This window comes from Mesorhizobium sp. 2RAF21, from assembly GCF_052115345.1.
GTDB lineage: Bacteria > Pseudomonadota > Alphaproteobacteria > Rhizobiales > Rhizobiaceae > Mesorhizobium > Mesorhizobium terrae.
In genome coordinates this window covers 1-112,932 of the sequence record NZ_JBFRGM010000007.1, presented here as the reverse complement: position 1 = coordinate 112,932, position 112,932 = coordinate 1, and the positions used below count along the sequence as shown (strand labels likewise).

Annotated in this window: 108 protein-coding genes, 1 tRNA gene, 1 pseudogene and 1 riboswitch (1 of these 111 only partly in view); of the genes and pseudogenes, 72 read left to right on the top strand and 38 right to left on the bottom strand. The window is 62.6% G+C overall.

What is annotated here, in order from left to right:
- Together ubiA and AB4136_RS13120 are read right to left on the bottom strand one after the other, a co-directional pair.
- Positions 1-563, bottom strand: partial view of a 4-hydroxybenzoate octaprenyltransferase gene (ubiA, locus tag AB4136_RS13125; RefSeq protein WP_024926662.1) — the 5' portion only. The gene continues 421 nt to the left of window position 1, outside the view; only the first 563 of its 984 coding nucleotides appear in the window; it begins with the start codon at positions 561-563; the stop codon falls past the left edge of the window.
- 103 nt (positions 564-666) lie between these two features.
- A complete protein-coding gene (locus AB4136_RS13120; RefSeq protein ID WP_024926663.1) occupies positions 667-1,206 on the bottom strand; it encodes a GNAT family N-acetyltransferase in 540 nt (179 codons plus the stop codon).
- A gap of 150 nt (positions 1,207-1,356) precedes the next feature.
- On the opposite strand from AB4136_RS13120, the gene purD reads away from it, so the two are divergent.
- Positions 1,357-2,634, top strand: coding sequence for a phosphoribosylamine--glycine ligase (gene purD, locus AB4136_RS13115; RefSeq protein WP_137901187.1), 1,278 nt, complete (start codon positions 1,357-1,359; stop codon positions 2,632-2,634).
- Positions 2,631-3,044: an arsenate reductase (glutaredoxin) gene (gene arsC / locus AB4136_RS13110; RefSeq protein WP_024926665.1), complete on the top strand. Its 414-nt coding sequence runs from the start codon at positions 2,631-2,633 to the stop codon at positions 3,042-3,044. Before purD ends, arsC begins: the two co-directional genes overlap by 4 nt.
- A 32-nt stretch (positions 3,045-3,076) precedes the next feature.
- Here arsC and AB4136_RS13105 read toward each other — a convergent pair whose 3' ends face one another.
- Positions 3,077-4,270: a glycoside hydrolase family 25 protein gene (locus tag AB4136_RS13105; RefSeq protein WP_036254933.1), complete on the bottom strand. Its 1,194-nt coding sequence runs from the start codon at positions 4,268-4,270 to the stop codon at positions 3,077-3,079.
- Positions 4,271-4,902: 632 nt separating this feature from the next.
- Entirely contained in the window at positions 4,903-5,121 is a 219-nt protein-coding gene (locus tag AB4136_RS13100) for a hypothetical protein (protein WP_137901188.1), read from the bottom strand.
- Positions 5,122-5,383: 262 nt separating this feature from the next.
- On the opposite strand from AB4136_RS13100, the gene AB4136_RS13095 reads away from it, so the two are divergent.
- Positions 5,384-5,662 carry a metal/formaldehyde-sensitive transcriptional repressor gene (locus tag AB4136_RS13095; protein WP_024926668.1) on the top strand — a complete coding sequence of 93 codons (279 nt, stop codon included), beginning with the start codon at positions 5,384-5,386 and terminating at the stop codon, positions 5,660-5,662.
- A 10-nt stretch (positions 5,663-5,672) separates the two neighbouring features.
- A complete protein-coding gene (gene dmeF, locus AB4136_RS13090; protein WP_024926669.1) occupies positions 5,673-6,896 on the top strand; it encodes a CDF family Co(II)/Ni(II) efflux transporter DmeF in 1,224 nt (407 codons plus the stop codon).
- 51 nt (positions 6,897-6,947) lie between these two features.
- Here dmeF and AB4136_RS13085 read toward each other — a convergent pair whose 3' ends face one another.
- Entirely contained in the window at positions 6,948-7,352 is a 405-nt protein-coding gene (locus AB4136_RS13085) for a GFA family protein (protein ID WP_081766976.1), read from the bottom strand.
- 425 nt (positions 7,353-7,777) lie between these two features.
- Between AB4136_RS13085 and AB4136_RS13080 the strand changes: the two genes are divergently transcribed.
- Entirely contained in the window at positions 7,778-9,550 is a 1,773-nt protein-coding gene (locus AB4136_RS13080; protein WP_024926671.1) for an acyl-CoA dehydrogenase, read from the top strand.
- A gap of 26 nt (positions 9,551-9,576) precedes the next feature.
- Positions 9,577-10,326, top strand: coding sequence for a crotonase/enoyl-CoA hydratase family protein (locus AB4136_RS13075; protein ID WP_024926672.1), 750 nt, complete (start codon positions 9,577-9,579; stop codon positions 10,324-10,326).
- Between the two features lie 74 nt (positions 10,327-10,400).
- Here the strand turns inward: AB4136_RS13075 and AB4136_RS13070 are convergent, their stop codons facing one another.
- The 3 genes from AB4136_RS13070 to pdxH all read right to left on the bottom strand — a co-directional run bounded on the left by AB4136_RS13070 (position 10,401) and on the right by pdxH (position 13,090).
- Positions 10,401-10,865, bottom strand: a complete 465-nt coding sequence (locus AB4136_RS13070; protein WP_373426395.1) for a BA14K family protein — start codon at positions 10,863-10,865, stop codon at positions 10,401-10,403.
- A gap of 151 nt (positions 10,866-11,016) precedes the next feature.
- Positions 11,017-12,402 (bottom strand): serine hydrolase, encoded by a 1,386-nt coding sequence (locus tag AB4136_RS13065; protein WP_024926673.1) that lies wholly within the window; start codon positions 12,400-12,402, stop codon positions 11,017-11,019.
- Between the two features lie 70 nt (positions 12,403-12,472).
- Entirely contained in the window at positions 12,473-13,090 is a 618-nt protein-coding gene (gene pdxH, locus AB4136_RS13060) for a pyridoxamine 5'-phosphate oxidase (RefSeq protein WP_024926674.1), read from the bottom strand.
- A 37-nt stretch (positions 13,091-13,127) separates the two neighbouring features.
- Here pdxH and AB4136_RS13055 point away from each other — a divergent pair, with 37 nt between their 5' ends.
- The 6 genes from AB4136_RS13055 (at position 13,128) to AB4136_RS13030 (ending at position 18,785) form a co-directional block, all read left to right on the top strand.
- Positions 13,128-13,598: an RT0821/Lpp0805 family surface protein gene (locus AB4136_RS13055; protein WP_024926675.1), complete on the top strand. Its 471-nt coding sequence runs from the start codon at positions 13,128-13,130 to the stop codon at positions 13,596-13,598.
- Between the two features lie 95 nt (positions 13,599-13,693).
- Positions 13,694-14,632, top strand: coding sequence for a DnaJ C-terminal domain-containing protein (locus AB4136_RS13050; protein ID WP_441931244.1), 939 nt, complete (start codon positions 13,694-13,696; stop codon positions 14,630-14,632).
- Positions 14,633-14,750: 118 nt separating this feature from the next.
- Positions 14,751-15,212: a GNAT family N-acetyltransferase gene (locus AB4136_RS13045; protein ID WP_137901189.1), complete on the top strand. Its 462-nt coding sequence runs from the start codon at positions 14,751-14,753 to the stop codon at positions 15,210-15,212.
- 176 nt (positions 15,213-15,388) lie between these two features.
- On the top strand, positions 15,389-16,207 hold the full coding sequence (fabI, locus tag AB4136_RS13040; protein WP_024926678.1) for an enoyl-ACP reductase FabI: 819 nt from the start codon (positions 15,389-15,391) through the stop codon (positions 16,205-16,207).
- A gap of 84 nt (positions 16,208-16,291) precedes the next feature.
- Complete coding sequence (locus tag AB4136_RS13035) at positions 16,292-16,882, top strand: histidine phosphatase family protein (protein ID WP_024926679.1); 591 nt, start codon at positions 16,292-16,294, stop codon at positions 16,880-16,882.
- Between the two features lie 109 nt (positions 16,883-16,991).
- Positions 16,992-18,785: a diguanylate cyclase gene (locus AB4136_RS13030; protein WP_024926680.1), complete on the top strand. Its 1,794-nt coding sequence runs from the start codon at positions 16,992-16,994 to the stop codon at positions 18,783-18,785.
- 86 nt (positions 18,786-18,871) lie between these two features.
- On the opposite strand, the gene AB4136_RS13025 is transcribed toward AB4136_RS13030, so the two are convergent.
- The 3 genes from AB4136_RS13025 to AB4136_RS13015 form a co-directional block, all read right to left on the bottom strand.
- Positions 18,872-19,120: a DUF1344 domain-containing protein gene (locus AB4136_RS13025; protein WP_024926681.1), complete on the bottom strand. Its 249-nt coding sequence runs from the start codon at positions 19,118-19,120 to the stop codon at positions 18,872-18,874.
- A 158-nt stretch (positions 19,121-19,278) separates the two neighbouring features.
- The gene (locus tag AB4136_RS13020; RefSeq protein WP_137901190.1) at positions 19,279-19,959 is read right to left on the bottom strand and encodes a GNAT family N-acetyltransferase; all 681 of its coding nucleotides are present in this window, start codon (positions 19,957-19,959) and stop codon (positions 19,279-19,281) included.
- On the bottom strand, positions 19,940-20,449 hold the full coding sequence (locus tag AB4136_RS13015; RefSeq protein ID WP_024926683.1) for a MarR family winged helix-turn-helix transcriptional regulator: 510 nt from the start codon (positions 20,447-20,449) through the stop codon (positions 19,940-19,942). The genes AB4136_RS13020 and AB4136_RS13015 overlap by 20 nt, the downstream gene beginning before the upstream one ends.
- Positions 20,450-20,630: 181 nt before the next feature.
- On the opposite strand from AB4136_RS13015, the gene aroC reads away from it, so the two are divergent.
- The gene (aroC, locus tag AB4136_RS13010) at positions 20,631-21,731 is read left to right on the top strand and encodes a chorismate synthase (RefSeq protein WP_024926684.1); all 1,101 of its coding nucleotides are present in this window, start codon (positions 20,631-20,633) and stop codon (positions 21,729-21,731) included.
- A 118-nt stretch (positions 21,732-21,849) separates the two neighbouring features.
- On the top strand, positions 21,850-22,953 hold the full coding sequence (gene ribB, locus AB4136_RS13005; protein ID WP_024926685.1) for a 3,4-dihydroxy-2-butanone-4-phosphate synthase: 1,104 nt from the start codon (positions 21,850-21,852) through the stop codon (positions 22,951-22,953).
- A 104-nt stretch (positions 22,954-23,057) separates the two neighbouring features.
- Here the strand turns inward: ribB and AB4136_RS13000 are convergent, their stop codons facing one another.
- Both AB4136_RS13000 and AB4136_RS12995 read right to left on the bottom strand, forming a co-directional pair.
- Complete coding sequence (locus AB4136_RS13000) at positions 23,058-24,266, bottom strand: MFS transporter (RefSeq protein ID WP_024926686.1); 1,209 nt, start codon at positions 24,264-24,266, stop codon at positions 23,058-23,060.
- Positions 24,267-24,409: 143 nt separating this feature from the next.
- Positions 24,410-25,630: an MFS transporter gene (locus tag AB4136_RS12995; protein ID WP_024926687.1), complete on the bottom strand. Its 1,221-nt coding sequence runs from the start codon at positions 25,628-25,630 to the stop codon at positions 24,410-24,412.
- Between the two features lie 144 nt (positions 25,631-25,774).
- Between AB4136_RS12995 and AB4136_RS12990 the strand changes: the two genes are divergently transcribed.
- The gene (locus tag AB4136_RS12990; RefSeq protein ID WP_024926688.1) at positions 25,775-26,386 is read left to right on the top strand and encodes a TetR/AcrR family transcriptional regulator; all 612 of its coding nucleotides are present in this window, start codon (positions 25,775-25,777) and stop codon (positions 26,384-26,386) included.
- A gap of 3 nt (positions 26,387-26,389) precedes the next feature.
- On the opposite strand, the gene bluB is transcribed toward AB4136_RS12990, so the two are convergent.
- Complete coding sequence (gene bluB, locus AB4136_RS12985) at positions 26,390-27,118, bottom strand: 5,6-dimethylbenzimidazole synthase (RefSeq protein ID WP_024926689.1); 729 nt, start codon at positions 27,116-27,118, stop codon at positions 26,390-26,392.
- Between the two features lie 46 nt (positions 27,119-27,164).
- Positions 27,165-27,347, bottom strand: a riboswitch (cobalamin riboswitch).
- A 120-nt stretch (positions 27,348-27,467) separates the two neighbouring features.
- On the opposite strand from bluB, the gene AB4136_RS12980 reads away from it, so the two are divergent.
- The 7 genes from AB4136_RS12980 (at position 27,468) to AB4136_RS12950 (ending at position 34,192) form a co-directional block, all read left to right on the top strand.
- Entirely contained in the window at positions 27,468-28,394 is a 927-nt protein-coding gene (locus AB4136_RS12980) for a histone deacetylase family protein (protein ID WP_024926690.1), read from the top strand.
- A gap of 3 nt (positions 28,395-28,397) precedes the next feature.
- Complete coding sequence (locus tag AB4136_RS12975) at positions 28,398-28,649, top strand: exodeoxyribonuclease VII small subunit (RefSeq protein WP_024926691.1); 252 nt, start codon at positions 28,398-28,400, stop codon at positions 28,647-28,649.
- Between the two features lie 102 nt (positions 28,650-28,751).
- On the top strand, positions 28,752-29,672 hold the full coding sequence (locus AB4136_RS12970) for a pirin family protein (RefSeq protein WP_137901191.1): 921 nt from the start codon (positions 28,752-28,754) through the stop codon (positions 29,670-29,672).
- 89 nt (positions 29,673-29,761) lie between these two features.
- Positions 29,762-31,675, top strand: a complete 1,914-nt coding sequence (dxs, locus tag AB4136_RS12965) for a 1-deoxy-D-xylulose-5-phosphate synthase (protein ID WP_024926693.1) — start codon at positions 29,762-29,764, stop codon at positions 31,673-31,675.
- Between the two features lie 188 nt (positions 31,676-31,863).
- Complete coding sequence (locus tag AB4136_RS12960) at positions 31,864-32,130, top strand: hypothetical protein (protein ID WP_024926694.1); 267 nt, start codon at positions 31,864-31,866, stop codon at positions 32,128-32,130.
- A gap of 59 nt (positions 32,131-32,189) precedes the next feature.
- Complete coding sequence (locus tag AB4136_RS12955; protein WP_024926695.1) at positions 32,190-32,954, top strand: TlyA family RNA methyltransferase; 765 nt, start codon at positions 32,190-32,192, stop codon at positions 32,952-32,954.
- Entirely contained in the window at positions 32,951-34,192 is a 1,242-nt protein-coding gene (locus AB4136_RS12950) for a class I SAM-dependent RNA methyltransferase (protein WP_024926696.1), read from the top strand. Before AB4136_RS12955 ends, AB4136_RS12950 begins: the two co-directional genes overlap by 4 nt.
- Before the next feature lie 10 nt (positions 34,193-34,202).
- On the opposite strand, the gene AB4136_RS12945 is transcribed toward AB4136_RS12950, so the two are convergent.
- Positions 34,203-34,910 carry an NAD-dependent deacylase gene (locus AB4136_RS12945; RefSeq protein WP_024926697.1) on the bottom strand — a complete coding sequence of 236 codons (708 nt, stop codon included), beginning with the start codon at positions 34,908-34,910 and terminating at the stop codon, positions 34,203-34,205.
- Positions 34,911-34,935: 25 nt separating this feature from the next.
- On the bottom strand, positions 34,936-36,348 hold the full coding sequence (gene tldD, locus AB4136_RS12940) for a metalloprotease TldD (RefSeq protein WP_024926698.1): 1,413 nt from the start codon (positions 36,346-36,348) through the stop codon (positions 34,936-34,938).
- 47 nt (positions 36,349-36,395) lie between these two features.
- Here tldD and AB4136_RS12935 point away from each other — a divergent pair, with 47 nt between their 5' ends.
- Together AB4136_RS12935 and AB4136_RS12930 are read left to right on the top strand one after the other, a co-directional pair.
- Entirely contained in the window at positions 36,396-36,611 is a 216-nt protein-coding gene (locus AB4136_RS12935) for a hypothetical protein (RefSeq protein ID WP_137901192.1), read from the top strand.
- 65 nt (positions 36,612-36,676) lie between these two features.
- Positions 36,677-38,707 (top strand): hypothetical protein, encoded by a 2,031-nt coding sequence (locus AB4136_RS12930; RefSeq protein ID WP_137901193.1) that lies wholly within the window; start codon positions 36,677-36,679, stop codon positions 38,705-38,707.
- Between the two features lie 46 nt (positions 38,708-38,753).
- On the opposite strand, the gene AB4136_RS12925 is transcribed toward AB4136_RS12930, so the two are convergent.
- Positions 38,754-39,275 (bottom strand): invasion associated locus B family protein, encoded by a 522-nt coding sequence (locus AB4136_RS12925; RefSeq protein ID WP_137901194.1) that lies wholly within the window; start codon positions 39,273-39,275, stop codon positions 38,754-38,756.
- 364 nt (positions 39,276-39,639) lie between these two features.
- Here AB4136_RS12925 and coxB point away from each other — a divergent pair, with 364 nt between their 5' ends.
- The 11 genes from coxB (at position 39,640) to rnhA (ending at position 48,762) form a co-directional block, all read left to right on the top strand.
- Positions 39,640-40,506: a cytochrome c oxidase subunit II gene (gene coxB, locus AB4136_RS12920; RefSeq protein WP_441931243.1), complete on the top strand. Its 867-nt coding sequence runs from the start codon at positions 39,640-39,642 to the stop codon at positions 40,504-40,506.
- A gap of 39 nt (positions 40,507-40,545) precedes the next feature.
- Positions 40,546-42,195: a cytochrome c oxidase subunit I gene (gene ctaD / locus AB4136_RS12915; protein ID WP_024926702.1), complete on the top strand. Its 1,650-nt coding sequence runs from the start codon at positions 40,546-40,548 to the stop codon at positions 42,193-42,195.
- Between the two features lie 80 nt (positions 42,196-42,275).
- Positions 42,276-43,220: a heme o synthase gene (locus AB4136_RS12910; RefSeq protein WP_024926703.1), complete on the top strand. Its 945-nt coding sequence runs from the start codon at positions 42,276-42,278 to the stop codon at positions 43,218-43,220.
- A gap of 5 nt (positions 43,221-43,225) precedes the next feature.
- Complete coding sequence (locus AB4136_RS12905; RefSeq protein ID WP_162531500.1) at positions 43,226-43,387, top strand: hypothetical protein; 162 nt, start codon at positions 43,226-43,228, stop codon at positions 43,385-43,387.
- Positions 43,388-43,394: 7 nt separating this feature from the next.
- The gene (locus tag AB4136_RS12900; protein ID WP_024926705.1) at positions 43,395-44,024 is read left to right on the top strand and encodes a cytochrome c oxidase assembly protein; all 630 of its coding nucleotides are present in this window, start codon (positions 43,395-43,397) and stop codon (positions 44,022-44,024) included.
- A 1-nt stretch (position 44,025) separates the two neighbouring features.
- Complete coding sequence (locus AB4136_RS12895) at positions 44,026-44,913, top strand: cytochrome c oxidase subunit 3 (RefSeq protein WP_441931242.1); 888 nt, start codon at positions 44,026-44,028, stop codon at positions 44,911-44,913.
- A 106-nt stretch (positions 44,914-45,019) separates the two neighbouring features.
- Positions 45,020-45,406, top strand: a complete 387-nt coding sequence (locus AB4136_RS12890) for a DUF983 domain-containing protein (protein ID WP_024926707.1) — start codon at positions 45,020-45,022, stop codon at positions 45,404-45,406.
- Complete coding sequence (locus tag AB4136_RS12885) at positions 45,403-46,158, top strand: SURF1 family protein (RefSeq protein ID WP_024926708.1); 756 nt, start codon at positions 45,403-45,405, stop codon at positions 46,156-46,158. Before AB4136_RS12890 ends, AB4136_RS12885 begins: the two co-directional genes overlap by 4 nt.
- A 95-nt stretch (positions 46,159-46,253) precedes the next feature.
- On the top strand, positions 46,254-47,261 hold the full coding sequence (gene ispH, locus AB4136_RS12880; RefSeq protein WP_024926709.1) for a 4-hydroxy-3-methylbut-2-enyl diphosphate reductase: 1,008 nt from the start codon (positions 46,254-46,256) through the stop codon (positions 47,259-47,261).
- A complete protein-coding gene (locus AB4136_RS12875) occupies positions 47,261-48,223 on the top strand; it encodes a homoserine kinase (protein ID WP_024926710.1) in 963 nt (320 codons plus the stop codon). The genes ispH and AB4136_RS12875 overlap by 1 nt, the downstream gene beginning before the upstream one ends.
- Entirely contained in the window at positions 48,220-48,762 is a 543-nt protein-coding gene (gene rnhA, locus AB4136_RS12870) for a ribonuclease HI (RefSeq protein ID WP_024926711.1), read from the top strand. The genes AB4136_RS12875 and rnhA overlap by 4 nt, the downstream gene beginning before the upstream one ends.
- A 50-nt stretch (positions 48,763-48,812) precedes the next feature.
- On the opposite strand, the gene AB4136_RS12865 is transcribed toward rnhA, so the two are convergent.
- Both AB4136_RS12865 and AB4136_RS12860 read right to left on the bottom strand, forming a co-directional pair.
- Positions 48,813-49,298, bottom strand: coding sequence for a peroxiredoxin (locus AB4136_RS12865; RefSeq protein ID WP_024926712.1), 486 nt, complete (start codon positions 49,296-49,298; stop codon positions 48,813-48,815).
- 90 nt (positions 49,299-49,388) lie between these two features.
- Positions 49,389-50,192, bottom strand: coding sequence for a protein-disulfide reductase DsbD domain-containing protein (locus AB4136_RS12860; protein ID WP_024926713.1), 804 nt, complete (start codon positions 50,190-50,192; stop codon positions 49,389-49,391).
- Between the two features lie 149 nt (positions 50,193-50,341).
- Between AB4136_RS12860 and AB4136_RS12855 the strand changes: the two genes are divergently transcribed.
- Positions 50,342-50,950 carry a YqgE/AlgH family protein gene (locus tag AB4136_RS12855; protein ID WP_024926714.1) on the top strand — a complete coding sequence of 203 codons (609 nt, stop codon included), beginning with the start codon at positions 50,342-50,344 and terminating at the stop codon, positions 50,948-50,950.
- 140 nt (positions 50,951-51,090) lie between these two features.
- Here the strand turns inward: AB4136_RS12855 and AB4136_RS12850 are convergent, their stop codons facing one another.
- Genes AB4136_RS12850 through thrC form a run of 4 tightly spaced genes read right to left on the bottom strand, consistent with a single transcriptional unit; the run spans position 51,091 to position 57,298 of the window.
- Complete coding sequence (locus AB4136_RS12850) at positions 51,091-53,979, bottom strand: EAL domain-containing protein (RefSeq protein ID WP_024926715.1); 2,889 nt, start codon at positions 53,977-53,979, stop codon at positions 51,091-51,093.
- A gap of 2 nt (positions 53,980-53,981) precedes the next feature.
- Positions 53,982-54,578: a GNAT family N-acetyltransferase gene (locus AB4136_RS12845; RefSeq protein ID WP_024926716.1), complete on the bottom strand. Its 597-nt coding sequence runs from the start codon at positions 54,576-54,578 to the stop codon at positions 53,982-53,984.
- A 15-nt stretch (positions 54,579-54,593) separates the two neighbouring features.
- On the bottom strand, positions 54,594-55,886 hold the full coding sequence (locus AB4136_RS12840) for a M16 family metallopeptidase (RefSeq protein ID WP_024926717.1): 1,293 nt from the start codon (positions 55,884-55,886) through the stop codon (positions 54,594-54,596).
- Positions 55,887-55,900: 14 nt separating this feature from the next.
- A complete protein-coding gene (thrC, locus tag AB4136_RS12835) occupies positions 55,901-57,298 on the bottom strand; it encodes a threonine synthase (protein WP_024926718.1) in 1,398 nt (465 codons plus the stop codon).
- 138 nt (positions 57,299-57,436) lie between these two features.
- Here thrC and AB4136_RS12830 point away from each other — a divergent pair, with 138 nt between their 5' ends.
- Positions 57,437-58,222, top strand: a complete 786-nt coding sequence (locus AB4136_RS12830) for a hypothetical protein (RefSeq protein WP_024926719.1) — start codon at positions 57,437-57,439, stop codon at positions 58,220-58,222.
- Positions 58,223-58,275: 53 nt separating this feature from the next.
- On the opposite strand, the gene AB4136_RS12825 is transcribed toward AB4136_RS12830, so the two are convergent.
- The gene (locus AB4136_RS12825) at positions 58,276-58,962 is read right to left on the bottom strand and encodes an HAD family hydrolase (RefSeq protein WP_024926720.1); all 687 of its coding nucleotides are present in this window, start codon (positions 58,960-58,962) and stop codon (positions 58,276-58,278) included.
- Positions 58,963-59,107: 145 nt separating this feature from the next.
- On the opposite strand from AB4136_RS12825, the gene AB4136_RS12820 reads away from it, so the two are divergent.
- The gene (locus tag AB4136_RS12820; protein WP_024926721.1) at positions 59,108-60,241 is read left to right on the top strand and encodes a site-specific DNA-methyltransferase; all 1,134 of its coding nucleotides are present in this window, start codon (positions 59,108-59,110) and stop codon (positions 60,239-60,241) included.
- A gap of 36 nt (positions 60,242-60,277) precedes the next feature.
- Here the strand turns inward: AB4136_RS12820 and AB4136_RS12815 are convergent, their stop codons facing one another.
- The 4 genes from AB4136_RS12815 to mutY all read right to left on the bottom strand — a co-directional run bounded on the left by AB4136_RS12815 (position 60,278) and on the right by mutY (position 62,844).
- Complete coding sequence (locus AB4136_RS12815) at positions 60,278-60,649, bottom strand: cupin domain-containing protein (protein ID WP_024926722.1); 372 nt, start codon at positions 60,647-60,649, stop codon at positions 60,278-60,280.
- Positions 60,650-60,752: 103 nt separating this feature from the next.
- Positions 60,753-61,115, bottom strand: a complete 363-nt coding sequence (locus tag AB4136_RS12810) for a nuclear transport factor 2 family protein (RefSeq protein ID WP_024926723.1) — start codon at positions 61,113-61,115, stop codon at positions 60,753-60,755.
- Entirely contained in the window at positions 61,112-61,723 is a 612-nt protein-coding gene (locus tag AB4136_RS12805) for an HAD family hydrolase (RefSeq protein WP_024926724.1), read from the bottom strand. The genes AB4136_RS12810 and AB4136_RS12805 overlap by 4 nt, the downstream gene beginning before the upstream one ends.
- Complete coding sequence (gene mutY, locus AB4136_RS12800; protein ID WP_024926725.1) at positions 61,720-62,844, bottom strand: A/G-specific adenine glycosylase; 1,125 nt, start codon at positions 62,842-62,844, stop codon at positions 61,720-61,722. The genes AB4136_RS12805 and mutY overlap by 4 nt, the downstream gene beginning before the upstream one ends.
- Before the next feature lie 56 nt (positions 62,845-62,900).
- Between mutY and AB4136_RS12795 the strand changes: the two genes are divergently transcribed.
- The 4 genes from AB4136_RS12795 (at position 62,901) to AB4136_RS12780 (ending at position 68,872) form a co-directional block, all read left to right on the top strand.
- Positions 62,901-63,398, top strand: a complete 498-nt coding sequence (locus AB4136_RS12795; protein WP_024926726.1) for a DUF721 domain-containing protein — start codon at positions 62,901-62,903, stop codon at positions 63,396-63,398.
- A 142-nt stretch (positions 63,399-63,540) separates the two neighbouring features.
- Positions 63,541-64,275, top strand: a complete 735-nt coding sequence (locus AB4136_RS12790; protein ID WP_024926727.1) for a DsbA family protein — start codon at positions 63,541-63,543, stop codon at positions 64,273-64,275.
- Positions 64,276-64,335: 60 nt separating this feature from the next.
- Complete coding sequence (gene smc / locus AB4136_RS12785) at positions 64,336-67,797, top strand: chromosome segregation protein SMC (RefSeq protein WP_024927277.1); 3,462 nt, start codon at positions 64,336-64,338, stop codon at positions 67,795-67,797.
- Between the two features lie 106 nt (positions 67,798-67,903).
- Positions 67,904-68,872, top strand: coding sequence for an NAD-dependent epimerase/dehydratase family protein (locus tag AB4136_RS12780; RefSeq protein WP_024925164.1), 969 nt, complete (start codon positions 67,904-67,906; stop codon positions 68,870-68,872).
- A gap of 63 nt (positions 68,873-68,935) precedes the next feature.
- On the opposite strand, the gene AB4136_RS12775 is transcribed toward AB4136_RS12780, so the two are convergent.
- Positions 68,936-69,637 (bottom strand): aspartate/glutamate racemase family protein, encoded by a 702-nt coding sequence (locus AB4136_RS12775; RefSeq protein WP_024925165.1) that lies wholly within the window; start codon positions 69,635-69,637, stop codon positions 68,936-68,938.
- Positions 69,638-69,803: 166 nt separating this feature from the next.
- Between AB4136_RS12775 and AB4136_RS12770 the strand changes: the two genes are divergently transcribed.
- The 13 genes from AB4136_RS12770 (at position 69,804) to AB4136_RS12710 (ending at position 85,211) form a co-directional block, all read left to right on the top strand.
- On the top strand, positions 69,804-70,517 hold the full coding sequence (locus AB4136_RS12770; protein ID WP_024925166.1) for a GntR family transcriptional regulator: 714 nt from the start codon (positions 69,804-69,806) through the stop codon (positions 70,515-70,517).
- 82 nt (positions 70,518-70,599) lie between these two features.
- Entirely contained in the window at positions 70,600-71,760 is a 1,161-nt protein-coding gene (locus AB4136_RS12765; RefSeq protein ID WP_024925167.1) for an MFS transporter, read from the top strand.
- Positions 71,761-71,967: 207 nt separating this feature from the next.
- Positions 71,968-73,542: an ABC transporter substrate-binding protein gene (locus AB4136_RS12760; RefSeq protein ID WP_036254895.1), complete on the top strand. Its 1,575-nt coding sequence runs from the start codon at positions 71,968-71,970 to the stop codon at positions 73,540-73,542.
- 77 nt (positions 73,543-73,619) lie between these two features.
- Positions 73,620-74,609, top strand: a complete 990-nt coding sequence (locus AB4136_RS12755; protein WP_024925169.1) for an ABC transporter permease — start codon at positions 73,620-73,622, stop codon at positions 74,607-74,609.
- The gene (locus AB4136_RS12750; RefSeq protein ID WP_024925170.1) at positions 74,602-75,543 is read left to right on the top strand and encodes an ABC transporter permease; all 942 of its coding nucleotides are present in this window, start codon (positions 74,602-74,604) and stop codon (positions 75,541-75,543) included. The genes AB4136_RS12755 and AB4136_RS12750 overlap by 8 nt, the downstream gene beginning before the upstream one ends.
- Positions 75,544-75,560: 17 nt before the next feature.
- Positions 75,561-76,757 carry an amidohydrolase family protein gene (locus AB4136_RS12745; RefSeq protein WP_024925171.1) on the top strand — a complete coding sequence of 399 codons (1,197 nt, stop codon included), beginning with the start codon at positions 75,561-75,563 and terminating at the stop codon, positions 76,755-76,757.
- Positions 76,758-76,777: 20 nt separating this feature from the next.
- Positions 76,778-78,295 carry an amidohydrolase family protein gene (locus tag AB4136_RS12740; protein WP_036254914.1) on the top strand — a complete coding sequence of 506 codons (1,518 nt, stop codon included), beginning with the start codon at positions 76,778-76,780 and terminating at the stop codon, positions 78,293-78,295.
- Entirely contained in the window at positions 78,292-79,302 is a 1,011-nt protein-coding gene (locus tag AB4136_RS12735) for an ABC transporter ATP-binding protein (RefSeq protein WP_024925173.1), read from the top strand. Before AB4136_RS12740 ends, AB4136_RS12735 begins: the two co-directional genes overlap by 4 nt.
- A complete protein-coding gene (locus AB4136_RS12730; protein ID WP_024925174.1) occupies positions 79,292-80,248 on the top strand; it encodes an ABC transporter ATP-binding protein in 957 nt (318 codons plus the stop codon). Before AB4136_RS12735 ends, AB4136_RS12730 begins: the two co-directional genes overlap by 11 nt.
- Positions 80,249-80,437: 189 nt before the next feature.
- Positions 80,438-81,469 carry an amino acid ABC transporter substrate-binding protein gene (locus AB4136_RS12725; protein ID WP_024925175.1) on the top strand — a complete coding sequence of 344 codons (1,032 nt, stop codon included), beginning with the start codon at positions 80,438-80,440 and terminating at the stop codon, positions 81,467-81,469.
- A gap of 55 nt (positions 81,470-81,524) precedes the next feature.
- Entirely contained in the window at positions 81,525-82,688 is a 1,164-nt protein-coding gene (locus tag AB4136_RS12720; protein ID WP_024925176.1) for an amino acid ABC transporter permease, read from the top strand.
- A gap of 2 nt (positions 82,689-82,690) precedes the next feature.
- Entirely contained in the window at positions 82,691-83,773 is a 1,083-nt protein-coding gene (locus AB4136_RS12715; protein WP_024925177.1) for an amino acid ABC transporter permease, read from the top strand.
- The gene (locus AB4136_RS12710; RefSeq protein ID WP_024925178.1) at positions 83,766-85,211 is read left to right on the top strand and encodes an amidohydrolase family protein; all 1,446 of its coding nucleotides are present in this window, start codon (positions 83,766-83,768) and stop codon (positions 85,209-85,211) included. Before AB4136_RS12715 ends, AB4136_RS12710 begins: the two co-directional genes overlap by 8 nt.
- A gap of 169 nt (positions 85,212-85,380) precedes the next feature.
- Here AB4136_RS12710 and AB4136_RS12705 read toward each other — a convergent pair.
- Positions 85,381-85,455 (bottom strand) — tRNA-Gln (locus tag AB4136_RS12705).
- 221 nt (positions 85,456-85,676) lie between these two features.
- Positions 85,677-86,021 (bottom strand): VOC family protein, encoded by a 345-nt coding sequence (locus AB4136_RS12700; RefSeq protein ID WP_024925179.1) that lies wholly within the window; start codon positions 86,019-86,021, stop codon positions 85,677-85,679.
- Between the two features lie 369 nt (positions 86,022-86,390).
- On the opposite strand from AB4136_RS12700, the gene ppdK reads away from it, so the two are divergent.
- Together ppdK and AB4136_RS12690 are read left to right on the top strand one after the other, a co-directional pair.
- A complete protein-coding gene (ppdK, locus tag AB4136_RS12695; protein WP_024925180.1) occupies positions 86,391-89,054 on the top strand; it encodes a pyruvate, phosphate dikinase in 2,664 nt (887 codons plus the stop codon).
- 93 nt (positions 89,055-89,147) lie between these two features.
- Positions 89,148-89,903, top strand: coding sequence for a polysaccharide deacetylase family protein (locus tag AB4136_RS12690; protein ID WP_024925181.1), 756 nt, complete (start codon positions 89,148-89,150; stop codon positions 89,901-89,903).
- A gap of 91 nt (positions 89,904-89,994) precedes the next feature.
- Here AB4136_RS12690 and AB4136_RS12685 read toward each other — a convergent pair whose 3' ends face one another.
- Positions 89,995-90,483 carry a RidA family protein gene (locus AB4136_RS12685; protein ID WP_024925182.1) on the bottom strand — a complete coding sequence of 163 codons (489 nt, stop codon included), beginning with the start codon at positions 90,481-90,483 and terminating at the stop codon, positions 89,995-89,997.
- Between the two features lie 196 nt (positions 90,484-90,679).
- On the opposite strand from AB4136_RS12685, the gene AB4136_RS12680 reads away from it, so the two are divergent.
- Positions 90,680-91,381: a TetR/AcrR family transcriptional regulator gene (locus AB4136_RS12680; protein WP_024925183.1), complete on the top strand. Its 702-nt coding sequence runs from the start codon at positions 90,680-90,682 to the stop codon at positions 91,379-91,381.
- Positions 91,382-91,445: 64 nt separating this feature from the next.
- Here the strand turns inward: AB4136_RS12680 and AB4136_RS12675 are convergent, their stop codons facing one another.
- The 3 genes from AB4136_RS12675 to AB4136_RS12665 all read right to left on the bottom strand — a co-directional run bounded on the left by AB4136_RS12675 (position 91,446) and on the right by AB4136_RS12665 (position 93,163).
- On the bottom strand, positions 91,446-91,991 hold the full coding sequence (locus AB4136_RS12675; protein WP_051504852.1) for a glutathione S-transferase family protein: 546 nt from the start codon (positions 91,989-91,991) through the stop codon (positions 91,446-91,448).
- A 340-nt stretch (positions 91,992-92,331) separates the two neighbouring features.
- Positions 92,332-92,715 carry a DUF427 domain-containing protein gene (locus AB4136_RS12670; RefSeq protein ID WP_024925184.1) on the bottom strand — a complete coding sequence of 128 codons (384 nt, stop codon included), beginning with the start codon at positions 92,713-92,715 and terminating at the stop codon, positions 92,332-92,334.
- A 91-nt stretch (positions 92,716-92,806) separates the two neighbouring features.
- Entirely contained in the window at positions 92,807-93,163 is a 357-nt protein-coding gene (locus AB4136_RS12665; RefSeq protein ID WP_024925185.1) for a hypothetical protein, read from the bottom strand.
- Positions 93,164-93,357: 194 nt separating this feature from the next.
- Between AB4136_RS12665 and AB4136_RS12660 the strand changes: the two genes are divergently transcribed.
- Both AB4136_RS12660 and AB4136_RS12655 read left to right on the top strand, forming a co-directional pair.
- The gene (locus AB4136_RS12660; RefSeq protein WP_024925186.1) at positions 93,358-94,986 is read left to right on the top strand and encodes a fatty-acid--CoA ligase; all 1,629 of its coding nucleotides are present in this window, start codon (positions 93,358-93,360) and stop codon (positions 94,984-94,986) included.
- Positions 94,987-95,103: 117 nt separating this feature from the next.
- Positions 95,104-95,892 carry a DUF1499 domain-containing protein gene (locus AB4136_RS12655; RefSeq protein WP_024925187.1) on the top strand — a complete coding sequence of 263 codons (789 nt, stop codon included), beginning with the start codon at positions 95,104-95,106 and terminating at the stop codon, positions 95,890-95,892.
- Between the two features lie 173 nt (positions 95,893-96,065).
- Here the strand turns inward: AB4136_RS12655 and AB4136_RS12650 are convergent, their stop codons facing one another.
- Together AB4136_RS12650 and AB4136_RS12645 are read right to left on the bottom strand one after the other, a co-directional pair.
- Positions 96,066-96,974 carry an MBL fold metallo-hydrolase gene (locus AB4136_RS12650; protein WP_024925188.1) on the bottom strand — a complete coding sequence of 303 codons (909 nt, stop codon included), beginning with the start codon at positions 96,972-96,974 and terminating at the stop codon, positions 96,066-96,068.
- 191 nt (positions 96,975-97,165) lie between these two features.
- Entirely contained in the window at positions 97,166-99,097 is a 1,932-nt protein-coding gene (locus tag AB4136_RS12645) for a polysaccharide biosynthesis protein (protein WP_244431222.1), read from the bottom strand.
- 307 nt (positions 99,098-99,404) lie between these two features.
- Between AB4136_RS12645 and AB4136_RS12640 the strand changes: the two genes are divergently transcribed.
- The 12 genes and pseudogenes from AB4136_RS12640 (at position 99,405) to AB4136_RS12585 (ending at position 112,704) form a co-directional block, all read left to right on the top strand.
- The gene (locus AB4136_RS12640) at positions 99,405-100,406 is read left to right on the top strand and encodes an MraY family glycosyltransferase (RefSeq protein ID WP_024925190.1); all 1,002 of its coding nucleotides are present in this window, start codon (positions 99,405-99,407) and stop codon (positions 100,404-100,406) included.
- Positions 100,407-100,537: 131 nt separating this feature from the next.
- Positions 100,538-101,878 (top strand): UDP-glucose dehydrogenase family protein, encoded by a 1,341-nt coding sequence (locus AB4136_RS12635; RefSeq protein WP_137901197.1) that lies wholly within the window; start codon positions 100,538-100,540, stop codon positions 101,876-101,878.
- A 66-nt stretch (positions 101,879-101,944) separates the two neighbouring features.
- Positions 101,945-103,015 (top strand): Gfo/Idh/MocA family protein, encoded by a 1,071-nt coding sequence (locus AB4136_RS12630; protein WP_024925192.1) that lies wholly within the window; start codon positions 101,945-101,947, stop codon positions 103,013-103,015.
- Positions 103,008-103,475 carry an acyltransferase gene (locus AB4136_RS12625; protein ID WP_024925193.1) on the top strand — a complete coding sequence of 156 codons (468 nt, stop codon included), beginning with the start codon at positions 103,008-103,010 and terminating at the stop codon, positions 103,473-103,475. Before AB4136_RS12630 ends, AB4136_RS12625 begins: the two co-directional genes overlap by 8 nt.
- Positions 103,472-104,572: a DegT/DnrJ/EryC1/StrS family aminotransferase gene (locus tag AB4136_RS12620; RefSeq protein ID WP_024925194.1), complete on the top strand. Its 1,101-nt coding sequence runs from the start codon at positions 103,472-103,474 to the stop codon at positions 104,570-104,572. The genes AB4136_RS12625 and AB4136_RS12620 overlap by 4 nt, the downstream gene beginning before the upstream one ends.
- Positions 104,573-105,406: 834 nt before the next feature.
- A complete protein-coding gene (locus tag AB4136_RS12615; protein ID WP_024925195.1) occupies positions 105,407-106,348 on the top strand; it encodes a Gfo/Idh/MocA family protein in 942 nt (313 codons plus the stop codon).
- A 35-nt stretch (positions 106,349-106,383) separates the two neighbouring features.
- Complete coding sequence (locus tag AB4136_RS12610) at positions 106,384-107,256, top strand: hypothetical protein (RefSeq protein ID WP_137901198.1); 873 nt, start codon at positions 106,384-106,386, stop codon at positions 107,254-107,256.
- Between the two features lie 27 nt (positions 107,257-107,283).
- The gene (gene hisH, locus AB4136_RS12605) at positions 107,284-107,901 is read left to right on the top strand and encodes an imidazole glycerol phosphate synthase subunit HisH (RefSeq protein WP_024925197.1); all 618 of its coding nucleotides are present in this window, start codon (positions 107,284-107,286) and stop codon (positions 107,899-107,901) included.
- A 56-nt stretch (positions 107,902-107,957) separates the two neighbouring features.
- Entirely contained in the window at positions 107,958-108,719 is a 762-nt protein-coding gene (locus AB4136_RS12600; protein ID WP_024925198.1) for an AglZ/HisF2 family acetamidino modification protein, read from the top strand.
- 290 nt (positions 108,720-109,009) lie between these two features.
- Positions 109,010-110,119, top strand: coding sequence for an N-acetyl sugar amidotransferase (locus AB4136_RS12595; RefSeq protein ID WP_081766930.1), 1,110 nt, complete (start codon positions 109,010-109,012; stop codon positions 110,117-110,119).
- Between the two features lie 12 nt (positions 110,120-110,131).
- The gene (locus tag AB4136_RS12590) at positions 110,132-111,334 is read left to right on the top strand and encodes a glycosyltransferase (RefSeq protein ID WP_024925200.1); all 1,203 of its coding nucleotides are present in this window, start codon (positions 110,132-110,134) and stop codon (positions 111,332-111,334) included.
- Positions 111,335-111,530: 196 nt separating this feature from the next.
- A pseudogene (locus tag AB4136_RS12585) lies at positions 111,531-112,704 on the top strand (IS3 family transposase).
- Positions 112,705-112,799: 95 nt separating this feature from the next.
- Here the strand turns inward: AB4136_RS12585 and AB4136_RS12580 are convergent.
- The coding region (locus AB4136_RS12580; RefSeq protein WP_441931251.1) for a transposase domain-containing protein at positions 112,800-112,932 on the bottom strand (133 nt) is incomplete at its 5' end.

Genomic DNA, 112,932 nt, shown 5'->3' with positions numbered 1-112,932 from the left:
CCCATCAGCGCGCCCCAGGAAAAGGCGAGACCAAGCACGAATTGCGGCCAGTTGGTGAAGCGCTTCATGAACGGGTAGACCGCGACGACGGCCAGCGAGCAGACCCCGAGCAGGATGGCGAAGCCGTTGAACTGCAGTAGCACCACCAGCCCGACCAGCGCCTGCAGCACCAGGAATATCCAGGCCTGCCGACGGCTGACCTTGCCCGACGGCAGCGGGCGCGAGCGGGTGCGCTCGACCTGGTTGTCGATGTCCTCGTCGACGATGTCGTTGTAGGTGCAGCCGGCACCGCGCATGGCGATGGCGCCGAGCAGGAACAGGATCAGCGTCGACGGCAGCGGCAGGAGCGACAGCAGCGTGTCGTCGACGCGCGCATAGGCGCTGGCGGCAAGTGCCGCCGACCACCAGCACGGCCACAAAAGCAGCTGCCAGCCGATCGGTCGGTCCCAGCGGGCGAGCTGGGCATAGGGCCACAGCCAGCGCGGCAGAACGCGGTAGACCCAGTGCCCGCTCGGCGCGTCGGCGACGCGGCCCTGAGCCGATTTCGACTGTATGGTTTCCATTGGCTTGGAGTGACAGGCTGCCGCGCGGGCGTCAAGCAGACACGATGTCTCGGCGGCCTGGCGCCACTCACATTAACCGTGCCCCGCCGGTCGGGCCCAAGCTTCACCGCCTGAAGGGCAGATACCAGAACAGCGCGATCTCGCGCGTGTCGGGACAGAGCCCCCGGTAGAAGAAGCGGTCGAACCCGCCGAGCTCGAAGCCCTGGCGTTCGTAGAAGCGGCAGGCGTTCAGGTTGTTGTTCTGCGTTTCAAGCGTCAGTCCGGGCAGGCCATCGGCCTCCGCCCAGGCCTTGGCCTGCTCGAACAGCCTGCCGCCGATGCCGCTGCCACGATGGGCGCTGTCGACGCCGAAGTCGTCGAGCAGGCCATAAGCGTTCCAGTTGCGTGTCACCGAAAGCCGCCCGATCGGCCGATTATCGAGCAGGGCGACGAACAGCGCGCTGTCTTCGTCCCATTCCTGCTCCTCGTCCTCCTCTTCCAGCTCGTCATAGGTTTTCACATAGGGCTCGACCGGAATGCGTTGCCATTCGGCCACCGGCCGGCCAAAGGCCGGTTCGTAATAGGCGTCGACCCTGAAGCTGAAATCGGCCTTGCCGGCCGCGGCGAAAAGCAGAGGATGGGCACGTTCGATGGTGATCGGCATGGCTTTCCCTTCTTGTCGTCGATCCCAGATAGGCCGGCGGTGGGCGCCCGACAATGCCGTTGCGGTTGAAAGGCGCCATCTTGCCTTGACCTGCCGCGCCATCGCCAATAGCCAGAGCCGGGCGATATGGGTGAGCGCGAGGTATTCGGCATGAAAGTTCTTCTCCTCGGTTCCGGCGGCCGCGAACATGCGCTGGCCTGGAAGCTCGCCGCCTCGCCACTCCTGACCAAGCTCTACGCAGCACCCGGCAATCCCGGCATCGCCCAACAGGCCGAACTGGTCGCGCTCGACATTTCCAACCATGTCGCCGTCGCCGGCTTCTGCCGCGACATGAAGATCGATCTCGTCGTCGTCGGCCCTGAAGCGCCGCTGGTGGCGGGCATCGCCGACGATTTGCGCGCTGCCGGCATCCGCATGTTCGGACCGTCCAAGGCGGCGGCCAGGCTGGAGGGCTCGAAAGGCTTCACCAAGGACCTGTGCGCCCGCTTTGATATTCCGACCGCCGCCTATGGCCGCTTCGACAATCTGGCGGCCGCGCGCGCCTATGTCGAAAAGGTCGGCGCGCCGATCGTCATCAAGGCCGACGGGCTGGCCGCCGGCAAGGGCGTGACCGTCGCCATGACGCTGGCCGAGGCGCTGGATGGGCTGAATGCCTGTTTCGACGGCTCCTTCGGCAGCGCTGGCGCCGAAGTCGTGGTCGAGGAATTCCTGACCGGCGAGGAGGCGAGCTTCTTCTGCCTGTGCGACGGCACCACGGCGCTGCCTTTTGGCACCGCGCAGGACCACAAGCGTGTCGGCGACGGCGATATTGGACCCAACACCGGCGGCATGGGCGCCTATTCGCCGGCGCCGGTGATGACGCCTGAAATAATCGAGCGCACCATGCGCGAGATCATCGAGCCGACCATGCGCGGTATGGCCGAACTCGGCTCGCCCTTCGCCGGCGTTTTGTTCGCCGGGCTGATGATCGACGAGAACGGTCCCAAACTGATCGAATACAATACTCGCTTCGGCGATCCGGAATGCCAGGTCTTGATGATGCGGCTGAAGGACGATCTGCTGGTCCTTCTCAATGCCGCGGCCGACGGCCAGCTTTCGCATATGTCGGTGCGCTGGCGGGACGAAGCGGCGCTCACCGTCGTCATGGCCGCCCAGGGTTATCCCGGCGCGCCGGAAAAGGGCTCGGTCATCCGCGGCATCGATGGCGAGCGGGGCGATGGTACCCAGATCTTCCACGCTGGCACCGCCATCAATGCCGGTGCGCTGGTCGCCAATGGCGGCCGCGTGCTCAATGTCACGGCCACCGGCGCGACGGTCGGCGAAGCGCAGCGTCAGGCCTATGCCGCCGTCGATCGCATCGACTGGCCGCAGGGCTTCTGCCGCCGCGACATCGGATGGCGGGCGGTCGAGCGAGAAGCGGGACGATGAGCATCATCATCTACCACAATCCCGACTGCGGCACCTCGCGCAACGCGCTGGCCATGATCCGCGCCTCCGGCGAGGAACCCGAGATCATCGAATATCTGAAGACGCCGCCCTCGCGCGGCAGGCTGGTCGAGCTGATCCGGCAGATGGGCATGACGCCCCGCCAGATGTTGCGCCAGAAAGACACGCCGTACACCGAGCTTCGCCTCTACGATCCAAGATGGAGCGACGAGGAGCTCCTCAATTTCATGATGGAGCACCCGATCCTCATCAACCGGCCGATCGTGGTGACGGAAAAGGGCGCGGTGCTGGCCAGGCCCTCGGAGCGGGTGCTGGAAGTGCTGGCCAATCCCGACATCGGCGACTTCATCAAGGAAGACGGCGAAGTGGTGCGCGCGCCGGTTCGGCGCTGAGCTTTCCGCCCGGACCTTCCGTGTCGCACAGGTCAGCGTCCGGCGAAGGGCAGGGCGGGTGCGGGTTTCGGGCCGATCGAACCGGTGGTGACGGGGTCTATGCCCACCGGCGGGGCAGCCTCGGAGACGAGGGCGGGATGGATGCGCTGGCGCATCTCCGCGACATAGCCAGCGATGCCGCGCAGCGGGTTGGACAGCCTGTTGGCCGCCACAAGCGGCGGCTTGCGGAAGCCGTCCCGGAAGGATGTCCAGCGCGCCTTCAGCACGGCGACCAGTTCATCCAGCGTCGGCGGGGCGGCAACGGCAGCATAGGTGAGCCTTTCGCCGCGCAGCCCAGCCTCGCGTGACAGCGGCACCGGCACGCTGGCCAGATAATCGGCCGGTACGTCGATCAGGCCGCCGAACGGCCATTGCCGGCGCAGTTCGCCGGCATCCATGGGCGCCACATTGACGTCGATGTCCATCGGCGTTCCCGCCGGTCGGTAGGGGCAGGCGACACGGCCGCAATTGGCCTGGGCGGCGAATTGCCAGAGCGCGTAGCCGTTCCAGTGGCCTTTCGGGAACGAGGCGCCGACTTCCGGCTTGTAGCGCGCGTACCAGAGCGGCAGGCGCGACAAGAGTCGGTAGCGGTAGCGGTTGGCGGCGATGTGGCTGGCCGTCACCTCATTGGTGTAGAGGATCGGGAAACGGCCGACGCGGCGGTGCACCTGCCGCACGAATTCCTCGGCGTCGTCCAGTGACATCCATTTCTGCGGGTCGTTGTCCTCGATGTCGATGGCCAGAAGATCGTCGGGGCTGGGATCGGCGAAATCGACGAAACTATCGGCCTGTTCGACCGGGTTGCCCGGCCGCGCCAGATGATAGGCGCCCCATTGCAGGCCGAGCGCCCGTGCCACCACCTTGCGCGTCTGGAACAGTTCGCGTGCCACCGCGTGGCGTTTCCACAACGCCTTGCACAGCCGCTGCTCGGTGTCGGTGCCGCCGCATGCATAAGGTGGCGGCAGCCCGTCGGAGGCCTTGTTGATGAAGCCGACAATGCGCTTGTCGGAGGCAAGCGCCGGCCAGTCGATGGGGTTGTATTCATAAGCGTCGATGACGAGTGCCCGGTCGTCCTTCTTCCATGGTTCGGAGAAGTCGGATGCCGCACCGGCACCAGTGCCCGCCACCAGGCCCGCTGCCAGCGTCAGGATGCGGTGGAACTGTCGCGTGCGGCCTTTCAAGAGCATATCCCGCTGACTGAGGGTTGATCCTGAACCGGCATGGTTAACGAAGGGTTTTTCGCCATGGCACGCGCGGAAACGTTCCCGCGCCATGGGCCGGGTTTTGAAGCGGGGCGCCGGCAAAGTGTGGATGGGAGGCCGGCGATTTTTCTCGGTCGTTTCGGCTAATGCCTTGATCGCGGTGGGGTGTTTTTCAAGCCAGGTGTGGAAGTGGGGCGGGGATGTTTACGTCGGGCGGGGGCGTCTGATCTCGGGATGGGGGCAACATCTTTTGCTCGTCATTCCCGACCTCGTGAGGGAGCGGAGCGACCGGAGAGTGTCGGGAATCCATGCCGTGACTAACGCGCCGCGAACACGTGCGAAACCGGGCGCGGGAACGTCGCGTTCCCCCATCCCCTGTTCTGAAAGGGTTCCATTACGGAAATGTTCCGGCATGGGTTCCCGACACTCTCCGCTCCCTGCGGTCGCTCACGAGGTCAGGAATGACGGAGCTTCACGGGGTGTGCCAAATACCTCGAAGGGTGCATGGCGGGATCGACCGGTGCTCGTGCCGTCTTTAGCGGCGCCGTATGCGGAAGACGAGTGGCGCGACCTATCCGTCCGTCATTCCCGACCGCGCGAGGGAGTGGAGCGACCGCCTAGAATTCAAACGGGTCGGGCGCCGGCTTGTCGCGCAGCGTTCCCTCGGCCTGGCGCCGCTTGTGATGGGCGAGCGAGCAGCGCGGCGAGCACAACACGCCGCGGTCTGACCAATAGGCCGCGCCATGCTCGATCCTGCCCCCGTGATAGTGAAACCCGTCGGCGCGGTAAGGCAGCCCGCATTCGATGCAGCGGAAGGTTTCAGGTCTGGCCAGCATTTTTTGAGGTGCTCCTTTGTTGTGTTCCTTACACCTGTTGGGACAAAAAGGTGAGCGTCAAAAAGCGCGACCCGCAGGGGTACTGCGCCTTGATCGCCTCAATATCTTGCCCGAGCCAGGCGGCTTATTCGTAAGGGCAAGCGCCTGTGCGGCTGCTGGCGCTCTTCAAAAACACAGCGACATCCCAAATGAATCCGGCTTTCCCACACTTCGCTCGACCGTATCTTGTATAGGATAACCCCCTATGCTATAGGATTGCCCTATGAGCCATACGACTCGAGAAAAGCAGCAGCTGTTGGCCCGCGTGCGCCGCATCCGCGGCCAGGTGGATGCGATCGAGCGGGCGCTGGACACCGAGGCCGGCTGCGAGAAGGTGATGCACCTTCTGGCAAGCACCCGTGCGGCGATGTCCGGGCTGATGTGCGAGGTGATCGAAGGCCATGTGCGCACGCATCTGGTCGACGAGGAGCGATATCCCGGCGCGCTCAACCATGACGGCGCCGAGGAACTCCTGGCGGTGGTGCGTACCTATTTGAAGTAGGGTTGTTCAAATGACCAATCTCGAAGTCTCTGCCGCCGGGCACAGCCACGTCTTCCTTGGCGAAGGCCATGAACATGCCGAACGCCGGACCTGGATCGTCATCTGGCTGTGCGCGGCGATGATGGCGCTGGAAATCGTCGGCGGCGTGCTGTTCGGCTCGATCGCCTTGGTTGCCGACGGCCTGCATATGAGCACCCATGCCGGCGCGCTGCTGCTGGCCGCTCTTGCCTACAGCTATGCCCGCCGGCATGCGCGCGATGCCCGCTTCACCTTCGGCACCGGCAAGCTCGGTGACCTCGCCGGTTTCACCAGCGCCGTCATCCTGGCGATGATTTCGATCCTGATCGCCTATGAGGCGGTCAGCCGCCTGGTCGCGCCCGTTCCCATCCATTTCGCCGAGGCCATTCCGATCGCCGTCCTCGGGCTGGCCGTGAACGTCGTTTCCGCCCTGGTGCTGGCGAGCGGCGGCCACCACCACCATGGCCACGGCCATCACCATGATGGGCATGGACACGACGAGGAGCACCGCATCGCGACACCGCATGGCATCGTGCTGCTCAGCGTGTTCGAGACGAACCATCCGCCAGTCTTCCGCGTCAAGGCGAATGGGGCTGACGCGTCGTCCATCACGGTCGAGACCGTGCGGCCGGACGGCGCGCGCCAGACCTTCCGCATGGAAGACCATGGCGATTATCTGCAAAGCGCCGAGGAGATTCCCGAACCGCACGCCTTCACCGCCCGCGTCACCATCGATGGTGCGGATTACCCGATCCTGTTCGAGGAGCACGAACACGGTCACGGCAGCACCGCGCATCGCGACAACAACATGCGCGCCGCCGTGGTGCACGTCATGGCCGATGCCGCCGTCTCGGTGCTGGTCATCGTCGGCCTTTTGCTGGCGCGTGCCTTCGGCTGGCTGTGGATGGATCCCGTGGCGGGCATTGTCGGCGCGCTTGTCATCGCCAGCTGGTCCTACGGCCTGATCCGGGACACGGGGTCGATCCTCTTGGACATGAACCCGGACAAGGATGTCACCGAAGGCGTGCGCAAGGCGGTGGAGCAGGATGGCGATCACCTGACCGACCTGCATGTCTGGCGTCTCGGCCCGGGGCATCTCGGCGCCATCGTCTCGGTGGAGACGAACAGCGAGCGCGGGGTCGATTTCTATCGCGACCGGCTTCGCCGCTTCGGTTCGCTCTCCCATGTCACCATCGAGGTGCAGCGGGCCGCCTGAGCGGCCCTCAAGCTCGTCTCGATCCGCTTTTGGCTGCGCGGTATCAAGTCTTCAGGCTGGGTCTTTCGTATAGTCAGGCCCAACACGTGTCGGCAGGCCGTCGCCGAGTTTCAGCCAAGGGAGCTTCTCCTCGAAAGCGACATGCAGCGTCGGCGCGAATTTTTCCGGCTCCTCCATCGCCGCCGCGAAAAAATGCATGACGTTGGACATCTTCCTTGAGCGGAAGGACAGCGGCGTGCCGCAGTGGTCGCAAAATGTTCTTTCCACGCCGGGAGAAGAGTTGAACACCTTTGGCAGCTTGCTCAGCCATCGCCATTGGCCGTCCAGGACGCCAATGTAGGCGGTCATCGGCGCAGAACATTGCCGTCGGCAACTTTCACAATGACAGACCACGCAGGCCTGGGCCGGACCATCGACTTCGAAAGCAATGGTGCCGCATAGGCAATGACCACGCATACGAATTCTCCTTCAGGCAACAGACGCAGCCTAGTGCCGGGGCGGATGGGCGTCGCCAGGAAATGCGCCGAACTGGCGCTCAATCCCGACATTCGGCGCCGGCGATTGTGAGCGCGTTTGCGGGGCGTTGGCTCCAAGCTGACCTCATCCGCGCCTTCTTGTCGAACATGGCCTCGGCGACCATCGGATCGTCGTTTCGCTTTTATGAGTCCTCAACCCGAAGGCTGCATCGCGATCCCAGCGGCTAAATCGACGTGACGATCGCCCAGCCATGAAACCTCTCCGGCCATCGTCAAAATCCGCGTGACAAAGTTTGACGTTTACGTAAAAGTAGTTCGAACGAGCGTGGCGTGGCGAGATGGCGGTTGCCATGCGGTGGCGCCTCGCGGCAGGATCGGCCCTGCATCGGAGGAGGAGTTCAAGGCATGTATCGGGCACCGGTCGCGGATATCGCCTTCACGCTGAAACATGTCGCCGGCCTGAGGCCCGCGCTCGAGGCGGGCGTCTTCGGCGATCTCGGCGAGGATCTGGTCGACGCGGTGCTGGAGGAGGCCGGCCGCTTCGCGACGGAGGAGGTGGCGCCGCTCTACCAGATCGGCGACGAGACCGGCGCGGTGTTGAAGGATGCCGCCGTCACCATGCCGCCCGGCTGGAAGGATCTTTACCGGCGCTGGATCGAAGGCGGCTGGAACGGCCTGTCCGGGCCCGAGGAATTCGGCGGCCAGGCGCTGCCCAACATGCTGGGCGTTGCAGCACTGGAAATGTGGAACTCCGCCGCCATGGCCTTCGGTCTCGGACCGACGCTGACCATGGGTGCGGTGGAGGCACTGCACAAGCATGCCTCCGACGACCTCAAGGCCAAATACCTAGCCAAGCTGGTATCAGGCGAATGGATGGGCACCATGAACCTGACCGAGCCGCAGGCCGGTTCAGACCTTGCCGCGCTGCGCAGCCGCGCCGAGCCCGCCGGCGACGGCACCTACCGCATCTTCGGCCAGAAGATCTTCATCACCTATGGCGAGCACGATTTCACCGACAACATCGTACATCTGGTGCTGGCGCGGCTGCCTGACGCACCGGCCGGCACGCGCGGTATCTCCCTGTTCCTGGTGCCAAAATTCCTGGTCGGCGACGATGGCGCGCTCGGCGCTCGCAACGACGTGTTCTGCTCCGGCATCGAGCACAAGCTCGGCATCCATGCCTCGCCCACCTGCACCATGATCTATGGCGACGGCTTCGGTGGCACCAAGCCCGGCGCCATCGGCTGGCTGGTCGGCCAGGAGAACAAGGGCCTGGCCTGCATGTTCACCATGATGAACAACGCTCGCCTCGCCGTCGGCATGCAGGGCGTGGCGGTGGCCGAGGCCGCTTATCAGAAGGCGCTGGCCTATGCCAATGAGCGCCGGCAGGGCAAGGCGGCCGATTATACCTGCGAGGGCATGGCGCCGATCGTCCACCATGCCGACGTGCAGCGCAATTTGCTGACCATGAAGGCGCTGACTGAGATCGCGCGCTCGATCAGCTATTGCTGCGCCCACGCGCTCGACATGGCGCATGCCGCCGAGGGCGATGCGGCTTGCCACTGGCAGGACCGCGCCAATCTCCTGACCCCGCTGGCCAAAGCCTTTTCCACCGATACCGGCGTCGATGTCGCCTCGATCGGCGTGCAGATCCATGGCGGCATGGGTTTCATCGAGGAGACGGGCGCGGCCGCCTATTATCGCGACGCCCGCATCGCGCCCATCTACGAGGGCACAAACGGCATCCAGGCGATCGACCTGGTGGCTCGCAAGCTGCCGCTCGGCGGCGGCGCCCACATCCACGGCTATATCGACGAGCTGAAGGCGGTGGCGGCCGAGATCCGCACCTCGAACCTTCCCGGTTTCGGCCGCAGCGCCGACCTGCTCGACCGCGCGCTGGCCGACGTCGTCGAGGCGACGCGCTTCCTGCAGGCGTGCACCGCCGATGGCGGCATGGAGACGGCGCTGGCGGGTGCCACGCCTTATCTGCGGCTGGTTTCACTCGCCGCCGGCGGCGCCTATCTGGCGCGCGGCGGGCTGGCCGGGGCCGAGCCGCGCATCGCGCTTTGTCGGTTCTTCGCTGAAAACCTGTTGGGCGAGACCGCAGCACTCAAGGACCGCGTCGTCGGCGGCGCCGACAGCCTGGCCGCCGCCGCCCGGGCGCTGGTCACGGCCTGAGCATTCTAGGAAAGAGGATTTCATTCGTGACCGACCAGATCATCGTCGAGCGCCGCGGCGCCGTTCAGATCATCCGCATGAACCGCCCCGACAAGAAAAACGCGCTAACCCGCGCCATGTACCTGGCGATGCTGGCGGCGCTGACCGAGGCGGATGCCGACCCGGCGATCCGCGTCAGCGTCTTCCTCGGCGTGCCCGGCGCCTTCTCGGCCGGCAACGACATGGCCGATTTCCTGGCCATGGCGACCGGTGGCGATGGTGGCCGCGACGTGTGGGATTTCCTGCATGTGCTGGCGAAATTCGGCAAGCCGCTGCTGTCGGGCGTCGATGGTATCGCGGTCGGCATCGGCACCACGCTCAATTTGCACTGCGACCTGACTTTCGCCACGCCGCGCACGGTCTTCCGCACGCCTTTCGTCGATCTCGGCCTGGTGCCGGAAGCGGCCTCCAGCCTGATCGTGCCGCGCATCGTCGGCCGCCAGGATGCCTTCGCGTTACTGGCGCTGGGCGAGGGGTTCTCCGCCGAGCGCGCCAAGGCGGCGGGGCTGATCTATGAGATCGTCGCGGAAGACGCGCTGGAGGCCACGGTGCTGGCCAAGGCCGAGGAGATCGCGGCCAAGCCGCCACAAGCCCTGCGGATCGCGCGCGATCTTCTCTTGGGCAGACGCGACGAGGTTGTCGCCCGCATAGACGAGGAGGGCCGGCATTTCGCCGAACGCCTGAAATCCGACGAGGCGCGCGCCGCCTTCGTCGCCTTCATGAACCGCAAGAAATAACCCCGCCGGAGCGGGGTCGTTCGCCTGGTCGGCTATCAGAACGGCGCGTCCATGGGGACGCGCCGTTTCGGCATTCAGCGCATGTAGGGCGAGATGCATTCGCGACGGATGTTGCCGGAGGCTAGGTAGCTATTGTCGGACGCGCGATAGGACCGGTAGCGGTCGTAGCACCAGCGGACATGCGCGTCGCTGAGCCGGTAGGCGCGGCGATAGACCGGTGGCGGGGGCGGCGGCGAAGCGAGCGCACCGCCGATGATGGCGCCGGCCATGAAGGCCGCCGGGGGGAACCACCAGCCGTTGTACTGGCGCCAGCCCGGCCGGCCGTAGCGATAGCCGCGATGGCCGTTAAAATAATAGAAGCCGCGGTCGTTGTAGAAACCGCGCCGGTACAGGACGGGCATGATTTCGGCCGTGCCGGTAGCAACGGCGGGCCTTGGCATCGGCGCCGCCACCCCGGGAGCGATGGAAGCGGCGACGGTCGTCAACAAGGTGGCGGCCGCGCAGCAGGCGGAAACGAACTTCTTCATAGGGTTCCTCATCTCGGTTGATACACCCCGGACGCGAGCGAGTATCCCGGCGGATCGGTGAACCGAAACTGAACGCCCCGATTAAATCTCTGTAACGTTAGAACATCCTGAAATGGCGGCGCGGCCCGGATACGAAGGTCGTGCCGCAAGGGTTCTCGACCGTCTAGTCGATCCTTTTCGCCGGACTGGAGGCGCCGTTCTGGTGCAGGACAAGACGCGTGGCCTTGCCGTCGCCATTGGCATCGAAACTGATCTGGGCGTTGAGGACCTTGAGGAAGAAATTGCGCTCGTTTTCCGGGAATATCTCGAAACGCTCCTGCCCGGTCGCCTGGACGTACAGTCTGTCATTGTCGCGGGTGACGGTGAGGATAAAATCCGGCGCCAGCTGGTAGCGCCCGATATAGCGGTCGTAGAGAGCGGGATCGACGGCGGCAGCCACCCGCACCTTTGGCGCCTCGGCAAGTTTCGATTTCGGGTTGAGCAGATGGCGACCGATGTCGTCGATGCCCAGTTCGGTCGACGTGTTGGACAAGACGACGACACCCACCTTGGCCTTGGCCAGGAAGCCGATGAACGACCGGTAGCCGCCGGTGCCACCATTGTGCCAGATCATCTCGTCTTGGCCGGCCTTGGCGATGAACCAGCCGAGGCCGGTGTCCTCGCCGCCGCCGATGGCCTGGCGCTCGCTCAAGGCAAGCCGGAAAGCCGGCGTCAAAGGCGAGCTTTGCCCGTCCATCGCCGCCTTGAGGACGGTCAGCATGTCGTTGGCGCTCGAATTGAGCGCGCCGAGGCCGGGCAACGTCGGCATGTGCCAGTTGGGCGCTTTGTCGAGCGCCTGGTCGTGACCGGGCGTCTGGCGCGCCTGCTGTACCGGCGAAAGCGAGACGACGGTGTTTTGCAGGCCGAGCGGCGTGGCGATGCGGTCGCGGATCAGGCTCGCATAATCGGCGCCGGTATGTTGTGCCAGCACATGGCCGAGCAGGCCGTAGCCGAGGTTGGAATATTCGAATTTGCTACCGATATCGCGCGTCAGCGTGTAGCCCGAGAGGAAGCCGTAGAGCTGGTCGACGGTGTAGTCCGCATAAGGATCGCCACCGTCCTTGGGCGCGAAATTATCCGGCAGGCGCGGCAGGCCGGACATGTGGGTGGCGAGATCGCGCAGGGTGATCTTGCGGCCCCCGCGCTCTGGCATGGTGACGCCAGCGGGCAGGTATTTGGCGACGGGATCGTCGAGCGACACTTCGCCCTGCGTCGCCATCTCTGCCAGCGCCAGCGCGGTGAAGACCTTGGTGACGGAACCGATCTCGAAGATGGTGTAGCCGTCGACCGCGCGCGCATCGTCGGCGCCAAAGCGGCCATGCGCGACGATGCGCCGGCCGTTGGCGTCGATAACGCCGACGACGATGCCGAGGCTCTGTTTTTCGATGTCGATGCGCTGTTGAAGGATACGGTGGATTTCAGGATCAGGCGGGATGGGGGAGGGTTCTTCGGCCTTGGCGCTGATTTGCGCGGCGATCGCGAGCAGGCCTCCGAGAAGCAGACGCAGCATTTTTTCTCCTGTCACCCCAGTCCGGGCGGATATGGTGACAGGCTGCTGCGTCCGCAATAGGCGCGGCGGGTTACGGATAGAGGCGCGTCTTGTCCCAGCCTCCTTCGGCGTTGCGGCTGAAGACCATGCGGTCATGCAAGCGGAACGGCCGGTCGTGCCAGAACTCGATGCTCTGCGGCACGATGCGGAAGCCGGACCAGTGCTTGGGTCGCGGAATGTCGCCGATGGCGTAGCGGGCAGTGTATTCGGCCACCGCTTTTTCCAACGCGAAACGGCTTTCCAAAGGCCGCGACTGCTTCGAGGCCCAGGCGCCGATGCGGCTGCCGCGCGGGCGCGTCGCGTAATAGGCGTCGGCCTCGGCGTCGGTGACGATCTCGACCGGGCCTCGTATGCGCACCTGGCGGCGCAGCGATTTCCAGTGGAAACACATCGCCGCCTTCATGCTGCCCAGAATCTCGCGGCCCTTGGCGCTTTCGAAATTGGTGTAGAAGACAAAGCCGTGTTCGTCGAAACCCTTGAGCAAAACCATGCGCACGTCGGGCATGCCGTCGGCATCGACGGTTGCCAGCGCCACGCCATTGGGGTCGTTGGGCTCGGATTTCGAGGCGTCTTCGAGCCAGGTGGCGAACAACCGGAAAGGCTCCGCGCTCTCCGTGAAGTCACCTGTTGTTAACACTGTCTCGTTCATAGTTTTTCCGATTTGAAGCTGGCCGAGGAATTGCCGATTGTCGCGCATCGCGCACCATTTTGACAGCCGGCCAGTGGGCACTTTCCTTTCGTCCTGTCTCAGGGCGGCGACGCCATGCGCGCTGCTTTTGCTCGCCGGTTGCGGCGCCGGCGGCTTCAGCCTGGAAAAGGCCGAGGTCGACCGCTCAATCGTGACCGGCTCGATCGCCAAGACCGCGACGCCCGATACAGCCGATGCCGGCATGGCCTCCGACCAGGAGACGATACGCAACGCCGCCTCTTCTGCAGACGTGCAAGGGCTGGCCGGCCAGGCAGTGCCTTGGGCGAATACCACCACCGGCTCGCGCGGCGCCATCACCCAGATGGCCGAAACAGGCGACGCCGTGAGCGGCCGCTGCCGCCGCTTCGACGTGTCGCGCGAAAGCTATGACGGGGTCGCCATGTACAAGGGCAGCGTCTGCATGACCGGCGCCGGCATCTGGCAGATGCAGGATTTCAAGGCGCTCTGATTTTCCGCTTTCCATGTCATGGCTACTGGAATTTCTTCCTATCAGGGCGCATATAGTGGGCAACTCTAAATTTACCTATTCCATGAGCAGGATTGATGCGCGACCCCTATGAGGTGCTGGGAGTTGCCAGGAACGCTTCGTCCAAGGACATCAAGTCGGCGTTTCGGAAACTCGCCAAGAAGCACCACCCGGACCAGAATCCCGACGATCCCAAGGCCAAGGATCGTTTCGCCGCGGCCAACCAGGCCTATGAGATTCTCGGCGACGAGAAGGCGCGCGCCGCTTTCGATCGCGGCGAGATCGACGCCGACGGCAAGCCGCGCTTCCAGGGTTTCGAGGGGGGCGCCGGCGGCGACCCGTTCGCCGGCTTCCGCCGCCAGCAGGGAGCGGGCGGTCCCCATTTCGAGTTCCGCTCGTCCGGCGGCACCCCGTTCGGCGAAGGCGCCGGCGACATTTTCAGCCAGATTTTCGGCGATGCCTTCAGCCAGCAGCGCCCCGGCGCCGCCGGCGGTGGTCAGGGCGGCGAGCGCCGTCGGCAGGCGCCGGCCGGCGCCGACATCAATGTGGTCCTCGACGTCACCATCGAGGAAGCCGCCACTGCGGAGAAGGTCACCGCCATGTTCCCCGGCGGCCGCAAGGTCGCGGTGAAGCTGCCCAGTTTCGTCGAGGACGGCCAGACCATCCGGCTGAAGGGGCAGGGCGAGCAGGGTTATGGCGAACCCGGCGACGCGCTGGTCAAGATCAGGTTCCGCCGTCATGCACGTTACCGCGTCGAGGGCCGCGACCTGCACGCCGATCTGCCGGTGGCGCTGCGCGACGCCGTGCTTGGCGCCAAGCTGGCGGTGGAGACACCGACCGGGCGCATCGCGCTCAACGTGCCGGCCTGGTCGAGTTCCGACAAGGTGCTGCGCATCAAGGGGCGCGGGCTGCCGGAAAAGGCCGGCGGCCATGGCGACCTCTATGCCCATGTCCGCATCATGCTGCCGGAGAGCGGCGATCCGGAACAGGAAGCGTTGGTCAAAAAGCAGAACTGAAGCGTCCTTGCCGTTTTGGCGAAATCTGGCCCAAGATATTGGATCAGTCGATCCATTGTCGTCATCGGCGCGGTGAAGCTAGGAATGCCGCAGTCCATCAAAACAGCGGCCTTCAAAAATGTCCTCTCAGATCATCGTCCGTCCCGTCGCCCGCCAGGATTTCGAGGGCTGGCTGCCGCTCTGGACCGGTTATAACGCTTTTTACGGACGGTCTGGACCGACGGCGCTGCCCGATGCGGTGACACAGACGACCTGGTCGCGTTTCTTCGATGCCTATGAGCCCGTGCACGCGCTGGTCGCCGAAAACGAAGGCCGTCTGGTCGGGCTGGTGCATTATATCTTCCATCGCTCGACCAATGCGATCGCGCCGAACTGCTATCTGCAGGATCTGTTCACCGCGCAGGATGTGCGCGGCAAGGGCGTCGGCAAGGCGCTGATCGAGGGCGTCTACGACCGCGCCCGCCAGGCCGAGTCGTTGCGTGTCTACTGGCATACGCACGAGACCAACCACACCGCGATGCGGCTCTACGATCAGGTCGCCGAGCGCTCCGGCTTCGTGGTTTACCACCGGCTTTTCTGATCCCGGCCTGTCCCCTGCACGCCGGCTAAACGGGCCTGCAGGCCTGCAGTCGGCTTGGTTCGCGCCGCGAGCGGCCGAAAACCAATGCCTTGGCCGCATGCCATCATCGCTTGAAGGTGCAAAGCGCCTGTGCGATAGGGCACATCAAAGCAGAACAGTATGCGGAGAGCGCTCATATGGTGGGTGGACAGGGCCTGATGGCCGGCAAGCGCGGCCTTATCCTCGGTGTGGCCAACAACCGTTCGATTGCCTATGGCATCGCCAAGGCCTGCGTCGACCACGGCGCCCAGGTGGCTTTGACGTATCAGGGTGAAGCCTTCAAGAAGCGCGTCGAGCCGCTGGCGGCGGAACTCGGCGCCCATGTCGTCGGCCATTGCGATGTCACCGATCCGGAGAGCCTGGACACGGTGTTCGACAATGTCTCCAAGCTGTGGGGCGGGCTCGACTTCCTGGTGCACGCCATCGCCTTCTCCGACAAGGAGGAGCTGACCGGCCGCTATGTCGAGACTTCGCGCGACAATTTCCTGCGCACCATGGACATTTCGGTGTTCTCCTTCACTACCATCGCCAAGCGCGCCGAGCCGCTGATGACCAATGGCGGCTCGCTGCTGACGCTGACCTATTACGGCGCCGAGAAGGTGATGCCGCATTACAACGTCATGGGCGTGGCCAAAGCGGCGCTGGAAGCCTCGGTGCGGTACCTGGCGGTCGACCTCGGCTCGAAGGGCATCCGCGTCAACGCCATTTCCGCCGGCCCGATCAAGACGCTTGCCGCTTCCGGCATCGGCGACTTCCGCTACATCCTCAAGTGGAACGAATACAATGCGCCGCTGAAGCGCACGGTATCGCCCGAGGAAGTCGGCGATTCGGGCCTGTATTTCCTGTCGGACCTTTCGCGTGGCGTTACCGGCGAGGTCCATCACGTCGATTCGGGCTATCATGTCGTCGGCATGAAGGCGGTCGACGCGCCCGATATTTCCGTTCTCAAGGACTGAGGCCGGCTACGGGGCGGCCGTCAACGGCCGCGCCCGGTCTTGTCGCCTCGGTTTTCCAACGCCCGTCCGGAGTTTTCGCGCACCATGCCTGCGCTTATCTATGTCGTGCGCCACGGCCAGACGGATTGGAATGCCGAGCAGCGTCTGCAGGGGCAGGCTGACACCGACTTGAACGCCACCGGGCGTCGGCAGGCGAGCGCGAACGGCGTCAAGCTTGCCGCATTGATCGGCGACGCCAAGGGCGCGTTCGACTATGTGTCGAGCCCGATGCGCCGCACCTGCGAGACGATGCAGCTGATGCGAGCCGCCATGGGGCTCGATCCCGCCGGCTATCGTACCGACCCGCGACTGGTCGAGCTCAATTTCGGCGACTGGCAGGGTTTTACCTATCCCGAGCTGGAACGGCGGTTCCCGGGTGCTAGCCAGGCGCGGGCGCTGGATAAATGGGACTTCACGCCGCCGGGCGCCGGCGCCGAGAGCTACCAGACGCTTCTGTCGAGAATCCAGCCGGCCTTCCAGGCCATGCAGCGCGACACGGTCTGCGTCACCCATGGCGGTGTCATACGTTGCCTGTTCCGGATGATCGCTGGCTGTTCGAAGGATGAGGCGGCTGCGCTCGAAATCCCGCAGGACCGTGTCCTGAAAATATCGGGCCGCCGCCTGGAGTGGCTCTAGGCCATAAAACGAGAGGGCTTCCGACGCCGCATGTAGTTCGATTGCATCGCGGTGGAGATGCCCGTTTCTCCTTAATCCTCCTTCAAACAGCGGCTGGCAGTATAAGAGGATGAGAATAACCTCCATCACCAACTGGGCCTACGGCATCACGGTCATCCTGACCGCGCTGTCCGGTGGCGCCTTCATGATGTCTTCGCGCAGCGCCCTCCAGGAACGCGCCGCGGTCGAGGAGCATCTGACGCTCGACACGCTGGCCGAGGAACTGGCGCTTGGAGCCGAGTTTGGAAGTGACGAGGCGCGGCTCTACGTGATGCGCGGCGATGAGCGCTACCTCAAGGAGTTTCAGGCGCAGGAGAACTCGGAGCGGAACGTCGAGGCCACAGCAACCAGGCTGGCCGGCAAGGGGCTGGCGCCGGGCGAGGCGGAAGCGCTGAAAGCGGTCGTCCGGGACGCGGATGCGCTGGACAAGATCGAACAGACCGCGGTCGAGGCCTTCCAGCGCGGAGACAAGATCGCCGCCCAGGAAGGCCTGTTTGGGGCCGAATACGAGCGGGTCCAGAAGGCGCTTCTCCAGACGGTCGCGCATTTTCGCGACCTGACGGGCGCGCGCACTGGAGCGCAGCTCGAAGCCGCGCGGGACCGCAGCAACTGGTGGAGCCTTGTCGCAAAGGTCATGCTGGCGGCTACCGGCGCGCTGTTTTTGGCCGTGCTTTATTTCGTTCTGAGGCGAAGGGTGGTGAAGCCGCTCATGCAGATGACCGGGATCGTCAGCCGGCTCGCCAAACAGGACTACACGGTCGAGATGCCGGTCGAGCGGCGCGCCGACGAGATCGGCGAGATGAACGATGCGATAGGGATATTCCGCACGAATCTCATCGAGCGGGAGCGGCTGGATGCCGAGCGTAGGGCCGACCAGCGCACCAAAGACATGATCCTGCAGATGATGCATCGGGTGCAGGCATGCCAGAACCAGGGAGAGCTTGCCGAGGTCGTGGTTCGTTTCATTCCCGAGATATTCCCCGACTTCGCCGGCGGCCTCTATATCCTCAACGATAGCAAGACGGCACTGATACGCGCCGGCGCATGGCTCGAACCGCAACGTTCGTTGGCGGCGTTTCCCGCCTCTGCCTGTTGGGGGCTTCGTCGTGGCCGTTCTCACGAAAGCGGGGCGAATGGCGCTGACGTTCCATGCCGACACCTCGATGCGTCGGGCGCGACCGCGCTCTGCATGCCGTTGACAGCCCAGGGAGACATGATCGGCCTTCTCTACCAGGAAGAGTGTGGAGAGAAAGCGCTCGGGTTCGCCGGTGCCAGGCTCTATCTCGAGCTGATCGCGGAAAATGTCGGCCTAGCGATCGCAAACCTGCAATTGCGGGAAAAACTGATCGAGCTGGCCGTGCGCGATCCTCTCACCGGCCTATTCAATCGTCGCTTCCTGGATGAAACCTTGCAGCTGCACCGGCAGGATCGCAGCGGCGAGCAGCTCGCTTGCCTGATGGTCGATATCGATCATTTCAAGCGCTTCAATGACGAGTTCGGCCACGACGCGGGAGATCTGGTCATGCAGTATGTCGGGCAGACATTGCGAGAGACGGTGGGTACAGCCGGCAGTGCCTACCGTTTCGGCGGTGAGGAATTCACCGTGCTCCTGCCCGGGCTTGACGAACAGGAAGCTTCGGAGCTCGCGGACGCGCTGCGGCAGAAAATCGGTGGCGCCACGCTCTCCCATTCCGGCCGGGTTCTGGGCGCGGTGTCAACGTCCATCGGCGTTGCAACAGCCCCGCTGAATGGCTCGATCGAAACGCTCGTTACACGTGCCGATGCAGCCTTGCTCCAGGCAAAGGCCGCGGGTCGCAACAGGACGGTGGTGGCAAGCCAGATCAAAAGCTCGGCGCTGCTGTGAAAACGGATACCGCACGACCAGCATCGCAACCGAGATCGTCACTCACAGCGTGCTAGCGCCCTGCAGCGAGCTGTCGCCGGCTTGCCCTACTGCGGGATTTCCATGTCGGTGATGACGTTCTCGCCATTGGCGACGTCAAAGGCGATGACGACGTCGACGCCGGGTTTCAGCGCCTCGAGGTCCATTTCGGAATTCAGCTTGTAGATCTTGCCGTCGTCCAGCGTCATGGTCAGCGCGTCCCTGTCGACCTTCTTGATTTTGCCTTCGGTCTGGCCGGCGAATGCCGCGGTCACGATGAGCAAGGTGGCGGCAACTGCGCCGAGCAGGGTACGCATTGTTTGTCCTCAATGTTTGTTGTTGTACGCCATTCCCAGCGGCGGCCGCGTGCGGCGACGGAGACAAGCAGAAACCAACCGAATGTGTCAAACCTAAGTCACCGCCGGTGGACAACTTTGCCCGGCTTGTTTTCAGGTGCGTTGAAAAAGGGCGCGTTTCAGCCGCGTTCGAGCACCGCGACATGCATGGCCGATCGCAGCCTGAAGCCGATCGTTTCATAGAGCCGGATCGCGGCCTGGTTGGTCGCATAGGCATGCAGGAACGGCACCTCGCTACGCTCCAGGATGCGGCCGGCCACATACATCGACAGAAGCCTGGCCAGGCCCTGGCCGCGCGCCTCGGGATGCGAGCAGACGCCGCTGATCTCGGTGAAACCGTCGGGTTTCAAGCGCTCACCCGCCATCGCGGCAAGCCGGCCGTCGATCTTGACGCCCCAGAAGGAGCCGAGGTCGAGCGCGCGCGGCGTGAACGGCCCGGGTTTAGTGAGGTCGGCCAGTGCCTGCATTGCAGGGATGTCGCTTGCGCCAAGCTGCTCGATGCGATCGTCATGCTCGATCGTCGCCGGCTGCTCGGCTATCATCTGGACGGCTTCCGCCGTTGAGACGGCTACAAGGCCGGACGCCACCACCACTGCGTCGGCCTGCAGCAGGAGCAGGCCGGAACCCGGTTTTGCCAGCGTCGCCAGCGCTAGCAGGGCGGGCGGGCTGTCGTCACGTGCCGCAGCGAAGGCGCTGACGGCGGGATCGTAGCGGCGCGCCAATGCGTCGCCGTCAGCGAGTGCCGCATGGCGGCCGGTCAGCGCGCTCCAGATGGGGCGGTCAAGCGGATGTCTGTTCATGGTCCTGTCCAAGACGGTTGGCGACGCGGCGGTGCAGAGGGATCGCCTCGAGGTCGCGTTCGATTGCGGCGAGTTGTTGAAGCAGGGGACCGGTCAGCGGCGCGCAGACCTCGGCGACGGCGCGTTCGATATGCGGCCACAGATCGCGCTTGGAGGTCTCGACGAGGTTTTGGCCGGCTTCCGACAGGCTGGCGATCTTGCGCCGCTGGTCATCCTTGCCTTGCCGGATGTCGATCAGGCCGGCCTCCGCGAGTTGGGTGGCGATGCGGGTGGCGCCGGGCTGGGTCATGCCGAGCGCTTCGGCCAGATCGCCGATTGTCAGTGGGCCGAGCCGGTCGATGGCCGCTAGCGCCGGGAACTGGCTGGACGGGATGGCGGCGCCCGCCCGGTCCAGAATCCGCTGCACCTCCGATTGCAACTGCTCGCCGATGCGCCTGAAGCGGCTGCCGAGGGTGAGATAGCCCAGGTCGCGAACGACATCCTCAACCATAGTCTATCTCCAAAGGCATTTACATAACAGATTATATAACATGTGATGTTTATCTGTCCAGCCCGCCGCCGACCTTCGTCCCGCTGCCGTTGCCGGCAGGGCTTGCTTCGTTTGACCGCCGCAAAAAACGCTAATAGAAGGCAGGCCATGCCGGGTGAGGCCCGCGCGAGGGCTGCTACCGATGTCGCACAACACCTTCGGCCATCTTTTCCGGGTGACCACCTGGGGCGAAAGCCACGGCGCCGCCCTTGGCTGCGTTGTCGACGGCTGTCCGCCCGGCATCCGCTTCACCCGCGACGACATCCAGGCCGAGCTCGATCGCCGCCGTCCGGGCCAGTCGCGTTTCGTCACCCAGCGCCGCGAGCCGGACGAGGTCAAGGTACTGTCGGGTTTCGTCCTGGATGAGGACGGCGTCACCATGATCACCACCGGTACGCCGGTGTCGATGCTGATCGAGAATGTCGACCAGCGCTCCAAGGATTATGGCGAGATCGCCCGCCAGTACCGGCCGGGCCACGCCGACTATGCCTATGAGGTCAAATACGGCATCCGCGACCATCGCGGCGGCGGCCGTTCCTCGGCGCGCGAGACGGCGGCGCGTGTCGCTGCCGGTGCGCTGGCCCGCAAGGTGGTTCCCGGCCTCGTCGTGCGCGGCGCGCTGGTCGCCATGGGCGAGAAGGAGATCGACCGCGCCAACTGGAACTGGAATTTCGTCGGCGACGCCGAGAACCCGTTTTTCACGCCGGACCCGCACTCCGTGCCCGTCTTCACCGCCTATCTCGACGGTATCCGCAAGTCGGGCTCCTCGGTCGGCGCGCTGATCGAGATCGTTGCCGACGGCGTGCCGGCGGGCCTCGGCGCGCCGATCTACGCCAAGCTCGACCAGGACATCGCCTCCAACCTGATGTCGATCAACGCCGTGAAGGGCGTCGAGATCGGCAATGGCTTCGAGGCGGCGAAGATCACCGGCGAACAGAATGCCGACGAGATGCGCATGGGCAATGACGGCAATCCGGTATTCCTGTCCAACAATGCCGGCGGTATCCTCGGCGGCATTTCCACCGGCCAGCCGGTGGTGGCGCGCTTTGCGGTCAAGCCGACCTCGTCGATCCTCAGTCCGCGCAAATCCATCGACAAGGACGGCAGGGACGTCGATGTCGTCACCAAGGGCCGCCACGACCCTTGCGTCGGCATCCGCGCCGTGCCGATCGGCGAAGCGATGGTGGCCTGTGCGATTGCGGATCATTATCTGCGCCATAGAGGGCAGACGGGAAGAATTTAGGGGAATAAGGGAATAGGGCAGTAGGGGGATAGGGCAGGTCGCAGCCGGACCTTTCCCTCAATTCCCTATTGCCCTAATGCCGTAGTGCCTTATTGCCTCAGCAAGCGAAGCGAGCGCCATGCCCTACGATCAAAAGAAAATTGTCGAAGCCCTGCGCGCTTTCGAGCGCGGCGAGATCGTCGTGGTCATGGACGATGACGGGCGCGAGAACGAGGGCGACCTGATCGTGGCCGCCGTGCATTGCACGCCGGAGAAGATGGCCTTCATCGTGCGCCACACCTCCGGCATCGTCTGCACGCCGATGCCGCGCGAAGAGGCCAAGCGGCTGAACCTGGCGCCGATGGTGGCCGACAACGATTCGGCGCACACCACCGCCTTCACCGTCTCGGTCGATTTCAAGCACGGCACCACCACCGGCATTTCCGCCGAGGACCGCACGCTGACCGTACGCAATCTCGCTAACGGCAATGTCGCCGGCAGCGATTTCGTGCGCCCCGGCCACATCTTCCCGCTGATCGCCCGCGAGGGCGGCGTGCTGATGCGCTCGGGCCATACCGAAGCAGCGGTGGATCTGTGCAAACTGGCCGGCCTGCCGCCGGTCGGCGTCATTTCCGAGCTGGTCAATGACGACGGTACCGTCAAGCGCGGCCCGCAGGTGGCGGCCTTCGCCGAGGAGCATGGCCTGAAGCAGGTGTCGGTGGCCGATCTCATCGCCTACCGCCAGCGCAAGGAAACGCTGGTCGAGCGCGTCGCCTGTTCGGACATCGAAACGCCCGGCGGCAAGGCCACCGCGATCGCCTATTCGCTGCCCTGGGAAGCGATGCATCACCTTGCCATCGTCTATGGCGACATTCGCGACGGCGAGGACGTGCCGGTGCGCCTGCATCTGGAGGATGTGACGGCGGACGTGTTCGGCACGCGCACCGTGCTCGATGACATCATGAAGACGCTGGGCGAGCGCAAGCGCGGCGTCATCGTCTATTTGCGCGAGGGTTCGGTCGGCGTCGGCAGCCATGGCGGCCGAAACCGCCAGGCCGGCGGCGAACGCGAAGACCACGAGGAAGCGCGCCGGCGCGAGAACGAGTGGCGCGAGATCGGCCTCGGCGCCCAGATCCTCAAGGATCTCGGCATTTCCTCCATCAACCTGATCGCCTCGCGCGAACGCCACTATGTCGGCCTCGAAGGTTTTGGCATCCGCATCGCCAAGACGGAAATTCTCTAGCCGTCGCGGCCGCGCCCGACCTCACCGGGGCGGTAGAAAGCTCGTAACAAGCAGAAAGGGCGCGTCCAGAGACGCGCCCTTTTGTTTTCGATGGTCTTCTCAGATCACGCAGTCGCCGCGACCGCCGACGAGGGCGCCGGCACCCGCAGGATGCGCTGGCCGGCGAGCGCCACGACCAGGGCAAGCAGCCCGGCCACGATTGAAACCCAGAAGCCATTCGCCGCGCCGAAGGCGTCGATCGTCCAGCCGGAGGCCGAAGAGCCGACCGCCATGCCGATGTTGATGCCGGTGATCGCCCAGGTCATGCCTTCGGTCAGCTGAGACGACGGCGCCAGCTTCTCCACCAGCGCCATCGAGATGATGATGGTGGGCGAGACGGCGACGCCAGCCACGAAGAAGACGACCGCAAGCGCGGTGATGTTGCCGACGATGAGCAACGGTAGCGTGGTCAGCGCCGCCAGAACGATGGCAATCAGCAACTGGCGGCCGAGCGGCAACTTCAGCTTCAGCGCGCCAAAGGCCAGCCCCGCGACCAGCGAGCCCGCCGCGTAGCTCGACAAAGCGAGGCTGGCGGCGGCCTTGTTGCCCTGCATCTCGGCAAAGGCGACCGCGGTCACCTCCGATGTTCCGAAGATGGCGCCCATGGCAAGCAGGGTGAGAATGAGGATCTGCATGAAGCCGAAGCGCACGATGGAGCGCCCGCGCTGCTTTTCGCGCGTGTGGATGGGCGGCTCGGTCGCCGTCTGCATGGTGAAGATCACGGTGCCGAAAGCTAGGAACAGCGTCGCCACCAGCGGCCCGGCCTGGGGAAAGACGGTCACGCTGAGGCCGATCGCCAGCACCGGACCGATCATGAAGATAGTCTCGTCGACCACCGATTCGAAGGCGAAGGCCGTGTGCAGCCTGGGGTTGCCGCCGTAGATGTTGCTCCAGCGCGCGCGCACCATGGCGCCGATGCTGGGCATGGTACCGGCGGCGATCGCCGCCGCGAACAGGGTCCAGTATGGCGCCTTGAAATGCGTCAGCAGCATCAGCGTCGCCAGCGCCGCCACGGTGATGGCGGTGGCCGGAATGAGGACGCGGCGTTGGCCGTGGCGGTCGACGAGCCGCGAAACCTGCGGAGAGACCACGGCATTGGCGAAGGCGAAGGTGGCGGCGACGGCGCCAGCCAGCCAGTACTCGCCATAGGTTTCGGAAAGCATGGTGACGATGCCGAGCGTGACCATGGAAAGCGGCACGCGGGCAATGAAGCCGGCCGCCGAAAACGCCCTGGCGCCGGGCGCCTTGAATATTTCGCTATAGGGATTGCGCATGCTGGCGACCTGCAAGGGGACGATATCTCAAAACCGATGCGAGCCGCCTCAATCGGCGGCCCGCTATGCCTGTCAATACCGAGCAGGCTTCGATACTGCCGCCATCTTCGCCGGTAAATGACCGGCGTTGGCTTGGGGCAGTCTTACTTCGCCGATTGTGGCACGGCCGATACCAGATTGCCCTCGTCTTCGCCGGCCAGTGCCTTCTGGCCGGCGAGCACTGTCACGAAGGCGATCATGCCTGCAACCACTGATACCCAGAACCCGTTCTGCGCGCCGTAATTGTCGACCACCCAGCCGGCCACGAAAGCACCGAGCGCCATGCCGATGCCGATGCCCGTCATCACCCAGGTGATGCCTTCGGTGAGCATGGCTTCTGGCACGCGGCGTTCGATGATGCCGAAGGCCATGATGAAGGTGGGCGAGATCGCCACGCCGCTGAAGAAGATGGCGATTGCCAGCAGCGGCACGGTGTTGGCGACCAGCAGCGGCAACGTGGTCAGGCTGATGATGGCGAGCGAAATGGCGAGCAGGCGTTGCTTCGGCGCCTGCAGGTTGAGCGCGCCGACGATCAGGCCGACGGCGAAGGAGCCCAGCGCATAGACGCCGATGACGAGGCTGGCAGCACCCGGTTGGCCGAGTTCCTTGGTGATGGCCACCGAACTCACCTCGGCGGTGGCGAAGATCGCGCCGACGAAGATGAGGGCGAAGGTGACGATGCGCACCGGCCAGAGCGCGATGGCCGAGCCGCCGCTGCCATGTTCGAGCGGCCTAACCTTCGGCTCGCTGGCGCGCTGCAGGATGAAGGCCGTCATGCCGAAGGCGAGGAACAATGTGCTGGCCAGCATGCCGGCTTCCGGGAACAGGGCGACGGAGAGGCCGACCGACAGCGAGGCGCCGGCAATGTAGACGAGCTCATCCGCCGCCGATTCGAAGGCGAAGGCGGTGTTGAGCTCAGGCCGGTCGCGGAAGATTTCGGTCCAGCGCGCCCGCACCATGGCCGGCACGCTGGGCATGGCGGCGGCCAGGAAGGCCGAGACGAACAGCGTCCAGGCCGGCCAGTCCTGGTTGGTGGCGACGAGAAGTGCTGCGAAGGCGATGATCGAGACGATCGTCGTCGGCACCGCGACGGCGGTCTGGCCCATGCGGTCGACCAGCCGCGATATCTGCGGCGCCAGGAAGGCGTTGGTGAAGGCGAAGGTGGCGGAAACGCCGCCGGCCAGCCAATATTCGCCGCGCGTCTGCGACAGCATGGCGACGATGCCGATGGGCGCCATGGCGATGGGCAGGCGGGCGATGAAGGCCGCGGCCGCAAAACCCTTGGTTCCCGGGGTTCGGAAGATTTCGCTGTAAGGATTGTGCATCGGAGCACTCCTGGATTTTCGAAGGGGTGCCACATACATACGTGGCGTATGCGAATGAGATAATTGCATACGTTGCGTATGTCAATTAATATGCGGTGCGTATGTGAAAAAATATACGCGACGTATGTGAAAAGGAACGACCAGATGAGGACCGCGCACAAACCTCGCAGCGAAATGATCGCCGAGACGCGCGCCAAGCTGATCGCGGCGGCGCGGCGCGCCTTCGCCACCGTCGGTTACGCCAACGCCTCGATGGACGACTTCACCGCCGAGGCGGGGCTGACCCGCGGCGCGCTCTATCATCACTTCGGCGACAAGAAGGGATTGCTGGAGGCCGTCATCGCCGAGCTCGACGCGGAGATGAACGAGCGGCTGTGCGTCATCTCGGCCCGGGCGACGGACCGCTGGCAGCGCTTCGTCGATGAGAATGTCGGCTATATCGAAATGGCGCTGGAGCCGGAAATCCAGCGCATCGTGCTGCGCGACGGTCCGGCAATCCTCGGCGACCCGTCGCAATGGCCCAATGCCAATGCCTGTATCACCTCGATAACCGGCAACCTCACCGCGCTGAAGGAGGAGGGCGTGGTCGGCGACATCGACCCGGAGGCGATGGCGCGCATCGTCAGCGGCGCCTCGCTTTACGCCGCACAGTGGATCGCCAACGCCGACGATCCGCATGAGACGTCGAAGAAGGCGGTCAAATCCTTTCGCGCGCTTCTGGAAGGGCTGCGCGTGCGCGACAATCAGGCTGCCTGACGGTTACCGGTCCGCGCCGGGTGCAACGCAGGCGGCCTTCAGCGCCTCCTCGCCGGCGCCGGCATAGGTCTCGCTCATGATGAGGTCGGCCAGCGGCAGCCGCGAGGCCCAGCCGCTGTGCTCCAGGTCCGGCCGCGCGGCGAACTCGCGGACATGGCCGACGCAGAGATAGGCGATGGGCACGACCGGCTCGGGAATGTCGAGCAGGCGCTTGAGCGCGTCGGCATCGAGAATGCTGACCCAGCCCACGCCGATGCCTTCCGCCCGCGCCGCCAGCCAGAAATTCTGCACGGCGCAGACCGTGCTGAAGAGATCCATCTGCGGATTGTGCCAGCGGCCGAGCGGCGAGCCCTCGCTGCGGCGCCGGTCGCAGGTGATGCAGAGGTTCAGCGCGCTTTCGCAGATGCCTTCCAGCTTGAGCTTGCGGTAGAGCGCCTGCCGCTCCCCGGCGATGTGTGGCAGTTCCTCGTTGCGCGCCGCGAGGAACAGGTCGCGCACCGCCTCGCGCCGGCCCATGTCGCGGACAACGACGAAGTTCCAGGGCTGCATGAAGCCGACCGAGGGTGCGTGATGCGCGGCCGTCAGAAGCCGCGCCAGCACGGCGTCGTCGATGGGGTCTGGGCGGAAATGGCTGCGCACGTCGCGGCGCGTGAAGATGGCGCGGTAGACGGCGTCGCGTTCGAAATCCTCGAACGAATTGTCGGGGGAGGCTGGAGTGCGGACGGCGTGCATCGCGTTTCCCTTGCGATCGGAACCATACCATCCGCCCGTCCATGCGGATGACCATTCCTGCCCGGCCGGTCTTCTGGCTTGGGTTCGTCCCGCTTGCGGCGCCTTCCCGTTCCGAAAAACAGTGGCCTTTGCCGAGCGGTCCCCCATACAGCGCTGGGCACGCCACGGATTTTCACCGTGTTCCCGATTCTCCCGCCTCGCAGCGGGCACCTGGCAGCGATGTCATCTTAGCGCATTGCCGGCGTAAGAACAGCCGGGAAGCCGACGCCAAATGACGCGCCGGGCATTTTCCCCAGCGCCATGCCGCTTGTCGCGTGGCCATCACGACCATTGCTGATAAGATAGGGCGATGACGACCCGCCTTTATTCGCATCCGATCTTTCTGGAGCACATCACGCCGCCCGGCCACCCGGAGCGGCCGGACCGGCTGCGCGCCATCGAGCGTGTGCTCGACGACGAGGCTTTCGCCGCGCTCGACCGGCGCGAGGCGCCATTGGGCGACGAGGCGACCATCCTCTATTGCCATCCGAGGGATTTCGTCGAACGCGTGCGCAAGGCGATCCCCGCGACCGGCCTTGCCCAGATCGACACCGACACCACTGCCAGCCCGAAGACCTGGCAGGCTGCGCTGACCGCGATCGGCGCTGCCAATGCGGCGGTGGACGATGTCTTCGCCGGCGATGCCGACAATGTCTTCGTGGCGGCGCGGCCGCCCGGCCACCATGCCGAAAAGACCACCGCCATGGGCTTCTGCCTGTTCAACACTGCCGCGATTGCCGCGCGTCACGCGCAGGAAAAGCATGGCGTCGAGCGTGTCGCCATCGTCGACTGGGACGTGCACCACGGCAACGGCACCCAGGACATTTTCTGGGACGATCCCTCGGTGCTCTACTGTTCGACGCATCAGATGCCGCTTTTCCCTGGCACCGGCGCCAAGAACGAGACCGGTGCCGGCAACATCGTCAACGCGCCGCTGGCGCCAGCCACCGGCAGCGATGTCTTCCGGGAGGCGTTCCGCACCCGTGTCTTGCCGGCGATCGACGCCTTCGCGCCGGATCTCGTCATCATCTCGGCCGGCTTCGACGCGCATCATCGCGACCCGCTGGCCGAGATCAACCTGACCGAGGACGATTTCGACTGGGCGACCGGGCAGCTGATGGACAGCGCCCGCCGCCACAGCGCAAACAGGCTGGTCAGCCTGCTCGAAGGCGGCTACGACCTGCACGGATTGGCATTTTCGGTCGCAGCGCATGTCGGCCGCCTGATGAAAGGATAAGGGATGGCCGCGGAAGCGAATGAAGACGTCAAGGCGATGAGCTTCGAACAGGCGCTGGATGCGCTGGAGAAGATCGTCGACGATCTGGAGCGCGGCGACGTGCCGCTCGACCAGTCGATCCGCATCTACGAGCGCGGCGAGGCGCTGAAGGCGCATTGCGACCGCCTGCTCAAGGCGGCCGAGGACAAGGTGGAGAAGATCAGGCTCGCCCGCGACGGCAAGCCGGTCGGCACGGAGCCGCTCGACGGGGATTGATGCGGTGAACAAACCGTCGTCGCATCGCCGGTATGCCTGAACCGGGCAGGGGTATAAGTTTCCTTCCATGAGGCGGCGCCGCCGCCGGATGGAGCAACACCCATGAGCTTCTTTCCCGGAAACGATCCCGAACCCGGCGACGCCTTTTCCTGCGACGCCATCGAACTGATGGTTATCGCCAACGCCAAAGACATTGGCGGTTTCGAGGTGCGCCGCGCATTGCCGATCGCCAAGCGCCGGCTGGTCGGTCCCTTCATCTTCTTCGATCGCATGGGGCCCGCCATCCTGCGCGCCGGCAAGGCGCTGGACGTGCGCCCTCATCCGCATATCGGCCTGTCGACGGTGACTTATCTGTTCGACGGCAAGATCAGGCACCGCGATTCGCTTGGCACCGAAATGGTCATCTCGCCGGGCGACGTGAACCTGATGACGGCCGGGCGCGGCATCGTTCATTCCGAACGCACGCCAGAGGAACTGCGCGGCTCGCCGATGTCGATGTCGGGCCTGCAGACCTGGATCGCGCTGCCCGACAGAGACGAGGAAATGGCGCCGGTGTTCGAAAACACGGCGGGCACGTCGCTGCCGGCTTTCGAGGCTGAAGGTGTGTCCGGCCGCCTCATCATCGGCGAACTGGAAGGCCGCCGCGCGTCGGTCACCACCTATCACGACACGCTTTACGCCGACATCCGGCTGGCGCCCGGCGCGAAGTACCGCATCGCCGCGGATGCCGAGGAACGCGCCATCTACGTGCTCGACGGCATCGTCACCATTTCGGGCGATCGTTTCTCCGAGAACCGCCTGCTGGTGTTCCGCCCCGGCGACGAGATCGTCGTGTCGTCGGAACAGGGGGCGCACTTCATGCTGTTCGGCGGCGCCTCGCTCGGCTCGCCGCGCTACATCTGGTGGAATTTCGTTTCCTCCTCGAAGGAACGCATCGAGCAGGCCAAGCAGGAATGGAAGACAGGCCGCTTCGATATCGTTCCTGGTGATGAGAAGGAGTTCATTCCCCTGCCGGAGAGCTGAGTGTGTCGCTGCGGCACATTTACTTTCGCTAATCGGCAGCCTATTCGACTTGTAAATACTCTTGACCGCGAGTTCGATCGGGCCAGCCAGTGACCGCCAGACCCAAAACACCGCTCCTCGACAAGGTCCGCATTCCGGCGGATCTGAGGACGCTCTCCGAGAGCGAGCTGCCGCAGCTGGCCGATGAATTGCGCGTCGAGCTGATCGACGCCGTCTCGCAGACCGGAGGTCATCTCGGAGCCGGTCTCGGCGTCGTCGAACTGACGGTGGCGCTGCACTACGTCTTCGACACGCCGAACGACCGCGTGATCTGGGATGTCGGCCATCAAGCCTATCCGCACAAGATACTGACCGGCCGGCGTGACCGCATCCGCACCCTGCGCCAGGAAAACGGTCTTTCCGGTTTCACCAAGCGCGGCGAAAGCGAATATGACCCGTTCGGCGCCGCCCATTCCTCGACCTCGATCTCGGCCGGCCTCGGCATGGCCGTGGCGCGCGATCTCTCCGGCGGCAAGAACAACGTCATCGCCGTCATCGGCGACGGCGCGATGTCGGCGGGCATGGCCTTCGAGGCGCTGAACAATGCCGGTGCGCTCGACGCCCGCCTGATCGTCATCCTCAACGACAACGACATGTCGATCGCTCCGCCGACCGGCGCGATGAGCGCCTATCTGGCGAGGCTCGGCTCCGGCAAGACCTATCTCGGCCTGCGCGACTTCGGCAAGAAGCTGACATCCTATCTCGGCAAGCGGGCCGACCGCGCCATCACCCGCGCCGTCGAACATGCGCGCGGCTATGTCACCGGCGGTACGCTGTTCGAGGAGCTCGGCTTCTTCCACATCGGTCCGATCGACGGGCACAATCTCGAACACCTGATCCCGGTGCTGAAGAATGTGCGCGACAACGGCAAGGGCCCGGTGCTGATCCATGTTGTGACGCAAAAGGGCAAGGGCTACGCGCCCGCCGAGGCGGCGTCCGACAAATATCACGGCGTCAACCGTTTCGACGTCATCACTGGCGCGCAGGCCAAGGCGCCGGCCAATGCGCCGACCTACACCAACGTGTTCGCCGAAAGCCTGATCCGCGAGGCCTGCGAGGACGAGCGCATCGTTGCCGTCACCGCCGCCATGCCGACTGGCACCGGGCTCGATCTGTTTGGCGAGGTCTTCCCGAACCGCACCTTCGACGTCGGCATTGCCGAGCAGCATGCGGTGACCTTCGCCGCCGGTCTCGCCACCGAGGGCTACAAGCCGTTCGCGGCGATCTATTCGACCTTCCTGCAGCGCGCCTATGATCAGGTCGTGCACGATGTGGCGATCCAGAAACTGCCGGTGCGTTTCCCCATCGACCGCGCCGGTTTCGTCGGCGCCGACGGGCCGACCCATTGCGGTGCCTTCGACACCACCTTCCTCGCCTCGCTGCCGGATTTCGTCGTCATGGCGGCGAGCGACGAGGTCGAGCTTCGTCATATGGTGCGCACCGCCGCCGAGTATGACGAGGGTCCGATCTCTTTCCGCTATCCGCGGGGCAATGGCGTCGGCATCGACATGCCCGAGCGCGGTTCGCCGCTCGAGATCGGCAAGGGCCGCATCGTGCGCGAAGGCACCAAGGTGGCGCTGCTGTCCTTCGGCACGCGCCTGCAGGATTGCCTTGCCGCCGCCGACGAACTGAACGCCGCCGGCCTTTCTACGACGGTGGCCGACGCGCGCTTCGCCAAGCCGCTCGACCACGATCTGATCCGCCGGCTGGCGCGCTCGCACCAGATACTGGTGACGGTGGAGGAGGGCGCCATCGGTGGCTTCGCCACGCAGGTGCTGCATTTCCTCGCCCATGAGGGCCTTTTGGAAGGCGGCCTCAAGGTGCGCCCGCTGGTGTTGCCGGACGTCTTCACCGACCATGCCAAGCCGGAGAAGATGTATGTCGATGCCGGGCTGGATTCGACCGGCATCGTGCGGACCGTGTTTTCAGCACTTGGCCACGCGAGCAGCGCGCAGCGCGCCTGATTCTGAACATCAACGACTTGAATCAGTTTGCGAACGGCTTGAATCGCCGTCTCAACACGCCGAATCCGTTTCTCCGATTGTCGCGTTAACTTATTGTTAATGCTGCATTTTGGTGATCCGCTTACCCTGTCCCTTGGCCCTTTCTCAACAGCCCCCTGCTAGGAAAATGGCAGGCAGGGAGACAGTTCATGAAGGCGCTTCTGTTCGGCGCGGCCGGCATATTCTCGCTGGTCGTCCCGGCGATCGCGGAGACGCAATACGATCGCTCGCTTGAAAAGGCGGCGATCGATATCGTCGCCAACAACATCGGCACGCTGCGCGGCGGCTTCTCCTTCAAGCAGCTGCCGCAGATGGTGGCCGGGCAGGAGCCCGCGCCGCAGCCGTCCCCGCGCAGCGCGCCGGCCGATGGCCTCGTGCCCGCCGTCGAGCGGCCGCCGGTAAGCCAGCTGTTCTAGGATAAGGTCTCCAACAGTCTCGGCTTGCCTTCGGCCGCAGCTTTCGTCAATGAAGGCCGATGCGTTCCCACCAGCCAGCCAGCCAGCGCCAGCGGCTCGACGATCTTCTCGTCGTGAAGGGCCTGTTCGCCAGCCGCTCACGCGCCCGCGACGCTGTCGAGCGTGGCGCCGTCGCGGTCGACGGTGCGGTGGTGACGAAGCCCGGACAGGGCGTCTCGCCCGGGGCGCAACTGACGGTGGACGACCCGGCGCGCGGCTATGTCTCGCGTGCCGCGCTGAAGCTGATCGCCGGGCTCGACCATTTCGCTCTCGATCCGAGCGGCCGCGAGGCGCTCGATATCGGCGCCTCCACCGGCGGCTTCACGCAGGTGCTGTTGGAACGCGGTGCCGTCCATGTCACGGCGATCGATGTCGGCCATGGCCAGATGCACGCCTCGATCGGAGGGGACCCGCGCGTCACCGCGATCGAGGGATTGAACGCACGCGCGCTCGACGAGGCAGATCTTGGCGAACGGCTGCCGGAATTCGTCGTCTCCGACGTCTCCTTCATCTCGCTGAAGCTGGCGCTGCCGCCGGCGCTTGAGCTGGCGAGGCCCGGCAGTCATGCCCTGCTTCTGGTCAAGCCGCAGTTCGAGGCCGGGCGCGAGGCGATCGGCAAGGGCGGCCTGCTGAAGAACCCGGCGGACGCCGAAATCGTCGCCGCCGCCTTGCGCGAGTGGCTGGACGGCCTTGCCGGCTGGCGCGCGCTCGGCCTGTGCCCGTCGCCGATCGAGGGTGGCGACGGCAACCGTGAATTCCTTTTGGCCGGAGTGAAAGACCGATGACGGCACGGTTCGAAATAGCCCGGCTGGGCGCGCAGGGCGATGGCGTCGTCGACATCGGCGGCGGCCATCTCTTCATCCCCTTCACGCTGCCCGGCGAAGTGGTGACGGCCGCGCGCGAGAAGGACCGGGCGCAACTGCTCGCCGTACTCGAACCGTCGCCCGAGCGCATCGCGCCTGTCTGCCGCCATTTCACCGAATGCGGTGGTTGCGCCATCCAGCATCTCGAGGCGGGCGCCTATCATGCCTGGAAGCGGAGCCTTGTGGTTCATGCCCTGAAGGCGAAGGGTATCGACGCGCCGGTGGGCGACCTCGTCGCCTGCGCGCCGCACAGCCGGCGCCGCGCCGCCTTCACCGCGCGCAACACCGAGACCGGGCTACACCTGGGCTACAACCGCGCCTTCTCCAACGTGCTTGTCGACATCGAGGAATGCCCGGTTCTGCTGCCAGTCATTGTCGAGGCCGCGGGTGTGCTGCGCCATCTGGCCGGCATCGTCGCCAACACCTCGAAGCCGTTTCGCTTCCTGGTCACTGCCACCGCGTCTGGTTTCGATGTCGCCGCCGCCGATTGCGGCAAGCCGACCGAAGCGATCCGCCGCGCCGCCACCGATTTCGTTCTCAAGGCCGGCATCGCCAGGCTCTCCATCGACGGCGAGATCATCGTCGAGGCGGTGAAGCCGACGTTGACCTTCGGCACCGCGACCGTAATGCCGCCGCCGGGCGCGTTCGTGCAGGCGGTGGCCGAGGCGGAGGCGGCGATGGCGGGGCTTGTCATCGGCCATGTGCGCAAGGCGAAGAAGGTCGCCGATCTTTTTTCGGGATGCGGCACCTTCGCGCTGAGGCTGGCGGCCAATGCCGAGGTCCATGCGGTGGAAAGCGACGGACCGGCTCTGGCCGCGCTCGACCGCGGTTTCCGTTTTGCCGGCGGCCTGAAGCGGGTGACGACCGAGCGCCGCGATCTCGATCGCCGGCCGCTGACCTTCAAGGAGCTGGCCGCCTACGATGCCGTCGTGTTCGATCCGCCGCGTGCCGGCGCAGAGGACCAGTCCAAGCAGATCGCCCGTTCGGATGTGCCGCTAGTGGCCGCCGTCTCATGCAATCCCGTCACCCTGGCGCGCGACCTGCGCATCCTGATCGACGGCGGCTATCAATTGAAAAGCGTGACGCCGATCGACCAGTTCCTGTGGTCGCCGCATGTCGAGGCGGTCGTGCTGCTGGAGAAGCCCAAACGGCGCCGCTGAATCGGGGGCGTCAGCGGCCTGAAAGCAGACGCTCGACAAAGGCCGGCACGATCTCTGTCGCCTTGCCGAGGATGGCCTCGTCGAAGCTGGAATGCCCGTCCGAGGGTTCGAGGTTGAGCTCGACGGTTCGGGCGCCGGAAAAGCGTGCCTCCCCGACGAAACCGGCGGCCGGATAGACATTGCCGCTGGTGCCGATCGAGACGAACAGGTCGCATTGGGCAAGCGCGGTGCCGATGCGCTCCATCTGATAGGGCATCTCGCCGAACCAGACCACGTCGGGCCTGAGGTAGCCGATGCTGCCGCAGGCCGGGCATTGCGACAGAACCGACATGTCCTTTTCCCAGGGAGAACTCTGTTCGCAGGCCTGGCACAGCGCCTTGCCGAGCTCGCCATGCATGTGGACGAGGCTGGCCGAACCGGCGCGTTCGTGCAGGTCGTCGATATTCTGCGTGACGAGCAGGAACGCGCCGCTAAACTCTCGCTCTAGCCTCGCCAGTGCCGTATGCGCGGCATTCGGCCTGACGCCTTTCATGCCGCGCCGCCGCTGGTTGTAGAAGTCGTGCACCCGCGCGGCATCGCGGACGAAGCCCTCGGGCGTCGCCACATCGCGATAGTCGACCTTCGACCAGATACCGTCCTTGTCGCGGAACGTGTCGACGCCCGATTCCGCCGAAATGCCGGCGCCGGTCAGGATGACGATGGATTTGTATGCGGGCATGTCGGCTGGATACGGGTTCGGCGGCTCAGACCTGCGTGCCGCCGACCGTGATCTGGTTCATCCTCAGATGAGGTTGGCCGACGCCGACCGGCACGCCCTGGCCGGCCTTGCCGCACATGCCGATGCCGGTGTCGAGTTTCATGTCGTTGCCGACCATGGTGACGCGGTGCATGGCATCCGGCCCATTGCCGATCAGCATGGCGCCCTTGATCGGCCGCGTCACCTTGCCGTCCTCAATCATGTAAGCCTCGGTGCAGCCGAACACGAACTTGCCCGACGTGATGTCGACCTGGCCGCCGCCGAAGGAGACGGCGTAGATACCGTTCTTCACCGAGGCGATGATCTCGTCCGGCGTGTAGTCGCCGGCGGTCATGTAGGTGTTGGTCATGCGCGGCATCGGCTGGTGGGCGTAGGATTCGCGCCGTCCGTTGCCGGTGGCGGCCATGCCCATCAGGCGGGCGTTCTGGCGGTCCTGCATGTAGCCGACCAGCTTGCCGTCCTCGATCAGCACGGTGCGGTTGGTGGGCGTGCCCTCGTCATCGACGGTGAGCGAGCCGCGCCGCTCGGCGATGGTGCCGTCGTCGACCACGGTCACGCCCTTGGCGGCGACCTGCTGGCCCATCAGGCCTGCGAAGGCCGAGGTCTTCTTGCGGTTGAAGTCGCCCTCCAGCCCGTGGCCGACCGCTTCATGCAGCATGACGCCCGGCCAGCCCGAGGAAAGCACGATGTCGAAGGTGCCGGCCGGCGCCGGAACCGCCTCGAGATTGACCAGTGCCTGGCGCAGCGCTTCCTTGGCGGCGTGTTTCCAGGAGTGCTCGAGCAGGAATTCGCCGAAGCCGGTGCGGCCACCCATGCCGTAGGAGCCGGTTTCCTGGCGGTCGCCGTCGCCGACCATGACGGAGATGTTGAGGCGCACCAGCGGGCGGATGTCGCGCACCAGCTGGCCGTCGGCGCGCAGGATCTCGACATGCTGCCAGGAAGCGGCGAGTGCGGCCGTAACCTGCCGAACGCGCGGGTCTTCGGCTCGTGTCCAGGCGTCGATTTCCTGCAGCAGCTTGGCCTTGGCCTCGAAGCCGGGCGAGGGGATCGGGTTTTCATCGCCGTAGAGACGGCGGTTGGTGCGCGGTGGCGCTTCGGCCAGCGTGCCGGAATAGCCGGCCTTGACGGTGGAGACCGCGCTGGCGGCGCGCAGCAGCGCTGCTTCCGACAGGTCGCCCGCATGGGCATAACCGCTCGCCTCACCGGCGACGACGCGCAATCCAAAACCCTGGTCGGTGTTGAAGTTGGCCGTCTTCAGGCGGCCGTTGTCGAACATCAGCGCCTCGCTCTCGCTGTATTCGAGATAGAGCTCGCCATCGTCGGCGCCGTTGATCGTCTCGGCGACAATCTTGCGCAGGCGATCGTCGGAGATGTCGAATTGGGTCAGGAGGTTTTTCATCATGCCGCCGTTTTCGGGAAATGTTCAGCCAGATGTAGGCGCTGGACATGGCTTCGGCAATCGCGTGGTCCCGCCAATCTCGGCTGCCCATTGCTGCTCTGGAAAACATGGAACCACGCGGCGCCGCCATTCGCCGTCAATCCGCCACGCCGGCGGGCCGAACATTATTGCGGCAGCTAAGTAATAGTCGATACGATTACATTGCCAGTAAGGAAAAATTCGATTTTCTGCACGGCGCGACAAAACATCTTCCCCGCGATTGACAATTTTCAGGCGCCGGAAGAACGTGACGGCGCCTGATATTAAATTCGTTCGGGGGGACGGTTTAATGACGATGCTCGGGGTTTTCTACAAGGGTGGCACCGACAATTACGGCCTCCACTCCTGCTCTTTCGACGGAACGACATGGCGCGGCGGGGCGGATGTTTCCGGCCAGCCCGGCGGTATCAATGCGAAAACCGATAAGGCGCTCGGGGCCTGCCTCTACGAGAACCGCCTCTATGTCGCCTACAAGGGCTGGACGAGCGACGATCTCTACATCGCCGTGTTCGACGGCACGACCTGGGGCGGCGACGTCAAGATCCGCGACATGCCCGGCGGCATCGACGCCAGATCCAATACGCCGCCGGCGCTGATCGTCTTCAACGACCTGCTTCACATTTTCTACAAGGCCCATGACGGCGACCAGATTCGAGCCGCCTGGTTCGACGGCCTGCAATGGGCTGGTGGCAACGCGATCGCGGAGCTTGCCGGCGGCATCAATCCCAGGACGGATACAGGCCCTTGTGCAGTCGTCTTCGGCAATAAGCTCTACCTCTTCTACATGGGCGCCGGCGGTATCAAGCTCTATTCGTGCTGGTGCGACGGCGCTACCTGGGGAGACGCGGCTATCGGCAGCATCGATCCGTGGTCGGACGATCCACCGACGGCGGCGGTCTTTGGCGGCAAGCTATTCCTCGTCTATCGGGGCGCTGGCTCCCAGTCGATCTTCGTTTCCCAGTTCGATGGCACGGCCTGGTCCGGCGACAAAGCCATCAGCGGCATCAACCCGCAAACCGACAGTGGCCCCAGCCTCATCGTTTTTCAGAACCGGCTCTGCCTGGTCTACAAGGGCAAGTACACCGAGAGCCTCTACGTCGCATGGTACGATGGCACGAACTGGTCGGGCGACGTTCCCATCGACAGCCAGGCCGGCGGTATCGGCCCTTCGTCGGACGCAGCGCCGATGCTCTGCCTGTTGCCGAGCCAGGTGCCGCCCCGCGCGCCGCCGGCTTCGAACCATGTGATGGACATGGTCCCCAAGACCATCGGCGGGCCAAGCGCGCCAGCCGTCAAGAAAGGAACGGTTTCGACCGACTACGCGACCCCGGCCGGATCGAAGGATAACCTGCTTGCGGTCGATCAATCCGATCTCGCCGACCCACTGATCTGCGACATCAACCTTGTCGGCACGCATGACAGTGCCGCCATCAGGGACCTGTGGCCCCGCCAGTTCCTCTATGCCTGCCAGAACCTGACGATAGGCCGTCAATTGGACCTGGGTATCCGCGTTCTCGACGTGCGGCTGGAGATGTTCCACGACAACGACGGCCAGTTCACCATTTACACCTGCCACGGCGACCGCGCTTTCGGCCGCCTCCGTTCGAACCGGTACCAGACGCTCCAGTCGCTTCTCGACGAATGCAAGGAATTCCTGCGCCTCAATCCGCGCGAATTCATCGCAATGCTGCTCCAGGTCGATTACTGGAACAACACCCCTGACCAGGCAGCTGCATACCGCGAACTGGGCACATTGTTGGTTCGCTACCCGATCATCAACAGCAGGGCCGACATGCCGCGACGATCCGGGGCCGCCGGCAATATCTATCTCATAAACCGGATGAACGACGATCCTACGCTCGGCGTGCCGATCCACTGGGATTTCAACATTGTAAGGACGCCGCTTGCAGCCACGACCAACCGCAATTTCGTGGCCTGTGTCCAGGATCTGTGCGACATCGATTCCAGCAATGGTCGGGAGCGCAAGCTGAGCCAGTTCTGGACCACTGCGGCCTACAAGACGCCCGGCCAACTCATGATCAATTTCGGCAGCGGTAACATCTACAAGGTGGTCGGCGTCTATATTCACGCGGCCCTGATCGCCCGCATCGGGGCGCTGTCCGCCGCCTCGCGCCCACGGAATTTCGGCTGGTCCCTGTTCGACTTTCCCGACATTGCCGTCCAGACCGACAAATACGGTTCGATCACCCTTGTCGATCTCATCAAGGATGCGGCTTCGGGCTACGCGCGTTTCAAAGATACCTTCGCGGTCACCGAAGACGGCCGGGCGCAGCTAGTTCGTTGGGAGCCTCGGCCGTAGTGGGCGTTGCGCAGTCTACGAGCGGCGATAACAGCGCCGGCTCAGCTCATGGCAGAGCGGAGAAGCCGTCGGCGAAGCCCTTGAGGTCGACCGGGATGCCGATGCCTTCTTCCGGCGTCTGGAAGACGATGAAGGTGGCGGCCTTGCCGCTCTTCAGCGTGTCGAGCAGCGGTTTTTCGAGGATCACTTCGGCATAGCAGCCATCCTGGAAGCAACGCACGAAATAGGCGCGGCCGATATCCTTGCCGTCGACATTGAGGCCGAGGCCGTTGGGCAGGAGCACGCCGAGCGGCGCCAGCACGCGCAGGATCTCAGCCTTGTTGTCAGCGGTGCGCAGCACGACCACCGAAAGCCCCATCTCGGGACGGTCTTCGGCGACGACGTTCTGCATCATCACGCATTGCTCGGACGTGGCGCCCGCCGGCGTGTCGCAGATGATCGACCATGCGCCGTGCGTGGACTTCACCGTGCCGCTCGGTTGCTGGGCGGCGGCCATCGCCTGTCCGGCACCGACGAGGGCGGCGAGAAAGATGACCTTCGCCAAGGTTCTCGAAACCCAAGAGTTCATAACGGCTCCATTCCCGAATCACGCCACTTTAAGCCCGGGCAATGCTAAGGAAAAGCGCGGGACGACGCGCAATCCGTTGCAACTGCGGCAACAATGCGGACTTCTTTTCCGAAATAGCCGGTTTTGCCGCGATTGTCTCTGCCATGGCGATACGACAGGCGCATAATCATGCGAGCGCCTTGTGGACAGGCGACTTCCGCATTGCCGCGCGCAAAAATGCCGCATGGTTTTGGGCGCTCCTTTCTTGCGGCGGGAAAGAGAGTATGGTTTGAACCAATCTGGACCGGCCGGGATTCCCTGTCCCGGTGTTATCGCGTATTCCTGCGACCTGATTGCAGGAGGGGACTGGGAGATGAAGAGGGCGATGAAGAAGTTTCTTGCAGGCGCTGGCGCCGCATCCATGGTTTTCGCCGGGTCTGTCGCCCATGCCGCGCAGCCGCAGCCGTGGGAGATGACTTTCCAGCCGGCGGCGACTGCCATCATGAGCCAGATCACCTGGTTCGAGCGTTATACGCTGTGGTTCATCGTGCCGGTCACGCTGTTCGTGCTCTTTCTCTTGGCTTGGTGCATCCTGAAGTTCCGCGCCAGCGTGAACCCGGTGCCGTCCAAGACCAGCCACAACACGGCGATCGAGGTTGCCTGGACGCTTGGCCCGGTCCTGATACTTCTGGCCATCGCCATCCCGTCCTTCCAACTCCTCACCGCCCAGTACACCCCGCCGGAAGAGCCGAAGCTCACCGTCAAGGCGACCGGCAACCAGTGGAACTGGGATTACGAATACCAGGTCGACAAGCCGCTCTCCTTCAATTCGGCGATCCTGGCGGACGCCGATCGCGCCGGTCTCGGCAAGGAAGATAAGGCGAAGTATCCGCGCCTCCTGGCGGTCGACCACGAGATGGTCGTGCCGGTCGGTGTCGTGGTGCGTGTGCTCGTCGTTGGTTCCGATGTGATCCACTCCTATGCTGTGCCGGCTTTCGGCATCAAGGTCGACGCCGTGCCTGGTCGCGCCAACGAGACCTGGTTCAAGGCCGAGAAGGAAGGCCTCTACTACGGCCAGTGCTCGGAACTGTGCGGTAAGGACCACGCCTTCATGCCGATCGCCGTGCGCGTCGTGTCGGAACAGCAGTATGAAACCTGGCTCGCTGCGGCCAGGACCGATCTGCCGGGTGCCAACAAGGCACTAATGGCTCAGGTCGATGGTACCAACAAGGTTGCGTCCGCCGGCAACTAAGAGCCGCGGTCGAAACAAGGATAGGGAACGGAGCGGAACATGGCGCAGGCAGCGGCTCACGACGATCACGACCACAAGCCGAAGGGCTGGGTGCGCTGGGTCTATTCGACCAACCACAAGGATATCGGTACGCTGTACCTGATCTTCGCGATCATGGCCGGCATCGTCGGCGGCTTCCTGTCGATCATGATGCGCTGGGAGCTCGCCGAACCGGGTATCCAGATTTTCCCGGGCCTCGCCTCGATGGTCTACGGTGTCACCGGCGATGCCGCGCTCGACGCCGGCAAGTCGATGTTCAACGCCTTCACCACCGCGCACGCCCTGGTCATGATCTTCTTCATGGTCATGCCGGCGCTGATCGGCGGCTTCGCCAACTGGATGGTGCCGATCATGATCGGCGCGCCGGACATGGCGTTCCCGCGCATGAACAACATCTCCTTCTGGCTGCTGCCGCCGGCCTTCATCTTGCTCATCACCTCGATGTTCGTGCCGAGCGCTCCCGGCGCCTACGGCGTTGGTGGCGGCTGGACGATCTATCCGCCGCTTTCGACATCCGGCCAGCCGGGGCCAGCAATGGATCTGGCGATCTTGTCGATCCACATCGCCGGTGCCTCGTCGATCCTTGGTGCGATCAATTTCATCACCACCATCTTCAACATGCGCGCGCCTGGCATGACGCTGCACAAGATGCCGCTGTTTGCCTGGTCGGTGCTGGTCACCGCCTTCCTGCTCTTGTTGTCGCTGCCGGTTCTGGCGGGCGCCATCACCATGCTGCTCACCGACCGTAATTTCGGCACCTCCTTCTTCGTGCCCGAGAATGGCGGCGACCCGATCCTGTTCCAGCACCTGTTCTGGTTCTTCGGTCACCCGGAAGTGTACATCCTGATCCTGCCGGGCTTCGGCATCGTCAGCCACATCGTGTCGACCTTCTCGAAGAAGCCGGTGTTCGGCTATCTCGGCATGGCCTACGCCATGGTCGCGATCGGCGCCGTCGGCTTCGTCGTGTGGGCACACCACATGTACACCACCGGTATCTCGCTCAACACGCAGCGCTATTTCGTGTTCGCCACGATGGTCATCGCGGTGCCGACTGGCATCAAGATCTTTTCGTGGATCGCCACCATGTGGGGCGGCTCGATCTCCTTCCGCACGCCGATGCTGTGGGCTGTGGGCTTCATCTTCCTGTTCACGGTCGGTGGCGTGACGGGCGTCCAGCTCGCCAATGCCGGTCTCGACCGTTCGCTGCAGGACACCTACTACGTCGTCGCGCACTTCCACTACGTGCTGTCGCTCGGCGCCGTGTTCGCCATCTTCGCCGGCTGGTACTACTGGTTCCCGAAGATGACCGGCTACATGTATTCGCCGGCGATCGCCAACAGCCACTTCTGGATCATGTTCATCGGCGTCAATCTGGTGTTCTTCCCGCAGCACTTCCTCGGCCTGGCGGGCATGCCGCGCCGCTACATTGACTATCCGGACGCGTTCGCCGGCTGGAACTATGTTTCGTCGATCGGCTCCTACATCTCCGGCGTCAGCGTTCTGATCTTCCTCTACGGCGTCTTCGAGGCGTTCCGTAAGAAGCGCGTCGCGGGTGCCAATCCGTGGGGCGAGGGTGCCACGACGCTGGAATGGCAGCTGCCTTCGCCGCCGCCCTACCATCAGTGGGAACAGCTGCCCAAGATCAAGTAAAGGCAGCAGTTTCGGGTTTCGAAACCGCCGGCTGAGCCGGCGGTTTTGGCCAAACGGAATGAGTGGACTTCAAGTACGCAATGGCCCTGGTTGACAACTCACGCATGGAGCAGACAACCTCCCGAATGTCGGAAGCGACGGCGGGGGATTTCTTTGCGCTTCTGAAGCCACGCGTGATGTCGCTGGTGGTGTTCACGGCCTTTGTCGGGCTGATGGCCGCGCCGGCGACGATCAACCCGCTGCTCGCCATCATCGCCATTCTGGCGATCGCCATCGGCGCTGGTGCGTCGGGCGCGCTCAACATGTGGTACGACGCCGACATCGACGCTGTAATGACCCGCACGGCCAATCGCCCGGTGCCGGCCGGTCGCGTTCTGCCCGGCGAGGCGCTCGCCTTTGGCCTGGTGCTTTCTGTGCTTTCGGTGATGACGCTGGGCGTGCTGATCAACTGGCTGTCGGCGGCGATGCTCGCCTTCACCATCTTCTTCTACGCGGTCGTATACACGATGTGGCTGAAGCGCTGGACGCCGCAGAACATCGTGATTGGCGGCGCCGCCGGCGCCATCCCGCCGGTGATCGGCTGGGCGGCCGCGACGGGTGCGGTGAGCCTCGAAAGCGTGATCCTGTTCTTCATCATCTTCCTGTGGACGCCGCCGCATTTCTGGGCGCTCGCGCTGTTCAAGTCGGGCGACTATGAACGCGCCGGCATTCCGATGATGCCGAATGTCGCCGGCGAGGCTTCCACGCGCCGCCAGATCTTCGCCTATGCGCTGATTCTGGCGCCGATCGGCGTGTTGCCCTGGGGGCTCGGCTACACCACCGCCCTCTACGGCGTGGTGGCGACCGTGCTTGGCATCGGCTTCGTCTGGTATTCCTGGGCGGTGCTGCGCATGCCCGACAGCGACCGCGTCATGAAGCCCGCCAAGGCGCTGTTCGGCTTCTCGCTGCTTTATCTGTTTGCCATCTTTGCTGCCTACCTTGCCGACAGCATCGTCGAGCGGGCACTGGTTCTTGGTGGAGCATGAGTACGATGCAAGACAAGCTTGAAACCGTCGAGCTGACAGAAAACCAGAGGAAGGCCCGCCGCAGCCGTTCGGTTGCCATTGGCTTTGCGCTGGGCGTTTTGGTCATCATCTTCTATGTGGCGACCATCGTGAAATTCGGTCCCTCCATCCTCAGCCGGCCTATGTGAGGCGGTGATGGAGAGCGAGACGACCGCCGCCGAGCAGAAGAAGCACAAGGCCAACCTGGTCGTTGCCGGCTCTTGCCTGGCGTTCTTCGGCGCCATGATCGGCATGGCCTATGCGGCGGTGCCGCTCTATTCGATGTTCTGCAAGGTGACGGGTTACGGCGGCACCACCCAGCGCGTGACGCAATATTCTACCAAGGTCCTTGACCGCGACATCATCATCCGCTTCGACGCCAACACGATGGGCGTGCCGTGGGAGTTCGAGCCGGAGCAGCGCAGTGTCACCATCAAGCTCGGCGAGACGACGAAGGTTGCCTACAAGGCCACCAACAAGTTCAGCGCGCCGACCACTGGTCGCGCCACCTTCAACGTGCAGCCGGAACTGGCGGGCGCCTATTTCAACAAGGTGGAGTGCTTCTGCTTCACGAATCAGACACTGAAGGCCGGCGAGACGGTGGACATGCCGATCGTCTTCTATGTCGATCCGGACATCCTCAAGGTGCCGGAACTGAAGGACATCAAGACCATCACGCTTTCCTATTCCATGTATCAGGTCGAGACGAAGCAGCCGCTCGCCGCGACCCTGAACAAGGATGCCGCGAAGACTATTTCCAATACCGAAGCAAATCTCGGGGGATGACATGGCCGACGGACACGCCAAACCAAACCACGACTACCACATAATAGCTCCAAGCCCCTGGCCCTTCCTGGGTTCGGTAGGTGCTCTGGTCATGGCGTTCGGCGGCGTGATCTATATGCAGTATCTGAAGGGCACGCCCTTCCACCTGTTTGGCCTGGACGTGTCCAAGGCGCATTTCTGGGTGCTGCTGATCGGCCTTTTGATCGTGCTCTACACCATGTTCGCCTGGTGGTCTGACACCATCAAGGAAGCGCATGAGGGCCATCACACCCAGGTGGTGTCGCTGCATCTGCGCTATGGCATGATCATGTTCATCGCCTCCGAGGTGATGTTCTTCGTAGCCTGGTTCTGGGCTTATTTCGACGCCAGCCTGTTCCMGAACGAGGCGATCCAGGCGGCGCGCACCACCTTCACCGGTGGCGTTTGGCCGCCGAAGGGCATGGAAGTGCTCGATCCCTTCCACCTGCCGCTCTACAACACCATCATCCTGCTGCTGTCGGGCACGACGGTGACCTGGGCGCACCATTCGCTGATCCACGGCGATCGCAAGGGCCTGATCAACGGCCTCGTGCTCACCGTCGGTCTCGGCATGCTGTTCACCATGGTGCAGGCCTACGAGTACATCCACGCTCCGTTCGGCTTCAAGGATTCGATCTACGGCGCCACCTTCTTCATGGCGACCGGCTTCCATGGCTTCCACGTCATCATCGGCACCATCTTCCTGCTGGTTTGCCTGTTCCGCGCGATGAAGGGCGACTTCACGCCGAAGCAGCATTTCGGCTTCGAGGCGGCCGCCTGGTACTGGCACTTCGTTGACGTGGTCTGGCTGTTCCTGTTCGCCTCGATCTATGTCTGGGGCTCGGCCGGCGCGGTCATCGAAGGTCACTGATCCCCGTTCAATCGGGTTTGATTGGAGGCGGCTGCGGCAACGTGGCCGCCTCTTTCTTTTGGGCCGACCGTTCAACTTGAGCCTGAAAGGTTCTAAGAAGATCGGCATGAGCGAAGATAAGGCAATCTGGCCGCCGGTCGACCCGATCCAGGCCGGCCTCAAGGGGCGCTGCCCGCGCTGCGGGGAAGGGCGCCTGTTCTCCGGCTTCCTGACGGTCGGCAAGCGCTGCATGAACTGCGGTCTCGACTATTCCTACGCCGATGCCGGCGACGGGCCAGCGGTCTTCGTCATCCTCATCATCGGCTTCATCGTCGTCGGTCTGGCGCTTTGGCTGGAAGTGACCTTCGCGCCGCCGCTCTGGCTGCATTTCCTGCTGTGGATCCCGTTGGCAATCATGCTGTGCCTGACGGCGCTGCGGCTGATCAAGGGCGTGCTGCTCACCCTTCAATACCGCAACAAGGCGGCCGAGGGTCGGCTGGACCGACCGCAATGAGCGCGGTCCCACAGCCGTCGACGGGTCGCCGCGGGCCACGCACGGCCTTGGCGCTCGGCCTCGGCCTGATCGCCTTCCTTGTCTTGATCGGCCTCGGCACCTGGCAGGTCGAGCGTCTGGCCTGGAAGGAAGCGCTGATCGGGACGATCGACCGCCGCATGAACGCAACGCCGGCGCCGCTAGCGGAAGTCGAGAAGCAGTTCACCGAGACCCGTGACATCGACTACGTTCCGGTGACGCTGACCGGCACGTTCCTGCATCAGGGCGAGCGCCATTTCTTCACCACCTGGGACGGCGAGACCGGGTTCAGCGTTTATACGCCGCTGAAACTCGCCGACGGCCGTTTCGTGCTCGTCAACCGGGGTTTCGTACCCTACGACATGAAGGACCCTGCCAAGCGCCAGAAGGGCGAGGTGGCGGGCGAGGTGACGATGACCGGCCTGGCGCGCAATCCGCTTGCCGGCAAGCCATCGATGATGGTGCCCGACAACGATCTGACCAAGAACATCTTCTACTGGAAGGACCGCGACGCCATGGCGGCGACTGCAGGCCTGCCGGCCGGCGCCGTGGTCGTGCCGTTCTTCGTCGATGCTGGCAGGGCGCCCAATCCAGGCGGCTTACCCGTTGGCGGCACGACGCTGCTCGACCTGCCCAACAATCACCTGCAATACGCGATGACCTGGTATGGCCTCGCAGCGGCCCTGGTCGGTGTCATGGCGGTGTGGCTGGCGAAGAACCGGAAGAACAGGTGAACGCCCGCCAGGCCGTTCCGCGCCCTTGACAGAAGGGGGTGGCGGACATCATGTCCGCACAATCCGACCGATGGGCCAGACAGTGGGAATCCGCGTTGCAGAAAGCCGTTAAGCCACCCCTCATAATCAGGCTTTGCCAGCCGCGCGGCTTCTGCGCCGGCGTCGATCGCGCCATCCAGATCGTGGTGCTGGCGCTGAAGAAATATGGCGCGCCGGTCTATGTGCGCCACGAGATCGTGCACAACCGCTACGTGGTCGAGGGGTTGCAAAATCTCGGCGCCGTCTTCATCGAGGAATTGTCCGAGATCCCGGACGATCACAAGCAAAGCCCGGTTGTCTTTTCCGCGCATGGCGTGCCGAAATCGGTGCCGGCGGACGCCGTGGCGCGCAACCTGTTTTATCTCGACGCCACCTGCCCGCTTGTCTCCAAGGTGCACAAGCAGGCGATGCGCCATCAGCGGCTCGGCCGCCACGTGCTGCTGATCGGTCATGCCGGCCATCCAGAGGTGATCGGTACCATGGGGCAACTGGCGGAAGGCGCGGTGACCTTGATCGAGACCGAGGCTGACGCGGCGACCTTCCAGCCCGCCAACCCGCAGGCGCTGGGCTTCGTCACCCAGACGACGCTGTCGGTGGAAGACACCGCCGGCATCATCCGCGCCTTGCAGGAACGCTTCCCGGACCTGCAGGCGCCGGCGGCCGAATCGATCTGCTATGCCACCACCAACCGCCAGGACGCGGTGAAGGAGACCGCCTCCGGCGCCGACCTCTACCTGGTGGTCGGCGCCCCCAATTCGTCGAATTCGCGCCGCCTTGTCGAAGTTGCGGAACGCGCCGGAGCCAGGATGTCGCTTCTCGTGCAGCGCGCCTCCGAAATTCCGTGGGATGACATCGGCGCCATCTCGACGCTCGGCCTCTCCGCAGGGGCTTCGGCGCCGGAGATCATCGTCGACGAGATCATCGATGCCTTCCGTCAGCGTTTCGACGTTTCGGTCGAACTGGCGGTGACAGCGACGGAAACGGAGGATTTCCCGGTCATGCGGGTATTGCGCGATGTCGAACTGACACCGGCCGACATGGCCTTCGTCAACGGAACCGTGTGATGGCGGTTTATACCGATGTGACGGAGGGCGAGCTTTCCGCTTTCCTGCAAAATTATCCGGTCGGCCAGCTGCTCTCCTACAAGGGCATCGCCGAAGGCACGGAGAATTCCAACTTCCTGCTGCACACCACGGCAGGCTCCTTCATCCTGACGCTGTACGAAAAGCGCGTCGAGAAGGCGGACCTGCCTTTCTTCCTCGGGCTGATGGATCATCTCGCCAAGAAGGGCATCTCCTGTCCGTTGCCGGTGCATCGCCATGACGGCTCGATGATCGGCACGCTGGCTGGCCGGCCGGCCGTCATCATCACTTTTCTCGAGGGCATGTGGCTGCGCAAGCCGGGCGTCGTGCATTGCCGGGAAGTCGGCGAGGCGCTTGCCGCCATGCATCTGGCCGGTGCCGACTTCACCATGCATCGCGCCAACGCGCTGGCGATCGACGGCTGGCGCAAGCTGTGGGAAGCCTCGCGCGCCCGCGCCAACGAGGTCGAGCCGGGGCTGGCGGCAGAGGTCGATGGTGATTTCGCGGATTTCGAGCGCAACTGGCCGTGCGATCTGCCGACCGGCATCATCCATGCAGACCTATTTCCAGACAATGTGTTCTTCCTGGGCGAAAAACTGTCGGGGCTGATCGACTTCTATTTCGCCTGCGACGATTTTTATGCCTACGACCTCGCCACCTGCCTCAACGCCTGGTGCTTCGAGAAGGATTTTTCCTTCAACCTCACCAAGGGCACCGCGCTGTTGGCCGGTTACCAGAGCGTACGACCGCTGAGCGAAGCGGAAAAGCAGGCATTGCCGATGCTGGCGCGCGGCTCGGCGCTGCGTTTCATGCTGACTCGCCTCTATGACTGGCTGACCGTTCCCGACGGCGGGCTGGTGATGAAGCGCGATCCGACCGAATACATCCGCCGCATACGGTTCCACCGCGCCATCGGCTCGGCCAGCGAATACGGGTTGAAATGAAACAGATCGAGATTTTCACCGACGGCGCCTGTTCGGGCAATCCCGGCCCGGGCGGCTGGGGCGCTATCCTGCGCTTCAATGGCACGACCAAGGAACTGTCGGGCGGCGAGGCCGAGACCACCAACAACCGCATGGAACTTCTGGCGGCGATCAATGGCCTGAACGCGCTGAAGGAGTCGTGCACCGTAGCACTTCACACCGACAGCAAATACGTCATGGACGGCATCTCGAAGTGGATCCATGGCTGGAAGCGCAACGGCTGGAAAACGGCCGACAAGAAGCCGGTGAAGAACGGTGAGTTGTGGCAGGCACTGGACGAGGCCAACCGTCGCCACACAGTGACGTGGCATTGGGTGAAGGGCCATGCTGGCCACCCCGAGAACGAACGCGCCGACGAACTGGCCCGCATGGGCATGGCGCCGTTCAAGAAGAGCTCGGGCCGCCCGCAGCCGGCACCGGCGCTTCGCCCCTCGACAGGCGACACGGCCACGAAGACGCCTGGCAGAAAGCCGCCGCGCCGCTCATCGCAGAGTTATTGAGACTAGGAGCCCCCGCCCTCCCATCGGAGAGGGCAGGGTCGGAAAATCTCTCAGAGCTGTTCGATCAGTCTGGCGGCGCCGGAATCCACGGCCTGGCCGGTGCTGTCCTCGATGTTGAGCGCCGTGACGGTGCCGTCGTCGACGATCATCGAGAAACGTTTCGAGCGCAGGCCGAGACCGTTGGCGCTGAGGTCGAGGTCGAGGCCAGCTGCCTTGGCGAAGGTGCCGCTGCCATCGGCGAGGAAGAGGATCTTGCCTTCGGCGCCGGTGAAGCGCGCCCAAGCGCCCATCACGAACTGGTCGTTCACTGCAACGACCGCGATCTGGTCGACGCCGCGCGACAGGATGGCGTCGCGGTTCTCCAGATAACCCGGCAGGTGGTTGTTGTTGCAGGTCGGGGTGAAGGCACCGGGAACGCCGAACAGCACCACCTTCTTGCCGTCGAAAACCTCGGCGGTGGTCAGCGCCTTGGCGCCGTCGTCGGTCATCGTCTTGAAAGTCGCTTCGGGCAGCTTGTCGCCAACGGAAATGGTCATGGCAGTCCTCATGTCTGAGAGGGAAGGGGAAGACGTGAAAGCGATAGCGCCTTCCGCGTTGGCCCGCAATCTGACCGGTCCGGCCGATTGTCACGGATAGGGCAATAGACCTTCAACCGCGCCCATGGGGGTCGTCAGCGTGTAGGGCAGGCCATCGCCTTGCGGGCGCGTGTCCGGGCGGCCGATGATCGGCAGCGAGAACACCAGCTTGCCGTCCCTCTCCGCGCGTGTCGGCGCTCCGAACAGGTAGCCTTGCTCACCGGCGACGAAGAGATCGGCGGACTGCAGCAGGCCAGGCACTGTCGCCTCCACCGTCAAGACCTCCTTGCCGCCGGGCACGGCCATGGCCGCGAAACCGTCGCTGGGCTTGGCCGGCAAGGCGGCACGCGCGGCCGCGATCAGCCAGACATCGTCTGCATTGTCGGGGTCGGCTGTGGGGTCGACGGTGAGCCGTGCTTGCAGCGGAATGCAGATGGTCTGGCAGATGCCAACGAAGACGCCGGCTTCGATGACGGCCTTTTCGCGTGGATTGGCGAGCGTGAAGGTGACCGGCAGCGAGACGCTGCGGTCATAACCCGCCCATTCGCCATAGCCGTCACTGTGACGGCCCGGCGCCGGGTAGGAGAACTCGGCCTTAGCGATGTTGGTGGCCTTGCTGACATCGATCTGCGGTGGCACGCCGCTAGCACCGGGGTCGCGCCAATAGGTCTTCCAGCTGGGCTTCAGCTGGATGTGGAGCACGCCGTTCAGGCGGCCGGACTCATCCGGCAGGCCGGCGGTAACCAGCCTGATCCGGCCGCCCTCGCTGTCCGCCCAGCGGGACGACGAGGCGGCGGCCGGCAGGGCAGATGCTGCCAGAAGTGCCAGGCCGAGCGGAAGTTTCAAGCAATTCATCACGTTGGTTTGACCGTCCCAAACTGTCCGCGCAACCGATTTCGCACGACAGGCCCCATCATATTTGTGTGACATGGCCGACTTGTGGCTGGGGCGAATTGCACCAATGGCATCTTTCAAGCATGCCGGAAACGCGTTACGCTTTGCCTATGGAGCTCCTGCGCAACAAGAAGACAGCCGGAAAGAACGGCTTCCTCGACGACCAGTTCCTCATCGCCATGCCCGGCATGAAGGACGAGCGGTTCGCGCGTTCGGTCATCTACATCTGCGCGCATTCGGATGAGGGCGCCATGGGGCTGATCATCAATCAGACCCAGCAGATGCTGTTTCCCGACCTCCTGGTCCAGCTCGGCATCATGAACGAGCAGGAAGCAATCCGCCTGCCGCAGGAGGCGCGCGACTTCGTCGTTCGCAATGGCGGGCCGGTCGATCGCAGCCGCGGCTTCGTGCTGCACACGGGTGATTATCGCGTCGAATCCTCGCTGCCGGTGTCGGATGACATCTGTCTCACGGCAACAGTCGACATATTACGCGCGATCTCGACCGGCCACGGGCCGCGTCATGCGCTGATGGCGCTGGGTTATTCCGGCTGGGGTGCCGGCCAGCTCGAAACCGAAATCGCCGAAAACGGCTGGCTGACCTGCCCGGCGACGCCGGAATTGCTGTTCGATCCGGACATCGATCGCAAATATGATCGCATCCTGGCCAGCATCGGCGTCAACCTCGCGCATTTCAGCGCCGCCGCCGGGCACGCCTAGGCGGACTTCCATTCCTTATAGAGGCTGAACCGCCTTTGTCGGGAGGTGTTCTGTCGGCGGCTTCCATCCGAGAGCGCAGAGCTACCCCTCATCCACTCTTCGGGCGCCTTCTCCCCGTGAACAGGGAGAAGGAACAAAGGTCAGGCCTGGGTGAGCGGATATTGTTCGCGCAGCAGCTTGATGACGGCGTCGGCGTTCATCGGCGCGCCGAACATGAAGCTCTGTACGTATTCGCAGCCCATCTGGCGCAGTTCCAGCGCATCGCTCTGGTCCGAAATGCCTTCCGCCACGACCGAAAGGCCGAGTTCATGGGCCATGTTGACCATCGAGCGCAGCAGCACCGCGCGCTTCGGCGAGGTGTCGTCGATGAAGCTCTTGTCGATCTTGATCGTGTCGAACGGGAAGCGGGTCAGATAGGACAGTGAGGAGTAGCCGGTGCCGAAATCGTCCAGCGACAGCCCTATGCCGAGCTGCTTCAACTTATTGAGTACATGCGCGGCCTGCTCGGGATTGTCCATGACCAGCGACTCGGTAAGTTCCAGCCTGAGACAGCGCGGCTTGAGTCCGGCGCGGGCGATGACCGAGCGCACGTCGGTGACCAGGTCGCGCCGGATCAGCTGGCGGCTGGACAGGTTGACCGAAACCGACAGCGGCGCGTCACCGATCTGCTTCTGCCAGATCGCCAGGTCTTCCGCCGCCTTCTGCATGGCGAACAGGCCGAGCTGGACGATGAGACCGCAGCTTTCGGCCACCGGAATGAAGTCGGCCGGCGGGATCATGCCGCGGCGCGGGTGGTCCCAGCGCAAAAGCGCCTCGAAACCGGCCACGCTGGAATCTTCGAGCCGCACGATCGGCTGGTAAGCGAGGGTGAATTCGCGCCGTTCGATGGCGCGGCGCAAATCGGATTCGAATTGCAGCCGGTCGGTGCCGACCGTGCGGAAGGCCGGACGGAACGGTTCGATGCGGTCCCCGCCAAAGCGCTTGGCCTGGTGCATGGCAAGTTCGGCATCCTTGACCAGGTCGTCGGCCGAGACTTGATCCGTCGTCCAGGTGATGAGGCCGATCGAGGCGGTCAGCACGATCTCGCGCTTGGCGAAGGTGATAGGTGAACTGATCGCGTGCTTGATCGCGTCGGCTACGGCGGCGATGCGGGCCGGGTCCTGCTCGGACAAGAGCATGAGCGCGAACTGGTCGCCGGCGAAACGCGATAGCGAATCCTTCGGCTTCAGCAGGCGGTGCAAGCGCCGCGCCACGGTGAGCAGGATGGTGTCGCCGGCCGAGATACCTAGCCCGTCATTGACCTGCTTGAAGCGGTCGATGTCGATGACGAAGACGGTCGGGCGCACCTTGTCCTCGGTGCGGGCGATCGAGATGATCGCTTCCAGCCGGTTCATGAACAATTCGCGGTTGGGCAGGCCGGTGAGGTTGTCGTGCACGGCGTCGTGCAGCAGGCGCTCTTCCGATTTCTTCTGCTCCGTCACGTCGACCATCGTGCCGACGCAACGGATGACCTCGCCGTCGGAGCCGATAACCGGGCGGGCCCTCAGCGAGAACCAATGATAGTGGCCGTCGGCGCCGCGCAGGCGGAAATTCTGCGCCACACGGCCGCGGCGATGCTCCAGCACCACATCGAGCGTGGTGCGGAAGGTGTCGCGGTCATCGGCATGCAGCACCGGCAGCCAGTTGCGGGCGGCGCCGCCAAGGCTGCCCGGCGCGAGGCCAAGCTGCAGGCTGACATCGGGGCGGGTGACGACGCGGTCGCGCAGCACGTCCCAATCCCACACGGTGTCACCGGAGCCGGCGACGGCCAGCGCCTGTCGCTCGAGGTCGGAGAACAGGCCCTGATGCAGGGCGCCGCCGGCGAAGGCGTGCTGCATGACGGTGAAGCCGATCAAAAGGATCACCAGGATCAGCCCGCCGCCCAGCGCAGGCTGCACGATGTCGTTGTCGAGCAGGCCGGTAATCGCCATCCACGAGCCCGCCGCCCATAACAACACCATCACCCAGCTCGGCACCAGCATGATGGCGCGATCGTAGCCGCGCAGGCCGAGGAAGATGATGAGCCCGAGGCCGGTGACGGCGGTGGCGGCGAAGGAGATGCGCGCGATGCCGGCGGCGATTGCCGGGTCGATGATGGCGATGCCAGCGATGGCGGCGAGGCCAAGCACCCAAACGACGGCGCCGTAGCTGAAATGGCCGTGCCAGCGGTTGAGGTTGAGATAGGTGAACAGGAAGACGACGAAGGTGGTGGCAAGCGCCACTTCCGCGCCGGCGCGCCACACTTGCTCTGAGCCCGGCGCCACCTGGATGATCTTGGCCAGGAAGCCGAAGTCGATGCAGATATAGGCGAGCACCGCCCAGGCGAGCGCCGCTGTGGCCGGGAAGAGCGAGGTGCCCTTGACTACGAACAGGATGGTCAAGAACAGCGCCAACAGGCCGGCAATGCCGATGACGATGCCGCGATAGAGCGTGTAGGAATTGACCGTGTCCTTGTAGGCCTCCGGCTCCCACAGATAGACCTGCGGCAGCTTCGGCGACGCCAGTTCGGCGATGAACGTCACCACCGAGCCCGGGTTCAGCGTGACCCGGAAGACGTCAGCATCGGGGCTCGCCTGCTTATCGAGCGCGAAGCCTTCGGAAGGTGTGATGGCCGCGATGCGGGTGGAGCCGAGGTCGGGCCAGAAGATGCCGGATTTGACCAGCCGGAAATGCGGCGCCACGATCAGCCGGTCGATGACGTCGTCGGTGGCGTTGGCCAGCGCGAACACGGCCCAGTCGCCGGTCGAGCGCTTGTCGTTAGCCTCGACCTCGATGCGCCGCACGATGCCGTCCGAACCTGGTGCCGTCGAAACCTGGAAATTCTCGCCCTGGTTGCGGTAGATTTCCACTGCACCCGAAAGGTCGAGCGCCACATCATCGCGGGAAATCTTGATCGGTTCCACGGCATAGGCGGAAGCGGCGGCGAAAAGCGTCACCATCGTCGCCAGGACGAAGGCAAGCACCGGCCCGTTTCGCAGGAATTTCGTCAAAATCAGCCCTTCGTTGCGGATGCCGGCGGATCGTCGGCGATCCGGGCATAGAGATAGTGGTCCTGCCAGGCCCCGTTGATCCGAAGATAGGAGCGCAGAAGTCCTTCACGCTGGAATCCGGCTTTTTCAAGCACGCGGATCGAACGAATGTTGTCGGGAATACAGGCAGCTTCGATCCGGTGCAACTTGAGCGTATCGAAGGCGAAGCCCGCAAGCACCTTGACGGCGTCGGTCATCAGCCCCTTGCCGGCATAGCGCTCGCCGATCCAGTAGCCAATATGGCCGCTCTGGGCGACGCCGTGGCGAATGTTGCCTAGGGTGATGCCGCCGGCGAGCTTGCCAGAGCTGCGCTCGAAGATGAAGAGGGCGACGGCCGTGCCCTGGGCGTAGTCCTCGCGGTAGCGGCCGATACGGTGGCGCCAGGCCGAGCGCTCAAGCTCGTCGGGTGTCCAGCGTGGCTCCCACCGCTCGAGAAAGGCGCGGCTTTCGCCGCGCAGCGTCGACCACTCCCGATGATCGCCCGGCAGCGGAACGCGCAGAGCGACCTTTTCCCCTTTCAGTACCGGCTGGTCCCGGCGAAAGAAAGGAAGCGCGAACACGGCCGCCGGCCTGGATCAGACGGCAAGCTTGCGGGCCGCGACCTCGATGCCCGGAAGCGTGTCGAGAACCGCCTCATAGGGCGCCAGCGTGCCGATCGGTCCGACGGCAGCCAGGGTCGGCCGGGTCGAGAACAGGCGGGACGATAGGTCGGTCAGGCGCTCGATCGTCAGCGCGCCGAGCCGTTCCATCAGCTCTTCCTTCGGGATAGGCCGGCCGAACAGCAGAAGCTGGCGGGCGATCTGCGAGGCGCGGCTGGCGGGGCTTTCCGCCGACATGATGAGGCCGGCGCGGTATTGCGCGCGCGCACGGTCGAGCTCTTCCTGGGCGATCGCTTCGCCGGCCCGCTGCAATTCGCGCACGATCACCGGCACCAGTTCGGCAATGTCGTTCTGGCCGGTCGCGGCGTGGACGCCGAAGATGCCGGTGTCGGAAAAGCCCCAGTGGAAGGCATAGACCGAATAGCAAAGGCCGCGCTTCTCGCGCACTTCCTGGAACAGGCGAGACGACATACCGCCGCCGAGGATCATCGACAGCACCTGCGAGGCATAGAAATCGCGCACGTGATAGGCGCGGCCCTCGAAACCGAGCACGATCTGCGCGTCCATCAGGTCGCGGTTCTCGCGGAAGTCGCCGCCGACATACTGGGCGTATTGCGGCGCGGCGTTTTCGGCCTTGGAGCGGAAGGAGCCGAGCTTCTTTTCCACCTCGCGCACGAACTCGTCATGCTTCACGTCGCCGGCAGCGACCATCACCATGCGTTCGGCGCCGTATTGGCGCTCCATGAAATCGTGCAACTGCCTGGAGGTGAAGGATTGCACCGTCTCCGGCGTGCCCAGGATCGAGCGGCCGATGGTCTGGTGGCGGAAGGCGGTTTCCGTGAAATGGTCGAAGACGACGTCGTCGGGCGTGTCGTGCGCAGCGCCGATCTCTTGCAGGATGACGTTCTGCTCCCGCTCCAACTCCTCCGGATCGAATTCCGATTCCTGCAGGATGTCTGCCAGGATATCCACGGCCAGCGGAACGTCGTTGGATAGAACGCGGGCGTAGAAGGATGTTGTCTCGACGCTGGTGGCGGCGTTGATTTCACCGCCGACATTCTCGATTTCCGAAGCGATCTGGAAGGCGGAACGCCTCCTCGTGCCCTTGAAGGCCATATGCTCGAGAAGATGCGCCATCCCATGCTCATCCTCACGCTCGTTGCGGGCCCCGGACTTGACCCAGGCGCCGAGCGCGACGGATTCGATGCTTGGAAGGGTTTCGGTGGCGACTGTCAGGCCGTTCGACAGACGGCTTACCTCAACACCCATATAGTTCAGACTCCCTAACGCGCCGCCCGGGAGCGGCGACGAACATAATCTTCCACCATTTTCAGGTCGGATGGAAGTACCGCATATCTTTCCTCCGAATTCATTAAGTCGGCAAGCCATGCCGGCAGAGCGGGATGGATGCCGCTCGCCGCTTCCACCGCCGCCGGAAATTTCGCCGGATGCGCGGTACTAAGCACGATCATCGGCACTGCGCTCGCCGTCTGCGTGGCGGCGACGTGGACGCCGGACGCCGTATGCGGGTCGAGCAGATATCCCGAGCCGGCCAGCGTGGCGCGGATCGTCTCGGCGACTTCCGATTCGGTGGCGCGGCCCGCGTCGAATTCAGCGCGGATACGGGCGAGCCCACCGGCCTCGATGGTGAAGGCGCCGGACTGCTTCAGCGAATTCATATAGCGGCGCACGGTTGCGGCGTCGCGGTCGGAAGCCTCGAACAAAAGCCGCTCGAAATTGGACGAGATCTGGATGTCCATCGAGGGTGATGTCGTGGCGACGACGCCTTTCATGCGGTATTCGCCGCTGGCCAGCGTGCGTGCCAGGATGTCGTTGTCGTTGGTGGCGATCACGAGTTGCTCTATCGGCAGGCCCATGCGCTTGGCGGCGTATCCGGCGAAGATATCGCCGAAATTGCCAGTCGGCACGGTGAAGGAGACCGGACGATCGGGAGCGCCGAGCGACAGTGCCGACGAAAAATAATAGACGATCTGGGCCATGATGCGGGCCCAGTTGATGGAATTGACGCCCGACAGCGCGACGCCGTCGCGGAAGCCATGGTCGTTGAACATGTCCTTCAACATGCCCTGGCAGTCGTCGAAATTACCCTCGATCGCCAGCGCGTGGACATTGGCCGCGGTGGACGTCGTCATCTGCCGCTGCTGCACCGGCGAGACGCGGCCCTTCGGGAACAGGATGACGATGTCGGTGCGCTCGCGCCCGGCAAAGGCCTCGATGGCCGCGCCGCCGGTGTCGCCCGATGTGGCGCCGACGATTGTCGCCCGCTCGCCGCGCTCGGACAGCACATGGTCCATCAACCGCGCCAATAGCTGCATGGCGACGTCCTTGAATGCCAGGGTCGGGCCGTGAAAGAGTTCGAGCACGAACGTGTTGTGCCCCGTCTGTACCAGCGGGCAGACCGCCTCGTGGCGGAAGGTGGCGTAGGCTTCGCGCACCAGCTTCTCGAAGATAGCCGGCGCGATCTCGCCGCCGAGAAAGGGCGTCAGCACGCGGATGGCGAGGTCGGCATAGGGCAGACCGCGCATGGAATGCAGCTCTGCGGCCGAGAAGTGCGGCCAGGTTTCGGGCACGTAGAGGCCGCCGTCGCGCGCCAGCCCGGCCAGAACCGTGTCCGAAAATCCGAGCGCGGGGGCCTCGCCGCGTGTACTCACATAGCGCATTGTCGACTTTCCATTTCAGCGGCCTGACGGCCAATTGCCCTTCTGGCGGCGAAAGCGTGAATTTGTGCGCGCCCTCAGTCGCATTTTTGCCGTCTCGTTGCTATAGGTCGCCTGCTTCGCGTGAGGGAACCGCATTTCATGGTGTTTCGTTCGTCCAACAGCCGCTTTGTCGCGGGTTTCATGTCGATGGGCTTTATGCTGATCGTCGCAGGCTGCCAATCGAGCGACGGCGGCAGTTCCGGCGGCGGCTTCATGGGTATGGGCAAGAAGGACGATGCGGCCATCAACGCCGAAGTGGCGAAGGTCAAGGCCTCCGATCTCAGAGCCTTCTGCCCGAAGGTGACGCTGCGCGAAGGTACCGCCTTCTACAGCACCTATGCCAAGGCAGGAGCGAAACCGAAGGCCAAGAAGGGCCAGGACGCCGCGGCCGTCGACACCAGCAATGCGCCGCAGGACGATTCCTCGCGTGTCGTCTACCAGGCTTCGATCGGCGAAGTGACCCGCGACTGCACCCGCAACAACGGCATGCTCAACATGAAGATCGCCGTTGCCGGTCGCGTCGTTCCGGGCCCGATGGTGACGCCCGGCACCATAACCATGCCGATCCGCATCGCCGTCGTCGAAGGCGACAAGGTGCTTTATTCGCAGATCTATCAGCACAAGGTGCAGATTTCCGACACCTCGTCGGCCACCCAGTTCGTGCTGAACGATTCCAATATTTCCATTCCCGAGCCGACCGCCAACACCTATCAGGCCTTTGCCGGCTTCGATGAAGGGGTGACCAAGAAGGTCGAGAAGCCGAGCGAGCAGAAGCCGGTGAAGCGTCGGGTTCACAAGCCGAAGCCGAAGGCGGCTCCGGTCGCGACCGCGCCGGCAGCGCCCGCTCAGGGTAGCCAGACCACGATCTCGGATATTCCTCGCTAGTCTCCGTCAAGGACAGCCCTTCTCGCTTGGGGAAGGGCTGCCGCGTCCAAGCGTCAGGCGTCCGACCACTCGGAGAGAGCGGCAAGAACGCCTTTCAGGTCGGACCAGCGGCTGATAGCGGTTTCGGCACCGGCTTCGGTCAGTGCATCGGCATGGCCCGGGTAGCTGTGCGAGGCACCGGTGAAGCCGATGACGCGCATGCCGGCGGCGCGGGCGCCCTGCACGCCATGGGCCGAATCCTCGATGACAAATGTGTTGGCCGGGTTCGCCTTGAATTTCTCGGCTGCGTAGAGGAAGACGTCCGGCGCCGGCTTGGTTTTCTTCGTCGGGGTCTCCAGCGCCGAGAAGATACGGCCCTGGAACAGCGGCAACAGCCGCACCTTGTCCAGCATGAAGGTGATGCGTTCGCTGCGCGAATTCGAGCAGATGCAGTGTGGCGCGGTGATCGCGGCAACGGCCTGGTGCACGCCGTCGATGGCGCGCACGTCGGAGCGTAGCTTGCGGTCCACCAGTTCTTCGGCGCGAATGATCATCGAGGCCTGGAAGGGGATGTTCGCCTTCTCCTCGATCGCCATCATGATGTCCTTGAAGGTCAGGCCGGCATAGGTCTCGGCGATCTCCTCGGCGCCGATCTCGAAGCCTGCTTCGGTGATCAGCTCGGCTTCGACGCGAGCGGCGATGATTTCGGAATCGACGAGCACGCCGTCGCAATCGAAAATGACAAGGTCTGGCTGGGGCATGTCGGTCCATCTGCGGGAAAGGAAGCCGGCGCGGCATACACCAAGCGTCGGTTACCCGCAAATCACGGCTTCACTTCATTAAATATTTACTGGGAACGGTAACCATAACGGCTGGTAAATGTAACGCGTGCTTCGGGTTGTCAGAATGTCTGCCGTGCGTCTCCTCGACGAACTTTCCCATGCCCCTCAGCAGTCCGAGTGGTTGGACACGATCCTGAAAGGCGATTGTGTCGCTGCGCTCGATCGGCTGCCGGAAAAATCGGTGGACGTGATCTTCGCCGATCCGCCCTACAACCTGCAGCTCGAAGGCGATCTGCACCGCCCGGACCAATCCAAGGTCGACGCGGTGGACGATCACTGGGACCAGTTCGAGAGCTTCGAGGCCTATGACGCGTTCACCCGCGCCTGGCTGCTCGCCGCCCGCCGGGTGTTGAAGCCGAATGGCACCATCTGGGTGATTGGCTCCTATCACAACATCTTCCGCGTCGGCGCCAAGATGCAGGATCTCGGCTTCTGGATCCTCAACGACGTCGTCTGGCGCAAGACCAACCCGATGCCGAATTTCCGCGGCCGCCGCTTCCAGAACGCCCATGAGACGATGATCTGGGCCTCGCGCGACCAGAAGTCGAAGGGTTACACTTTCAACTACGAGGCGCTGAAGGCTTCAAACGACGACGTGCAGATGCGCTCCGACTGGCTGTTCCCGATCTGCACCGGCGGGGAGCGGCTGAAGGACGACAATGGCGACAAACTGCACCCGACGCAGAAGCCGGAAGCGCTGCTCGCCCGCATCATGATGGCGTCGACAAAGCCCGGCGATGTCGTGCTCGACCCGTTCTTCGGCTCCGGCACCACTGGCGCGGTCGCCAAGCGGCTCGGCCGCCACTTCGTCGGCATCGAGCGCGAGCAGACCTATATCGACGCCGCCTACGAACGCATCGCCGCGGTCAAGACGCTGGAGGACGCCGACCTCGCCGTTCTCACAGGCAAGCGCGCCGAACCGCGCGTTGCTTTCGTCAGCCTGATCGATACCGGCCTGGTCAAGGCCGGCACCACGCTCTACGACGCCAAACGGCGCTGGTCGGCCAAGGTGCGCGCCGACGGCACGCTGGCAATCGGTGACAATGCCGGCTCCATCCACAAGGTCGGCGCCGAAGTACAGGGGCTCGACGCCTGCAACGGCTGGACCTTCTGGCACTATGAACGCGCCGGCGGCCTCACCCCGATCGACGAACTGCGCAAGATCGCGCGGCTCGGCATGGAGCGGGCAGGGGCGTAATCCCGAAGGTCGCGGGAATAGCTCCGCGCCGCCGTCTCAGATCCAGACGTCGTTCTGCGCGGTGCGATCGCCGCCAACGTGACCGGTGTTGAGCACGCCGCGCGGCTCGACCAGCAGAAGCTGAACTTCCTTCTCGGCATAAGGCTTGTGTTCGACGCCCTTGGGCACGACGAACATTTCTCCAGGCCCGATGGTGACTGCCCCGTCGCGCATATCGATGCGCAACTGGCCGCTGAGAACGATGAACGCCTCATCGGTTTCCGGGTGATCGTGCCAGATGAAGTCGCCCTCGATACGAACCACCTTGAACTGGTAATCGTTCAGTTCGGCGACAACGCGTGGCTGCCAGAGCTCGGTGATTCTGGAGAGTTTTTCGGAAAACCTGACCGGCTGGTATGTCTTGTCCATTCCGTAGGCTCCATCGTTGGATGGACTGCCTACGGAATATTCGAAGCTACTGTCTTGGACGATTGTGCGGGGCCCGTTATCCGCGAGCCCCGCGAGGGTGGCTCTAGCCCTCGACATCCACGCGCACGATCAATCCATCGCCGTTGAGCGTGATGGTCTCGGCGCCAATGCGTTCGCGCCACACGCCCGTCTTGGTGCTGGTGCCGGTGAGTCGCCATTCGGAGCGGGCGCTCATGGGCGACAGGGCTTCCAGCTTCTTGTCTTCCGCTTCCTGGTCCGGATATTCCGTGAAATAAGTGCGGAAAGCCGCCATCACTGCGTCGCGGCCCTCGATGCGGCCGCCAACGCCTTGCGAGATATAGACGACCTCGGGCGCGAACATCGCCTCGATGGCGGCGAAGTCCTGCGCATTGGTCACGTCATGGAAACGGGCCAGCGTCTCGGCGGGATCGTGGGCGGCGCTCATGCGATAACTCCGAGATTGGTCAGGTCGCGCTTTAGCGTCGCGGGGTCGGTGAACAGCACGGCTTGCCAGCCGGCTTCCTTGGCGCCGTCGACATTCTTCTGGCTGTCGTCGATGAACAGCGTCGCCGCCGGCTCGAGGCCGAAGGATTTGACGTGGTGGTCGTAGATGGCGCGGTCGGGTTTTAGCAGCCGGATATCGGCCGAAACGGTGACGCCGCGCGGCCGTTTCAGGAAGGCGAACCGCTCCTGCGCTTCCCGGAAGGTGTCGCCGGCGAAATTGGTAAGCATGGTGACGTCGCGGCCGTCGTCGATCAGCCGTTCCATCAGCACCACGCTGTCGTCATAGGCGTGCGGCACCATCTCGTGCCAATGGCGGCGGAAGTTGCGGATGTTTTCGGCATGATCGGGGTGGGTGTCGATCAGCAGCGCCTCGGCCTCTTCCCAGGTCCGGCCGCGATCCTGCTCGATGTTCCAGTCCGACGTGCAGACATGATCGAAGAACCACTGCCGCTCCGTCTCGTCCGGGATCAGCCGGTTGAACGGCAGGCTGGGGTCGTAGTGCAGCAGCACCTTGCCGATGTCGAAGACGATATGGCGGATTTCGGTCATGCTTTCCTCTTGTGCGGGCCCTTCTGGGTCGAGCCGGGCATAGCCGCTTCGATTGCCTTTTTCATGACAGTCGGCAAGGCCTCGTCATTGATCCAGCCGGGCCGCGACCAGAAAAACCCCTGGGGTGGCGCGGTGAAATCGACATCGGCGCGGTAGACGGCGAGTTCGAGCCCGAAATGGGTGAAGACATGGCCGATGCTGCCCGCCGGCCGCCAGTTGGCCGCGAAGGGTGCGGCGTCGGTTCCAGTGGCGCCGTCGATGCGCGCGGTCCAGCCGGTGGTCGGCACCTCGCTCATCCCTCCAAGCAGGCCTTTTTCCGGGCGTTTGCGCAAAAGCACCGCGCCGTCGTTGCGGATGGCGACAAAGGCGGCGCCCTTGCGTTGCGGCTTTTCGGGCTTGGCCAGTTTCACCGGGTAGAATTCGGGATCGCCGGACAGGATGGCGCTGCAATCTTGCCGCAGCGGGCACAGCATGCAGCGCGGCCGGCGCGGCGTGCAGATGGTGGCGCCGAGATCCATCGTCGCCTGCGCGAAATCGCCGGGCCTGTCCGCCGGCACCAGTCGCTCGACCTCGGCGCGGATATCGGGCTTGGCCGCCGGCAGCGGCATGGCGATCGAAAACAGGCGTGTGATGACGCGCTCGACATTGCCGTCGACCACGACCGCCGGCCGGACGAAGGCGATCGCGGCGATCGCAGCCGCCGTATAGGCGCCGATGCCGGGCAGGGCGCGCAGTCCGTCCTCGGTATCGGGAAAAACGCCGCCCCGCGCCGCGATGCGATCCGCACAGGCCTTCAGGTTGCGTGCCCGCGAATAATAGCCGAGCCCCGCCCAGGCCTTCATCACGTCGTCGGTGCTTGCCGCGCCAAGCGCCTGCACGGTCGGCCAGCGTTCGAGAAAGGCCTGGAAATAGGCTTTGACCGCCTCGACCGTGGTCTGCTGCAGCATGACCTCGGACAACCAGACGCGATAGGGATCTGGCCGGACGCCGCTTGCCAGTTCGCGCGGCGGCACCCGCCACGGCAAGTCACGGTGATGGGCGTCGTACCAGGCAAGCAGCCGGTCGGCGATGCCGGTGACAGGCCGGTCTGCAGGCTTGCGGGTCGAGGTGAGTGATGCCATTGATCTTCCGAGGGAGTGGTTGATTTCGGCCGCTCCTGCTGTCTGACGGAGCACGCATGACAGGGAAAAACCGCTACGGCAATCCCGTGCCGGTCAGCGATCTCGCCACCGGCATCCTCGAGCCGGTGTTGCGCAAGCGCGCCGGAATCTCGATCGGCCTCGTCCAATCCTGGGAGGAGATCGTCGGGCCGCGTCTTGCCGGCACCTCGCGGCCGGAAAAGATCCAGTGGCCGCGCCGCATGCGCGAGGACGATCCGTTCGAGCCGGCTGTGCTGGTGGTGGCGTGCCAAGGTGTCGCGGCGCTGCACCTCCAGCATCAGGCCGACGAGATCATCGGTCGCGTCAACGCCTTTCTTGGTTTCCAGGCGATCGGCCGCATCCGCATCGTCCAGAAGCCGCTGACGGAAACCAGGCGACGCACGGCACAGCCTGCCAGGCCATTGACGCCATTAGAGAAAACGCGTCTGGAACGGGTGGTTGAGGGCGTCGAGGACGACGGCCTGCGCGCTTCACTGGAGCGGCTCGGCGCGACCATCATCGGCCAGCGCAAGTAGAACTCACCGGCGTCTCGCGTTTTCGTGATCGTTTCGACCGGATTTCGCGATTGGACTTGTGGGCCGCGATGCCTTAATTCGCCCGGACTCTCGCTTTTTCTTGATCTTCCATTGCAAAATCCAACGCTAATCAGGTGATTCGATGACCCGTCTCTTGTCCCGCAGAACCATTCTGACCACGCTGGCCGTCGCTCCGGCAGCGCTGGCACTCGCCGCCTGCAACAAGGCTGGCGAGGCCGAGGCGGAAGGCTCGAAGCCCGCCGAGACGACCAAGACCGCCGATGCCACCAAGCCGGCAGCGACGCCCGCGGCCGCAGCCCCGCAGTCCTCCGGTTCGGTCAACATGGCTGAACTGCTGAAGCCGGGCGTGTTGCCGGAAAAGCAGCTTGGCAAGGACGACGCCAAGGTCACCATCATCGAATACGCGTCGATGACCTGCCCGCATTGCGCGCATTTCCACGAAACGACGCTGCCGGAACTGAAGACGAAATATATCGACACCGGCAAGGTGCGGCTGATCTTCCGCGAGTTCCCGTTCGATCCGCGCGCCGAGGCGGGTTTCATGCTGGCGCGCTGCGCGGGCGACAACTATTTCCCGATGGTCGACGTGCTGTTCAAGCAGCAGCAGAACTGGGCCGCGGCCGAAAACGTCAAGGACGCGATGTTCCAACTGTCCAAACTGGCCGGTTTTACACAGGAGAGCTTCAACTCCTGCTTGACGGACCAGAAACTTCTGGACCAAGTCAGATCGGTGCAGAAGCGTGGACAGGACGAATTCAAGGTCGACTCGACGCCGACCTTCTTCATCAACGGGCAAACCTACAAGGGTGCGTTGTCGATTGCGGAAATGTCGGCCATCATCGACCCTCTGCTGTGACGTTCCGGTAGCGCCGGGGCGGCAGCGCCTTGGCGTTCGCGCCCGAACGGGGTTGCGCGAATGAAATTCTCGCGCCTGCGCCTGCTCGGTTTCAAATCCTTCGTCGAACCCGGTGAGTTCGTTATCGAACGCGGCCTCACCGGCATCGTCGGGCCGAATGGCTGCGGCAAGTCGAACTTGGTGGAAGCGCTCCGCTGGGTCATGGGCGAAAGCTCCTACAAGAACATGCGTGCGTCCGGCATGGACGACGTCATCTTCTCCGGCTCCAACACGCGCCCAGCGCGCAACACCGCCGAAGTCACGCTGTTCCTCGACAATGTCGACCGCACGGCGCCATCCGCCTTCAACGATGCCGACGAATTGCAGGTTTCGCGCCGCATCGAGCGCGAGGCGGGGTCGGTCTATCGCATCAACGGCAAGGAGGCGCGCGCCAAGGACGTGCAGCTTCTGTTCGCCGACCAGTCCACCGGCGCACGCTCGCCCTCGATGGTCGGGCAGGGCCGCATCGGCGAGCTGATCCAGGCCAAGCCGCAGGCGCGCCGCGCCCTGCTGGAAGAAGCCGCCGGCATTTCCGGCCTGCACACCCGCCGTCACGAGGCGGAGTTGCGGCTGAAGGGCGCCGAACAGAACCTCGAGCGGCTGGACGATGTGGTCGGCGAGCTGGAAAGCCAGATCGAGAGCCTAAAGCGTCAGGCCCGCCAGGCCTCGCGTTTCAAGAACCTCTCGGCCGATATCCGCAAGGCCGAGGCCACGCTGCTGCATCTGCGCTGGACGCTGGCGAAGACGCAGGAAGGCGAAGCACGTTCGGCCCTGGCGACGGCGACCGCGCTGGTCGGCGATCGCGCCGCAGCCCAGATGAATGCCGCCAAAGAACAGGCGATCGGCGCCCATCGCCTGCCGGACCTGCGCGACGCCGAGGCCAAGGCAGCCGCCGCTTTCCAGCGCCTGTCGATCGCCAAGTCGCAGATCGAGGAGGAGGCCGGCCGCATCCGCGCGCGCCAGACCGAGCTCGACCGCCGTCTGCAGCAGCTCGACAGCGATATCGAGCGCGAGGAGCGCATGGTGCGCGACAACGCCGCCGTGCTGGAGCGGCTGGCGGCGGAAGAAACCACCCTGAACGGCGAAAACGCCGGTGCCGCCGAGCGCGAGGCAAATACGCGCGCCGCTTTTGAAGAGGCCACCGCGACGCTGGCGACCAGCGAAGGTGCGCTGGCCAGGCTGACCGCCGAACGGGCGGAAGCGGCGGCCGGTCGCAACCAGATCGAGCGGACATTGCGCGAAACGGCGGAACGGCGCGATCGTTTCGCCCGTCAACTCGCAGATGCCGACCGCGAACTGGCCGAGATCGCGCAGCGCATCTCGGCGCTGGCCGACCCGACCGAAAAACGCGTGTTGGCGGAAGCAGCCGCCGAGGCGCTGGAAGCGACCGAGGCCGCCGCCGAGCTTGCCGAACAGGCGGTTGCGACGGCGCGCGAGGCCGAGACCGCCGCCCGGCTGCCATTGCAGGAGGCCAAGGCCGAGCTCGCCGGCATCGAGACCGAGGCGCGCACGCTTGCCAAGATCATCAATTCAACCAGCGGCGGCGACCTGTTCCCAGCCGTGCTGGAACAGATGAGCGTGGAGCGTGGTTTCGAAACCGCGCTGGGTGCCGCACTTGGCGAAGACCTCGAGGTGCCGCTCGACCGCAGTGCGCCCGTCCATTGGGGCGAGAACGCGGTGCAGGCGAGCGACCCGGCGCTGCCGGAGGGCGTGCGCAGCCTCGCCTCGGTGGTCAAGGCACCGTCACAATTGGCGCGTCGCCTCGCCCAGATCGGCATCGTCGAGGCATCGGATGGCAAGCGCCTGCAGGCCTTGCTGGCGCCGGGCCAGCGGCTGGTGAGCAAGGACGGCGCGCTGTGGCGCTGGGACGGCTTCACCGCCAGCGCCGACGCGCCGACCGCCGCCGCCCTGCGGCTGGCCCAGAAGAACCGCCTGACCGAACTCGACGCCGAGGCCGTCGCGGCAACCGTGGCGGTGCGCGCCGCCGAAGAGGCGCTGCGTAACGCCGAGACCGGCCTGCGCAACGCGGTCGAGGACGAAAAACACGCGCGCCAGGCATGGCGCGACGCGCAGCACGCGCTCGACGCGGCGCGCAATGCCCTGGCCCAGGCCGAGAAGGCCACCGGCGAATTGTCGACGCGGCGCGGTGCGCTGGAGGAATCGCGCGGCCGTGTCGTCGAGGCGCATGAGGAAGCCACCGCCATCTATGTCGAGGCGGAAGAACAGCTGCGCGGTGCGCCCGATCTCGGCGATTTGCAGTCGAGGCTGGAGCAGGCTGCCGGTCACGTCTCGCGCGATCGCGCCGCTCTGGCCGAAGCGCGCGCCGTCCATGACGGCCTGAACCGCGAAGCCGAGGCGCGCACGCGCCGCCTGCAGGCGATCGCCCTCGAACGCGGCAACTGGCTGTCGCGCGCCGAGAACGCGTCGACGCAGATCGCGGCACTTGCCGAACGCAAGGCCGAGGCAGCCGCCGAGCGAGAGGATCTGGTCGAGGCGCCGGACGAGCTCGACCAGCGCCGCCGCGCGCTGCTGTCCCAGCTCTCGGAAGCCGAGGCGCTGCGCAAGAACGCCGCCGACCGCTTGCAGGAAGCGGAAAACCGACAGGCCGAGCTCGACAAGGCGGCAACGGCCGCCATCACTACCTTGGCCGAAGCGCGCGAGGCGCGCGTGCGCGCCGAGGAAAGGCTGACCGCCGCCGACGAGCGCCGCCAGGAGGTGGAGGCGCGCATCCAGGAAGCGCTTAACACGCCGCCGCACCTGGTTATCCGCCACACCGGCCTGGAGGCTGACAGCCCGATACCCGACATGGGCGAGATCGAGCGCCAGCTGGAACGGCTGAAGATCGAGCGCGAGAGGCTGGGCGCGGTCAACCTGCGCGCCGAGGAAGAGCAGCGCGAACTGTCCGAGCGGCTGGAGACGATCGTCTCCGAGCGCGAGGACGTCATCGAGGCGATCCGCAAACTGCGCCAGGCCATCCAGAGCCTGAACCGCGAAGGCCGCGAACGGCTGCTGGCCGCCTTCGACGTCGTCAACGCGCATTTCCAGCGGCTGTTCACCCATCTATTCGGTGGTGGCACCGCCGAATTGCAATTGATCGAATCGGAAGATCCCCTGGAGGCCGGCCTGGAAATCCTTGCCCGTCCTCCGGGCAAGAAGCCGCAGACGATGACGCTGTTGTCGGGTGGCGAGCAGGCGCTGACGGCGATGTCGCTGATCTTCGCCGTGTTCCTGACCAATCCGGCGCCGATCTGCGTGCTGGACGAGGTGGACGCGCCGCTCGACGACCACAATGTCGAGCGTTTCTGCAACCTGATGGACGAGATGTCGGCCTCGACCGAAACGCGCTTCGTCGTCATCACCCACAATCCGATCACCATGGCGCGCATGGACCGCCTGTTCGGCGTCACCATGGCCGAGCAGGGCGTCAGCCAGCTGGTCTCCGTCGACCTGCAGGCGGCGGAGGCGATGCGCGAGGCGAGCTGACGCGGCCGGACCCATCGTTCCCGGTTGAACCCGAGACGGCCCCGGTGGTAGCACTGCGCCGGCGGTGCGGCCGGACCGGCGCGGCGCAATTGTTCGGAGAGCACGCTTGCCCATTCTTGTCACCGGCGCCGCCGGCTTCATCGGCAGTCATGTCTGCCATCGCCTTCTCGACCGGGGCGAAGAGGTGATCGGCGTCGACAATCTGAACGATTATTACGACCCGGCGCTGAAGCAGGCGCGGCTGGCGCAGTTGCTTGAGCGAAAGGGGTTCTCGTTCCGCCGGCTGGATATCGCCGACGAGGGCGCGTTGGCGGCACTGTCGGGGCTCGGCATCCGGCGCATCGTGCACCTCGCCGCGCAGGCCGGCGTACGTTATTCGCTCGACAATCCGCGCACCTATATCCGCTCCAACGTGGTCGGGCATCTGGAGGTGCTGGAATTCTGCCGGGCGCTGCCCGGCTTCGAACATCTGGTCTACGCTTCGTCGAGTTCCGTCTATGGCGGCAACCGCAAGGTACCGTTCGCCGAGGCCGACAAGGTCGACACGCCGGTCTCGCTCTATGCCGCCACCAAGAAGGCGGACGAGCTGATGAGCCACACCTACGCCCATCTCTTCGCCATCCCGCAGACAGGCTTGCGCTTCTTTACCGTCTACGGGCCGTGGGGCCGTCCGGACATGGCGTATTGGCTGTTCACCAAGGCGATCCTGGAGGGCAGACCGATCCGCGTCTTCAACCAGGGCGAAATGTGGCGCGACTTCACCTATGTCGACGACGTCGTCGAAGCGGTGGTGAAGGTTCTGGACACGCCGCCGTCGGGCGCGGTGCCGCCCAGCCGGCTGTTCAACATTGGCAACAACAGCCCGGTGCGGCTCGGCGATTTCATCGACATGCTGGAGCGGTTGATCGGTATCGAGGCGAAGCGCCAGTACGAGCCGATGCAGCCGGGCGATGTCGAGTGCACCTATGCCGATGTCACCGAGCTCGACCGCGCCATCGGCTTCAAGCCGAACACCTCGATCGAGGACGGCCTGCGCAAATTCGTCGACTGGTATCGCGGCGAGTGGGTCAGATAGTTCTGGGTCTGGAAGGATAACTCCGAAGCCAAGCGCTTCTCGATGGCGTCGTCGGGGAATGCCTCAATGGCGAACGGGTTCGCGTAGCGAGGCCAGCGCCTCGGCCTGCGCCAGCCCAGCGCTGAAGGAACAGATCAGCGGAACGTCGAATTCGGGCTGCAAATCGTTGGCGACGCCCGCCAGCGCCGCGCCGCCGACGATGATCACATCGGCGCCATGCTGTTCGCGGGCCTCCGAGATCAGTTCAGCCACTTTGCGGCGCGCACCTTCCGCGCTTGCCGCCACCTCCAGTGCATGGCCGTTGATCGCCAGCGTGGCACAACAGCGGTCGTCCAGCCGCTGCTGGCGCATCAGTTCGCGCAGCATCGACGGCCAGCGTTCGCCGACGGTGACGATGGCGAAGCGTTCGCCGAGCTGCATCGCCGACAGGATCGATGCCTCCGCCATGCCGACCACCGGAAACGGGTAGATCTCGCGCGCCGCGCCGATGCCGGGTTCGCCGAAACAGGCGAGAAGGCAGACGCTGATGTTTTCGGCGCCGTATTCCTTCACCTCAAGTGCGATCGTGTCGACGATGGCGCGGGCGGCGACGACGGCATCGGCACGCGCGCTGATATAGCCCGGCCCATAGATGGCCGTTGCCCCTATGATGTCGCGTTCGGGAGGCAGGGCGACCCTGGCCCGCTCGACCAGCCTGTCGGTCAGCGCGGCATTGGTATTGCCGTTGACGAGCAGCAGCCGACGAACCCCTCCCTTGTTTGCCATAACCTTGCTCCCGCACATTTCCTGCTTGCCCGACAGCGGTCGACTGCCGCTGCCTGGAAAAATAATAGTATACAATTTTTTGATATGATAGCATACAAAACAACGAATTCACGGATGCATTTCTGTGCGGTATAAGAGCCGTCTCGGATGGAGGACGGTTGCAGAGATGAATGACGACGTTTCGGTCAAACGCGTGAAGCGCCCCAATCTCCCACGCAGCGAAGCCATGTATCATGGCCTGCGACGCGCCATCATCGAGCGTGCGTTGAAACCGGGTGACAAACTGCCCGAAGACGTCATCGGCGAACGCTTCGGCGTCAGCCGTACCATCGTGCGAAGCGTGCTCGGCCGCCTGAACAGCGAGGGTCTTGTCGACCTCATTCCGAACCGGGGCGCGGCCGTCGCCCAGCCGACGCTGGAAGAGGCCTACGATATCTTCGAAGTGCGCCGCAGCCTGGAGCGGGACGTGGTGCGCAGGCTGGTCTCCAAGATCACCAAGACAGACGTTGAGCAGCTCAAGGCTCATGTGGCGCGCGAGGAGGCGGTGAAGGCCTCCAATACCGCCGAGTCGATCCGGCTGGCCGGAGAATTCCACATTCTGCTCGCCGAAATGGCCGGCAACGCCGTCACCGCCCGCTACATCAACGAATTGGTCTCGCGCTGTTCGCTCATCCTGGCGCTTTACGGCCGGCCGCATTCCTCCGACTGCGCCGTCAACGAACATCTGGAAATCGTGGCGGCCCTGCAGAAGGGCGACAGCGAAAAAGCGCTGGAGACCATGGACCATCACCTCGAGGCGGTGACGGAGCGCGCTTTGTTGAGTGCGCCCGTCACCCAACACGATATCCGCGCCATTCTGGACGAATATGCCAAACCCTGAAAACACGTCCTCCGCGCTTGCTCTCGATGAGGCTGGCGTTGCCCGAGCCTCTGCGCGCTTTTTGTCTCCAGCGGCGCGCAGCATGGTCGCTGGCATCGTGCTGTTGGCGGTCGCGCTCAATCTGCGCCCGGCTCTGTCCAGTCTTGCGGTGCTGCTGGCGCCGGTGCAGCAGGCATTCGGTCTGTCAGGCGCCTCCATCGGCGTTTTGACGATGATGCCGTCGCTGTGTTTCGGCCTGGCAGGCGGCGCCGGCCTTGCCATGGCGCGGCGCGTCGGGCTGGAGAAAGGCCTTGCGGTCTCGCTGGTTATCATTACCGCTGGTCTTCTCTTGCGTATCGAACCGTTGGTGCAGGCGCTGTTTGCCGGCACTGTCCTTGTCGGTGTCGGCATCGGCATTGCCGGTGTGCTGGTACCGGCGATCATCAAGCGCGACTATGCCGGACGGCTTGGTCTTGCCACCGGCCTCTACACCATGACGATGTGCGGAGGCGGCGCGCTGGGCGCGGCCTTCACATTGCCGCTTGCCCATGCCCTTGGAACCGGCTGGAATGCAACGATCGGCCTGTGGGCGGTGCCCGCCGGCCTGGCGATGCTGGCCTGGCTGCCCTTCGCCGCGGGCACCGGCGCGACTGCCAAGGCCGGCACCGACGGCGCCACCGTCAATCTGTGGCGCGACGGCATTGCCTGGGGCGTTACCGGTTTCATGACCTTGCAGGCAGCACTCGCCTTCATCGTGCTCGGCTGGCTTCCAGCGATCCTGCAGAGCGGCGGACTGGATCCGCTTGGTTCGGGCTATGTCACCTCGGCTTCCGTCTTCTCGCAGACCTTGACCGCGCTGGTGGTGCCGATCTTCGCCGCTCGCCTGCGCAGCCAGAAGCTGCTGGTCGTCGCCGCACTCGGCTTTTCGGCCATCGGCTTTGCCGGACTGACTATGGGTTGGTTGCCGGGTTCCCTGTTCTGGGCGGTTGTTCTGGGCCTCGGGCAGGGCGCCAATTTTGGCCTCGCGCTGGTCTTTATCGGGCTGCGTTCGGCCAACGCCAACATCGCCGCGCGGCTTTCCTCCATGTCGCAAAGCGTCGGCTACACGCTTGCCGCCGGCGGCCCGCTGCTGGCCGGGCTGGTGCGGCAATGGTCGAGCGCCGCCGAGGGGCAGGTGGTGCTGTTTTCGGCTATCGCCTTCCTGGCTCTGCTGTGCGGCCTGGTCGCCGGCGCGCAGCGCACGATCGGCCAAACGAGGCTCTAGCGCTTCCACCTACCGCCCATCCTTCGGAGAAAATTGGCCGCTCGCCGCGAAAAGGGCTTGCACGTCATGTGCGCGCACTTCATAATGTATACAAAATTATAAATACTCGTATACATAAGAACGACGAAAAATACGAGTTGGGTCATCCGGCACGGATGCCGGCAACGAGCCGGTGAAGCCGGCGATGGGAACAGTGAGGAGCAAGCAATGAAGCGTTTGAAAATGCTGCTGGCGGCCGCATCCGCCTTGTTGGTGGTGGTCACCGCCGCGGACGCCGCCACCCTGAAGTGGGGCGCCGCCCGCGATATCGATTCGCTCGATCCCTATTCGTTCGGCAGCACGTTCACGCTGGCTTTCCTCAATCACATCTATGAGGGCCTCACCCGCTACGACGAGAACCTCAAGCTGGCACCCTCGCTTGCGGAATCGTGGGAGGTTGTCGAGCCGACGGTGTGGCGCTTCAAGCTGCGTCATGGCGTCAAGTTCCACAATGGCGACGACTTTACCGCCGACGATGTCGTCGCCTCGCTGAAGCGGGTGAGCGACGAGGCTTCGCCGCTCAAGGGCAATCTTCCGGCCTATAAGGATGCGCGCAAGATCGACGACTACACCGTCGAGATCGTCCTGAAATCGTCCTATCCGCTGCTCGCCAATGACCTGACCAACATCTTCATCTTCAGCAAGAAATGGCTGGTCTCAAACAACAGCGAACGGCCGACCGACGTGGCCAAGGGCGTCGAGGGCTACGCCACCCATCACGCCAACGGCACCGGACCGTTCATGTTGGAATCGCGCCAGACCGACGCCACGACCGTGCTGGTCGTCAATCCGAAATGGTGGGACAAACCCAAGCACAACGTCACCCGTATCGAGTTCACGCCGATCGCCTCGGCGCCGACGCGTGTCGCGGCACTTCTGTCGGGCGACATCAACTACACGGAAAGCGCGCCGCTCCAGGACATCGAGAGGCTCAAGGCTTCCGGCGCCATCAAGGTGCTTTTGTCGAACGAATTGCGCACCGTCTTCTTCGCGATGAACCTCGGCGACAAGCTGGTCGGCTCCGACATCACCGACAAGAACCCGCTGAAGGACCCCAAGGTTCGCAACGCGCTCTATCAGAGCCTCGACATGGGCCTGATGCAGAAGAAGGTGATGCGCGGCCTTTCGCGCACCACCGGCGCGCTGGTCGCGCCGGCGATCCCCGGCTACAACGAGGAGCTGGACAAGCGGCCGCCGGTCGATGTCGAGGGCGCCAAGAAACTGCTTGCCGAAGCCGGTTACCCCAACGGGTTTTCGCTGTCGCTGCTGTGCTCCACCGATTCCTACGTCAATGAAGAGCAGATCTGCCAATCCGCGGCTTCGATGTGGGCGCGCATCGGCATCAAGGCCAACATCACCAGCGGCCCGCGCAGCATCATCAATCCGCGCCGCGTCAAGGGCGACTTCGACATCACCACGCTGGGCTGGGCCAACGAACCGGCGCTCGACGCCTATTCGCTGCTGATCCAGGTGGTGCACTCGAAATCCGGCAGCGCCGGCCTGTTCAACTGGGCGAACTGGGGCGACCAGCGCATCGATGCATTGGTCGACAAGTCCGCCGGCGAGCTGGACAGCGCCAAGCGCGTGCCGATGCTGACCGAGGCGATGAAGATCGCCAAGGACGAGACGCTGTTCCTGCCCCTGCACCAGCAGCCGATGGCCTGGGCGATCGGGGAAGGGGTGTCGAGTGTGATCCAGCTGCCCGACAACAAAGCCAGGCACTGGTTCACACAGATGAAGTGAGGCGCGGGGCCGTGTCCGCCCGGCGGGCGCGGCCCTTTGTTCCTTGCCATTTCGATCCAACAAAAAGGTTCTGATCGATGCTGGCCTTCATTCTTCGACGATCGGTCAATGCCGTAGCCGTCATGCTCGCCGTCGCGCTGATGGCCTTCATGATCTTCCGCTTTGTCGGCGACCCGGTTGAAATGATGCTGAACGAGCAGGCGACCCAGGAGCAGCGCGATGTGTTGCGCGAACGGCTTGGGCTGAACCTCTCCACCGGCATGCAATTCGTGCGGTTTGTCACCAATGCCGCCCAGGGTGATTTCGGCATCTCCTATCGCAACCAGCAGGACGTGTTCTCGCTGATCGCCGAACGGTTCCCGGCGACGCTTGAGCTGGTGCTGGTGGCGACGCTGCTTTCGCTGGTCGTCGGCGTACCGCTCGGTGTGCTGACCGCCGTGCGTCGGGATTCGCTGATTGCGCAGGCGCTGCAATTCCTGTCGATCGTCGGCATTTCGCTGCCGAGTTTCGCTCTCGGCATTCTGCTCATCCTGGTCTTTTCGGTCCAACTCGGCTGGCTGCCGGGGTTTGGCCGCGGCGACGTGGTCAAGATCGGCTTCTGGTCCACCGGTTTCCTCACCCATTCCGGCCGCATGGCGCTGATCCTGCCCTCGATCACGCTGGCGCTGTTCCAGATCACGCTGGTCATGCGGCTGGTGCGCGCCGAGATGCTAGAAACGCTGCGCTCGGACTTCATCAAATTCGCGCGGGCGCGCGGCCTGCCGGCACGGGTCATCAATTTCCGCCACGCGCTGCGCAACTGCCTGATGCCGGTAATTACTATCACCGGCATGCAGATCGGCAATCTGATCGCCTTCGCGCTGATCACCGAGACGGTCTTCCAGTGGCCGGGCATGGGCCTGCTGTTCATCCAGGCGGTGACCTTCGTCGATATCCCTGTGATGGCCGCTTATCTGGTCATCGTTTCCTTCATCTTCGTGTCGCTGAACACCGCCGTCGATCTGCTCTACGGTATTATCGATCCCAGATTGCGGGCGCAGGGCGGAGTGGGAGGCGGTCATGGCTGACACGACGACGTCAAGGGAACCTGCAGGCTTGCTCGCAAGGATCGCGGCAAGCGACCTGTGGTGGAATTTGAAGCGCAGCCCACTGGCGCTGATCGCCGGCGTGTTGCTTGTGCTCATCATCGCCGCCGCCGTTTTGGCACCGCTGCTCGCGCTGCAGAACCCATACGATCTGTCGCAGCTCGACCTGATGAATGCCGAGTTGCCGCCGGCCTGGATCGATGGCGGCCAATGGGCGTTCCCGCTAGGCACCGACAGTCAGGGCCGCGATGTCTACTCGGCCATCCTCTATGGCTCGCGCGCCTCACTCATCATCGGCTTCTCGACGGTTGTGCTGTCGCTCGCCATCGGCGTTCTGGTCGGCCTGACCGCCGGCTATTTCGGCGGCTGGGTCGACAATGTGCTGATGCGCGTGGGCGACACGCTGCTCAGCGTGCCGACCATCCTGGTCGCCATCCTGGTGACGGCGGTGTTCCGTGAATTGCTGCCGGTGGCGTTGCGGGAAACCTTCACCATCGTCATCCTGATCTGCGCCATATCGCTGACCAACTGGGTGCAATATGCCCGCACCGTGCGCGCCTCGACCCTGGTCGAGCGGCGGAAGGAATATGTCGCGGCGGCGGCGTTGATCGGCGTGAGGCCGTTGAGGATCATGCTCGGCCATATCCTGCCCAACACGCTGACGCCGGTGATGGTCACCGCTACGCTCAATCTCGGCTTGGCCATTCTGGTCGAGGCCACCTTGTCTTTCCTCGGCATCGGCATGCCGCCGACAGAACCGTCGCTCGGCACGCTGATCAGGGTCGGCAACGAGTTCCTGTTCTCCGGCCAATGGTGGGTGGTGGTGTTTCCGGCCGCCTATCTCAGCTTGATCGTGCTCGCGGTGAACCTGCTTGGCGACTGGTTGCGCGATGCCCTCAATCCGAAGTTGAACTGAACGCAAAGGACGGCCCCATGTCCAGAGATTTTCTGCTTTCCAATGTCAGGCCGAATGGCGGGCCCTCGACCATGGTTCTGGTGAAGGACGGGCGTTTCGCACCCGTCGACGCCGCACCGAACATCAATAGCCTCGATGTCGTCGACGGCGGCAACGCACTGATGCTGCCCGGCCTCGTCGAGGCGCACACCCATCTCGACAAGACGCTCTACGGCATGGGCTGGTACCGCAACGAGGTCGGCCCCCGACTTATCGACAAGATCGACAATGAACGGGCGATGAAGAAGGAACTGGGCATCGACCCGGCCAGACAATCGGCTCGCCAGGCAGTGCTGTCGGTCGGCCATGGCACCACCCATATCCGCAGCCATGTCGATGTCGACACTGATATCGGCCTCGCCGGTATCGAGGGTGTCATGGCGACCCGCGAGAAATATCGCGACATCGTTGACATCGAGATCGTCGCCTTTCCGCAGAGCGGCGTGCTGGTGCGTCCTGGCACCGTCGAATTGATGGAGGAAGCGCTCAGGATGGGCGCCGAAGTCGTCGGCGGGCTCGATCCATCGGGCATCGACCGTGATCCGAAGGGGCATCTCGACATCGTGTTCGGATTGGCCGAGCGTTTCGCCCGCCCTATCGACATTCATCTGCACGAGGCCGGCGAACTGGGTGCCTTCGCCTTGGAATTGACGGTGGAGCGCACCAAGGCGCTCGGCATGCAGGGCAAGGTGACGCTCAGCCACGCCTTCTGCCTCGGCATGCAAGACCATCTCGCGGTCGGCGCGCTGATCGACGGCCTGCGGGAGGCCGGCATCCACATCATGACGACCGGACCGTCCTCGCGCCCGGCACCGCCGGTCAAGCGGCTGCTGGAGGCCGGCGTTGTCGTCTGTTCCGGCAATGATGGTATTCGCGACACCTGGGGTCCTTATGGCAACGGCGACATGCTGGAGCGCGCCACGTTTGTCGGCCAGCGCAACAATTTCCGCCGCGACGACGAACTGCAACTGGCACTCGACGTTTGCACCCATGGCGGGGCGAGCGTGATGGCACTGCAGGATTATGGGCTGAAGCCGGGCTGTTCTGCCGATTTCGTGCTCGTCGATGCGGAAACCGTGGCCGAGGCGGTTGCCGCGCATCCGCCGCGCAAGCTCGTCGTCAAGAAGGGTCGCGTCACCGCCCGCGACGGCCGCGCTTTGGTGGCGATGCCATGATCGCGAACGGCGCTTCCTCGATGAATGGCGCGTCGCCGCATTCGCCGGTTCCGACCGGCCAGGTAGCCGGGCCGACGCTGGTCACCGCACGCTGGGTTGTCGGCCATGCCGGCAGCCGCCATCACCTGCTCGAACATGGCGAGGTCGTCTTCCACCGCGACCGCATCGTGTTTGTCGGTCACGATTACCAGGGCGAGGTGGCGCGACGCGTCGACTTCGGCCAGGCGCTGATCGGTCCGGGTTTCATCGATCTCGATGCGCTGGCCGACCTCGACACCACCATACTGGGCTTCGACAACCAGCCGTCTTGGGAGAAGGGCAGGATATGGCCGAAGACCTATATGGATCGCGGCCCCTACGAGATGTACACGCCGCAGGAACTGGCTTTCCAGAAGCACTATGCCTTCGCCCAGTTGATCCGCAACGGAATCACCACCGCGCTGCCTATCGCCTCGCTGTTCTATCGCGAATGGGGTGAGACGACTGAGGAATTCGCTTCGGCCGCCGACAGCGCCGAGGCGCTTGGCCTGCGCGTCTATCTCGGCCCGGCCTATCGCGCCGGCAACACTTTCATCCATGACGACGGCAAGATCGATTTCCATTTCGACGAAGCGCGGGGCCTCGCCAATCTCGACGAGGCGATCGCCTTTTGCCGTCGCTTCGAGGGCATGGCCGACGGGCTGGTGCGCACCATGCTGGCGCCCGACCGCATCGAGACGGCAACCGCCGAGCTGTTGCGGCGATCGGCGGCGGCAGCGGCCGATCTCGACGTGCCGATCCGCCTGCATTGCTGCCAGTCGAAGCTGGAATATGACACGGTCGAGCGGCTGCATGGCATGTCGCCGCCCGAATGGTTGGCCAGCATCGGCTTTCTGTCGGAGCGCGCCCTACTGCCGCACGGCACCTATGTCACGGGCTCGAGCCGCATCGAAAGGTCCGGCAACGACCTTGAGATCATTCGCGACGGCGGCGCCACCGTCGTCCATTGCCCGCTGGTCTCGGCCCGCCACGGCAGCACGATCGAATCCTTCGCGCGCTACCGCGCCATGGGCCTCAGGATCGGCATGGGCACCGACACCTGGCCGCCGGATATGGTGCTCAACATGCAGGTGGGCATGATGTTGTGCCGCGTCGTCGACGCCTCGACGATGACCGTCCGTTCGGAAGACTATTACGATGCGGCGACTGTCGGTGGCGCCGATGCGCTGCGCCGGCCCGACCTCGGCCGGCTGATGCCGGGCGCCAAGGCCGATATCGTCGTCTTCGATCTTGGCCACGACCGCATCGGCCAGGTGATCGATCCGATCCAGACCATGATGTTGAACGGCGCCGGGCGCGACGTCTCGACCGTCATCATCGACGGCCGTTTCGTCATGTCGGACGGCGTCATTCCGGGCTTCGACCCGGCCGAGGCGCAGCGGCGCGCGCAGGCGCAGTTCGACCGGCTGATCGGCCTCTATCCCGAGCGCACGTGGAAACATCCGCCCGTCGGAGACATCTTCTCCTCCAGCTATCCGGTGACGAGGCCAGCCTCATGACCGAGCGCAACGCATCATCGACAGCGCCGATCCTCAGGGTTCAGGACCTGCGCGTCGAATTTCCGACGCGGCGGGGAAACCTGGTCGCGACCAGCGGCATTTCCTTCGACATCGCGGCGGGTGAGATCCTCGGCATGGTCGGCGAATCCGGCGCGGGCAAGTCGCTGACCGGTATGGCCATCATCGGCCTGCTCGACCCGCCCGGCTATCAGGCCGGCGGCGAAATCCATCTTGAGGGTCGCCGCATCGACAACCTGCCGCCGAAGGAGCGGCAGCGGCTGCGCGGCGCCAAGATCGGCGCCATCTTCCAGGACCCGCTGACCAGCCTGCACCCGCTGTTCACGGTGGGCCAGCAACTGGCAGAGACCATCCGCTATCATCTCGGCCTGTCGGCCAGGCAGGCGCGGGCACGGGCGCTCGACCTGATGAAGGAAGTCGGCATTCCGGCCGCCGAGGAGCGTATCGACAATCATCCGCACCAATTCTCGGGCGGCATGCGCCAGCGCATCGTCATCGCCTTGGCACTTGCCGCGAACCCGCGCCTGATCGTCGCCGACGAGCCGACCACGGCACTCGACGTGTCTATCCAGGCGCAGATCACCGCGCTGTTGAAGCGCCTGTGCCGCGACCATGGCACCGCCGTGCTTCTGGTCACGCACGACATGGGCGTGATCGCTGAAACCGCCGACCGGGTGGCGGTCATGTATGCCGGACGCATCGCTGAGATCGGCCCGGTGGAGGATGTGGTGCGCCGCCCGTCCCATCCCTATACGCGCGGCCTGATGAACTCGATCCCCGGCCTGCGCGAACGGGTCGCGCGCCTCAACCAAATCGATGGCGCCATGCCGCGCCTGCACGCCATGCCGACGGGCTGCGCCTTTCACCCGCGCTGCCCGCAGTCCGGGCCGCGGTGCCTTGCCGAGCGGCCCGAGCTCGCGCCGGTCGTCGGCGGTCACACATCCGCGGCATGCTGGCTGCACGAGGGAGGTGTCGCCCATGCCGCATGAGGCTCCACTGCTCGAGGTCGACGATGTCGCCTGCTGGTTCGACGTGTCGCCGCCATTTCTGAACCGGGTCATCGAAGGCAAGCAACGCAAGGTGCTGAAGGCGGTGGACGGCGTCTCATTCTCGGTGCCGCGCGGCAAGACGCTGAGCATCGTCGGCGAGTCCGGCTGCGGGAAATCAACCATCGCGCGGCTTCTCGTCGGCATGCACAAGCCGATGCGCGGCAGCGTCCGGTTCGGTGCGGGCGCCAGCGGTCCGCTGCGTGTCCAGATGATCTTCCAGGACCCATATTCCAGCCTGAACCCGCGCTGGCGTGTCGGCGACATCATCGCCGAGCCGATCCGCACCTTGCGGCTGCGCGCGACGCTTGCCGAGGTAGACGCCCGTGTCGCTGAGCTGCTCCAACTCGTCGGCCTGTCGCCCGGCGACGCCGACCGCTATCCGCACGCCTTTTCGGGCGGGCAGCGCCAGCGCATCTCTATTGCCAGGGCGCTGGCCACCGAGGCGGAATTCCTGGTCTGCGACGAGCCGACCTCCGCCCTCGACGTTTCGGTGCAGGCACAGGTGCTCAACCTGATGCGCGACCTGCAGAAGGAACTCGGGCTCACTTACGTGTTCATCAGCCACAATCTTTCGGTCGTGCGCCATATGTCGGACCGGGTGGCAGTGATGTATCTCGGCCGCATCGTCGAGGAGGCCGACGCCGACACCTTGTTCGCCAATCCGCGGCATCCCTATACAAAGCTGCTTTTGGATACGATTCCCGACCTGGAAGCGCCGAACCGCGACCGTCACCCGCTTGCCGGCGAGGTGCCGAGCCCGATCGACCCGCCGCGCGGCTGCGCCTTCAATCCGCGCTGTTCATTGGCCTTCGATCAGTGTCGACGGGAGCAGCCCGAACTGATCGGCGGTGAAAATGGCGGCAACGTTGCCTGTTTCGCGCTTTAGGGCCGTAAATGGCGCCAATGTGAGGGCTGAACGCCCTTAGGGTGGTGTTTTAGGGTGGGGTCTAAATTGCGCACAATTATTGTATAAATTCTATTGCAAGATTGTATGCAGTTTGGTTGAATTGCCGTGTGTCAGGATGCGAAACCGTAGGCAGAGACCCGGCCGCATCGTTTTTAAGGGAGGAATGGCATGGTGACGTTCAAGGCAGCCCGCAGGATCGCTGCGGCCGCTGGTATTCTAGTCGGCCTGTCGGCCGTCAGCGCTCAGGCGGCCAGCACGCTGGAAACCGTGAAGGCGCGCGGCAAGCTGATCTGCGGTGTTTCGATGGGCACGACCGGCTTCGCGCTGGCCGATGCGCAGGGCAAGTTCGCCGGCTTCGACGTCGACGTCTGCCGCGCGGTCGCTTCGGCGGTGTTCGGCGATCCGAACAAGGTCGATTTCGTGCTGACCAACATCAACACCCGCTTCCAGGCGCTGCAGTCCGGCGAGATCGACATCCTGTCGCGCCAGACCACGATGACCTTTTCGCGCGAAGCCTCGCTCGGCATCGATTTCGGGCCGGTCGCCTTCTACGACGGGCAGGGCCTGATGGTGTCGAAGAGCCTCGGCGTGACCAGCGCCAAAGACCTCAAGGATGCCGCGATCTGCACCTTGCCGGGCACGACCACGGCACAGAACCTGGCCGACTTCTTCCGTGCCAACAACGGCAAGTTCGAGCTGGTCGTCTTCGAGAGCCCGGACGAGAACAACAATGCCTTCTTCTCCGGCCGTTGCGATGCCGTGTCGTCGGACCGTTCCGACCTTGCCTCGATCCGCGCCGGCTCCAAGAACCCGAACGACTATGTCATCCTGCCGGAGACCATCTCCAAGGAACCCCTGGCGCCCGCGGTGCGGCAGAACGATTCCAACTGGCGCGACATTGTCTCGTGGTCGCTCTGGACCCTGACAGCCGCTGAGGAAAAGGGCATCACCCAGGCCAATGTCGATGAGATGGCCAAGAGCCAGGATCCGGAAATCCAGCGCATGCTGGGCGTCACCGACGACCTCGGCCCGATGCTCGGCCTCGACAAGAAATGGGCCTACAACATCGTCAAGAATGTCGGCAACTATGCCGAGGTCTTCGACCGCAATCTGGGCGAGAAGACCGCGCTGGGTCTCAGCCGCGGACCCAACGCTTTGTGGAACCACGGCGGGCTCCTTTACTCTCCGCCTTATCGCTAAAGGGGGTGGCGCGCGCCGCGGTGGCGGCGCGCGGTTTCCCGACGGAGGAGCTTCAGTGACGACCGTGCTGACAGGATTGCTGCGTGACCAGCGCGTTCGCGAATGGAGCTACCAGCTTCTGTGTGTAGGCGCCGTACTGGCGGTCGCCTGGTATTTGTTCGACAACGCGCTCACCAACCTGTCCAAGCAGGATATCGCGACCGGTTTCGGCTATCTCGGCCGCGAGGCCGGTTTCATCATCAGCGATACGCCGATCGCCTATGAGCCGACCGATACCTATGGCCGCGCGCTGCTGGTCGGCATCCTCAACACGGTCAAGGTCGCTCTCTTGGCGACCATATTGGCAACCATCATCGGCGTCGCCGTCGGCGTGGCTCGGCTTTCGAAGAACCCGCTTTTGGCGCGGCTGATGCTTGCCTATGTCGAAGCGCTGCGCAACGTGCCGCTGCTGCTCTACCTCTTCCTCTGGTATGCGGTCATCATCTTCACGCTGCCGCCGGTCAAGCAGGCGGTCATGCTTTTGCCGGGCGTCTTCATCTCCAACAGCGGTCTCGTCGTTCCGGCCATGGTCTGGAAGTCCGGCTTCTGGGAAGTCGCGGCGGCGCTGGGCGTTGGCTTCGCAGCCGCCATCACCTGGCAATTTTATGTGCGGCGCACCCGCATCGCCACCGGCGAGGCGCTGCCGGGCTGGCCGCTGGCGCTGCTTTTTCTCGTCATTCCGCTCGCCGGCGTTCTCGCCTTCGGCAATGCCGACTGGACCTTCGATCCGCCGGTGCTTGGCCGCTTCCGCCTGACCGGCGGTTCGCATCTCAAGCCGGAATTCGTTGCGCTGCTGATCGGGCTGACGCTCGGCGCCTCGGCCAGCATCGCCGAAATCGTGCGCAGCGGCATCCTGTCGATCGGGCGCGGCCAGAGCGAGGCGGCGGCGGCGCTCGGCCTCTCGCAGGGGCGTATCATGCGCCTCGTCGTCCTGCCGCAGGCGTTCCGGGTGATCGTGCCACCGCTCACCAACATCTACCTCACCACCTTCAAGAACAGCTCGCTGGCGATCGCCATCGGCTACCCGGACCTGGTGATGGTGTCGAACACCATCATGAACCAGACCGGCCAGGCGATCGAGCCGATCGCGCTGTTCATGCTGGTCTATCTGGTGCTGTCGATCGCCATCTCGCTCATCATGAACTGGTACAATGCGCGTGTTGCGTTGAAGGAGCGTTGAGCATGAGCGATCCGCTTGCAACGCAGCCCATGCTGGCGCCGGCGGCCCCCGGCGGGCGCTGGCTGAAGGTCTATTTCGGCACGCCGGGCAATACGGCGATCACCGTCGTCTGCGCGATCCTGATCGGCCTCGCCTTGAAGGTGGCGCTGACCTGGCTGCTCATCAACGCCGTCTTCATCGGCTCGCCTGCCGATTGCAAGGCGGGCAGCGGCGCCTGCTGGCCCTATCTCGCGGCGAAACTGCGTTACATGCTGTTCGGTGTCTACCCGATGGAGGAGCAATGGCGTCCGCTGGTCGCGGTGTTGATCTTCCTCGGCGCGCTGGCCGTTTCGGGCGCGCCGCGCTTCTGGGGCCGCAGGCTGCTTCTCGCCTGGTTGGTACTGATGCCAGTGCTCTATCTGCTCGTGGCTGGCGGCGCGCTCGGGCTGGCTGCGGTGCCGACCTCGCAATGGGGCGGTCTGCCGCTCTCCTTCATGCTGTCTTTTGTCGGCCTGGTCTGCGCCCTGCCGCTCGGCGTCATGCTGGCGCTGGGCCGCAGTTCCAACCTGCCGGCGATCCGTGTGCTGTCGATTTTCTTCATCGAGCTGGTGCGCGGCGTGCCGCTGGTCAGCGTGCTGTTCATGGCATCGGTGATGCTGCCGCTGTTCATGCCGCAGGGTGTCACCATCGACAAGCTGCTGCGGGCGCAAGTGGCGATCATCCTGTTCGCCGCCGCCTATATCGCAGAGGTCGTGCGCGCCGGCCTGCAGGCGCTGCCCAAGGGCCAGACCGAGGCGGCGCAGGCGCTCGGCCTGCACTATTGGCAATATACGTTCTTGGTGGTCATCCCCCAGGCATTGAAGACGGTGATCCCGCCGCTGGTCTCGCTGTTCATCGGCTTCTTCCAGGACACGACGCTGGTCACCATTGTCGGCCTGCTCGATTTCCTCAACACCGTGCGCACCGCGCTGCGCGACCCTAACTGGCAAGGCATCGCCGTGCTGGAAGGCTATCTGTTCGCCGCCGTCGTGTATTTCCTCTTCAGCGCCCTGATGGGCAGCTACAGCCGCTTTCTCGAGAAACATTTCAGGATGGGTCATGACTGACAGCGTTACCGTTATTCGCGATGCGGAGACCATCGTCGGCTACGACCCGGCAAGCGACGGGCACGTCTATCTGTGCGGCGGCGACGTTGCCTTCAATGAGGCCGGGCTGCTCTGCGTTGGCGGACGGTACGAAGGGCCGGCCAGCACCGAACTGTCCGGCAAATCACGCATGGTCATGCCGGGGCTGGTTAACATCCATTGCCATTCGCATGACGAGCCGCTGGCCAAGAGTATTTTCGAGGATGCCGGCACCGCCGCCCTCTGGGGTCAGGCCATGTACGAATTCTCAAGCGTCCTCGATGGCGGCGATGACGCCCGCGCAGCCTGCCTGACCGTCATGCTGGGCGACCTCATGCGATCGGGCGCCACCACCATCCTCGACATTGCCGGCGCTCACGACATCTGGCTCGACATCGCGGCCAGAAGTGGTGCGCGGGCTTATCTAGCACCGGGTTTCCGCCAGGCCGGCTGGGTTGTGCGCGACAGCCACAAGCTCGACTATGAATGGAGCGACCAGGCCGGCCGCGACGCCTTCGTGCGTGCGCTGGACTTTGCCGAACGGGCTCGCGCGCATCCGAGCAGCCGGCTTGACGGCGTCGTGTCGCCCTCGCAGGTCGAGACCTGCCGGACCGACCTTCTGGTCGACGCGGCAGAGGAAGCGCGCAAGCGCGGCATGAAGATCACCGTCCATGCCGCCCAGACCATGGCCGAGCATGAGGAACTGTTACGCCGCACCGGACTGACCGCTGTGCAGTATCTCGACCGCCTCGGCGTGCTCGGCTCGGATGTCATCCTCGGTCATTGCATCTTTGCCGACCACCATTCCTGGACCCGGCAACGGACGCAAAACGATCTCGTCACGCTGGCCGAACGCGGCACCTCAGTCGCCCATTGCCCGGTCACCTTCGCCCGCAGCGGCATGGCGCTGGAGACGCTCGGCGCCTATCGCCGCGCCGGCGTCAATGTCGGCATCGGCACCGACAGCTATCCCTTCAACATGCTGGAGGAAATGCGGCAGGCGCTGATCTGTTCGCGGCTGGGGGGCAAGTCCGTCTTCGACATCACGACCGGCGATGTCTTCGATGCCGCGACGCTCGCTGGCGCGCGCGCGCTCGGGCGCTCCGACATCGGGCGCCTCGCCGTCGGCGCGAAAGCCGACCTCGTTGTCATAGACCTCGACACGCCGACCATGCGCCCGGTCTACGACCCGCTGCGCAGCCTGCTGCATTGCGCCGCTGAGCGGGCGGTCGAGCGTGTCTTCGTCGATGGACGTTGCGTGGTCGAGAACGGCAAGCCGTCCTTCATCGACTATGACGGCGCGATCCACGAACTGCAGCAACTGCAGGATTTTGCCTGCGCCAAAGCCGGCGGACTAGACAGCAAAGGCCGCGACATCTCCGCCATGGCGCCGCTGTCGCTACCGCTGGGAAGGGCTTGAGCCCGGAGGCGCTAGGCGCCGCGAAGCGAAGACGCGGCGCGGTGGGTTGAGTGACAGTCTGGCACGGCTGACGGTGAGGTGCGCGGACCTTGCCAGATCGCTGCGATTAGCTGCGCGTGGCAAGCTCGTGGGCCGCCAAGGTCGGGAAAATCAGGCATTCTTGAGAGTTTGGCTGGGGCGCCAGGATTCGAACCTGGGAATGTCGGTACCAAAAACCGATGCCTTACCGCTTGGCGACGCCCCAAGATCCGATTGCTTGAATCGGATGTGAGCGGCCTTATAGGCAGAGCCGCGCAAAAGTACAATCGACATTAAGCGACCGCGCGTCCTTTCGGACGCGTAGGAAAAGCTCCGTCGCTTCGACTTGGCGCATGCTCCAAAATCGGTTCCGATTTCGGATAAGGGATCGTGCGCTGGGTATCGTCGGCATGTTGAGCGGCGGAGCCGCGCCTGGCCAGACGCACGTTATTCGCCCCACACCGCCAGCTCGTTGCCGGCCGGGTCGGTGAAGTGGAAACGCCGGCCGCCCGGAAAAGAAAAGATCGGCTTGACGATCGTGCCGCCAGCGCTGGTGACGGCATTCAGCGTCTCTTCCAGCTTCTGCGAATAGAGCACCGGCAGCGGTTTTGCCGCAGCGGCCGTGGCATCGGCGTCGAAGCCGCCATCCAGTCCTTCGCTGAAGGCCGAATACGTCGGGCCATAGTCGGTGAACGACCACGAGAACGCGGCGCTGTAGAAGGCCTTGACGTTGTCCAGCTTGCCGCCGGTGGCCGGCATTTCAATATAGTCGAGCTTTCCTGTCTGCCGCATGATGGTTTCCTTGTTCTTGCTATGTTCTAGTCGATCGCGGGGAGAATGACAAGAATTCAAGCGGTTGGCGATATGAAGATAGTGCGTGCCCGTACTTTGGCGCTGATACCTTTCGCCGGCGCAGAGGTTATGCCCGCTGATTCCGCGGCCTTGCCGCGTAAGCAACCGGCGGCGATGCATCCCGCCACTCTTGTGGATAGGTCGGGTTGCCCGATTTCAGACACATCACCCACCCCTAAAATGGCTTAATCGATTGTAGGCGCCGGCCAAGGTTTCAAGCGCTTGCCTTTCGCAGCGCAGCATCCTAGGCAGGCCGCAAGGCTTACCCCGGGGCGAGGCCCCGCGGCGCAAACAGGCTGAGGAGCAAGCATGACCAAGTGGGTCTACACCTTTGGCGACGGAGCGGCCGAGGGCCGCGCTGGAGACAAGAATCTGCTGGGTGGCAAGGGTGCCAACCTGGCCGAGATGTGCAGCCTGGGGCTGCCGGTGCCTCCGGGCTTTACCATCACCGCCGAAGCCTGCACCCATTATTACGCCAACGACCGCGCCTATCCGGTGACACTCGAAGCCGATGTCGAGGAGGCGCTCGGCCATATCGGCCGCATCGCTGGCCGCCAATTCGGTGATCCCGGCCAGCTGCTCTTGGTTTCGGTGCGTTCGGGATCCCGCGCGTCCATGCCCGGCATGATGGACACCGTGCTCAATCTCGGCCTGAACGACGAGACGGTCGAGGCGCTGGCCGCCGATTCCGGCGACGCGCGGTTTGCCTATGACAGCTACCGCCGTTTCATCCAGATGTATTCCGACGTCGTCATGGGCCTCGACCACGAGGTCTTCGAGGAAATCCTGGAAGACCAGAAGGCCGGTCTCGGTTATGAGCTCGACACCGAGCTTTCGGCCATGGAATGGCAGGGCGTCATTTCCCTCTACAAGGCCAAGGTCGAGGAAGAATTGGGCCGGCCCTTCCCCCAGGACCCGCGCGAGCAATTGTGGGGCGCGGTCGGAGCAGTGTTCTCCAGCTGGATGAACACGCGCGCCATCACCTATCGCCGCCTGCACGACATTCCCGAAAGCTGGGGCACCGCCGTCAACGTGCAGGCGATGGTGTTCGGCAATATGGGCGAGACTTCGGCCACCGGCGTCGCCTTTACCCGCAATCCGTCCACCGGCGACAAGATGCTCTATGGCGAGTTCCTGGTGAACGCGCAGGGCGAGGATGTCGTTGCCGGCATCCGCACCCCGCAGAACATCACCGAGGCCGCCCGCATCGCCGCCGGCTCCGATAAGCCATCGCTGCAGAAGCTGATGCCCGAGGCCTTCGCCAGTTTCGTCGCCATTTCGAACCGGCTCGAAAAGCACTATCGCGACATGCAGGACCTCGAATTCACCATCGAGCGCGGCAAGCTGTGGATGCTGCAGACCCGTTCGGGCAAGCGCACCGCCAAGGCGGCGCTGAAGATCGCCGTCGACATGGCCACTGAAGGCCTGATCTCGAAGGAAGAGGCGGTCGCCCGCATCGATCCGGCTTCGCTCGACCAGTTGCTGCACCCGACCATCGACCCGAAGGCCGAGCGCCATGTCATCGGCATCGGCCTGCCGGCCTCGCCGGGGGCGGCGACCGGCGAGATCGTGTTCTCGTCGGACGATGCCGAGGAACTGAAGTCGCAGGGCCGCAAGGCCATCCTCGTTCGTGTCGAGACGAGCCCCGAGGACATCCACGGCATGCACGCCGCCGAGGGTATTCTGACCACGCGCGGCGGCATGACCAGTCATGCGGCGGTGGTGGCGCGCGGCATGGGCAAGCCGTGCGTGTCGGGCGCCGGCTCGCTGCGCGTCGATCACAAGACCGGCACGCTGATCGCGCTTGGCGCCGCCTTCAAGAAGGGTGACGTCATCACCATCGATGGCGGCAATGGCCAAGTGTTGAAGGGCTCGGTGCCGATGCTGCAGCCCGAACTGTCCGGCGATTTCGCCGCGATCATGGAATGGGCCGACGCCACGCGCCGCATGAAGGTGCGCACCAACGCCGAAACGCCGGCGGATGCCCGCATGGCGCGCTCCTTCGGCGCCGAGGGTATCGGTCTTTGCCGCACCGAGCACATGTTCTTCGACGGTGCCCGCATCATCGCCATGCGCGAGATGATCCTGGCCGACACGGAGAAGGACCGCCGAGCGGCGCTCGCCAAGCTGTTGCCGATGCAGCGCTCGGACTTCCTCGAGCTGTTCGAGATCATGGCCGGCCTGCCGGTGACCATTCGCCTGCTCGACCCGCCGCTGCACGAGTTCCTGCCCAAGACCGAGGAGGAGATCGCCGAGGTCGCCGCCGCCATGAACGTGCCGGCCGACAAGCTGCGCCAGCGCACCGAGGCATTGCACGAGTTCAACCCGATGCTCGGTCATCGCGGCTGCCGGCTCGCCGTCTCCTATCCTGAGATCGCCGAGATGCAGGCGCGCGCTATCTTCGAGGCGGCCGTCGAGGCCGGCCGCAAGGCGGGCGCGCTGGTGGTGCCCGAAATCATGGTGCCACTGGTCGGCATCGTGAAGGAGCTGGACTACGTCAAGACGCGCATCGACCAGGTGGCCAAGGCGGTGATGGCCGAGACCGGTGTCAAGATCGAGTATCTGACCGGCACGATGATCGAACTGCCGCGCGCGGCGATCCGCGCCCATGTCATCGCCGAGACGGCGGAATTCTTCTCCTTCGGCACCAACGACCTGACGCAGACCACTTTCGGCATCAGCCGCGACGACGCCGCATCCTTCCTCGAGACCTATCGCCAGAAGGGTATCATCGAGCAGGACCCGTTCGTGTCGCTGGACCGCGACGGCGTCGGCGAACTGGTGCGCATGGCCGCCGAAAAGGGCAGGGGTACAAGGCCTTCGATCAAGCTCGGCATCTGCGGCGAACATGGCGGCGACCCGGCCTCGATCCATTTCTGCGAGGAAGTCGGGCTGGACTACGTTTCCTGCTCGCCCTTCCGCGTGCCGATCGCCAGGCTGGCGGCGGCGCAGGCGGCGGTAGCTGGCAAGTAAGGCCGGTCAACTTCGCCTGATCGGGTGGCGGAGGTCACGAGATCGCCGCTTTCCGGCGCCAATGCGGGTTGAAACGAAACAACGGGAGCCGGGATGCGCCTGTTTTCCAGCGTTGCCCTGGCGGCCCTGCTTCTGGCGGGAGTCGCCTCGGCCAAGGACCAGGACCTCGTCGAGCCCACCCTGCGCATCGCGCCGGGCGGCAAGGCTTCGCCGCGTGTGGCACTGACCTTCGATGCCTGCATGGGCAAGACCGACCGGCGCATCCTCTCGACACTGATCGACAACCGCGTGCCGGCGACCATCTTCGTCACCAGCCGCTGGCTGAAGCGCAACAAGGACGTGCTGGCCGAAATGCAGGCGCATCCGGACCTGTTCGAGATCGAGGATCATGGCGCCACGCATGTGCCGGCGGTCGATCGGCCGGCCAGTATCTATGGCATCGCGGCTGCCGGTTCGCCTGACGCCGTAAAGGCGGAAGTGGAAGGCGGTGCCGCTGCCATCAAGGCTACCGGTGCCGTGGCGCCGCGTTGGTTCCGTGGCGCCACCGCCCGCTACAGCCCCTCGGCCATCGCGCAGATCCGCCAACTCGGCCTGCGCGTCGCCGGCTATTCGGTGAATGGCGACGGCGGCTCGCTGCTGGGTGCGGCGACCGCCCAGAAACGCATCGCCGCCGCGCATGATGGCGATGTCGTCATCGCTCACATCAACCAGCCGACCCATGCCGCCGGCGACGGTGTCGCCAAGGGCATCCTCGACCTCAAGGCGAAGGGCTTTTCCTTCGTCAAATTGTCCGACGTGCCGGCCGAAGGCTCGCACGGCACCACCGCGCAAACCGTGGCGGGGTACTGAGGGCCGCCTCCCGTTTCCTGCTAGTTTGCTTACAATTTCAGAGGCACGGGCCGACGGCGCCTCCGGAATTGAAAAGTGTGCCAGTTTCGGCCTAGTCGAGTACGGCCACGGCTTCCACCTCGAACAGCATGCCGTCGAGCGCCAGCTTCGGCACCGGGACCAGCGTCTGCGCCGGCAGCGCCGCGCCGAACATCTCCTGGACGTTCTGGGTCAGCACGCCAAGTTTGGACATGTCGTGATCGACCACGAAGATCGTGAGCTTGATGACCTGGTCCGGTTTCGCCCCGACGCCATCCAGCACGGTGCGCAGATTGGTATAGGCCTGTTTCACCTGAACCGCGAAATCGGGCGACAGCGTGCCGGTGCTGTCCATTCCGCCCTGGCCAGCGATGTAGGCAACCCGGCTTCCGGCGGGCGCGACGACGGCATGGCTGTAGCCGAACGGGGCGGGATCGTAGAGACCTTGCGGATTGACGATGGTCGGTTTCCGTCCGTTCTCGCTCGCCTTCGCGGCTGTGGGAACTCCTAGGGTCATGATGATCAGGCCTCCAATAAGCAGATTGTTGATTGTGCGTGACATGGTTTTCCCCTGGCTCCGCGGATTGCCGTAATAAGCCCTCGCGGCCGGTCTGGTTCATCTCCAACCTCGTCGTCCCGCGATTGACTCGTACGTTATACGAGTCATTATATGGTACAACGTACGAGTCAACCGTCCGGCATCGACATTCCTGACGTCGCCTGCCAAAAACAGAGGTTCCGATCAGCGAGGAAGACGGATGTCAGCCAAACCTAGCGGCGCCCGCAAAAACCGGTCTCCACGGACAAGTGCGCAGCCTCAGCCGGCGCAGGAGCCGCGTGGTGAACCGTCGCTTTCGCGCGAGCGTATCGTGGCGACGGCGGTGGAGTTGCTGGACGCCGCAGGGGTGGACGGATTGACGATGCGTGGGCTGGCCGATCGCCTTGGCTCGGGCGTAATGAGCCTGTATTGGCACGTCGACAACAAGGAGGATGTCTTCGATCTGGCGCTCGACGCGGTGCTTGACTATGGCGGACCGCCTGAAATCGTTGAATCTCGGGATTGGCGTGCGGAAGTCGCTCACATGCTCGAAGACTGGCGCGCGAACATGCTGCGCCATCCCTGGTCGGCGTCGCTGTTGCCGCGCCGGGCGCTCGGCCCGAATATCCTCGGTCGCTTGGAGCTCTTGAGCAGGACATTGTCCAAAGCCGGTGTGACGGACGCGGATTTGAACGCCGCGATATGGTCGCTTTGGAACTATGTGATGGGCGCCACCATCACCCGGGCGAGCTTCGGCCCATCGGACGACGACAGGGCCGCCGCGCAGCAGCGCCTGACACGTCTCGGCGAACGATACCCGACAATCGAACGCTCCCGCCTGCTGTTGGACGACGATTGGGACGGCACCTTCCGCAAGGGCCTCGACTTCCTGCTTGATGGCCTCGCGCCGCAGCGGAGTTAGTGGACAGAGATTGCCTCGCTATCAGCGAGGCCGGTATGTCGCTCGCACTTGGGATCTGCCCGGCCTATTTCCAGAGCGATATCCCTTCCTGGGACATGGCACGTTGCACGGCCGCGCGTGCTTCCAAGCGGCTGGCATGCGCGGTCCAGGCCGGATAGCCGTTGCGCATGTCGATGGCCATGCGGTTTCCCCACCGGTAGAAGACCAGCAGATAGGGGTCGACGACGGAGTAGCTGTCGCCCACCGCCCAGGTCCGGTCCATCAGCTTGGTTTCGATGAGTGTGAATGCCGAGAGCAGGTGCTCCTTGCCCTTGTTGACCAGGGGTTCGTACAGGGTCTCGTCTGGCAGGAAGAAATCGGGTCGCCAGACCATGCGAACCGCCACGGCGTGAACCGCGCTCGACAGCCAGTTGAACCACTCGACCGAGCGGACGATGCTCGGCGCATCGCTTCCCAATAGCCCCGCGTCGGGATTGGTGAGGCCAAGATGCAGGAGGATTGCCGGGGCTTCGGTGAGGTTGAAGTTCACGGCGAGCAGGACCGGGATACGCCCCTTCGGGTTCAGTCGGCGAAACTCCTCGGTTCTGGCTTCAGGATGCCCGGGCGACATCAGCGCCAGCGAATAGGACCGCCGATCTCTTCAAGCACGATGTGAGGCGCGAAGGAGCACGAACCTGGCGCGGCGTGGAGCGTGTAGTGCATATGCTTTCCCGGAATTCCTGTGTTCGAAGCCCCAGTATCGGCGGATATGCCGCGTCAGGTTGGGCCTCGGCGGACCTATCGGAAGAGCCAGGTCGCCGGCCGTGAATCGGTACCGTCGCGCAAGAAAAGGACCTTTTGCTGCTGGCCATTTTCGAAGTTGGATCAGGCCCGGGGTGGAAGTTGGCGCCGAAGAAGCGGTGCGTCCGCATGATCGCTGGGTTCGCAGCCGAGCGAGCCTCCTAGGTGGACTATGCCCCGCTTGTCCGGATATCGACCCGGTCGGGATAGAAAGCACCGTTGTCCTTGATGGCGAGCATCTCGTCATAAGGGTCCTGGTAGGCCCACATCACATCCCTGCACGTTTCGCCGCCAGCGCCGGCGCTCCAGTAGCTGGCGTCGCCCTTGTAGGGACAATGGGTCGAGGTGTCGCTCGGGGTCAGCGCATCGAAGCGGATGTCGGCGAAGGGCATGTAGAGCACCGGCGGATAGTTCGCTTCTTGCAAAAGTTGCGCACGGTCGGAGGTCGCAATCACCGCGCCGGCGAAACCGACGGTCACCGTACCCTGATAAGGTCTGACGGTGATGGTGTGGCCGGGATTGCGCTTGAAGCCGGGCGAGGGATTTCGGTCCATGAGGCACCTCCGTTGCTCAAGCCCAATATAGGGCAGGGCAGCGGGCCCAACCAGCAATGCAGCGACGCTGTCGCCGGCAGAGGCCTCGACCTTACGCGGCGACCTTCAACGCATCCATCAGCCCGGCATAGGCGGCGGCGATGCCGGCCACCGGGTTGTCGCTCTTGGATGCGGTTTCCACCTTTAGCGAGCCGCCTTGCGTCGGCAGCGACAAGAGCAGGAACTGCCGGCTCTCGCCTTCGCCGACCGAGGCGGCGGCGACATGCTCGTCGGTGCCGTTGTTGGCCACGCACATGCTGAACAGCAGTTTTCCGCCGACGGCTTCAAGCGCGCCATCTACCACGGAAGCAAAGTCTTCGGTGGAGACCGCCTTGGGCACCGACGTCAGTTCGCCGAGGCTTTCTTCAAGCGCGGATTCCAGGGCTTTATCGTCGATTTGCGGGTCCATGCGAACCTCATTCGTCTCGCCAATTGCGTCCCGCCGTCTCAAATCTATGCAGACTTTGGCCGACTTGACAATGGTAGAGGCAGATTCGCCCGGGTATTGGGCTTTTTGGGGTGTGCCACTGACCTTGCGGCACTATGGACTTTCCCGCAGTTCCTTCCACAATGCTGCAAAAAATACAGAAGAGGAGGAACCGCATGCTTGGACTGATGCAGCAATGGCCGCTGCTTTGCCACAAGATATTGGACAATGCCGCCACCCAGCACGGCAAGCGCGAGGTGGTTTCGCGCTCCTGCGAGGGGCCGATCGTGCGAACCACCTATGCCGAGATCAGGCAGCGCGCCCTAAAGGTGGCGCAGCGCCTGGATCGCGACGGTTTCCGGCTCGGCGACCGCATCGCCACGCTCGCCTGGAACACGGCCCGCCACATCGAGGCCTGGTACGGCATCATGGGCATCGGCGCCGTCTATCACACGCTCAATCCACGCCTGTTCCCCGAACAGCTCGTCTGGATCATGAATCACGCCGAGGATAGGGCGATCTTCGTCGACCTCACCTTCATGCCGCTGCTGGAAAAGATCGCCGGTTCGGTGACGTCGCTGAAGAAGGTGATCGTCCTGACCGACAGCGCGCACATGCCGGCAACGGCGCTGCCCAATGTCGTGGCCTATGAGGAGTGGCTGGCCGAAGCCGATGGTGATTTCCGCTGGGCAAGCTTCGACGAAAACACCGCCGCCGGCATGTGTTACACCTCCGGCACGACCGGCGACCCCAAGGGCGTCCTCTACAGCCATCGTTCCAATGTGCTGCACGCCATGATCGCGGCCATGCCCGACGCGATGGGCATCTCTTCACGCGCCGTCATCATGCCGGTGGTGCCGATGTTCCACGCCAATGCCTGGGGGCTCGGCCAGTCTGGCCCGATGATCGGCGCCAAGATGGTGATGCCCGGCGGCAAGATGGATGGCGCCTCCATCTATGAACTGCTCGACACCGAAAAGGTGAGTTTCACCGCAGCCGTGCCGACGGTGTGGCTGATGCTGCTGCAATATCTGGAGGAGACCGGCAAGAAGCTGCCCTATCTCGACAAGGTGGTGATCGGCGGTTCGGCCTGCCCGCGCGCCATCACCCAGAAATTCCAGGAAAACTACGATGTACAGGTCATCCACGCCTGGGGCATGACCGAGATGAGCCCGCTGGGCACGCTGGGTTCGCTGAAGCCGGAATATGTCGGCCTGACCGGCGAAGCGCGGCTCGACATTCAGCAGACCCAGGGTTTCGCGCCTTTCGGCGTCGAGATGAAGGTGACTGATGACAATGACAACGAGCATCCCTGGGACGGCAAGACCTTCGGCCGACTGAAGGTGCGCGGCCCGGCGGTGGCGCGCGCCTATTATGGCGGCGCGGGCACCGAACAATTCGACGCCGACGGTTGGTTCGACACCGGCGATGTCGCTCATATCGATCCCAACGGCTATATGCAGATCACCGACCGTGCCAAGGATGTCATCAAGTCCGGCGGCGAGTGGATTTCGACCATCGAGCTCGAAAACCTTGCGGTCAGTCATCCCGACATCGCCGAGGCGGCGGCGATCGGCGTGCGCCATTCCAAATGGGACGAGCGGCCGCTGCTGGTGGTGGTGAAGAAACCCGGCAAGGATCTGTCGAAGGACGAGATCCTCGGCTTCATGCAGGGCAAGATCGCCAAATGGTGGATGCCCGATGACGTCGCCTTCGTCGCCGAGATCCCGCACACGGCCACCGGCAAGATCCAGAAAAGCACGCTGCGCGCCCAGTTCCGCGACTATCGCCTGCCGACCGATTAGGCCACGACCTGGGGAGAATCGATCTCCCCGGAAAAGGCGAGAGGATTGCCGCCTTTCATCTTCAATCCGGCGCCGAAACGCTCTAAACCTCGGACCGGACTGGGGAAACTGGTGGCGATGACGGAATATCCCGAACGGCAGGTGGCAAGGGCGGCTGGCTGGTCCAGGCGCACCGGTGCCTTCTCGGCGGTGCTGCTGATCACAGCCTGGGTCGGCCACCATTATGGCTTGGTCGAAACCGGCGGCTTCCTCTGGGTGCTGGCGCTGGTCGCCATTCTGGCCGCATTTGCCCTACTGTTCGCCGGCTTCGCCCTGGCGAGGCTGTGGAGCCATGGCGCCATCGGCGGACGCAACCTGTCGGTCGGCGCCTTGCTGGCGGTGCTGGTGCTGGCGCCCTACGGCTATGCCGGCTATCGGATCGCCTCCTATCCGCCATTGCGCGACATCTCGACCGATCTCGACAATCCGCCGCGACTGGACGTCAGCACGCGCACGCCCGCCATGAACGCGCTGTCGGCGCCGACGCCGGGCGAGGCGCGGCTGCAGGCGGATGTCTATCCGCTGGTGACCGGCCACCGCTACGACCTGCCTTTCGACGAGACGGTCGACGCGGTGGAGAACGTGCTGGACGGGCGCGGCTGGACAATCGTCGGCGACCTGCCGGCGCCCCAGGAAGGCCAGATCGAGGTAACCATCAACGCGCTGGCCACCTCGCTTGGGCTCGACCTGCCCTCCGATGTGGCGATCCGCATCACCGCCGACGGCGAGACGACGCTGGTCGATATGCGTTCCGCCTCGCGTTACGGCCGCCACGACCTTGGCGACAACGCCCAGCGCATTACCTCTTTCCTCACCGAGCTCGACCAGGAGGTTTCCGCCCAGATCGGCGCCACCGCGGCGCAGTGAATGAGGCGGGCCTGAGCGGCGGCTGGCGCATGGCCCGGAATTCGGAGCAGTTTTCGGGAAGGATCATGCGCCAAATCAAAGCGCTGGAGCGTGCTTTGCGCGTCCGTGAGGACGCACGGTGCTCGATCGCTGCTTCGATCGCAGCATTGTCAGCGACGCCGGGCCGACAGGTGTTATGATGCCGGCAGATAGACGCCGTCGATAGAAATCGCGCCCTCGGTGACGACAAGGCCGCGAGCCACCAAATCTTCCAGATGCGCCAGCACGGAGAGCCCGGCGGCGCCGTGCAGTCTGGGATCGGTCTCGCGGTAAATCGCCTCGACCACCGCCTTGATGGTGCGGTCGCCTTGTTTCAGCCGTTCCAGCACCGCGCGCTCGCGCATCTTGCGGTGCGCCTTTAGCCCGCGGATGAAGGTTTTGGGCGCCGTCACCGGTCCGCCATGGCCGGGCAGCAGCACACGGTCGTGCCGCTCCAGCAGGCGGTCGAGCGAGCGCATATAGTCGGCCATGGCGCCATCGGGCGGCGCCACGATGCTGGTCGCCCAGGCCATGACATGGTCGGCCGAGAACAGGATGCCGGTGCCTTCCAGGGCGAAGGCCGCATGGTTGGCGGTGTGCCCGGGCGTCAGAACTGTACGGATCGCCCAGTCGTCGCCTGTGATGACGGAATCGTCCGGCAGCGCGATGTCGGGCCTGAATTCGGTGTCGGCGCTGGCATCGAGCGGATTGGTCTCGCCTATCCTGAGTGGCCGGGCCGGGCGGTGTGGCCCCTCGGCCAAGACAACGGCCCCGGTCGCGGCCTTCAGTCTGGTGGCCAGCGGCGAGTGATCGCGATGTGTGTGGCTGACGAAGATATGGCTTACCGGCCGCCCGGCGATCGCCTCGACCAATGTCTTGAAATGCGCCTCGTCCTCCGGCCCGGGATCGATGACGGCCAACGTGTCGCGACCGACGATGTAGGAATTGGTGCCATGGAAAGTGAACGGGCTTGGATTATTGGCAGTGACGCGCAAAACGCCCGGCGCCACCTCCACCGCCACCCCATAGGCGGGCTCGAACCGGGCATCGAATTTCGGGGGCATAACCTAAGGTCTCCATTTTACTTGGAGTCGAATAGAGTTCAGTCAGCGTTGTGGGAACAGATTTCGACATTAAGTCGATCGGGGACGATCGAATATGTCTAGCAATCGCCGTCCAAAGTATCTTGAACTGTCGATTGGGAAGAAACACCGAAACTAGATTGCTGGAGATCGAATTCCATAGATGCCGATAACTAAGGTTTTTTCATAACCGTTTCTGAAACTGGTTGGGTGGGGTCGGTATACTCTCTACGATATTCTGGCACGATATGGGAAAGCAGATCGATGCTGCGTTCTACGTCATTTCGTTCTACGGCTTCGGTTAGACCCTTCAGTGTTCGCTCAAGCAACGCTTGGTCGATCACGCGCGGCGCGGCAATCACGTAACCTTGTTCGGTACGGCCATCCTGTATTTCCGTTGGATCGAAGAGCTCTTCGTACAATTTTTCGCCGGGGCGTAACCCGGTAAAAACTATGTCAATGTCGATGTGTGGCTTGAAGCCAGCTAACTGGATCATTCGCTCGGCCAAGTCGACGATTTTGACCGGCTCCCCCATGTCAAGAACCATTATCTTGCCGCGCTCAGTTGGGCGCCCCATGGCTTGGGCAGATGCGTGCAAAACCAGCCGTACCGCCTCCGGTATTGTCATGAAGAACCGAACAATATGTGGATGGGTTACAGTCACGGGTCCGCCAGTAGCGATCTGCTCCTGAAAGCGTGGAACAACAGATCCATTGGAACCAAGCACATTGCCGAACCGAACTGTCTTGAAACGCGTGTGGGGGGACCCTACGTCCAGAGACTGACAATAAGCCTCCGCCGCTCGTTTCGTAGCGCCCATAATGTTGGTCGGATTAACAGCCTTATCCGTTGATATCATAACGAAAGTGGATGTTCCGTTCGCCACCGCCGCATTTGCTACGTTACAGGTGCCAACGACGTTCGTCTTCACGCCTTCAACAGGGTTGTCTTCGACCAACGGCACGTGTTTCAGCGCGGCCGCGTGGAAGACGACATTTGGCTTAAATTGTGCAAATAGCTGGTTGATGCGCCCCTCGTCGCGAACATTGGCAATGCGAGTAACAATCGTGAGGTTTGGATGTGTCTCACGCAATTCCTTGTCGAGCATATAAAGATGGAATTCGGAACTGTCCGTGATGATTAACTGATCTGGGCCAAACGTTGCGATCTGTCGGCAAAGTTCTGAGCCGATTGAGCCGCCCGCACCGGTCGCAAGTACCCTGCAGCCCTTGATCAATCGCGCGACACCGTCGATATCGGTATGTACCTCAGGACGACCCAGTAAATCTTCCAGCTCGATGGGCTTCAGTTCAAAAACCGTTCCATTGGTAAGTGTCGCTGGTTGCGTGTGGTCTGGTATTTTCGATATTTTCAGGCCACAAGCAGTCGCTTTCTCAACAATTACCCCCAGTCGACGGCGATCGGGCATATCTTCGGTGACGATAATCTCAGTTACCTGCTTCCGGCCAGCAGCCAGTCGCCTAAGTATTGCTTCAAGATCGTTGAACGCTCCTACAACCCGCACTCCGCGGACGGCACGTGCCTCATTGATATGGGAATCATCAAGAATTCCGACGACATTGATGTTCGAATTTTGCTGTCGGTTTACTGCTCGGATGAAACTTTCCGCGTGATCTGACAGCCCAAGGAGCAGAACTTGCCGAGTACCCCCCGGACGCCGTGAATTGGAAATTGCGGGAAAAAGCTCCGCTCGTTCGAGACTCAGTCGGTAAGCAAGTCTCGCAGCTGAAAGTCCTACCACCTGAAAAAAGAAAGTGAGAACTGGCACGCTTCGAGGAATGTTGTCGCCGCGGAAGAGAAGAAAAGCGCCGATGGTGTAGATAGCTATGGCGAAAAGCGAAGCTTTGATGATTGAGATAACATCCGGGATTGAAACATAGCGCCAAGACCCTCGCGTTAGTCCGAATACCCAGAACATGATGCCGCTAACAGCAGCAAATGCAAAAGTCTTGATGAGAACCCCGCCGGCGTCAACAGCCGAAATGCTGCCATAAGCGGTTATATAAGCGGCTAGAAATGCCAGTGCTGCAACTGCAATGTCGCAGAGATTTGCCAAACGGCGCAGAGTGATTTTCCTGGACAATGTTCTCTTACTCGATCTTCAAATGGGCATACTCGCAGGCCGGCATACAACGAGCAAATTATGTCAACAAGGCATCTGGCAATATGCCTTCCACCTTTTACGTGATCGGCATTAGCTTTTGAAGGTGATGACGCGACGATTCGTGGTTCGAGGCTTCGATTTGATGTCTCGTTGATCGTGGACGCGGAGCGCGTTGATCGGGCGGCTGTCTTGACCTGGATGGTTTGACGACATTAGACAATGGCCGCTCTGTTTGAAGAGCCTTGGCGGCCGAAACCTAAGTTGCTGAAAAATTGACGAGCGCGTTATGGTCATTTTGATCGTTATCATTCTTTTGTCTTTTGTTTTATGTGCCGGTCTCACTTTTGCGATGATGCCGGTTTTCGCGCGTTACTTGACGGCTCAACCGAACGAGCGGTCAGGACATCGCGTTCCGACCCCTCAGGGAGGTGGCGCAGCTGTGGTGATCGTGACGGTGCTGTGCGTCTGGATCGGTATTGTCGCCTCAGATTACAACGTTAATGGATTGCGGCTGCACATCTTAGCTTGTTCAGCGGTTTTCTTGGCTATCGTTGGGGCTCTGGACGACAAATGGGATGTGCCACCTTTGGTGCGATTCATTGGCCAGGTTGCCGCAGTTGCAGTCGTTCTTATGTGGGGGGTAGATGGGTCAAATATTCTAGAAGCATATATGCCGTACCAGGTTGTTTTTCTGGTTACGATACTTGCTGGTACTTGGTTTATCAATCTAGTAAATTTTATGGATGGCGTGGACCTTATTGTGGTCGGCGAAATGGTGCCCCTTACTGCTTGTATCGGATTGTTGGGATGGTTCGGATTTTTGGGGTCGTTGGAAAGTTTAGTAGCTGTGGCGCTTTGTGGCTCCTTATTGGGTTTTGCTTTATTCAACTGGCCGCGAGCAAAGCTGTTCTTGGGGGATGTTGGATCGCTTCCAATAGGGCTTATCGTAGCTTGGTTGTTGTATGAAACAGCGGCGCAAGGGTATTGGGCGGTAGCAATCCTTCTGCCTTTGTATTTTTGTGCCGACGCAACGGTGACTGCCTGCCGGCGTTTGGTGAATCGCGAGCAGCTTTGGAAGGCGCACCGTACCCATTATTATCAAAGAGCGGCGGATAGCGGTCTTTCGGCGCTGCGCATCTCTTCGACGGTCTTTGCTCTCAATTTGGTGCTTTGCGCGTTGGCCATAGCGACAGTTTTTTGGCCCACGCCTGTGGTTCAGGTTGCTGCTGTTGTTGGCGGTGGTGGACTGGTTGGAATCTGCATGCGCTCATTCTCGAAGCGTATGTGAATCTTTTTGCGGAACCGTTTTCTGTTGTATCGCGGGTGAGTATGGTCGTTGAAAATCTCGACATGTAAAATGAAAAATGGCATTAAGCCGCGTCTTTGTGATCGACGCAGCAATTCTGAATTTGGGCTTTGATGAAAATAACGGTTTTCGGTAGCGGCTATGTTGGACTGGTAACAGGCGCGTGCCTGGCCGACGTCGGCAATGATGTTGTTTGCGTCGACGTCGACCGGGATAAAATCGAGAAACTGCGCAATGGCATTGTGCCGATCTATGAGCCCGGTCTGGGAGCGATGATCGAAACCAATCGAGTTGGCGGAAATCTGGATTTCACAACTGATGCTGCCAGAGGCGTTGCCCATGGCAACATATTGTTTATCGCTGTGGGAACCCCGCCGGACGAGGATGGGAGTGCCGACTTGCGTTATGTAATGGCGGTCGCGCAAACGATCGGCATCCATATGGGAGAATACAAGCTCATCGTAAACAAGTCTACGGTTCCCGTTGGGACGGCTGACGCTGTCGAAAGCGAGATCAAGAAGCAGTTGATGGCACGCAATCAGAGCATCGATTTTGATGTTTGCTCAAACCCTGAATTTCTCAAGGAGGGTGCTGCAATCGACGATTTTACAAAGGCGACACGTATCGTCATTGGCGCAGAAACTGCTCAAGCCCTAGAGTTAATGCGCGAACTCTATGCGCCTTATAATCGCAATCACGACAAAATAATTGCGATGGATATCCGGTCGGCTGAACTGACTAAATATGCCGCAAATGCCATGCTGGCGACCAAAATTAGTCTCATGAATGAGTTGGCGAATATCGCCGAGCGCATTGGAGCAGATATTGAGCATGTGCGCATCGGCATCGGCTCTGATCCACGGATAGGCTATCATTTCATATATCCGGGGTGTGGCTACGGCGGCTCCTGCTTTCCTAAGGATATAAGGGCACTCACTCGTTCCGCTGCGAGCTTGGGACTGGATGCCGGCGTGCTCGCCGCGGTAGAGTTGGTCAACGAAAACCAAAAACAAAATTTATTTGCCAAAGTTTCTGACGCATTCTCTGGGAACCTGGCAGGAAAGACAATCGCCGTTTGGGGACTCGCCTTTAAGCCAAATACGGACGACATGCGTGAAGCGCCAAGCCGAACTCTGATGGACAGTTTGTGGGCAGCGGGCGCTCGGGTTCGGGCATTTGATCCGAAGGCGATGGAAGAATGTAGTCGTATATACGGTGATCGGGCTGACCTAGTTCTTTGTGAAACTGCAATCGATGCGCTTCATGGTAGCGATGCGCTGGTGATATGTACCGAGTGGAAGGCCTTCCGGACAGTCGAACCCTCGCTGTTTACTCACACTCTAGCCCATCCGATCGTGATAGATGGGCGCAACATATACGAACCCTCACGAATGCGATCGGCGGGCATCGTCTACTATTCGATCGGTCGTCAGACGGTTCGTCCTTCGTCATAAATTTTTACAGCAACTGTGCGGTAGCCAGTACGACTGGTGTCGCCCGATAGTCAGGAACGCAACGATATGGATCGTTGGAAGTTTGGTCTTGTTGGATGTGGCCGCATAGCAAAGAGACATTCGGAACTGCTTGGACACAAGGCTGTTCCCGGTGCCTCGCTGGGCGCAGTTTGCGACGTTGTGCCAGAGAGAGCCAAGGCCATCGCTGACGAATTCGGAGTTCCTTGGTTCGTCGATATGCACGAAATGATGCGGTCGGGTTTGGTAAACGCAGTGTCCGTTTTGACTGAAAGCGGAAAACACCCCGACCAGGTCATAGAGCTTGCAGGTTATGGCATGCCAATCGTCGTTGAAAAGCCGATGGCTTTGAGCCTAGACGATGCTGATAGGATGATTCTTGCATGCGAGGAGGCGAATGTAAGGCTGTTCGTCGTCAAGCAGAACCGTTTCAACGTCCCTGTGATTAAGTTACGTGATGCTCTGCAGCGTGGTCGCTTTGGCAAACTGGTCCTTGGCACCGTGAGGGTACGCTGGTGTCGACCGCAATCGTATTATGATCAAGCTTCGTGGCGAGGTACCTGGGCGCTCGATGGTGGTGTGCTGACCAACCAGGCCAGTCATCATATAGATCTATTGGAATGGATGATGGGCGAAGTGGAGTCAGTTCAGGGGATGGCAACAACGTCCCTTGCCCATATCGAAGCAGAAGATACTGCCATCGCGACTTTGAAATTCGCTAGCGGAGCACTCGGGGTCATAGAAGCGACAACAGCTGCACGCCCAACAGATCTAGAGGGTTCCTTGTCCATTTTGGGGTCAGAAGGCACTGTCGTAATTGGTGGCTTTGCGGTCAACAAGATGCTGACTTGGCGTTTTACTCACGAAGAGGAAGGGGACGCAGAGGTGTTGGAAAGATACTCAGTCAATCCTCCAAGCGTCTACGGCTTCGGCCATCAAGCCTATTATCAGCATGTGGTTGATTGTTTGGATCGATCAGTACCGCATCTAGTTGACGGCACCCAAGGACGACGGAGTCTCCAACTTATTCACGCGATCTATAAGTCTATCGAAACAGGACAGCGAATCGATCTCAAGTCCGCCCCGGTCTTTCCTTTGCTGGGTAGACGCGATGGCTGACGTTAGACGCCTCTCGGCGGGAATCGTAGATGTATCGTTCGGGCGTGACGTCACCGTTATCGAGCCGTGCAACCTCTACGGCTGCAATGTCGAGGACGAAGTGTTCATCGGCCCCTTTGTGGAAATTCAGAAATCGGTCACCGTCGGCCGGGGTAGCAGAATACAGTCGCACAGCTTCGTATGTGAATTCACAAGCATCGGGGAAGACTGCTTCATCGGTCACGGTGTGATGTTTATCAATGACCGGTTTTCGCGCGGGGGGCCTGCGCGTGGCGATAAGAGCCTATGGCAATCAACACGGGTTGGAAACCGGGTCTCGATCGGCAGCAACGCTACGATACTGCCAGTATATATATGTGATCGGGCCGTTATCGGTGCCGGCGCAGTCGTCACCAAAGATATCACTGAAGCCGCCATTTATGCTGGCAACCCGGCCCGCAAGATCAAGGATCTGCCATGATCAAGTTTCTTGACCTCAATACGCAATATCAGTCGATAAAACCGGAGATCGACGCGGCCATTGCCGCCGTTATCGAAGAATCAGCTTTCATAGGCGGGCGTCACGTTCGTCAGTTCGAGGAAGACTTCGGGAATTGGGTGGGTTCATCGGACTGCATTGGCGTTGCTAACGGCACCGATGCCCTGGAGATCGCGATAGAAGCGCTCGGGTTGCCAGCCGATAGCGAGATTATTGTACCAGCCAATAGTTTTATCGCTACATCCGAGGCGGTCGGCCGGGCAGGACATAAAATCGTGTTCGCCGATGTCGACCCGCACAGTTATACGCTAACCGCGGAAACGGTGCGCGATAAACTATCTGTCCATACTAAAGCAATTATTGCAGTCCATCTATATGGTCATCCCTGTGACATGGACGAGATCATGGGGCTTGCTGGTGAATACGGAATAAAGGTTATCGAAGACAGCGCTCAAGCGCATGGTGCCGAATGCCGCGGTCGAAAAGTTGGCACGCTCGGGGATGTGGCGACGTTCAGCTTCTATCCCGGAAAGAATCTGGGTGCGTATGGCGACGCTGGCGCGATTACAACCAGCGATATTGATCTAGCGCGGCGGATGCGGATGATTGCCAATCACGGCCGCGTCGCGAAATATGACCATGAATTTGAAGGGCGAAACTCGAGGCTTGACGGCATGCAAGCTGCCATCCTGTCAGTCAAATTAAAGCATCTGGACGCGTGGACAAATAAGCGAATCGCTCTTGCAGACCGGTATCTTGAGGTGTTGTCCGGATTTCCGGAGTTGACCTTGCCGATTCGAAAGAATTGGGCAAAGCAAGTTTATCATCTTTTTGTTGTTCGAACAGAACGACGTGATGAGCTTGCCAAGCATCTTGGCGACCGGGGCATTCAAACAGGGGTTCATTACCCTATAGCGTTGCCTAAGCTGCCTGCCTACAGGAAGCATCCTCAAGCGAAGGAAGACATGTTCGCATGCCGAAGTGACAGGGAATTGCTTTCCCTGCCAATTGGCGAGCATATGTCGAATTCGGATATTGATCGGGTGGCGGATGCTATAGGGGGGTTCTTTCCCGGATGAGTTCGGCGAAAGCATCCTCCAATCTGCGACTATCTACGTTGTTACAAGTGCGCTCGCGGCAGCGGTTCCGTAATTACCACTGCCCATCTTGACGAGGAGGCTTCCACCAGAAGATTATGGTATGGTAGCGATGTTCGCTGTCGTCGTACAGATGCTTGGTGCTTTAATGGCCTAAGTGTACGCGGTGCAGTCGCATGCGTTTCTTTGACCGGGGGTGATCGACTTTCCCCGTTATGTCGTATCCCGCTCACTGATCCTTGCGGTCAGCGAAACTGTTGTTTTTTGCAGTCTTTTTCCTCGCCAACTGGCTGTTTGAGTTCACCAAGTTGCCGTTGGAGTGGCTTATGATCGCGGTGCTGACCTCGGCAGCAGGTTGGCTATTCAAATACAACTTTCCATTTGGCAATCTGCACGGAAACCGTAGCGGTTCGGCTTGCTCAGGTTGACTCAAGCCACGCTTGATCTTGGGCTTTCACTATTGCTCATTCTGGGGTTAGCCATGGTTTGGCAGGGGCGGAGAGGAGCTTCCGTTCTTGCTGTTATCCGCCACCGCAGGCATGCTCAAATCCGCGCTTCCTAGCTGCTATTGAAGAGCAATGGCCTTGCTGGAGTTGAGCAGACGTTTCTGTTCGTGCAGATGATAATGTTTGCCGGAACATTTTTTTGTTGCTCGGAGAGCCCATCCGATGCCGTGGCCTGCGCCCTTTGCGTCTTGGCACCAATCGGATTTTCGGTTGCCAACACCTGGAAAAGGCGAATAACACGCTGATTGCTGGCGGCGCCGGCGATCGTGTTTCCATGCGAACAACGCAGTATCCTTAAGAAGGAAGTAACGTGCTGGACATTTCTATCGCAGTGATCGGTGCTGGTTATATGGCGCGCGAACATTTGCGCGCATTCGAGGGTTTGTCCGGGGTGCGGTTAGCGGGAATAGTATCCCGCACACATGAACGCGCTGCGCAGTTGGGTAAGGAATTCAATATTCCTGCATATCCTTCGATTCAGACTCTGTATGAGGCTACCAAGGCAGATTTAGTGGTGGTCACGGTTCCTGAACTGTCGACGGCTGCTGTCGCAAGTCAGTGCTTTGCCCATCCGTGGTCAGTGCTTCTGGAAAAGCCCGCCGGTTACAACTTGGCTGATGCGACGTCTATTCGAGACGCCGCGCGTGGTCGCAACGTTTATGTGGCATTCAATCGCCGCGCGTATTCATCGACCCGCGAGGCTCTAAAGGCATTGGAAAATGTCGATGCCCCACGGTTCATCAAAGTGGTTGATCAGCAAGATCAGGAGGCAGCCATGCGCAACCATGGTCAGCCTGAATTGGTGGCCGAAAACTACATGTTCGCCAATTCCATTCACGTAATCGACTATTTCAGGGTTTTCGGCCGAGGCAAGATCATCGACGTCACGCCGGTTATCGCCTGGAATCCGAAGGAACCGGGAGTTGTCATAGCCAAGGTGACCTTCGATAGCGGTGATGTTGGCCTTTACGAAGGTATATGGAATGGGCCCGGACCGTGGAGCCTAACTATAACCACGCCTCACAAAAGACTTGAATTGCGCCCTTTGGAGCAGGGGAGCCTACAACTCCGCGAAACACGTACGCAGATTCCGCTCGAAATTAGCCAGGACGACACCATGTTCAAACCGGGTCTCCGCTGGCAGGCAATGCAGGCCGCTGCCGCTGTGCGAGGGCAAATGCACTCACTCGCTACGATCGACGATTCGTGGGAATCGATGAAGCTTGTCGCAGACATATTCGGAATGAGATGATGGCCCTATCAAGGGCGACCAGGTCGGAGCCGGAAATGGCTTCGCTGCTTCGCGGTTTTGAGACGCACAACCACGTTTGCGATTTGGTCGTCGACGGTATTTCGCTCTGGCGGTTTCTGCGTTTCGAAATTGGCTTGGCACTTCAGAATCTGGGCTTGCGTCGGATCCCGATGACAATAGCTTCTCTCATTCGGGCGCTTTTTCAGGGAGGCTGGGGTTACGTCAGGGCGCCGCGCGGATTCCGTTACATTGGAAAGACATCGAATTCGGGGTTAAGAGGTCACGATGGGTGCGGCCGTTTCGACGTCTATTTTGATGATCTGATCGACGCTGTTCCTGGTGGCGAGATGTCGTCATTGGACGCCGGACGACTGGAGCTTAATGAAAGAAACGCCTATGGGCGGGCGGTGTTTGACTGCACGTCGTTGTTAATCGGCCGTGCCAACCTTGGTTGTTTTTCGGTTGAGTCCCACGGTCGAGCCGTGCTGCGGAAGACGTCTGAGCTGCTTGTTGGCGGGCTGAGCCTAGCGGAATTCAGTTCTAGTTATCTTCAGAGAAAACTCAACGTGTTTAAGAGGCGGACATTATGTGATTCTGCCGCGGAATTTGATGACCCGGTAATCCGATCAGACAGGCGTGTGACTATCGGTTCGGGTAATGATAGTCCCGTGACGCACGAGGTGATTGCCTTGCCTGATTTGCATGTGAGCGTGTTTTCGGCCTGCACTACGATTCACTCGGGATTAGAACTCCAACTGCCGTTGTCCCCATGGCCAGGATACCAAGCTGTGCAAGATCTTCTCAACGAAGGAAGCGCCTACCTTCTCAAGTCGCCGCAACATCTCGCCGATATCGTTAGGGTGCGCGATTTTGGCTGTGTGTCACCTCAGACGTCAGAATATCCTTGATGGGCTAGAAAGAGAGATGGCTTCCCGATGATAACTATTGTTGATTATGGGACGAGTAACCTCGGCTCCATGCAGAACATGTTAAAGAAGATTGGGGCTTCTTCCAGATTGGCGTCGACGTCAGGGGAACTTCGAGATGCTGACAAGATAATCTTGCCTGGGGTCGGCTCTTTTGACGCTGGAATGAAGAGGCTCAACGAGAGCGGCATGGTGCCCATATTAACCGAGAAGGCACTGGTGCAGAAGGTGCCTGTGCTTGGTGTCTGTCTCGGCATGCAATTGATGACCCGAGGTAGTGAGGAGGGTACTTTAAATGGTCTCGGTTGGCTAAACGCGGTTGCAAAACGGTTTGACCAGCGGGATGATCCTGATCTCAAGGTTCCACATATGGGATGGAACGAAGTTTTTGTAAGAAAAGATGATGTCTTTGCGAGCGCTCTACCAACCAGCGCTCGATTTTATTTTGCTCATTCCTATCACGTGGTATGCGACAGCCAAGATGACGTACTATTGGAGGCCCGTTACGGGAAGGCAGCAATTACTGCGTCGATCGCTGCGGGGAACGTAATCGCTGCACAATTCCATCCCGAGAAGAGCCATAAGTTCGGAATGTGGTTTCTAAAGAGGTTTGTCGAGCGGCGATAGCTGTCTCGAATAGGTATGCGACAGAACTGAAATCGATAGCGGGGTCTTTAGGCTAGATGTTGAGGATTCGCGTGATTCCCACATTGCTACTTCGTGGCGCAGGACTGGTGAAAACCACGAATTTCGCCAAACCCAAATATGTAGGAGATCCCATCAACGCCATAAAGATATTCAACGACAAAGAGGTCGACGAACTAGTTTTGCTTGACATAAGTGCAACCAGAGAGGGAAAGGGTCCCGCTTATGAAGTCGTGGAGAGCATAGCAAGTGAATGCTTCATGCCTGTTGCGTACGGAGGCGGGATTCGAACGATCGAGGAAATGCGACGAATCCTTAATACTGGTGTCGAGAAAATCATTATCAATAGTGCTGCAATTCATGATCCGAGCGTGATCGAGGCCGCTGCCCGGGAATTCGGTAGCCAAGCCGTGATCGTTTCTGTTGATGTCAAAAGAAATTTCTTGGGTCATTATAAGGTCTTTTCAAGCAGTGGATCGAAGACGACCAAACTCGATCCCGTCGCTTGGAGCAAGCATGCGCAGGAACGAGGCGCGGGTGAAATTCTTCTCACTTCAATCGATCGCGACGGAACGATGAAGGGTTATGACACCAACCTGATATCGGCGGTTAGCAAATCGGTGAATATTCCCGTAATTGCCTCGGGCGGCGCCGGTAGTCTTACGGATTTCAGCAAAGCGGTGAAGGATGGTGGTGCTTCCGCAGTTGCTGCAGGCGCGATGTTTGTCTTTCATGGCCCGCACCGGGCTGTTCTGATAACCTATCCAAATCGGGAAGAGCTTGAGGCGGTCTTTGCATGACGCGATTTTGTGCGTGCTCCCGATTACCATCATATGCCCGCTTTGCGATGATTGCCCGCATGGGAGCTGAGAATGTGCAAAACCTGACACAATGTCTTTCTCGTTCTTGAAAAGGCGAGGTGCCCTTTGTTCGTGGAATGCTCTCTTGCTCCATCTGCCGTAGCCGTGGCTAAGGGCTGGTTGTTTTTTTGGTTGATCCGATTCTCCAGAGCGTCCATTGCACTGGCATAGAACGCAACTGATCTGTCTGAGTGCACTCACAGCGTCAGGGATTTTGTTTGGAATTTGATATGACGATTATCTGTACCCGCTGCATAATGGATACGACGGATCCTGACATCGTGTTCGACAACGATGGGGTCTGCAGCCACTGTCATCGTTATGATAGGGTTTCGATGCAAAGGCTGATCCCGACCGAGCAACGGACTGCTCGACTTGAGGCGCTCGTTTCAGAAATTAAAGCAGCGGGAGCCGGCAAAGATTACGACTGCGTTATCGGCGTAAGTGGCGGTGTCGATAGCACTTATGTTGCTTATGTCGTTAAGAATTTGGGTCTGAGACCACTAGCTATTCATCTCGATAATGGCTGGAATTCGGAACTTGCGGTTGCAAATATCCAAAAGACGTTGGATGTACTTGGAATTGATTTACATACTCATGTCATCGATTGGGAGGAATTTCGAGATCTGCAATTATCTTTTCTGAAAGCCTCAACTCCGGACGGAGAAGTCCCGACAGATCATGCTATCTTTGCCTTGCTCTACGAGATGGCGAATAAATACGGCCTCAAGTATGTTATTACTGGGACAAATATCGTTTCCGAAGCCATTTTGCCAGAAAAGTGGGGGTATGGCTATTTTGACTGGAGGTATGTGAGCGACGTGCATCGCCGTTTTGGCTCCACAAAACTGGCAACGTACCCGCATTTTTCACTTGCTCGCTTATTTTATTATGTATTTTTTAGAAAAATTAGATTGATATCTATTTTAAACTATATTGACTACGAAAAGAAAGAGGCGATGGATGTTCTTCAGGGTAAGCTTGGGTGGGTGTATTATGGAGGTAAGCACTATGAATCTATATACACTAGATTTTATCAGGCTTATTGGCTGCTGCGGAAATTTAATATCGATAAACGTAAAGCGCACTATTCGAATTTGATATTGTCAGGTCAGATGACTCGTGATGAAGCGTTGCGCGGATTAGAGGAGCCCGTATACCCGGAAAATCTCCTCATCGAAGATCGCGACTATGCTACAAAAAAGTTGCGTCAGACGCCGGATAGCATGGAAGCAATGATGCAGGCGCCAAACAAGACTTTCTTAGACTATAGAACCAGTCACTCGTTATTCGAGAAAGCGAAAACCTTAGTCAACGCGACGCGCCGCTACATCGGCTGACACGGACAATTGATGCTGACGGTCCTTTACATTCATATGACTGGCGCTTTTGGCGGCTCGTCCCGCAGCCTTTCAGAGGCGATCGGCGCTTTCCCAAAAGGGGCCGTGAAAGCATTCTTTGTAGCGCCGTCCGGGACGGCGACGCGCTTCTTCTCTTCCCTCGGCGAGGTTGTTGAAGCAAGAGGGCTTAGTCAATTCGATAACACGCGATATGGCAGATACTGCGGTTTGCGGTGGCTCGTGTTAGCTCGCGAAATTGCCTTGTTACCAGCCACCTTCGTGGCATTGCGGCGGGCGCGCCGGCTCTGGCCGAAGGTCGATATCATCCATGTCAACGAGTTCACCGGATTGTTGCCTTGGCTGTTAGCACGTTGGTGGTTCAAGGTTCCGGTTGTTGTGCATGTGCGATCTGTGGCCTCCAACGACAAGTCGTTGCGTACCCGTTTTGTAAATCACCTATTACGGGAGAAGGCTGAAGCGGTTGTGGCCATTGATCAAACCGTACGACGCAGCTTGCCAGAGGACTTGCCCACAGAGGTCATTCACAATGCCTTTACTCCATCTGGCGCGGCCGCTGACGATGGCAGCTTAACTCGTCTTAAACTCCGCGAAACGTCGCTAAAGATTGGTTTTGTCGGCAATCTACTGAAAGTGAAGGGAATTCATGATCTTGTAGAAGCGGCTCGTATCTTGAATGAGCGAGGCGTTGACGTTGAATACATCGTGGTTGGCGATGATGCCGCGCCGTCGCGCGGACTGCGCGCACGAGCACTCGGGCTGTTGGGGCTGCGCCAAGATATGAAGGCTGAGGTCGAAGTAGCCATCGATGCTTATCAGCTTCGCAATCGGTTCCATATGGTCGGATTCAGTCATAATATTGCGAAGGCTTATGCGCGTATGGACGTGCTTTGTTTCCCCTCGCACTATGATGCACCTGGACGCCCGATTTTCGAGGCGGCCTTTGCCGGTGTTCCAAGCATAGTTGCAATCCAAAACCCGACTTCCGACACGTTGATCAATGGAGAGACGGGCCTTGCCGTGCCGCCTCGTAATCCGATAGCGCTTGCAAGCGCCATCGAGAAGCTAGCCCGCGAGCCGGAATTGGCTTTCAGGATGGGTGTTGCGGCAAAGGCAATGGCTCAACGCAACTTTGACCCGCAGATGAATTCTGCAGAATTGCTAGCGCTCTATCGCCGGGTTTTTGCGAAGCAATAGCTGTTTAAGTATCCTCGAAGAGCGCCGATTTCTAGCTCTGACTGCTGCATGCATCAGAAAACAGATTACCCATGACGAACAGTTCCAGCACCCTTTGCGAAGCGGACCGTGGTGTTTGGAGCAGAAGATGTGGCCTGTCCCCTGAAAAGTGGTCCTCACCAAGGTATGGCTTTTGAGCCAGTGGAGGATTGTAGAAATGGCAAGAAGGAGACACTGCGCGAAAGAGTTCGTCACGAAGATGCGGCAGGTTGATGTTCTGAGCTCATAAGGAAAATCGGTTGCGGACGCGACTCGATCATTTGGTGTGAGGGAAGTTGCGTACCACCGTTGGTGCGCTGAATACGATGGTTGAAGGGCGGCCAGGTCAGGCGGTTGAAGGAGCTCAAGATGAAGAACTCACGTCTTCGCCGCGCCATCTCCGACCTGACGCTGGACAAACTGGTCCTGGTGGAAGCTGTGCGGGAAAACTTCCGAGCTCGCGCGCCGCCGTGCTTGTGTGTAAAATGTTGTTGCCGGAGCTTGGTCTCCGCGAGTACTGTGCGTGCTGGGTTCTCGGCCTGCATCGTTCCATGCAGCGCAAGGTTCCAACCACACCAGGTGATGAAGCGGCTTTGACTGCCGATATCATCGCGCTTGCCATCCAATTGGCCGCTACGGCTATCGCCGTATCACGGTGCTGCTGCAGCGTGCGGGCTAGGTAGTGAAAGTCAAACGGCCTGAACGGATCTGACTGCGCGAGGGACTGAAAGTTCCGCAGAAGCAGCCCAAACGAAGCCGCCTGTGGCTGAACGAGGGATCACGCATCCGGTTGCGGCCGGAATATTCCAACCATGTCTGGTCTTATGACTTTATCGAGGATTGCGCCCATAACGGAAGGAAATTCCGCATGCTCAACGTAATCGACGAGTTCATGAGGGAATGCATCTCCATCAGGGCCAATTGGAGGCTCAAAGCCGTCGATGTGATCGACGTTCTCACCGGCCTGTTCATCTTGCGCGGCGTCCCGCCAGATTTCGATCTGATAGTGGCACCGAGTTCATTGCCAAGGCTCTGCGTGAATGGATCGCCACCCCTGCGCTAAGACCGTTTACATCATGCCTGGCAGCTCTTGGGAAAATGAGTGGTGCGAGAGCTTCAACTTGAAGCTTTGTGACGAACTGCTCGATTGTGAAAACTTCCACGCGCTGAAGGGAGCCCTGATCGGCATAGAAGTTTGGCGCCAGTATCATAGTACCGTGCGGCCAAATTTATCGCTGGGTTACAAACCGCGTGCGCCGGAAGCATCCCCTTGGCCGGCCGCGCGATCCGGATCAGCTTCGCCGGTCACCCCGGCCGTAGAGCCGGGCCATCATACATTAACATTCAACTAGGCCCACTCGATGCAGGCAGGCCCCTCAAGGCAACTGTTATTTTCCGATCTTGCGATTGACTGCCAAGGAAGTGGTAGCCATCGTAACCGCTGTTCTCAGGCCACGGCCTTGAGTGGCGCGGGGGCATAGGCCCAGGGCAGCAGGTCGTCGAGCTGGCTTTGCGGATGGCCTGCAACGATGCGAGTGATGACGTCGGCGAGGTAGGCGTACGGGTCGACACTGTTGAGT

Excerpts from the sequence above, each read along its gene's own strand:
- AB4136_RS13120 (WP_024926663.1), bottom strand. The coding sequence starts at position 1,206 with ATGCCGATCACCATCGAACGTGCCCATCCTCTGCTTTTCGCCGCGGCC.
- purD (WP_137901187.1), top strand. The coding sequence starts at position 1,357 with ATGAAAGTTCTTCTCCTCGGTTCCGGCGGCCGCGAACATGCGCTGGCC.
- arsC (WP_024926665.1), top strand. The coding sequence starts at position 2,631 with ATGAGCATCATCATCTACCACAATCCCGACTGCGGCACCTCGCGCAAC.
- AB4136_RS13105 (WP_036254933.1), bottom strand. The coding sequence starts at position 4,270 with ATGCTCTTGAAAGGCCGCACGCGACAGTTCCACCGCATCCTGACGCTG.
- AB4136_RS13100 (WP_137901188.1), bottom strand. The coding sequence starts at position 5,121 with ATGCTGGCCAGACCTGAAACCTTCCGCTGCATCGAATGCGGGCTGCCT.
- AB4136_RS13095 (WP_024926668.1), top strand. The coding sequence starts at position 5,384 with ATGAGCCATACGACTCGAGAAAAGCAGCAGCTGTTGGCCCGCGTGCGC.
- dmeF (WP_024926669.1), top strand. The coding sequence starts at position 5,673 with ATGACCAATCTCGAAGTCTCTGCCGCCGGGCACAGCCACGTCTTCCTT.
- AB4136_RS13085 (WP_081766976.1), bottom strand. The coding sequence starts at position 7,352 with ATGCGTGGTCATTGCCTATGCGGCACCATTGCTTTCGAAGTCGATGGT.
- AB4136_RS13080 (WP_024926671.1), top strand. The coding sequence starts at position 7,778 with ATGTATCGGGCACCGGTCGCGGATATCGCCTTCACGCTGAAACATGTC.
- AB4136_RS13070 (WP_373426395.1), bottom strand. The coding sequence starts at position 10,865 with ATGAGGAACCCTATGAAGAAGTTCGTTTCCGCCTGCTGCGCGGCCGCC.
- AB4136_RS13065 (WP_024926673.1), bottom strand. The coding sequence starts at position 12,402 with ATGCTGCGTCTGCTTCTCGGAGGCCTGCTCGCGATCGCCGCGCAAATC.
- pdxH (WP_024926674.1), bottom strand. The coding sequence starts at position 13,090 with ATGAACGAGACAGTGTTAACAACAGGTGACTTCACGGAGAGCGCGGAG.
- AB4136_RS13050 (WP_441931244.1), top strand. The coding sequence starts at position 13,694 with ATGCGCGACCCCTATGAGGTGCTGGGAGTTGCCAGGAACGCTTCGTCC.
- AB4136_RS13045 (WP_137901189.1), top strand. The coding sequence starts at position 14,751 with ATGTCCTCTCAGATCATCGTCCGTCCCGTCGCCCGCCAGGATTTCGAG.
- fabI (WP_024926678.1), top strand. The coding sequence starts at position 15,389 with ATGGTGGGTGGACAGGGCCTGATGGCCGGCAAGCGCGGCCTTATCCTC.
- AB4136_RS13035 (WP_024926679.1), top strand. The coding sequence starts at position 16,292 with ATGCCTGCGCTTATCTATGTCGTGCGCCACGGCCAGACGGATTGGAAT.
- AB4136_RS13030 (WP_024926680.1), top strand. The coding sequence starts at position 16,992 with ATGAGAATAACCTCCATCACCAACTGGGCCTACGGCATCACGGTCATC.
- AB4136_RS13025 (WP_024926681.1), bottom strand. The coding sequence starts at position 19,120 with ATGCGTACCCTGCTCGGCGCAGTTGCCGCCACCTTGCTCATCGTGACC.
- AB4136_RS13020 (WP_137901190.1), bottom strand. The coding sequence starts at position 19,959 with ATGAACAGACATCCGCTTGACCGCCCCATCTGGAGCGCGCTGACCGGC.
- AB4136_RS13015 (WP_024926683.1), bottom strand. The coding sequence starts at position 20,449 with ATGGTTGAGGATGTCGTTCGCGACCTGGGCTATCTCACCCTCGGCAGC.
- aroC (WP_024926684.1), top strand. The coding sequence starts at position 20,631 with ATGTCGCACAACACCTTCGGCCATCTTTTCCGGGTGACCACCTGGGGC.
- ribB (WP_024926685.1), top strand. The coding sequence starts at position 21,850 with ATGCCCTACGATCAAAAGAAAATTGTCGAAGCCCTGCGCGCTTTCGAG.
- AB4136_RS13000 (WP_024926686.1), bottom strand. The coding sequence starts at position 24,266 with ATGCGCAATCCCTATAGCGAAATATTCAAGGCGCCCGGCGCCAGGGCG.
- AB4136_RS12995 (WP_024926687.1), bottom strand. The coding sequence starts at position 25,630 with ATGCACAATCCTTACAGCGAAATCTTCCGAACCCCGGGAACCAAGGGT.
- AB4136_RS12990 (WP_024926688.1), top strand. The coding sequence starts at position 25,775 with ATGAGGACCGCGCACAAACCTCGCAGCGAAATGATCGCCGAGACGCGC.
- bluB (WP_024926689.1), bottom strand. The coding sequence starts at position 27,118 with ATGCACGCCGTCCGCACTCCAGCCTCCCCCGACAATTCGTTCGAGGAT.
- AB4136_RS12980 (WP_024926690.1), top strand. The coding sequence starts at position 27,468 with ATGACGACCCGCCTTTATTCGCATCCGATCTTTCTGGAGCACATCACG.
- AB4136_RS12975 (WP_024926691.1), top strand. The coding sequence starts at position 28,398 with ATGGCCGCGGAAGCGAATGAAGACGTCAAGGCGATGAGCTTCGAACAG.
- AB4136_RS12970 (WP_137901191.1), top strand. The coding sequence starts at position 28,752 with ATGAGCTTCTTTCCCGGAAACGATCCCGAACCCGGCGACGCCTTTTCC.
- AB4136_RS12960 (WP_024926694.1), top strand. The coding sequence starts at position 31,864 with ATGAAGGCGCTTCTGTTCGGCGCGGCCGGCATATTCTCGCTGGTCGTC.
- AB4136_RS12955 (WP_024926695.1), top strand. The coding sequence starts at position 32,190 with ATGCGTTCCCACCAGCCAGCCAGCCAGCGCCAGCGGCTCGACGATCTT.
- AB4136_RS12950 (WP_024926696.1), top strand. The coding sequence starts at position 32,951 with ATGACGGCACGGTTCGAAATAGCCCGGCTGGGCGCGCAGGGCGATGGC.
- AB4136_RS12945 (WP_024926697.1), bottom strand. The coding sequence starts at position 34,910 with ATGCCCGCATACAAATCCATCGTCATCCTGACCGGCGCCGGCATTTCG.
- tldD (WP_024926698.1), bottom strand. The coding sequence starts at position 36,348 with ATGAAAAACCTCCTGACCCAATTCGACATCTCCGACGATCGCCTGCGC.
- AB4136_RS12935 (WP_137901192.1), top strand. The coding sequence starts at position 36,396 with ATGGCTTCGGCAATCGCGTGGTCCCGCCAATCTCGGCTGCCCATTGCT.
- AB4136_RS12930 (WP_137901193.1), top strand. The coding sequence starts at position 36,677 with ATGACGATGCTCGGGGTTTTCTACAAGGGTGGCACCGACAATTACGGC.
- AB4136_RS12925 (WP_137901194.1), bottom strand. The coding sequence starts at position 39,275 with ATGAACTCTTGGGTTTCGAGAACCTTGGCGAAGGTCATCTTTCTCGCC.
- coxB (WP_441931243.1), top strand. The coding sequence starts at position 39,640 with ATGAAGAAGTTTCTTGCAGGCGCTGGCGCCGCATCCATGGTTTTCGCC.
- ctaD (WP_024926702.1), top strand. The coding sequence starts at position 40,546 with ATGGCGCAGGCAGCGGCTCACGACGATCACGACCACAAGCCGAAGGGC.
- AB4136_RS12910 (WP_024926703.1), top strand. The coding sequence starts at position 42,276 with ATGGCCCTGGTTGACAACTCACGCATGGAGCAGACAACCTCCCGAATG.
- AB4136_RS12905 (WP_162531500.1), top strand. The coding sequence starts at position 43,226 with ATGCAAGACAAGCTTGAAACCGTCGAGCTGACAGAAAACCAGAGGAAG.
- AB4136_RS12900 (WP_024926705.1), top strand. The coding sequence starts at position 43,395 with ATGGAGAGCGAGACGACCGCCGCCGAGCAGAAGAAGCACAAGGCCAAC.
- AB4136_RS12890 (WP_024926707.1), top strand. The coding sequence starts at position 45,020 with ATGAGCGAAGATAAGGCAATCTGGCCGCCGGTCGACCCGATCCAGGCC.
- AB4136_RS12885 (WP_024926708.1), top strand. The coding sequence starts at position 45,403 with ATGAGCGCGGTCCCACAGCCGTCGACGGGTCGCCGCGGGCCACGCACG.
- AB4136_RS12875 (WP_024926710.1), top strand. The coding sequence starts at position 47,261 with ATGGCGGTTTATACCGATGTGACGGAGGGCGAGCTTTCCGCTTTCCTG.
- rnhA (WP_024926711.1), top strand. The coding sequence starts at position 48,220 with ATGAAACAGATCGAGATTTTCACCGACGGCGCCTGTTCGGGCAATCCC.
- AB4136_RS12865 (WP_024926712.1), bottom strand. The coding sequence starts at position 49,298 with ATGACCATTTCCGTTGGCGACAAGCTGCCCGAAGCGACTTTCAAGACG.
- AB4136_RS12860 (WP_024926713.1), bottom strand. The coding sequence starts at position 50,192 with ATGAATTGCTTGAAACTTCCGCTCGGCCTGGCACTTCTGGCAGCATCT.
- AB4136_RS12855 (WP_024926714.1), top strand. The coding sequence starts at position 50,342 with ATGGAGCTCCTGCGCAACAAGAAGACAGCCGGAAAGAACGGCTTCCTC.
- AB4136_RS12840 (WP_024926717.1), bottom strand. The coding sequence starts at position 55,886 with ATGGGTGTTGAGGTAAGCCGTCTGTCGAACGGCCTGACAGTCGCCACC.
- thrC (WP_024926718.1), bottom strand. The coding sequence starts at position 57,298 with ATGCGCTATGTGAGTACACGCGGCGAGGCCCCCGCGCTCGGATTTTCG.
- AB4136_RS12830 (WP_024926719.1), top strand. The coding sequence starts at position 57,437 with ATGGTGTTTCGTTCGTCCAACAGCCGCTTTGTCGCGGGTTTCATGTCG.
- AB4136_RS12825 (WP_024926720.1), bottom strand. The coding sequence starts at position 58,962 with ATGCCCCAGCCAGACCTTGTCATTTTCGATTGCGACGGCGTGCTCGTC.
- AB4136_RS12820 (WP_024926721.1), top strand. The coding sequence starts at position 59,108 with ATGTCTGCCGTGCGTCTCCTCGACGAACTTTCCCATGCCCCTCAGCAG.
- AB4136_RS12815 (WP_024926722.1), bottom strand. The coding sequence starts at position 60,649 with ATGGACAAGACATACCAGCCGGTCAGGTTTTCCGAAAAACTCTCCAGA.
- AB4136_RS12810 (WP_024926723.1), bottom strand. The coding sequence starts at position 61,115 with ATGAGCGCCGCCCACGATCCCGCCGAGACGCTGGCCCGTTTCCATGAC.
- AB4136_RS12805 (WP_024926724.1), bottom strand. The coding sequence starts at position 61,723 with ATGACCGAAATCCGCCATATCGTCTTCGACATCGGCAAGGTGCTGCTG.
- mutY (WP_024926725.1), bottom strand. The coding sequence starts at position 62,844 with ATGGCATCACTCACCTCGACCCGCAAGCCTGCAGACCGGCCTGTCACC.
- AB4136_RS12795 (WP_024926726.1), top strand. The coding sequence starts at position 62,901 with ATGACAGGGAAAAACCGCTACGGCAATCCCGTGCCGGTCAGCGATCTC.
- AB4136_RS12790 (WP_024926727.1), top strand. The coding sequence starts at position 63,541 with ATGACCCGTCTCTTGTCCCGCAGAACCATTCTGACCACGCTGGCCGTC.
- smc (WP_024927277.1), top strand. The coding sequence starts at position 64,336 with ATGAAATTCTCGCGCCTGCGCCTGCTCGGTTTCAAATCCTTCGTCGAA.
- AB4136_RS12775 (WP_024925165.1), bottom strand. The coding sequence starts at position 69,637 with ATGGCAAACAAGGGAGGGGTTCGTCGGCTGCTGCTCGTCAACGGCAAT.
- AB4136_RS12770 (WP_024925166.1), top strand. The coding sequence starts at position 69,804 with ATGAATGACGACGTTTCGGTCAAACGCGTGAAGCGCCCCAATCTCCCA.
- AB4136_RS12765 (WP_024925167.1), top strand. The coding sequence starts at position 70,600 with ATGGTCGCTGGCATCGTGCTGTTGGCGGTCGCGCTCAATCTGCGCCCG.
- AB4136_RS12760 (WP_036254895.1), top strand. The coding sequence starts at position 71,968 with ATGAAGCGTTTGAAAATGCTGCTGGCGGCCGCATCCGCCTTGTTGGTG.
- AB4136_RS12755 (WP_024925169.1), top strand. The coding sequence starts at position 73,620 with ATGCTGGCCTTCATTCTTCGACGATCGGTCAATGCCGTAGCCGTCATG.
- AB4136_RS12750 (WP_024925170.1), top strand. The coding sequence starts at position 74,602 with ATGGCTGACACGACGACGTCAAGGGAACCTGCAGGCTTGCTCGCAAGG.
- AB4136_RS12745 (WP_024925171.1), top strand. The coding sequence starts at position 75,561 with ATGTCCAGAGATTTTCTGCTTTCCAATGTCAGGCCGAATGGCGGGCCC.
- AB4136_RS12740 (WP_036254914.1), top strand. The coding sequence starts at position 76,778 with ATGAATGGCGCGTCGCCGCATTCGCCGGTTCCGACCGGCCAGGTAGCC.
- AB4136_RS12735 (WP_024925173.1), top strand. The coding sequence starts at position 78,292 with ATGACCGAGCGCAACGCATCATCGACAGCGCCGATCCTCAGGGTTCAG.
- AB4136_RS12730 (WP_024925174.1), top strand. The coding sequence starts at position 79,292 with ATGCCGCATGAGGCTCCACTGCTCGAGGTCGACGATGTCGCCTGCTGG.
- AB4136_RS12725 (WP_024925175.1), top strand. The coding sequence starts at position 80,438 with ATGGTGACGTTCAAGGCAGCCCGCAGGATCGCTGCGGCCGCTGGTATT.
- AB4136_RS12715 (WP_024925177.1), top strand. The coding sequence starts at position 82,691 with ATGAGCGATCCGCTTGCAACGCAGCCCATGCTGGCGCCGGCGGCCCCC.
- AB4136_RS12710 (WP_024925178.1), top strand. The coding sequence starts at position 83,766 with ATGACTGACAGCGTTACCGTTATTCGCGATGCGGAGACCATCGTCGGC.
- AB4136_RS12700 (WP_024925179.1), bottom strand. The coding sequence starts at position 86,021 with ATGCGGCAGACAGGAAAGCTCGACTATATTGAAATGCCGGCCACCGGC.
- ppdK (WP_024925180.1), top strand. The coding sequence starts at position 86,391 with ATGACCAAGTGGGTCTACACCTTTGGCGACGGAGCGGCCGAGGGCCGC.
- AB4136_RS12690 (WP_024925181.1), top strand. The coding sequence starts at position 89,148 with ATGCGCCTGTTTTCCAGCGTTGCCCTGGCGGCCCTGCTTCTGGCGGGA.
- AB4136_RS12685 (WP_024925182.1), bottom strand. The coding sequence starts at position 90,483 with ATGTCACGCACAATCAACAATCTGCTTATTGGAGGCCTGATCATCATG.
- AB4136_RS12680 (WP_024925183.1), top strand. The coding sequence starts at position 90,680 with ATGTCAGCCAAACCTAGCGGCGCCCGCAAAAACCGGTCTCCACGGACA.
- AB4136_RS12675 (WP_051504852.1), bottom strand. The coding sequence starts at position 91,991 with ATGTCGCCCGGGCATCCTGAAGCCAGAACCGAGGAGTTTCGCCGACTG.
- AB4136_RS12670 (WP_024925184.1), bottom strand. The coding sequence starts at position 92,715 with ATGGACCGAAATCCCTCGCCCGGCTTCAAGCGCAATCCCGGCCACACC.
- AB4136_RS12665 (WP_024925185.1), bottom strand. The coding sequence starts at position 93,163 with ATGGACCCGCAAATCGACGATAAAGCCCTGGAATCCGCGCTTGAAGAA.
- AB4136_RS12660 (WP_024925186.1), top strand. The coding sequence starts at position 93,358 with ATGCTTGGACTGATGCAGCAATGGCCGCTGCTTTGCCACAAGATATTG.
- AB4136_RS12655 (WP_024925187.1), top strand. The coding sequence starts at position 95,104 with ATGACGGAATATCCCGAACGGCAGGTGGCAAGGGCGGCTGGCTGGTCC.
- AB4136_RS12650 (WP_024925188.1), bottom strand. The coding sequence starts at position 96,974 with ATGCCCCCGAAATTCGATGCCCGGTTCGAGCCCGCCTATGGGGTGGCG.
- AB4136_RS12640 (WP_024925190.1), top strand. The coding sequence starts at position 99,405 with ATGGTCATTTTGATCGTTATCATTCTTTTGTCTTTTGTTTTATGTGCC.
- AB4136_RS12635 (WP_137901197.1), top strand. The coding sequence starts at position 100,538 with ATGAAAATAACGGTTTTCGGTAGCGGCTATGTTGGACTGGTAACAGGC.
- AB4136_RS12630 (WP_024925192.1), top strand. The coding sequence starts at position 101,945 with ATGGATCGTTGGAAGTTTGGTCTTGTTGGATGTGGCCGCATAGCAAAG.
- AB4136_RS12625 (WP_024925193.1), top strand. The coding sequence starts at position 103,008 with ATGGCTGACGTTAGACGCCTCTCGGCGGGAATCGTAGATGTATCGTTC.
- AB4136_RS12620 (WP_024925194.1), top strand. The coding sequence starts at position 103,472 with ATGATCAAGTTTCTTGACCTCAATACGCAATATCAGTCGATAAAACCG.
- AB4136_RS12610 (WP_137901198.1), top strand. The coding sequence starts at position 106,384 with ATGGCTTCGCTGCTTCGCGGTTTTGAGACGCACAACCACGTTTGCGAT.
- hisH (WP_024925197.1), top strand. The coding sequence starts at position 107,284 with ATGATAACTATTGTTGATTATGGGACGAGTAACCTCGGCTCCATGCAG.
- AB4136_RS12600 (WP_024925198.1), top strand. The coding sequence starts at position 107,958 with ATGTTGAGGATTCGCGTGATTCCCACATTGCTACTTCGTGGCGCAGGA.
- AB4136_RS12595 (WP_081766930.1), top strand. The coding sequence starts at position 109,010 with ATGACGATTATCTGTACCCGCTGCATAATGGATACGACGGATCCTGAC.
- AB4136_RS12590 (WP_024925200.1), top strand. The coding sequence starts at position 110,132 with ATGCTGACGGTCCTTTACATTCATATGACTGGCGCTTTTGGCGGCTCG.